Genomic DNA, 113581 nt, shown 5'->3' on the forward strand with positions numbered 1-113581 from the left:
CCGCATCAGTGCTTGCCCTGCCGGGAGAAACTACAGGTATTGCCGTCCAGGTTGAACATGCGCCGCATGAGGCTTATGCGGGCGGCCATGCCGTCCTGCGAGGTGATGCCCTGCTTGAGAAACATGATGGGATCATGGTTGAGCTTGCGCACCAGGGCCTTGGCCATGACATCCAGTGCTTCATGCACTTCTTCCGAAACCGGCCCCAGGCGCTTGAGGGTCCGGGCCAGCTCCTCGTCGGCCATGTGCTCGCCACGGTTGATGATGTCCACAATGGTGGGCTGCATGTCCAGACTGTGCACCCACTGCGCGAAATGTTCCACCTCTTCATCAACAATTTCGGCAGCCTTGCGGGCTTCGTCCCGGCGGGTGGCCAGGTTTTCTTCAACTACTTCTTTAAGGTCGTCGATGTCGTACAGGTAGACATTGTCCAGGCCGTTGACATCCGGGTCAATGTCGCGGGGAACGGCAATATCGATGAAGAACATGGGCCGGTTCTTGCGGGCCTTGAGTACGGCCCGGATGTCGCGGGCGCGGATGACCGCCTCCTGCGAGCCGGTGGAGGCGATGATGATGTCCACATCCACCAGATGTTCGGCAATGGAGTTGAAGGGAATGGCGCGCCCGTTGAACTGGCTGGCCAGCTCTTCGCCTCGGGAAAAGGTCCGGTTGGCCACGAGAATTTCGGCAATGCCGGCCTGCAGCAGGTGTGTGGCGGCCAGTTCGGCCATTTCCCCGGCGCCCAGCAGCATGGCGCGATGCGACGGCATGTCGCCAAAGATGCGTTTGGCCAGCTCCACGGCCGCATAGCTGATGGATACGGCGCTGGAGGCCACAGCCGTTTCCGTGCGCACGCGCTTGGCCACGGAAAAGGCCTTGTGCAGCAGACGGTTCAGGATGATGCCCGTGGCGTGGCAGGCCGCGGCCTTGCGGTAGGCGCTTTTGAGCTGGCCGAGGATCTGCGGCTCGCCCAGGACCATGGAATCCAGGCTGGACGCCACGGAAAAGAGGTGGCGCACCGCCTCTGCCCCCGTGTGGATATAGACGTAGGGGCGCAGTTCGTCCACGCTGGTCTGGCAGGTTTCGGCCCAGTCGCGCAGCATTTGTTCGGCCAGCATGTCGCCATGGCCGGCGGCCAGCAGTTCCACGCGGTTGCAGGTGGAGAGAATCAGCGCTTCACTGATGGCGCCTTCACAGGGCACGGCCCAGCTTTCCGCATTGCAGTGATTGACCAGTGCAAAGCGTTCGCGCACGTCGACGCCTGCCGTACGATGATTGAGACCGACAAGTACAAGATCACAGTTCATGGTTTACGTCAGCTTCTCATAAAGGCGTGGTGCGTTTCCATGAGGGTATTCACCACGATGATGGAAAAGATGGACAGGCCGAAGACCAGCACGAGAAGCCGGGCGGGCTTGCGGCCGCGCCAGCCTCTGGCCAGACGGTTGTGGAAAAGCACGGCCAGCAACAGCCAGGTGACGAGACTGACCACTTCCTTGGGATCACCCTTGAATGTGGCGCCGAAAACCGGCTTGGCCCAGAGCAGGCCGGACACAATGCCCAGGGTGTACAGGGGAAAGGCCGTCATGGTGGTGAAGGCATTGATCTTGTCCAGCAGGGAAAGGGCGGGCATATCCTGCCAGAAGCCCTTCATGGTTTGCTTGGACTTGATGCGGCCTTCCAGAAAAAGAAAGATGCAGCCGGCGGCAAAACCCAGTGCCAGCAGGCCGAGGCTCAGGAACAGCGCCCCGATGTGCAGGGCATAGAAGGGCGCGTTGAGCTGCGGCGGCACCTTGACCACGGCCGAAAGATAGGGAGCCGACATGGCAAAGAGCATGAGGGACAGGGGGGCGGCAAAGAGCAGCGTGGCCTCCTGCCGGAAGCGCAGGCGGGAAATGAGGCCGCAGAGCAGGACAAACCAGGCTAGCATCTGGAGGTAGGCCCCGAGGCTCAGGCCGTCGGGCAGGGCCTTGTGAAAACCAAGGGCAAGCATGAGCGTCTGGGCAAGAAAGCCCAGGCCGGCCAGCCAGCAGCCGGTCTGACGCAGGGCGGCATTGCGCATGAGCATGCCCGCCATGCCGATGACCGTTGCCGCGCCATAGAGGCAAAGGACCAGTGCGGTGGAAAGTTCAGGAGAGATCATGCAGAAACTCCGTGATACGGGTGTGCAGTTCGGGGGGCAGCTTGCGGATGAGAAATTCTCGGCAGGCTTCCCTGTTGCCCTCCTGCAGCCAGTGCTGCAAGGGGGATTCCGCCAGTGTGCGGAACAGCTCTCTGTTTTGCCGCGAGTCGTGCCCCAGGGCCAGAATGGGCGCGCGCAGGCGCCCCATGAGGCGGGACAGGCTTTCGCGCGGTTCCAGCCATTCTTCCAGCTCCCGGCGCCAGCGGCGGGCCAGGGCCGGGCTGGCTCCCCCTGTGGACAGGGCCAGGGCCAGATCGCCTTTGCGGGCCACGGCCGGAACCATGAAATCTCCCTGACGTGGGGCATCCACACAGTTGCAGAGCACCTGCTGTTCCCGGCACAGGGCGGCAATGCGTGCATTTTCTCCGGCATCGCTGGTGGCGGCAAAGACCAGCCGGCAGCCGGCAATATCCTCGGCCGTACAGGCCCGGGCAAGAAAGGCCACCTGGGGCTGTGCCAGCATCTGGCGGCCCTCGTCATCCTGCGGCAGGGCCAGATCACGCACGCGCACGCATCCTGCCCCGGCCTGGAGCAGGCCGGAAACCTTGCGCCGGCCCACTTCCCCAAAGCCGGCCACCAGGCAGCAGGCATCATGCAGGTTCAGAAAAAGGGGGTAGAGGGACTGAGTCATAGCGTTTCTCTGCAAGGCAGTATACGCAAGCGTCGTCTGTTCGCAAGGGGGAAAACAGGCGGACGGCATTTTGCCCCGTGCCTGCCGGGGCACGGGGTGCCGGCATGCGAAAGCGGCCGCCCCGTGGGGACGGCCGCTGCAACAGGCGTCGGGGCTGCCAGCGTCAGGGCAGGGGCTGCCAGTTGGTCAGTTCCATGAAGAAGGGCAGCATGAAGGCGCAGCTCAGCAGCAGGGCCACCACAAGGGCCAGCTTGTGCCGCATGGGGGTGGTACTGCGTGCCGTGAGCGTCCAGAGCAGCACGGGAATGAGCCAGAGCAGCACACGTATGCCGGCGGTGATGCCATCCTGCATCACAAAACTTCCTTCCTGCATCTGCCGGTAGACTTCCAGCCCGCTGAAGGCGAGCAGGGCAAGCCAGAGAACAATCCAGGCATTGCGCGCCCAGCCGGCGCACCACGGCAGCACCGTGGCATAGTGATCGCGCCCGTAATCGTCGCTCTTGCGGCGCAGCAGCAGCCAGACGCAGCCAAAGGCGGCCGGCATGGCCAGAAAGAGGAAGGGGGTATAGGCCACCACGTGGGCATAGCTGGTGCCCAGCATGGGCAGAATGACGTCGGCCAGGGTGACCGTGCCGTCCACCTGCGGCAGCCGGACCACGGCATCGATGCGCATGGTTCCCAGCACAAGCAGCAGGGCCAGCAGGCTTTGCAGGGCATTGAGCAGGCCGATGCCGATGTGCAGTACCGGCAGCTTGCTCATGGCTTTCCAGAGGAAGAAGTAAATGCAGTTGAAAACCACGGCCATCCCCAGGGCCAGCCAGCTCATTTCACGCGCCGCGCCCAGAACGGCACTGGGGGGGACGTCCTCTGTGGTCAGATAGAGCCAGATGCGTCCGCCCACCAGCAGCACCCAGCCGATGCCCTGACTGAGCATGGCCAGCTGCAGGGCACATTTGGCATAGAAGGAGCGCTTGCGGCGAATGGCCAGGATTTCGCCGGTGGAGGAGATCAGGGGCAGGCCGGAAAAGGCAAAGAGCAGCGCCAGCGGAACAATGCTGATGGCTGTATCCGCGATGGTCTGCAAGACAGGATACTGGGCAAGAAATGCGTACATGATGACCGCCTGTAGAAATGATGCGGGGAAAGCCGTTCCGCGTTCCCCGCAGGAATCTTTGCCTGAAAACGGGCGCTGCTGCAAGCCTTGAGCAACGGTCCTTTCCTGAAATCCGGGAGAGCGCCTCGTGCCTTTTCAGGCAGGAAGCGGCGGCTTGCTATGGTCTGCGCTTTTTTTTATTTTGTGACAGGGGCATTTCGTCCCCCGACAGTACCGGGCGGCACAAAGACGCCACGCCGGCAGCAAGCAGAAAACGGTGACAGCACATGAAAAAAGCAGCCATAGTACTACCCATGATATGCGTGGTTCTGACGGGCGGCTGCGGCCATCAGGCCATGCAGGCGGAGATGCAGCAGGCCGAACTGCGCATCGCGCAGCTGGAAAAGAAGACGGACGAGCTGGATCGCCGCCTGACCATCTTGAGCGAGTCTCCCTATGAAGTGCGCACGCGTGCCGGCGACCGCAAGACCGGTCTGGTGGCCATCCCGGGCTATCTGCCTTCTCCGGCGGAGCTGCGGCATCCCGGTGGCGGCGACAATGCCTCTGCCGTGCAGAGGGGGCTTCCTTCCGGTGCGGTGCGTCCTGCGGGGCGAGCCGTTCCGGCCAGGGACAGGGCGGTATCCGTCCCTTCCCGTCCGCATTCAGGGGGCGTGACGCCGGCCGCTGTGCACCCGTTCGCAGGGAAGTCCACGCCGTCCCCTTCCCCGCGGTCTCTGGCGCAGCCGCCTTTGCCGGGAACGCCGGCCTCCCGGGCCGGGGATGCCCAGGCGCCCTTTCCAGACTTGGCGGGTCTGAAGACGCTGGATGACGGCCTGTCGCCGTCTCGTGAGGACACCACCGGGCAGCTTCTTGCGGCGACGGCCGCGGCGCCGTCTTCCCGGACAGAAAAGCAAGAGTACGAGGCGGCTCTGGCGCTGGTTCTGCGCGGGTGCAATGCGGAGGCCATTGCGGCGTTCCGGCAGTTTCTGCAACAGTATCCCGGGGGCAGGTTTGCGCCCAATGCCGAATACTGGACAGGCGAGGCACTGTATTCCCAGGGACGCTATGCGGAGGCGCTGGAACATTTTCTGACAGTGAGCAGCCGTTACCCCCGGCATCACAAGAGCGCCGATGCCATGCTCAAGGCCGGCATGACCCTGAACCGTCTGGGAAACCGGCCTGGCGCCCGCCGGCAGTATGCGCAGGTTCTGGCCCGATTCCCCGCTTCGGAAGCTGCGGGAACCATCCGTGCCCGAAGGCTTGGCCGCTGACGGAATGGCCTTGACGCTCGCCTCTTCCCCCTCAGGCTGCCCGCGGTGGCAGGAGCTTGACGAGACAGGCCGCAGGGAATTCTGGGCCAGTCTTGCCTTGCGTCATTGCCGGGGCCTGGGGCCACGGACCCGGGCACGCCTGCTGCGCCGTCACCACAGTGCCTATGCCGCCTATGGCGCGCTGCTGGATGCGGCGCGTCAGGCATCGGAAGGCCGGCAGGCCATGGCTCGGGAACTGGCCTCGGGCGGGTGGCGGGAGGCTGCCCTGGAAGAGTGGAATGCGGCACAGCGCCTGGATGCCCGCCTGCTGCTGTGGACAGACCCGCTGTATCCTGCCCTGCTCCGAGAGCTGCCCGATGCTCCCGTGTTTCTGTATTGCCGGGGTGATACAAGCCTGCTGGCATCGCCCTGCCTCGGGGTGGTGGGGTCACGGCAGGCATCTTCCCAGGCTCTGCGGGTTGCCGGGCACATGGCCCGTTTTCTGGCGTCCTGCGGGCTGGCCATTGTTTCCGGCATGGCCTGCGGGGTGGATGCCGCAGCCCATGCCGCAGCGCTGCCCGAGGTGGGCCGGAGCATCGGCGTGCTGGGGACGGGCATTGATCAGGTCTATCCCAGGAGCAATGCCGGTCTTTTTGCACGCATGGAGCGGGAAGGGCTGCTGCTGTCGGAATTTGCGCCGGGCAGCAGGGCGCTGCCCGAACATTTTCCCATACGCAACCGCATCATCAGCGGGCTTTCTCTGGGGATTGTGGTGGTGGAGGCCGCCAGCCGCTCCGGCAGTCTGATTACGGCCCGCAATGCTCTGGAGCAGAACAGGGAGGTCTATGCCGTGCCGGGGCCTGCCCTGGAAAGGCGCTGCTGCGGCGTACAGGAACTTATCCGGCAGGGTGCTCGTCCGGTTTTCAGCGCCGAGGATATTCTGCGTGATCTGGCAGACCGCCTTCAGGCGTACGGCATCAGCCGAACACTGCTGGACAGCCGTTCAGCCAGCGAGCGCCGCTGCCTTGCTGAGGAAGAAACAGCCCCGCTGACGGCGCCTCCGCAGCAGAACGCGCCGCAGGAGCAGGACGCGGCTGACTCCGGCACGTTTTCTGACGAAAGGGCGTCGTCATCTCCGCAGGCAGACTGCCCGGAAGCCCGTCTTCTGCTGGCGGCAGGGGTAGAGGACCAGCTGATGCTGCTTTTGCGGGAGCAGGGACCGTTGCATGTGGATGAGCTGGCCAGACTGGCCGGGCAGGACAGTGCCGCCCTGGCTGTGACACTGCTGGGGCTGGAGATGGCGGGCAGGGTGCGCCGTCTGCCCGGAGCACACTATGAGGTGCAATCATGAAGCGGCGGACGGCCGTGCCGCCTTCTGTGGCGGCCACAGGGGGAGAGGCTGGGGCGGAGCTTTCGGCGGGGGCGGTTCGCCTGCTTGCGGCGCATGCCATGTGGCTTGAACTGGAAAGGGGCCTGGCTCCGGCCACGGTGCGGGCCTACCGGACGGACCTGCTGGAATTTGCCCGCTTTCTGCAGTCCAGGGGCGGTGATGCGGGGATGCCGCAGACCATCTCCCGGCGGGATGTGCAGGCCTTTCTGGCACACCTTTTTCATCAGGGCGAGGCCAAGACCTCCATGTGCCGCAAGCTCTCGGCCTGTCGCAGTCTGTTGCAGTATGCCCTGCGCCAGCATCTGGTTTCTGCCAATGTGGCTGCCCAGGTGCACAACCCCCGCCAGGAAACCTATCAGCCCCGCCTGCTCAATGTGGACGAGGCCTTTGCCCTGCTGGACAGCCGTGACGAGACCGCGCCGGACACGCCGCGCGACAGCCGGGACAGGGCACTGGCGGAACTGCTGTATGGTTCCGGCCTGCGCGTGTCCGAGGCGCTGGCCTTGAATGTGGATGACCTGCATCTGCAGACAGGCATGGTGCGTGTGCTGGGCAAGGGCCGGCGGGAACGCCTGGCGCCCCTTTCCGACAGCAGCATTCCCGCCTTGCAGGAATGGCTGGAAGACCGCACCTTCTTTGCGGCAGAGGAGGAAAAGGCGCTTTTTGTGGGCATACGCGGCAAGCGTTTGCAGCGGCGGGAGGCCGTGCGCATTGTGGAGCGTCTCTGCCAGGAGGCCGGCCTGCGGCATGTCATTTCTCCGCATGGTCTGCGCCATTCCTTTGCCACGCATCTGCTGGACGGCGGGGCTGACCTGCGCAGCGTGCAGGAGCTTCTGGGGCATCGTCGTCTCAGGACCACCCAGCGCTATACGCAGGTGAGCCTGGACCATCTCATGCGGGTGTATGATCGGGCGCATCCCAAGGCCGGCGGGGGCGCCGCTGCCGGCACAGGGGCCGGATTCCCCGGCGAAGAGGATCTGGACCAGGGCGGAAAGGACGAGCGCTGACGCAGGGCGTTTGCAATCCGCGGCAAAATATTGCAAAGAGCTTGTGGCGGCGGGAAGCGCTTTTGCCCGCGCCGCCTTTTCCCACATTATCAGGAGCTGCCTGAACAGGCAGGTTAAGGAGAGCACCATGTCCGCACTTGTTCTTGGTCATATGCACCCGGATACCGACAGCATCATTTCCGCCATTGCCGCCGCTGATCTTTACAGCAAGCGCGGTCTGGACGTGACGTCTGTGGCACAGGGCGCTCCGGCGCCCGAAACGGCCTTTGTGCTGGAGCGTTTTGGCCTCACCGCGCCGGAGGTTGTGGAGAACGTGGCCGGCAGGGAGCTGTATCTGGTGGACTTCTCCGACCTGGCGCAGTCGCCCGCAGGAATGGCCGATGCCACGGTCATGGGCATTGTGGATCATCACAAGCTGGGCGACATCACCACCTCCCTGCCCCTGGAAGCCTGGATCTGGCCGGTGGGATGCACCAATACGGTGCTGACCAATATGTATGATTTTTATGGTGTGGAAATCCCCCGGCCCATTGCCGGCGGCATGCTGTGCGCCATTCTTTCGGACACGGTCATGTTCAAGTCGCCCACCTGTACCGATGCGGACAAAAAGGCCGTGGAAAAGCTGGCCCGCATTGCCGGCGTGGATGATGTCATGGCCCTGGGCATGGAAATGTTCAGGGTCAAGAGCGCCGTGGACGGAGCCAGCATGAAGGACCTTGTTTTCCGTGATTTCAAGGACTTTGAGATGAATGGCAAGAAGGTGGGCATCGGTCAGCTGGAAGTGGTTGACCTTTCCCTGCTGGATGGCGTCAAGGACGGTCTGAAAAAGGAGATCGCACGGGTCAAGGCGGAAGGGCGGCACAGTGTTTTCCTTCTGCTTACCGATATCATGAAGGAAGGCTCCGAACTGCTGCTGGCATCCGATGATCCCTCTGTGGTGGAGAAGGCCTTTGGCGTCCCCGTTTCCGGGGACAGCGTGTGGCTGGATGGCGTCATGAGCCGGAAAAAGCAGGTGGTGCCCAATTTTGAAAAGGCGTTCAAGTAGCCTGCTCTCGTAGCCGGCAGGTGATGGGGGAGGCAGGCGGCGTCAGCCGGCTGCTTTCCCCGAAGGTCTTACGGCAGGTCCTGCTCAGGCAAAGGCCATCCACCAGCCGGCAAGGAGCAGCAGCAGGGCCAGCAGCGCACAGGCTGCCTGCGGTGGAAAGGGATTCCTGTCCCGCATGGTGTACCAGGCATTGCCCAGTCCCAGCAAAAAACCGGAGCCAAAGCCGCAGCAGTGGGCGAGGTAGTCCACGTTCTCCTCTCCCGTACCAATAAGGGCCATGATGGCCAGGCCTGCGGCCAGGGGAAGAAGGGCGCTCTTCTGGTGGTACAGGCATGCCTGGCCGCTGATCCCGCCCAGCGTGGCAAAGACAGCCGTGGAAAAGCCCAGGCTGCTGAAGGGGCCGGTACGCAGGGCGTAGGTGAGGGCATTGCCGGCCATGCCGCCCAGCACAGTCAGCAGCAGGGCGCGTCCCCAGCCAGCCGCCCGGGCGAGAACAGGAAGAAAGACAAGACTGAAAAGCACATTTCCCCACAGGTGGGGACTGTCCTGATGCAGGGTCAGGGCTGTGAGGCAGCGGTAATACTGCTGCTGCACGGCCAGCCGAACGCTGGAAAGGTCGCCCAGTTCTGTCCAGAGAGCAGGATCAGGCAGCAGGGAAGGGCAGGGCCACCAGCCCACACGCCATCCATGCCAGAGTATCAGCAGGAGGGGAGCCAGAGCTGTCCAGCCTGCGCAGGGATACAGCGGCGGGACAGGCGCGGAAGGGCGCCGTGCCCGTGTTTTGTCCTGGGCAAGCGCCAGCCATTCCTGGCGTGCCACCTGTTCGCAGAGAGGTGGCACATACAAGTGCTCGCGACCATACTCCCTGTCCAGGTAGTAGGGAATGCCGCAGGAACTGAGCAGTAGCTCCCATTCCTGTTTATGCCGGAAGGACAGGCCGGTTGGAGGGCTGATCCGTTGCCAGAAGGGGGGCAGCGCCCTGGGACGGCGCCTGATGTGTACAAAGCGTTTGCCGTGACGCGGCAGAACGAGGCAAAGACGTGGCGGACGGGCTGACATAAAAAAGCCCCGACAGCTGTGCCGGGGCCTCACTGACAGAAGAGCGGGTTGCCGCTAGGCCTTCTTGGCAGCCGCGGGCTTGTTCACCACGCCGGAACGGATGCAGCGGGTGCACACATTGAGGGTGCACACGGTGCCATCGGCAAACTGGTGACGCACGCGCTGCAGATTGGGATTGAAGCGGCGTTTGGTCTTGATGTTGGAATGGCTGACATAATTGCCGCCCTGAGGCGTCTTGCCGCAGAAAGCGCATACCTTGCTCATGATATCCTCCGTATATACAGAAAAAACTGTTTTTTTTTACGTCCATTGCGGCCAAGCTGTAGGCGTCCGGGCGTGACAACTTACGGCCTTGACCTTGCAGGGCGTCTATATACGCAAAGCATTGTGAAAAGGCAAGCCTTTTCCCTGAAGAAAATCATGTTTCCCGGGAAGGGGCGCCGTGGGCATCAGGAGGGACTTCCCAGCGGGCGAGAAAGCGGGACAGGGCATGCTGCGGATTGTCGGCAAAGCACTGGCACAGGATGCCTTCCGGGGTGGCGGCGTCCCGGCCGGGGGCTGCGGTTGGTGTTTCCCCGTCATCAGTATCAGAAAGGGGGCGCAGCGAAAGCGGGCAGCCGATGCCGAACGGGGGAAGGTGGCGCGTCCATTGCGGGCTGCGCGCTGCGAGCACGCGTCCGCAGTGCTGCTGGCAGGCCGGACACAGGGGCATGCCTGCTTCGCCACCGATGATGCGCACAGGCATATCCGGCTGTTTTTCCATGGCATCCATGACCACAAGCAGCTCATCCATCTGGTGAAAAAAGGCAGCCATGAAGGCATCGCACTGTTCCGGGGAAAGCCCCAGGTCTTCCATGAATACCCAGATGGCTTCGCCGGACAGGCGTCCGTACAGGGGGTGCCTGCCGCGGAGGTCTTTGTGACGCTGCGGAGAGAGAGGTGTTGTCATGCCTGTGCCTGTGGATGCCCTGCAAAAATTATGGACATGGTATGGAGTTGTCCGGCGGCAGAATACGCAAGCTGTGTGGTCTGTCAATCGCAGGGAAAATTGTCTGCGTGGATGATGTCGTATTTTTTCGAATACTTATTTTATATTGTCTTGTTTCATTAAACATCACAATGCAGTCGCTGGCTGAGGGGACGACAGGGGGCCAGAGGACGGCTGGTTATGCCATGTTGGTTCTGGCGGACGCCCGAGGATGCCTGCGGCTGGTCGATCTTGCCTTTTGGCGGCGCCACATGGCGTGTCGCCAGATGGACACCCAAAAATGGCGCTGTTTTACGCACAAAACGACCTGTGACATATACGAGCAGAGTTCTGCATCTTTTTGTCTCATAATGATAATTATGTAAACTTTTATAAAAAAATACTGATTTTTCCATAGGTTATGGAAAATGTCGTCGCAGCGATTCTGTCTGCTCACCGCGTCGGTGCGCCTCTCGCTTGACCCCACCGGGGAACTTGGGCAGAGTCAGGCCCTGATCATCATCCATCATTATCATATAAAAGGATGTTGCCATGGTTGCCAGTTTCCGCAAATCAGTCAGGCATGGGCGGCATGTGCCCCTGTCAGAAAAAAAGCCGGATGCCTGCTGCACGGATGCCGTCCCCCATCAGGATGGATTGCCGGACCTGCCAGAGGCAGTGTCGCAGTCACCGGTCCTCCTCCATGACAGCCCTACGGCATATCCTGGGGATGCCTTTTCCTCTCGCGGTGACAGCTATGCCAGACGGGGGCGCGTTCCGGCTGCGGAACGGCAGAACGGAACAGGACAGCATGGCTTCCGGCGAGCCGTTTCCGTCTCGCAAAAGCGCTCTGGTGCCCACGAGAAACATGGATACAAAACGGACGAAAAGCAGGCGCCCCCTGGGGAACCTGCCGGGCAATCCGCCAGGCTCCCGCTGGCTGACAAAAAATACGCAGAGCGCCGTGATGCCTCCCCTGCCCTTTTGTCCGGCAGAAAAGGCGTTCGCCACACTCCGGCAGCCAGGGAAAAGCGGGTGCATGCGGGGCTGGCGCCAAAGCTCCCGCTGGGGGCCGAGAGCGATCAATGGGCACGCATGGCCCAGCGGCGTCGTGAACAGCAGGTGCTGCGTCAGCAGCTCCGGGATGAGGGAAATGCGCAGGCGCCGGCTGCTTCATCGGCCATTCCAGCTCCGGAAGTCCGGCAGGAAACGGCCGTTGCCGGCAATTCCCGCAACTGGCGTGCCGGAGGGCGGGAAGAAGTGGCCGCCTGGCAGCGCTTCCCTTCCTCCGGGCATGCTCCGAATACAACAGCACCGGCGACGGATCAGCGTTTGAACAAGGCACTGGCCGAGGCCGGATATTGTTCACGCCGCCGGGCAGACATCCTGGTGTTCACTGGCCATGTGACCGTGAATGGCGAGCGCGAGGTACAGCCCAGCCGGCGCGTGGGGCCAGAAGACCATATTGCCGTGGACGGGCAGCCGATTCGCAGAGGACAGGCAAAATGCTATCTGCTGCTGCACAAGCCCGTACAGGTGGTGTGCACAGTATCAGACCCGCAGGGGCGTCCCACAGTGCTGGACTGTCTGCCACCGGAATACAGAGATGTCCGTCTGTTTCCTGTGGGGCGGCTGGATTATTTTTCCGAAGGGCTGCTGCTGTTGACCAACGACGGCGCCCTGTCGCAGCGCCTGATGCATCCCCGCTATCATTTGCCCAAGGTCTATGATGTGCTTGTGCGTGATGTGGTGCGTGAAAAGGCGTTGCAGGCCATGCGCGACGGTATGACCCTGGCCGAGGGAGAACATCTTCAGCCGGTGGACGTGACGGCACGGGCCACAGCCACGGGAAAAACCCGGTTGCGTATGGTGCTGCGGCAGGGGGTGAATCGGCAGATCCGGCGCATGTGCCGGGACCTGGGGCTGACCATCCTGCGTCTGCGGCGCGTTTCTCTTGGTCCCCTCCAGCTGGGCGACCTCCCTGCCGGTCAATGCCGTGCCCTGACGGCAAACGAGGTGGACGCCCTGCGCAGGGCCGCCGGTCTGGCATGAGGCTACGGGGCGTTGCGCTTTCGTAACGATAAATAGTCACTGTTTCAAAAATGAAATAACAACGGGCGCCGGCTGTTCGCACACAGCCGGCGCCCGTTTTGTGTTCTGTGGGAAGCCGGGTGCGTCTGTGTGCCCAGGCATGGGATTGCCCTGCTGGGTTTCGGTCCGCTAACGGTCCTGTAGCGGGAGAGATTGCCCGACATGTGCCGCGCCCTCTTCGTGCCCCCCTGTTTCCACACATGACCGCAGCATGGTTTTCGTGCTCCACGGAGCGGCAAGCCAGATGTCAGGCTATCACGTGGGGAATGCAGGACTGGAATTACTTTTCTTTGTTGAAATATATTGTTTCTATCATGTCTCGCTGTGCACATACACAAAATGAATATTCATAGCTGATTTTAAGCAACCAGGCCCCTGCTCCCTGTTTTCAGGAAGGAGACGAGGTGTGGGGAGCCTGGCAGGGCCTTCCGCATCTGCGCGAAGTTGTAGTGAAGGCTAATCATTGCCTTGAAGCATGCCCCCTGTATGCTCGACGAGAGACGCCATGCGCTGCGGAGTGCCAGGAGATGCCCTGCATGGCAGGCACGCCAAGCAACACTCGACTATCCTATTGAAAATGCTGCAAATTTATTTGTTTGAAATGGTCAAACAGTTGATGTATCTGGCAAATGCCATAAATGTGTGAAGAAATAGTACAGTAAGTGAAATGGCGATTGTTCGATTTTATAAAACACTAGCCCTGCTGATTTTTCGCAGATATACAGTGATTCTTTCCAACAATCAGGAGAACGTCTCCGCAGGCAGGTGTACTCCTTACGTGGTTGGCGAAGCCGTGCGCCGCCTGATCATGCAATGCCAGGTTTTCGGCGGTTAGTGTTTTTCGCCCGCTTACTGACAGCATGAAGGAAGGTCCGAACGGCTGCCGACGTCCGGTGATCCCTCTGCGGCTTGGGCATATCGTCAGCACATCTTTCAACTATGACTCAGTTATGCTTGTCATGAAGGGCATGACGAGCAGGCGGCAGCATGATAGGGGCAATGCTGCTCAACACGATTTCAACTTTCATAAGTAGAACATGTTTGGAATATGCTGCTTGTGGCTGAGGCACAGGACATCCTGCCGCCAGCGGAGAGCGATAGTCCTGCTGTGTGTATCCTCTCCGTCCTTTTTCAACAATGAGAATATGTGGCGTTCATTAGGAAACGGGGCTGGGGGAAAAGACCCGGGACAGGCGCCTATAAAAAACGGCCAATGCTTCTTGTGAGGAAGCATTGGCCGTACGTTTTGTCCTGTCTTTGCCGGGACTCTGCCGGCGACATCTTGATGGAAGGCACATGGGGACGCGCACGCTGGCAACAGGTAGACGTCCCCGTTTGGTATGTCATTGCGCCAAGCAGGGGATGCGGCTGTCACTCAGGGGGCTGGCGTGATGGAGTGGAGAAAGGGACAAGCCCTCTGCCCTGCCGGGCGTGCGGTCTCTTCTGTTTTTTCACCTCACGCAGGAGTGCCCGCCAGCAGCTGGTCCAGAAGGGTTCTTGCCGCTTCCTGCAGTGCCAGCAGATGTTCCCTGCCCTGAAAACTCTCCGCATAAATCTTGCAGATATCTTCCGTGCCCGACGGGCGAACGGCAAACCAGCCGTTGCGGCTCATGACCTTGACGCCGCCAAGGGGAGCGTTGTTTCCGGGAGCACGCGTAAGCACAGCCTGCACGGGATCGCCTGCCAGTTCTGTCAGGGGAATGGCGTCGGCAGTCACGGTGGTGAGGACAGTACGCATGCGCGCGCTGGCCGGCATATCCACGCGTTCATAAACAGGGGCGCCATGGCGTGCGGCCAGGTCTGCATAGATGGCTGACGGTGTTTTGCCCTCAACGGCCGTCATTTCTGCCGCCAGCAGACAGAGCAGCGGGCCGTCCTTGTCGGTACTCCATGGCCTGCCGTCTCTGGTCAGGAAGGAGGCACCGGCGCTTTCCTCACAGCCGATGCCGCACTGAGCGCTTGCCAGATAGGGCACAAACCACTTGAAGCCTACGGGCACTTCTACAACGGGGCGGTGCAGCTCCTCCCCTACCCTGTCCAGCATGGCACTGGTGACCAGCGTCTTGCCGATGCCGCAGGTGGCGGGCCATTCTGTGCGGCTGCGGAAAAGGTACCAGCTGGCCGCTGCCAGATAGTGATTGGGATTCATGAGGCCGTCAGCCGTCACGATACCGTGCCTGTCCGAATCCGGATCGCAGCCAAAGGCAAGGTCATAGTCCTGCCGCAGGTCCAGCAGACAGCGCATGGCATAGGGCGACGAGCAGTCCATCCGTATTTTGCCGTCCCTGTCACAGGGAATGAAGCGGAATGTAGGGTCAACCTCGGCATTGACCACCTGGAGATGCAGGCCGTAACGCCGGGCAATGGGTTCCCACAAGGGCAGACTGGCCCCGCCCAGCGGATCAACGCCAATGCGCAGCCCTGATGCGGCGATGCTGTCCATGTCAATGACCGTTCCCAGGTCTTCCACATAGCGCGTCGTAAAGTCATAGGGCTGCACCAGGGCGGAACGCCGGGCTTCCAGATAGGGCAGGCGCCGCACACCGGCATTGTGTTGTTGCAGATAGGCATTAGCCCGGCGCTCTATCCACGAGGTGATTTCGGTTTCGGCCGGCCCGCCATGCGGGGGATTGTACTTGATGCCCCCGTCAGCGGGCGGATTGTGCGAGGGGGTTATGATGATGCCGTCCGCCCTGCCCTCTGCCTTGCGGCCGGCATTCCAGCACAGGATGGCGTGGGAGATGACGGGCGTTGCCGTATAGCCGCCCTGGGAGGCTACCCGGACAGACACCGCATTGGCAGTGAGCACTTCCAGAGCAGACCGAAAGGCCGCCTCTGAGAGCGCATGGGTATCGCCGCCCAGGAAGAGCGGCCCGTCGATTCCGCGGGAAAGACGATAGTCGCAGATGGCCTGCACAATGGCATGCAGGTGGACTTCATTGAAGGTGGATTTCAGGGAGGAACCGCGGTGCCCAGACGTGCCGAAGCTGACGCGCTGTTCCGGCAGCACCGGCTGGGGCGACTGGGTATAGTAGGCGCTGACCAGCGCCGGCACATGAACCAGCATGTCGGGGGCAGGCAGCTTCCCTGCGTGCGGATGAACGGACATGGCATCCTCCTTCGGGGTATGCTGGGCCTATAGCACGGGCCTCCCACCGGAGGCAAGAGCATAAAAAAAGGGAGGACCTTGCGGTCCTCCCCCTAACGGATTGCGGTGTTACAGGCTACTTCGCTTCGCTTTCAATGGGCACGGCCCGGAACAGGCTTTCCCCACGGCGCTGAATCTGCAACATGATGGCGCCGCGCTTGACGCCCACATCCTTGACAATCTTGGAAAGGGCTTCGGGCGAGTTCACGGCCTTGCGGTCGGCACGCAGAATGATGTCGCCGGGGCGGATGTCCGCTTCCGCAGCGGCGCGGTCAGGGTCCACATCCACAACGAAAACCCCTTCCTTGTCGTTGATCTTCAGATTACGGCGTTCCTCGGCCGTGAGGGCACGGGCGCTGAAGCCCAGCAGGCCTTCATCGGACTTCTTGCCGTCCTCGGCCTTGGTGTTGCCGGCAAGCTGGCGCTCGCCCAGGGTCACCTTCATCTGCTCTTCCTTGCCATTGCGCCAGATGCCCAGGGCCACGGTATTGCCGGGCTTCTTGGCGGCAATGGCGCGCAGCAGGGCAGAAGAATCTTCCACGGGCTGGCCGTCCACGCTCACGATGACATCGCCACTTTCAATACCGGCCTTGGCCGCCGGTTCACCCGGCAGGGTGTTGGCCACCAGGGCGCCAGAGGCCTTTTCCATGCCCATGGCCTTGGCCATGGATTCGTCCACATCCTGGATGGTCACGCCGATCCAGCCGCGGCTGACCTTCTTGCCGCTCTTGATCTGTTCGATGATGGAGGCGGCCATATTGCTGGGAATGGCAAAGCCGATACCCTGCCCGCTGGCAATGATGGCCGTATTGATGCCGATGACATCGCCGTCCATGTTCAGCAGCGGCCCGCCGGAGTTGCCGGGGTTGATGGAACAGTCCGTCTGCAGGAAGTTGTCAAACGGGCCGGAGCGGATATTGCGCCCCTTGGCGGACAGGATGCCCGAGGTGACCGTATGGTCAAGACCAAAGGGATTGCCGATGGCCAGCAGCCATTCGCCCACCCGGAGCTTGTCGGAATCGCCAAACTTGAGGAAGGGCAGGCTCTTCTGGGTTTCCACCTTGAGCAGGGCCAGGTCCGTTTCCTCGTCGGCGCCAATGAGCTTGGCCTTCAGGGCCATGCTCTTGCCGTTGCTTTCATCCAGGGTCACATGGATGACATCGGCATCGGCCACCACATGGTTATTGGTGACAATGTAGCCATCCGCCGAGATGATGAAGCCCGATCCCAGGGACTTCTGCTTCTGGGGGGCGCGCTTGCCGCGGGGCATGCCGCCAAACTGGTCAAAGAAGCGTTCGAATCCCGGAGGCATGCCCCGGAACATCTCGCCAAAGAATTCTTCAGGCCCGCTGCTCTGCGTGGTACGCTCGGTACCGATATTGACCACGGCCGGGCCGCACTTGGCGGCAAGGTCGGAAAAGTCGGGCAGACTGGCGGCCTGCGCCACGCTCGCCCACATCAGGAGCATGGCAAGGGTCAGTGCCCAGTAACGCGTGATTCGCATGGGGAATCTCCTTAGGCTTTATTTTGCAGAGCCTTCTGCAAAGCCTGTGCCATAATGCCCAGTCCGCCACCCTGCGTACCGGAAGAGGTGCGCGCATGCTGCTTCCATTCGGTATCCTGCGACTTTTCGGCCAGTTCCACGCCCTCGGGGGCAAGGCTGATGCGGCGGGCGGCGGTGTCCAGATTTTGAACAACCAGCTTCACACTGTCGCCCTTGTCCAGACCGGAAAATTCGGCGTTCTTCTTGGCGTTCTTGATGACGCCGGCAGGCAGCAGCCCCGTGATACCGGGAGCCAGCGTGACAAAGATGCCGTACTTGCTCTGGCTTTCCACGGTGCCTTCCACCACGCTGCCCACGGGGAAGCGCTGGGCCGCATCCTGCCACGGATCACCCTCGGCATCACGCAGGCTCAGGGAGATGCGGCGGGTTTCCGCGTTGATGTCCTTGATCTTCACGTTGACGGTATCCCCGGCGGCCAGGATGTCCTCGGCCTTGTTCACGCGCTTGGTCCAGGACATTTCGGAAAGGTGAACAAGCCCTTCCACGCCGGGGAGCAGCTCCACAAAGGCGCCAAAGGGGGCCAGGCGCGTCACCTTGCCTTCCACCACGCTGCCCACGGTCAGGCGGTCGGCGGCGGTCAGCCACGGATCCCCTTCGGCCTGCTTGCGCGACAGGGAAATCTTGGTACGGCCCTTGTCGTCCGTGCTGACGGAAAGCAGCTTGGCCCGCACCATATCGCCAGGGGCCACGGCCTCGTCAGCCGCACCGATGCGGGACCAGGACAGCTCGGAAAGGTGAATCATGCCTTCCACCGCCGGGGCCAGCTCCACAAAGGCGCCAAAGGGGGCCAGGCGCGTCACGCGCCCTTCCACGGTATCCCCCACCTTGACGGTGGCCAGCAGCTTTTCCAGATTGTCCTGACGTTCGCGATCCAGCAGGGCGCGACGCGACACCACGATATTGCGACCGCGGTTTTCCACGCGCAGGACCACAAACTGCATGGTGCGTCCCACCATGGCATCGGCATCACCGGCGGCGGTATCCATCTGGCTGCCGGGGCAGAAGGCCGTTTTGCCAAGCACTTCCACCGTGTAGCCGCCCTTGCAGGTGGCCACAACACGACCGTCAACCGGCACACCGGACTGGCAGGCCTCTTCCAGAGCGGCCATGCCGCTGCCGCTCATGGAGCGGGAAAGGCGGATTTCATGCGCATTGACCCCCACAACCCACACCTCGATGCTGTCGCCGGGGGCAACCATTTCCTTGCCGTCGGCATCCAGAATGTCCTTGTGGTCCATGACGCCGTCCACCTTGATGCCCACATCCACGAAGACGGAGTCGCCCGTAATGGCGATGATCTTGCCCGTTACCTTCTGCCCGGCCTGAAGACGGGTGGCAGAAGCTTCCTGCGCGGCAAAAAGGGTGGCGAAATCTTCCTGGTTTTCTTCGGTGGCCTGTTGGGCCTGCATTTCCTCGGTCATGATAACTCCTTAAAGGATTGGTCTCAAACTCAAGGGGAGTATAATATCCTATTACGCGGCAGAAAACAATGGAATCAGCCCCCCTCTTCCCGCCGGAAGGGTAACGTGCAATTTTTATACGCTGCTCGATTTTTGGACAGGAGGAAGCCGACAGGACAGACCGGACGGCGTCCGCCGTGGCACACGCCGCATGGTGAAGACAGGCTTCCCGGCAGCCCCGCTGCCCGGGGACAGCCCCTGACGGTACGGGGCGTGAAGGACAGGTTGCCATCCTGCGGAAGGTGCAGAGGCATCCCCGAACGGGAGAATACGCGCTGGCTGCCGCGCCAGCTTGCGGCCCGTGAAAAGCCGCCATATGCCCTAGTGCAGGCGTTGCAGCAATCTGTTGGACAGGCGGCGCACAATGGGCGAACGCGGGCTGCGCGTGAGCGGCGACGGCAGCATGACGGCCAGCTGGGCCGCCTCGCGCCGGGTAAGGCGTGCCGCGGATTTGCCAAAGTAATGGCGTGCCGCGGCTTCGGCGCCAAAGATGCCCCTGCCCCACTCCGCCACATTGAGATACAGCTCCAGAATGCGATCCTTGCTCAGCCACAGCTCCAGGCGCAGGGTCATGATGGCTTCCTTGAGCTTGCGGCGCAGGGAGCGCTCGGGGCTGAACCAGAGATTCTTGGCAAGCTGCTGGGTGATGCTGCTGCCGCCGGCAGTCAGGCGCTTGCGTTTCCAGTCCCGGCGCAGGGCATCCAGCATGCCCTGGATGTCAAAACCGTGATGCGTGTAGAAGCGGTCATCCTCGGCAGCCACCACTGCCTTGCGCAGCCACGGCGAGATGCGCTCCAGCGGCACCCACTGCTGGCGGACGCGCCATTGCTGGCGGGGGGTGGACGTGAGGGCGGCCTCCCGCCGCCAGGCCATCATGGCCGTTTCTTTCGGGGCAAAGTGCGTAAGGTGCAGCACGGGCGGCAGGGCCACATAGCGGGCCGTGTCCAGCACAAAGAGGACCAGAAGCCAGCAGAACAGCGTCCGCAGGGGGCGGAGCCGCACATGCTGCCCGTAGCGGCGAAAGGTTTCGCGCCAGCCCGTGTGTTCTGTTGCCATGCAGGGATCGCTTTTTCGGAAGTCTGGGCGGTCATCGGCCTCCGGCAGCCCTGCGGCGGGCAGGACCGTTGCCGGGAGCGATGGAGGAGAAAAGCAAGAAGCCCAGGAGAAACCTGGGCTTCCTTTCTTTCTGGTAGCAAGGGAGGGATTTGAACCCCCGACACTGCGGGTATGAACCGCATGCTCTGACCAACTGAGCTACCTTGCCATGATGGCGTCGCGTAACGCAGGGATGTATCTATCCAAAAACATGCCCGCTGGCAAGTCTTTTTTCCGCCCGGAGGAAAATTTTTTCAGTTCACCATGAAGTAGTAGATGAACGGCGCCAGCAGCAGACGGTAGACGGCAAAGGGCACAAGGGTCACCCGCCCCACCAGCGCCACAAAGGCCTTGATGGCAATGAGTGCAGACACAAAGGCGCCCACCATGCCCACGGCAAAGAAGGGAATATCCGCTGCCGTGAACAGATGCCAGCTTTTGAGCATGTCATAGCCGGTGGCGGCAATCATGATGGGCACGGCGGCAATGAAGGAATATTCGGCAGCCACATTGCGCCGCGCCCCCAGAATCATGCCCCCCATGATGGTGGAGGCGGAGCGGGAAAAGCCCGGCCACAACGAAAGGCACTGAAAGCAGCCGATGCCCAGGGCCATCTTGGGCGTCATTTCATCCAGGGTAACGCAGGTGGGGCGAAACTTGCGGCGCTCCACCACAATCATCATGATGGCGCCCACCACCAGGGCCATGAGGACCGTGGTGGGGGTAAACAGATAGTGCTTGATGGTGGAATGCAGCAGCAGCCCCATGATGCAGGCCGGCAGACAGGTGAGAAAAAGCAGAAAAATGCCCCGCATGCCGGCAAAGCGCACATAGGGCTTGGGTTGCAAAAGCCCCCAGAAGCGCTCCCAGTACAGGACAACCACGGCCATGATGGCGCCAAGCTGGATGACCACGTTAAAGGTATCGGCCTTTTCTCCCACAAAGCCCAGCAGGTTGCTGGCAAGGATGAGATGACCGGAGGAGGACACGGGCAGATATTCCGTGAGACCTTCCACAATGCTCAGAATGAAGGCGACAAAGAGATTGTCCATGCGTTTCTCGTGCGCGTCCTTGCCGCGCGTTGCCAAAGGGGGATGCCTCGGCTAGGTTGAGGAAAATGGATAACGGAACAGGAAGGAACATGCCATGACAACCATCATGCCCCAGAGCGAGCTGCTGCGCCGGGCAGCAGCCCATGTGTCCGAGGCCCTGGCCGAAAGGCCGGACAGGGACCTGACGTGGCTGCTGGACGAGGCGGCCATGCGCTTCAACCTGGGACCACGGGAACAGCAGGCGCTGGAACGGCTATTCCGGACAGACAAGGCGGCTCCCCGGAAGTAGCGGCGTTCACGGTGCCGGCTCTCCTCTGCCCGCAGCGGGCGGGACAGAAGCAGGAAGGGACCGCCGGCTTCCCGGGGTCCCTTCCGTGCCTGCACGGAAGCCATCAGCCGATGCTGCTGCCGTTGGGCATGGGGCTGCCGGGTTGCAGCAGCACGAGTTTATTGTCCTTTTCTGCGGTGAGCACCATGCCGTGAGACATGAGGCCGCGAATCTTGCGCGGGGCCAGATTGAGCACGGCGCAGACCTGTTTGCCCACCAGGTCTTCCGGCGAGAAGAACTGGGCCAGGCCGGACAGGATCTGGCGCGGCTGCCCTTCCCCGAAATCGATTTCCAGGCGCAGGATGCGGTCGGCATTGGGGTGCTTTTCACACACCAGCACGGTGCCCACGCGCATGTCGGCCGCCTTGAAGTGGTCAAAGCTGATTTCTTCCGCTGGCCCTTCCGCCGGGGCGGGAGCTTCCTTTGAGGCCGCTTTTTGAGCCGTCTTTTGCGCCTTGGCCAGGGCCTTTTCCTGCCTGGCCCGCTCTTCGGCGGCCTTGGCTCTGGCGGCGGTATCAATGCGCGGAAAGAGGTTGGAGGCGGCCGCCAGCGGCGTACCGGGCACCAGGCCGTCAAAGGCCGCCAGCTCCCTTTCCAGATCACAGGGGGGCGGCGTGGCGCTGTCGGCGGGCTGGCCCAGCTGGTTCAGCATGGCGGCGGCAGCCTGCGGCATGACCGGCCAGAGGCAGAGCGCCACCTTGCGCATGGCGGTGAGCAGCACGTTCATGACGGTGTGCAGGCGCGCCGTGTCGCCCTGCTTGAACAGCGCCCACGGCGCCTGCGAGTCCACATACTTGTTGCAGGCGCGCACCAGTTCCCACAGGGCTTCCAGCCCCTGGGCAAACTGGGTATGGCCGAACAGCTGCGCATAGTTGTTCATGGCCGTGACGCACAGGTCGGCAATGGCCCTGTCGTCCTCGTTCAGTTCGCCCCGCTCCGGCGTGGCGCTGGCGCAGTACTTGGCCATCATGGACAGGACACGGCTGTAGAGATTGCCCAGGTCATTGGCCAGATCGGCATTGATGCGGGTGACGATGCTTTCCTCGCTGAAGCTGGCGTCGGAACCAAAGTGCATTTCGCGCAGCAGGAAGTAGCGGAAGGCATCCAGCCCGAATTCCTTGCTCATGGCCAGCGGGTCCACCACATTGCCGAGAGACTTGGACATCTTGGTGTCACGCACCAGCCAGTAGCCGTGCACGTTCAGGTGCTCATACAGGGGCAGGCCGGCCGCCTTGAGCATGGTGGGCCAGAAGACGGCGTGCGGCTTGAGGATGTCCTTGGCTACCAGATGTTCGCCGGGCCAGTAGCGCGGAAAGTCCTTGCCGTCGGGCCAGCCCAGGGCGCTGATGTAGTTGAGCAGGGCATCAAACCAGACATAGCACACGTAGTCCTTGTCAAAGGGCAGCTCGATGCCCCAGGTAAGGCGGCTCTTGGGGCGGGAAATGCACAGGTCTTCCAGGGCGCCGGATTCCAGCATGGCCAGCACTTCATTGCGGTAGCGTTCCGGCCGGATGAAATCCGGGTGCTGAAGAATATGCTCGCGCAGCCAGGGCAGGTATTTGGACATGCGGAAGAAGTAGTTCTTCTCGCTGATGAATTCCGGCTTGGTGAGGTGCTGGGGGCAGAGGCCGTTTTCCAGTTCTTTTTCCGTATAGAAGCGTTCGCAGCCGTAGCAGTAGTGCCCGCCGAACTCGCCGAAATAGATATCGCCGGCATCGTAGACCAGCTGCAGAAAACGCTGCACACGGGCCTGATGGTCCGGGTCCGTGGTACGGATGAAGCGGTCATTGCTGATGCCCAGCTGGGGCCACAGGGCCTGAAACTGGCCGCTGATGCCGTCCACAAATTCCTTGGGACTCACGCCCTGCTTTTCGGCGGACTGCACGATCTTGTCGCCATGCTCGTCCGTACCGGTGAGAAAAAGGGTATCGTCCCCTTTCAGGCGATGAAAACGGGCCAGGCTGTCGGCAACAATGGTGGTATAGGCGTGCCCCAGATGGGGTTTGGCATTGACGTAGTAAATGGGCGTCGTGATGAAGAAATGAGACACGATCACTCCTTGGCGGTATCTGTGGCGTGGCCGTCTTCGCGGTTCGTCGGCTTGCGACGGCGCTTGCGGCGGTTCTTGCCGCCCTCGCCTTCCGGCGCGGGGCTGGGGGTGTGCGGGGCATTCTGCTGGGGTCGGGAGGCAGCCTGCGGCGGCGTGGCCTCCGGCATGCCGTCAGCCAGCAGGGCATCAAAAAGCGAGGGATCGTCAATGGTATCCGGCGTGGCGGAAACCACCAGCATGCTGTCCCCCGCGGGCTGGGGGCGGGGCTTGGGCTGAGCGGGCTGCCCGCCCTGCTGGGGGGCTTCGGGCCGGTGCGGATCCAGGGCCTGCCACTGGTCAAGGGTAAGTTCCATTTCCTCGTTATGCTCGTTGAGCACGGAGAGGGAGTTGCGGAACATGTTGGCCCGCAGCACCTTCATGGTCCCCTGATTGGTCTGGTATTTCTTGCCCAGCCGGGGGCAGTTATGATGGAAATGGTCGTAGTTTTCCTGCTCGTAGGCCAGGCAGCAGAGCAGACGGCCGCAAATGCCCGATATCTTGGCCGGATTGAGGAAGAGGTTCTGCTCCTTGGCCATGCGGATGGTCACGGGAGCAAACTTGCGCAGGTAGCGGCGGCAGCAGCAGACCATGCCGCAGTTGCCCACAGCGCCGACCATCTGGGTTTCGTGGCGCACGCCTATCTGGCGCAGTTCAATACGGGCGCGATATTCGCGCACCAGGTCCTTGACCAGCTCGCGGAAGTCGATGCGGGCCGGAGCCGTGAAATAGAAAATGAGCTTGCTGCGGTCAAAGTAGACTTCCACATCCACCAGCTTCATGTCCAGGCGTCGCTGGCGGATGCACCGGCGGCAGAAGGCGGCGGCCTCATGGGCCAGGGCCTCGTTGTGGCGGCTCTGGGCCACGTCATCGGCGGAAGCCTGGCGCAGGATGTCCTGATCGGGCACGGCATAGGCAGCGGGCAGCGTTGCATGCGGTCCCGAAACCACTTCCGCCAGGGTCTCGCCCTGCTCTGCCGGAATGATCACCAGGTCACCGGGATGCAGGCCGTCCGGACCGGCGTGATAGGTTGTCTGCCCGAGCGTGCGAAAGCGCAGGCCATAGAACGACATACAGTTCTTCCTCGTGACAAGATCGTAAGTGCAAAACTTGCTTTTCCGACATATTCCGGCTCCTGTCAACAGAATGCCCTGCCGTCTTGCCAAGAGGCCGGGGCTGGCATAGTCTGAAGCGGGAGATTATCCCCATGAAGGAGCAATACCATGATAAGCTATGAGGACGGCCTGGCCCTGCTGGCCGCAAACGGTGTGGAAGGCAACCTTTTGCAGCATTGCGTGGCGTCCGGCGCCGTCATGGGCGCTCTGGCCCGCCAGTGGGGAGAGGACGAAACCCTCTGGACCCTCACCGGCCTGCTGCATGATGTGGACTACCCTGCCACCATGGACGAACCGCAGCGCCACGGCCTTGCGGGGGCGGAACTGCTGCAGGGCAAGCTGCCCGACGCGGCGCTGACAGCCATCCGTGCCCATAATGGCGAGATGACGGGCGTCATGCCGCAGTCGCGCTTTGACCATGCCCTGCGCTGTGCGGAAACCGTGACCGGCATCATCAGCGCGGCGGCGCTCATGCGCCCCACGGGCTACGAGGGCATGGAAAGCAAGAGCATCAAGAAAAAGATGAAGGACAAGGCCTTTGCCGCCAGCGTGAGCCGGGAAAACATCCGGGAATGCGAAAAGGCCGGCATGGAGCTGGATGCCTTCCTGACCCTGGCCATTGCGGCCATGAAGGCCGAACACGACAAAGCGGCGGCCCGCTGACGGGCCGGCCTGTCCGGGCGGGGGAAGCCGCCGGGTTCTTCCGGCTGTTTGCCGATTCCGGGCTTCCCTGCTTTTCATGACGCCCTGCCCGCCGGGCAGCGGCAAGGAGGTTCCATGAACGTATCCGATGTTCCTGCTGAGGCGGCGTGTTCCTGCCATCTTGAAACGACCATTCCCACCCTGGGGCCGGCCAAGCTGGATTCTCCCCTGCCCTTTCACTCGTGGGCTGACGGGCACATGATTCCCATTCATGTGGACGGGGACCTGTGCGAAGAGGTGGAGGAACCGTTCTGCCTGCATTTCGAGGCAGCCGGGCCGCGCCGCAAGCTCTACTTTGATCCGCGGCGGGCCAAGTGTGCCATTGTGACCTGCGGAGGCCTGTGCCCCGGCCTCAATGACGTCATCCGTTCCATTGTCATGGAGGCCTATCACGCCTACGACGTGCCGTCGGTCCTCGGCATTCCCTACGGACTGGAAGGCTTCATTGCCCGCTACGGGCATCATGTCCAGGAGCTGACGCCGGCCGGCGTGCAGGATATTCACCGCTTTGGCGGCACCATGCTGGGCACATCGCGCGGGCCGCAGTCGCCGGAAGAGATTGTGGACATGCTGGAACGCAGCAATGTCAGCATTCTTTTTGTCATCGGCGGAGACGGCTCCATGAAGGCCGCCCAGAGCATCGCCGCCGAAGTGCAGCGGCGCAGCCTCAAGCTGTCCGTGGTGGGCATTCCCAAGACCATTGACAATGACATCAATTTCATTGCCCAGTCCTTCGGCTTTGAAACGGCTGTAGCCAAGGCCACGGAGGCCATACAGTGTGCCCATACCGAAGCCTGCGGCGTGTACAACGGCATCGGTCTGGTCAAGCTCATGGGGCGGGAATCGGGCTTCATTGCGGCCCGGGCCGCGCTGGCCCTCAAGGAAGTGAACTTTGTGCTCATTCCCGAGGCTCCCTTTACCCTGGAAGGCGAAGGCGGCCTGCTGCCCGCCCTGGAGGAACGCCTCCGGGCGCGGCATCACGCGGTCATTGTGGCCGCGGAAGGGGCCGGTCAGCACCTGCTGGACCGCGGAGAAGAAAAGGACGTGTCAGGCAACCGGGTCCTGGGCGACATTACCGGCCTGCTGCGGCGGGAGATTGCGCGCTACCTGCGGGAAGCCGGCCTGCCCTTTACGCTCAAGTACATTGACCCCAGCTACATCATCCGCTCCATTCCGGCCACGCCCAATGACAAGGTCTATTGCGGGCTGCTGGGCCAGTATGCCGTGCATGCGGCCATGGCAGGCCGTACCGGCATGGTTGTGGGCCGCCTGCAGGACAAGTTCGTGCATCTGCCGCTGGCGCTGGTGACATCCCGGCGGCGCAAGCTCAATATCGCCTCCGACTTCTGGAGGGCAGTGCTGGAATCCACGGGACAGGGCGGCCTGGCAGGCATGCTGCCCCCTGACCTGCACCACTCCTGATACGCATGGGGGAGGGGCAGCGCCCCTCCCCTTATCCGGCAAAGCACGGTTCCGGCAAGACCGGCCATGCGGCATGCGGGCACGCTCCGCCATGCCGGGAGGGAGGCCATGGGCGAACACATGCTTCAGATCAGGGCCTCGGCCGGCTCTGGCAAAACCTATACCCTGACCAGGCTCTATCTGCAGCGTCTGGCCCGCTGCAATCCCGCTGCCGGCGAGACGGGGGCGGCCTGCCTGCTGCGCCATGACGGCCCCCTGCACTGGGGGGAAATTCTGGCCATCACCTTCACCAATGCCGCGGCCACGGAAATGCGTGACCGTGTCATCCGGGCGCTCAAGGAAACGGCCCTGGGCCTGCCGGCGGGAGACATACCCCTGCAACGGCAGGAGGCCGCCCGCTGGCTGGACATCATCCTGCGGGACCTGGATGCCCTCAATATCCGCACCATTGACAGCCTGCTGCATCGCATCGTGCGGGCGGCGGCCCTGCAACTGGGCCTGCCGCCGGATTTTCAGCCTGTCTTCGCCACGGACGAGGCCATGCAGCCCTATGTGGACACCCTGCTGGATCAGGCATGGCGCGGCAATGAGGATATGCGCCGTCTGCTGCGCCAGGTGTATGCCGGGCATGTGATTCAGGGCGGCAGTCGCGGTTTTCTGGCGGGTTCCCGGCTGGTGGACGGCCTGGGCCGTGTGTGGGACGGCTTTCTGGACGGGCGCTATGCCCGGGCGGCGGATGCGGAAACGGTCAGGCAGCGGCATGCCGCCCTCTGGAAGGATCTGCAAGACGCCGTGCTGGCCTTCCGGCAGTGTGCCCAGGCCTGCGGCGCGCTGGTTAACAGGAATGTGGACAATGCCTGTGCCAAGCTGCTTGATGGCGACAGTTCGGGCTGTGCAAGCACGTTGTTTGACGGCGAGGTCAGAAAGCTGCTGACGGCAAAGTCCGTCTTTCCGCCTGACCTGGAACAGGCGGCCGGACACCTGCGGGACACCGTGCAGCGCCTGCGCCGCCCCCTGAGCGTGCTGGACACGGCCGTGCGGGATATCGCCACCGTGCATCTGGCCCGCATTCTCTGCCGGGCCTTTCAGGAAAATGCCTCCCGCGAGGGCAATATCCCCGCCGTGCTGATACCTCTCATGGCGCGGCATGCCCTGGAGGGAGACTACGGCGTGCCGGAAACCCTGTGCCGCATGGGCAACCGGCTGCGTCACTTCATGCTGGACGAATTTCAGGATACCAGCCGCCCGCAGTGGGCAGCCATGCGTCCTCTGGTGCAGGAAGCGCTCTCGCAGGGGGGCAGCCTTGTCTGGGTGGGCGATGTGAAGCAGGCCATCTACGGCTGGCGCGGCGGCGATGCCGCTCTTTTTGACGAGATCGCCGGGGATACGGACCTGACCTGCGTGGCGCAAGGCTGCCTGCGGCAGAGCCTGCCCTGCAACTGGCGCAGCCGGCGCGTCATTGTGGAGCATAACAATGCCCTCTTTGCGCCCCTGGCCAGCAGGGAGGTGGCCGCAGCGGTGCTGGATGCCATTCTGAAGCGGGACAAGGTTCCCCCGTCCCTTTTCGAAAAGGCCGTGGACGCGGTAACGGCGGCCTATGCCGAAACCGCGCAGCAGTGCCCGGACCATGCCGCGGAAGGCGGCTATGTGGATGTGCGCAGCGTGCCGGAAGACGGCCTGGAAGACGCCCTGCTGCCGCTGGTTCGTCAGGAGCTGGGCACGCGCCGCCCCTGGTCCGACATGCTTGTGCTGGTGCGCACCAATCGCATGGCCCGCTGCCTGGCCCAGCGCCTCATGGAGCAGAATGTCCCGGTCATCACGGAAAACAGCCTGTTGCTGGCAGAGCATCCGCTGGTGGCGCAGCTGGTGGCCCTGCTGCGTTTTCTTGACCGGCCGGAGGATGACGTGGCCCTCTGGGCCGTGCTCAGCGGTTCCCTGCTGGGCGGGCACGAGCGTTTTTCCCTCACGGTGCAGGACCTCTACGACTGGCGGGTAGCCACGGCCCCCCGGTATGGCGGGGCGGCGCCGGAAGACGCCCTGCCGCTGTGGCGGCGCTTTGCCGCCTTCTGCCCTGCCGTGTGGCAGTATTTTTTCCAGCCCTTCCTGGCCCGTGCCGGCCTCATGACGCCCTATGACACGCTTATGGAATGGCTGGCGCGTGTGCAGGCGCTGGAGCGCTTTCCCGATGCGGAAATCTTTCTGCGCTGCTTCATGGAGGTGCTCTTTTCCTGCGAGGAAAACGGCATCTGCTCCCTTTCCTCCTTCCTGCTTCACTGGGACCGGAAGGGGCACGAGGAAAAGGTGCCCATGCCCGAAAACCTGGATGCCGTGCGGGTCATGACCATCCACAAGTCCAAGGGCCTTCAGGCCCCGGTGGTCATTGTGGCCGGTACCTGCTTCGAGATTACGGCAGGCGGCATGCAGCTCATGGAGGCCGACGGCCTGGAGGTGGTCTGCCGGACCACGGCCGCGCTTGTGGAACCCTATCAGCGCGAGCGGGCGCGGCAGGCCGTGGAAAATCTCAATCAGGCCTATGTGGCCTTCACGCGGGCCTGTGAGGAACTCTATGTCTTCCGCAGCGAGAAAAGCATGGCCAAAGGCCCGCTGACCCGCGGGCTGGACGTGCTCTGGCAGCAGATGGCCCGCACCGTGCCCTATCAGTGCGGCCAGCCGCCGGCTGTGGCCGCGCCCCTGCCGGAACAGGCGGCAGCAACGGCGCCCGCTGCCCCGCCTGCGCCCGTCGTTCCGCCAGCAGACGGGACAGCAGCCGTGGAAGAGACTGCCCTGCCGTGGCGCCCCATGCAGTGGCTGCCCGGCCTCAAGATTTTCCGCAACCCGCTGCAGAGCGGTTTCCGGCCGCAGGACAGGGGGGAATTGCTGCACGCCTGTCTGGAACATCTGGCCGCGCTGGACAGTGCGGCCGGACTGACGGCTGCGGCACTGGCCGGCATGGCCCTGGAATATGGCATACGCCACTTTCCCCGGCATGTTCCCCGGGATGAAGCCCTGCGCCGCCAGCTGGAGGACGGGCTTTGCTGGGTTGCCGGGCAGCCCCGCCTGCTGGCCTGGCTTAGGGCCGGCAGCGGAGAGCATGCCCTGCTGCTGCCCGCGCGGAAGGAGGCCGGCGCCCTGCCCTGCGGCGTGCGTTCCGGCCGGGCGGACCTCATTGTTCTGGGGCGGCAGCGGCATCTTGTGGTGGATTACAAAAGCGGTCAGCCGGACGCCGCCCATGTGGCGCAGGTGCGCGGCTATCTGGCCTGCCTGCCTGCGGACAAGCCGGCCAGCGGCCTGCTTGTGTATCTTGATATGAAACAATTTCAATATGTTGATGCTGTATCGGTTTCAGAACTTCATGTAAAACTTGAAGATGCGTTTCCCCTGTGCCACGAGGTCTAGTCATGCCCCCCCATGCTTTTCGCATCTTTTCATGGCGCCGGCCCTTTCTTCCGGCCTTAAAGGAATACATCAGTTTTTTGACGGACCACTGCCCCGGCCGGGCGCTGGTGGTGGTGCCGCATAACCGGCCGTGGCGCTATCTCTTGCAGCTGTATCAGGGCGAGGGGCGTCCCGGTCTGCTGCCCAGGGTCATGACCCTGACGGAAGTGCTGACCCTCTGGCGCGTCCACAGCAGCCGGCGGGTACTGTACACGGCCAATACGCTTGATCAGGTTGCCCTGCTGCGGCAGTGCGTCACGGAGCTTTCCCGGAAGGACGCGCTGCTGGCCCGGCGTTTTGCCGATATGGACATGGCGGCCTTTCTGCCCTGGGGCATGCGCCTGGCGGCCTTGCTGGACGAGCTGTTCGGCCACGCGATCACGGCCGCGGACATGGCGCATGCCGAAGGCGAGGTGGCTCCGCCCGCGGCGGCGCTGCTCAATGCGCTGGGGCGTCTGCAACAGGCCTATGCCGCTGCGCTGGAAGAGCGGGGCTGGACTACGCCCGGCTATGATGCCCGGCAGGTGGCCCTGCATGGCGGGGAGCATATCCCTCCCCTGCTGCTGCCGCGCCCTGACAGGCCTGTCCTGCTGGCGGGCTTTGCCCTGCTGACCCCCACGGAAGACAGACTGCTCCGTCTGCTGTGGGATCGGGGGGCGCAGGTCTGCCTGCATACGGACCCTGTGCTGGCCCGTGGCGGCAGGCCGCACTGGTCCTGCGAGGAACAGGCACACTGGATGCAGCGGTGGCAGGCCGGGGCCGTGGCGGTCTGCACGGCGGCAGACACGGATGCCGGGGAGAACGCCGGGGAAAATACCGTGGAGAATCCAGGGGAGGATGCCGGGCCGCGCTGGCAGTTCTTTGCCGGGTATGATGTGCATTCCCAGCTTGCGGCCCTGCGTCAGGACCTGCTGGCGCAGGACAGCGGCAAGGATGCCGGGAAGGTGGCGGGGGCCGATGCTCCCGTGGCCGCGGCTTCTGCGCCGGACGACCCGGTGGACCTGGGGCATGACCCGGAGGACGAGGCGGGAGAACAGCCCGCCACGGCGGTGGTGCTTACGCATAACGGGCTGTTGCTGCCGGTGCTGCATCATCTGCCGCACAAGAATGTCAATGTTTCCATGGGCTATCCGCTGGAGCGCTCCCCGCTTTACCGGCTTTTGGAAAGCCTGTTTCGCCTGCAGGAGCATCGCACCGGGGACGGGCGCTACCTCTGGCGCGATCTGCTGGAATGCCTGCGGCATCCTTATCTGGCCATGCTGCAGGAAGACGCTGGCGAGTCCGGGACGCCCTCGCCGGAATTGCGCGCGCCGCTGGCTGCCCTGTGCCGGGCCGTGCGGTCCGGCAGCCGCACCTGCGAACTGGAAGAGCTGCTGGAGAGCTGCGCCGTCAGCCTGCCGGACAGCGCCCTGGCCGCGCTGCGTCAGCTGACGGACGTGTTTTTCGGGGCGCTGCTGCGCGCCCGCACCACCGGGGAACTGGCAGAGGCTCTGGAGCGTCTCTGCCGCTACCTGCAGGAGCACGGCCCGCACATCTGGCCGCGCTATCCCCTGGATGCCGAAGCCATGTACCGCCTGCGCGAACATGCCATCCCCGTCCTGCGGGAGAATGCCCTCTGCCGGGAAGTCTTTGACCAGCGCCAGCTTTTTGTCATGGCGCGGGAGCTGTTCCGGCAGGAACGCATCCCCTTTGAGGCCGTGCCCCTTACCGGTCTTCAGGTGCTGGGCATGCTGGAAACCCGCCTGCTGCATTTTGATCACGTGTACATTCTGGATGCCACGGACGAGAGCCTGCCCGGCAGTGCGCCGCAGGACCCCCTGCTGCCCGACAGCCTGCGTTTGCAGATCGGCCTGCCCGATGCCCGCCGGCGCGAGCGGGCGGCGGCGCATACCCTGTTCCGGCTGTGTGCCGGGGCGCGCAGGGTCTTTTTCTACTGGCAGGAAGGCATTTCGCGCTCTGCCCTTTTCGATGCCCGCAAAAGCCGCAGCCGCTTTGTGGAGCAGCTCATCTGGCAGGAGGAACAACGGCGTGGCGGGCTGCTGCGCCCCGGCGACGCTCCCCTGCGTGCTCCCGCCTGTTCGGCTCGTCCCCGGCAGGGTAATCCGCTGTGCATCGAGCGTTCTCCCAGGCTGGACGAGGCCATGCAGCGCTTTCTGGGTGGTGCGCTTTCGCCCACGGCACTGGATACCTATTTGAACTGCCCCCGGCGCTTTGTGCTGCGTTACCTCTGTGCCCTTGACCAGGTGGAGGAGGTGAACGAGGGGGACGATCCCGCCCTGGTCGGAACCCTTGTGCACGAACTGCTGGAAGAACTGTATACGCCCTTCGTGGGGCAGGAGGTGCGCGCCGGGGATTTTGCCGCCCTGTCACTGGAGGACCGTCTGGAGGCGCTGCTGCGCCGCCATCCCGAGGCCGATGCCCTGCCGCCCGAAAGCCGCATCATGCTGGAAGTTGCCGTCCCCTACCGGCTGCGGAACTATCTGAACAGCCAGCCGGATTCCCACGTGGTGGCGCTGGAGCAGAAGCTGCGGGGCCGGCTGCCGCTCTGGGGGCAGGACTATGCCTTTGGCGGCAAGGCAGACCGCATCGACCGGCGCGAGGGGCTGTTTTATCTCATTGATTACAAGACCGGAAGCCTGCATCTGCCCGATGCTGGCCTGTGGGTGGAGGAAGCCTTCTGGAGCCTGCTGCGCACGGCCCGGAGTGCGCTTCTGGCCGGCCACGCCCAATCCCCCGAGGTGGAGCAGCTGCTGGAACAGATGCGCCAGCGGGTAGGCAGCGTGCAGCTGCCTTGCTATGTCAGCCTGCTGCACGCGCAGACGCGTCAGGTGGGCAATGCCTGCCTGGTGGAATTGCGGGACAGCGGCAGGGAAAGGGAGCTGTTCAGCGGACTGCTGGACGAGGCGGACTATGCCCTGGCCCTGGAGCGCTGCCGCGATCTGCTGGCCGTCATGGTCTGGCACATGGCACAGGCTGCATCCTTCCCTGCCAGAGAGGGGGACGGCTGCACCTTTTGTCCCTACCGCACGGCATGCCGGGCCTAGGGCTGCCTGGGCGGCAGCAGCCGTCCGGTGGAAAGGCCGCTGCGCCCGGCGCGGTCCTTGTGCCTGCCGCCTGACGGTATTCGGGGGACCGGGGGATGCGCTCTGCGCGGCAGCGTGCGGGGAAAGGCCGGGGATGGCCGCGGCAGCGGATGCTGCGCCGTCTTTCAGGATGATTTTTGCGGGCTTTTTCTTGTGCTCCGGCACTTTTTTGCATAAAATTTTTCTGATTCGGATCGGTGCCTTTCCTGTGGAAAGGGGGTGATCCTGTCGTTGTTGCGGCGGAAGCCATTGTGAGGATAGCCGGCGCGGCGTTCTTTCTGGCATCCGGCGGCATTTTTCCGAACGGGACCGTTCGGCTTGTCTGTCAGCAGGATGTGATATCCTGCCCCTTTGTGCCTGTGGAGGTAAACAGTGCCTTTCCCCTCTCTGAAAATTGGTGACCTTTGCGCCCGCCGTCCCATTGTGCAGGGCGGCATGGGTGTGGGTATTTCTCTTTCCGGCCTGGCGTCTGCCGTGGCCAATGAAGGCGGCATCGGCGTCATTGCCGGTGCCATGATCGGCATGCGCGAGCCGGATGTGGCGCAGCATCCCATAGAAGCCAACCTGCGTGCCCTGCGGCAGGAACTGGTCCGCGCACGCGAAAGGACCCAGGGCATCATCGGCGTCAATATCATGGTAGCCCTGACGACCTTTTCGCAGATGGTGCGCACGGCCATTGAAAACCGTGCGGACATCATTTTTTCCGGGGCGGGCCTGCCGCTGGACATGCCGCGCCAGCTCCTGGACCTGTGCGAGGAAAAGAAGCAGGAATTCAAGACCAAGCTGGTGCCCATCGTGTCCTCGGCCCGTGCGGCCACGATCATTGCCAAGAAATGGCTGAGCCGCTTCAACTACTTTCCTGATGCCGTGGTGGTGGAAGGTCCCCGCGCCGGCGGGCATCTGGGCTTCAAGCCGGAAGAGCTGAATGACCCCGCCTTTGCGCTGGAACGGCTGGTGCCGCAGGTGGTGGATGCGGTCAAGCCCTTTGAGGACAAGGCCGGGCGCCCCATTCCGGTCATTGCGGCCGGCGGCATCTACACCGGCGAAGACATCAGCCGCTTCCTGGACCTCGGGGCTGCCGGGGTGCAGATGGGAACCCGCTTTGTGGCCACCCATGAATGCGATGCGGACATCCGCTTCAAGGAAAGCTACTTGGCCGCCCGCGAGGAAGATGTGACCATCATCAAGAGTCCCGTGGGCATGCCGGGACGCGCGCTGAACAATGGCTTCATCGAGGCAGCGCGCGAAGGGCTGAAAAAACCCTTCAAATGCGTTTTTCACTGCGTGAGCACCTGTGAGCAGGAAAAAACGCCCTATTGCATTGCTGCCGCCCTCATCAGTGCCATGAAGGGCAATCTCGAGCGCGGCTTTGCCTTCTGCGGCGCCAATGTGGGCCGCGTCAACAGCATCCTTTCCGTAAAGGAACTCATGGATTCGCTACAGACGGAATATGAGGCGGCCCGCGCCAGAGCCTGAGTCATGATGCCATGAACGCATGACAGGGAGAGAGAGTGACCATGACAGATATGTGGTCCTTTCTCTCCCTTACTTTTTTTGCCGGGGCAGGGAAACGTGGATCACCCTCACAACAGGAGGCGGCATGAAACTGACCATTGTCGTGGATAACTGGTGCGTTCAGCATGGCCTGCGCAGCGAATGGGGCTATGCTGCCCTGCTGGAAAGCGCGCAGGGCACGCTGCTCTGGGATACGGCGGAGCATGGGGAGGTGCTGCTGCATAACCTGCGCGTGCTGGGCCGGCAGCCCGCCGATATTGACCATGTCTGCCTGAGCCACGGGCATTTTGACCATTGCGGCGGCCTGGGCGCGCTGCTTGTGGTCGCGCCGCACGTCAGCCTGTGGGGGGCCGAGGGCATTGCCACGCCCCGCCTTTCGGGCAAGGACCCGGCCACGGCCAGACCGGATGGCGGGGGGCCGCTGCTGGCCAGTGCCGCCCTGCACGGCATTGCGGATGCCGCGGAAATCCTGCCCGGCGTCACGGCCTTTTGCCTTCCTGCGGATGCGCGAGATCCGGCCTTTGTCTGTCAGGACAATCTCTGGGAGGTCAGCCCGTCGGGCGCTGTCCTTCCCGACAGCTTTGCCGACGACATGTCGCTGCTTGTGAATGGCGAGCGGGGCGTATCGCTGATTCTGGGCTGTGCCCATGCCGGTCTGCCCAATATTCTGCGCTACGTGTCCCGGCGCTTCGGTGTGCGCACTTTTCATGCCGTGGTGGGAGGCATGCATCTTGCCGGGCTGTCGCCTGACAGGCTGCCCGCCTATCTGGATGCGTTCCGGGAGTTTTCCGTCCGGTGCTGGCGTCCCTCCCACTGCACGGGCTTTGCCGCTGCGGCCGGTCTGGCGGCCCGCTTTGCCGATGTGAGCTGGGCCGGGGCCGGAACGGAAATGATCCTGTAGGAGGGAGCATGGAACGTCTTGAACTGCTGTCGGCCATGCTGCTTGTGTTCTGTCCCATCATGATGCTGATCAGCCTGCTGACGCCCAGGGCAGCCATTTTTTTCCGGCACAAGACCCGGCTGCGCGGGCTGCTGCTCTGGACAGCCGGCACGCTGCTGGGCTGGCTCATCGGCGCCTACGCGCTTCAGGCGAGAGGCCATCTGCCCGGGAGCGAAGGCCGCAGCGAGGTGCCGGCGGTGCAGGAGTCTGCCCGCTGAAACGGACATCCCCTTTTTTGGCGCGGGCAGGCTTGCTGTGTTCTGGTGAAAAGCCGCCCCATACTTGGCAAGGAGGTAGCATGATCTTTTTTTGCAGACGCACCAATACTGTGGATGGGCGAAGCCGCTGGTCTGTCAGCGTGCCTACCCTGCTGGGCTTCACCACCGTGGGCTGGTTCTATTCCGAAGAGCTGGCCGTCCAGTTTCTGGAATGTCTGGAAGCCACTTCGTCCATGCGGCGTCAGGCGGAGCTGGATGCCTGGAACGAGATGCTGTTTCGTCTGGATTTTCTCTGGGCGGAAAAGCTCCAGCAGAAGCGCAGCCAGCTGGAGGCCCGTCAGGAGGATATCCGCACCCTGCTGGAAGACTTCAATGCCCGTCTGGGGCGGCTGCTTGTCTCCGGTGAGGACCCGGAAAGCGGCGTGAAGGCCGTCTGGGACGATACCTTTGCCCGACTGGGTCAGGTGGAGGACATGGCCCTGCTGGCCAGAACCCTGCATGCGCAGAGCCGTGTGTTGACGGCCCTGCAGGCGGAGCTGTGTCAGCAGGCCCGGCTGCGGCAGCAGGGAGGCCGCCTGGCCGGCTGCCTGCCGGCGTGTTCCGGCCCGGTTCAATAAGGGGCCACCCGGGGCGGCTCCCGCAGACAGTTCAGGGAAGGACGGCCGGTCGGGCCGCGGGCTATCTGCCGGAAAGGGGCGTTTCTGTCACGGCTCCCGGCGTCTGGGGACAGATATCCTCATGCAGCCAGCGCCCCAGCAGTTCGGCAGCTTCCACCGAGCGTGGACCGGGCCGGGAGAACAGGGACTCGTCCACGCGCAGCACCCTGCCCTCGCGTACGGCACGCATATCGCGGAACAGGGGGCGTTCGCGCAGCGGAACGGGGTGGGGATTGCGCCGGCCCGTTTGCAGGATATAGACATCGGGATTGGTACGCACGGCATTTTCGTCACTCATGCGGACAAAACGTCGCTGGGAAGTGATCACGTTTTCGCCGCCGGCGGCGCTGATGACCGCATCCAGCATGTTCCCCCTGCCTGCTGCCACAATCCGTGGAGACGCCACCTCAAAGAAGACGCGCACGGCCGGCTTGGTGGCATAGGTATTGCGCAGGGTATTCAGCCTGCGTCGCCACTGGCTTACCAGGGTGGCGGCTGTGGCATCCTTGCCGGTAAGCCGCCCCAGGGTGAGGGTGGCCGTATAGAGGTCTTCAAAGGAGTTCAGGTCAAGCAGCAGCACCGGTATGCCGTGGCTGCGCAGTGTCTCGATCTGCTGCCGCACTGCCCGTCCGTCCCTGATCTGGAGGACAAGATCGGGACGCAGGCGGCGTATGGCCTCTGCATCAACCCGCAGGCCGTCCCCCATGCCGGGCAGCGCGCTCAGGGCGGGCATCTGCCGGGCTGTATCGGTGCAGGCCACCATGCTTTTTTCTGCTCCCAGAGCCAGCAGAATATCGCTACAGGCATCATGCAGCGCAATGATGCGACGTACCGGAATGGGTACGGCAGGCTGACCGGTGGCCAGGCGCGCGGCAATGGGCTGCATGGCGGATGCCTGCGCCGGTACAGGCGAGAGCATGCCGGCACAGGCCGTCACGGCAAGCGCGCACAGGCCGGACAGCATGGCGCGGCGTGACGGCAGGGGCGCTTCCCGTCCGCAGGGAGGGGCCATGAGGAAGCGGGAGCAGCGAAACAGGACAGAATTGGGCACGGGAAATCCTCTGGGCGACACCAATGGAAAAAAACGGCGCCGGCAGGCGCATGGCGCCATGCCGGCACAGCGTGAGAAGAGGAAGGATAAAATAGCGTTATCTTCCTGTCAATGCACACAGTCCGCTTTTTCATGTCTCCAGATGAAGGCGGCCTGACGTCCGCTGTACCGGTTGAACCGGTAGGAAAAGCAGCATGCGGGATTGGTGGCCGTGCAGATGTCCACGCCGTAGATGTTTCTGGGCAGTAGGCCCGCCTGCTGCAACTGGTACCGCGTCAACCCCCAGAGGTCCATGCAGCGGCTCTGCGGGTCGTACCAGGGCAGGAACTCGCTGCTCCACACGGCGGAAAAATCCCGGAATTCCGCCCTGGCCGGTCCCAGGCTGGGGCCGCGCACGGCCAGCAGGTCATGCGCGGCAAGATGATAGTGCTCGCAGAAGCGGGCCACGGCCGTAACGGGGAAATGGCAGCGGTTCCCCCGCCAGCCTACATGCAGCGCCATGATGTGCTGCCCGTCCCGGTGGGCCAGCAGCACGGGCTGGCAATCCGCCGTGCGGATGCAGAGCGCCAGCCCGGAACGGCTGGTGGCCATGCCGTCCCCCTTGGTGCCGGGGGCTTCGTCCAGGCTTACGGGCGCCGGATCAAAGTGCAGCATGTCGCCATGCACCTGCTCCAGCTCGGCCCAGCGGGCAAGGCCCAGATGGCGTTGCAGGGCATGACGGACGCGCTTCACACGCAGCGGATCATCCTGCGGCAGAAAGGCCATATTGCCGCCGGAACAGCCGTCCGCCGGGTCGGGAGCATGGCGCAGCTGAAAGGCGCAGCGCACCTGCGGCAGCGCGGGAAAGGCAAAGGTCAGCAAGGTTACAGGCACAGCCATTGGTCCTCCGTACAGATATGGGTCATGCGCTGGTCCCAGTCCTGGCTCGGCAGGTCGCTGTCCAGCAGCTGGCAGGCATAGCACAGGCCCACCAGCGCACAGCGCGCCGTACCGTCCGGCTGGCGCAGAGCATGCAGAAAGCGGTCGTAGTAGCCCCCGCCAAAGCCCAGCCGCCGGCCATGGCGGTCAAAGGCCAGGCCCGGCACAATGACCATGTCCGGGGCAAAGCTCCTGCCTGCGTCGCTGGCGCCAAAACCGGGCAGTCGGTCCAGCGGTTCCAGCAGATGAAAAGGACCGGGGCGCAGCTGGCTCCTGTCCTGTACGGCCACGAAATCCATGAGACCGGGATGCTGCTGCCGGACACGGGGCAGAAACAGCGCCTTGCCCTGCGCCCATGCGGCGTCCAGCAGCGGGGCCGTATCCAGCTCATCCGGGAGGGAAACATACAGGGCCACGCTGTGCGCCCCGCTCCAGAGGGAGGAAGCCAGCAGGCGCTCCCGGGCGCGGAGGGCCATGGCGGCGGCCTGGTCGGCAGGCAGGGAACGACGCAGGGCGCGCATGCGTGCCCGCAGCATATTTTTTTCTTCTGTCGGCGGAGTCTGGGGCATACGGCTTTCCTTGTGTGGCAAAATGTGGCATGCTTTTTCCCGTTGCAAGCCTAACAAAGGAAACATGACTATGCCAAGTGCTGACAAGCAGGACTATCTCTGGATTGCTGTGGGCGATATTCATGACGAACCGGAACGCTTCGCGCAGATTCCCGAACTGGACGAGGCCGACGGCATCATCATTACCGGCGATCTTACGGTCACCGGCGGCGTGAAGCAGGCCGAACTGGTCATGGATGCGCTGAGCAGAACGTGCCCGGTGCTCTTTGCCCAGATCGGCAATATGGATCGTCCAGAAGTGGATGCCTGGCTGACGGAAAAGGGGGGCAATCTGCACGGGCAGGTCCATGAGCTGACGCCGGATATTGCCATCTTTGGCGTGGGCGGCTCTTCCTTTACGCCCTTTGGCACGCCCAGCGAATTCCCGGAATCCAGCTTTTCCGCCTGGCTCAATGCCAGCTGGCAGCGGGCGCGCCTGTATCCTCACGCGGTTCTGGTATCCCACAATCCGCCCAAGGATACGGCCTGCGACGTAATCCCGGGTGACGTTCACGTGGGATCAACGGCCGTGCGCGAATTTCTGGAAGAGGCCCAGCCGGAAATCTGCCTGTGCGGGCATATTCATGAAGCCCGCGCCATTGATCGCATAGGGCTCACCATTGTGGTCAACCCCGGCGCCCTTGCCCAGGGGGGCTATGTGCTGCTGCGCAGCAATGGCGGCCGCCTGTCCGCGGAGCTGCGCGTGCTGGAAAACGCCTGATCGCTTACGGCCAGAGCGCACCACCGCCCTGCTCCTGGCGTGCGGGCGGCTGTGTCTGCGCCGGCGTGTTTTTCCCGGTGTGCCGGCCCTGAGCCGGACCGGGCATATTTCGCTTTCCCATGGAAAGCAGGAGAAGCGGCCCGTGCCGCCGCTCTCGATTTTTTTTGCAGGGAAGGTGCGTTTGCTGCCCTCCCCTGCCCGTTTTGTCACCAGGCCCTCTCGGCGTTTCGCGGCAGCCCCCTGAGCATCGGCGCCCGAAGCCCCTGGCATTGCCCGGCCGGCAGTGTGTGCCGCCGCAATGCCCCGCAGTATTGCGCCGATGGCTCCCACAGGAATTTCCTACTGCTCTGGAAGGATTTATATGACCCCCGAAGAAAAGCCTGCGGCTCCTGAAGCTGCCGTGGCTGCTGTGTCTTCCGGCATTGCCGAAGCTGTTCCCGCAACGACTCCTGCCGAAGCCCCTGCCGATAACGAAATCACTCCCGTCCGTCATGCCCGTTCCCGTGCGTCTCGTGCCCCGGGGCGCCGGACCAGCCGGCGGCGGGCTACTCCCCGTACCGAAAATTCCCTGGAAAACCCCGCGGAAAATCCCTCGGAAAGTCTTCTGGACAGCACGCCGCCGGAAACGGCTGCGTCATCCTCCGCAGCGACACCGGCGCCGGAAGCATCGCCTGCCGCAGAGGCCGCTGCCCCGGCCCGTGCCGCGTCGCGTGCCGGCACCAGGACATCTCGCTCCGGCGGCCGCTCGCGTGGTGGCACGCGCAAGGGCCGCACAGCGGCTCCGGAAGACCTTTCTGCTGCCCCGGTGCAGGAGGCACAGCCTGTGCAGGAAGCTCCCTCCTTTGTTTCCAGTGTAGAAACCGGTGCCTCCGTACAGCAGGAAACGGTACTGCGGGATATGGAGCAGGCCGCCGCCCCTGCCCGCAAGAAACGTTCTTCGCGCAGGGGACGCAAGGCGCCCCTCTCCCCTGAGGGAGACAGCGCGCAGGTACAGGCAGCGGCTGCTCCGCTGTCTCTGGCGCTGCCGCAGGTGGAGCTGACGCCACCGGCGCCTGCCGCGGACCTGGCGCCCGTGCTTGTGACACCGGAACAGAAGGCGCTTGTGCCGGTGGAGCATGCTGCTCCCGCCGCAGCGGAGGATGCGGAAACGGCTACGGAAGCCCCTGCTTCCGCGGCAACGGAGGAAGAAGGCGAAAGTCCCCGCCGCAAGAGTCGTCGCGGTCGGCGAGGCGGCCGCGGCCGCAGCCGCAAGAACCGCCAGACGGCAGAGGACGGCCAGGAAGCGCCGGCCGCTCCCGTCGAAACGGAAGAACCGGCCATACCGCCCCTGTCTGACGGGCCGGAGGAGATCGAAGACAGCGGACAGGCGGCAGAAGCAGACGGGGAAGAGGACAGTGACCTTCCGGCTGAGGATGGCGCAACGGAATCCGCCAAGAAGGGCGGCATTCGGGCGGCGGCCGTCAAGGCCAAGGCCGCGGCGGCTTCCGGCCGGCAGCGCATGTTCATCAGCGTGCTGCCGGGCGAACAGGTGGAAGTGGCCTTGACCGAGGAAGGCGTCCTGCTGGAATACTACCTGGACATGCTGCACCAGAAGAAGCTCAAGGGCAATATCTATAAGGGCGTCATCCATAATATTGATACCAACCTCCAGGCAGCCTTTGTGAGCTATGGTGCGGGCAAGAACGGTTTCCTGCAGATTGACGAAATTCATCCCGAATACTGGCTGACCCACCACGAACCTGCCAAGGGCAAGAAATATCCGCCCATTCAGAAGGTGCTCAAGGCCGGGCAGGAAGTGCTTGTGCAGGTGGTCAAGGAACCCAATGGCAGCAAGGGGGCCTTTTTGACCACATGGCTTTCGCTGGCCGGGCGTTTTCTGGTCCTGACGCCGGGGCAGGAACAGATCGGTGTTTCCCGCAAGGTGGACAGTGACGAGGAGCGCGCCCGCCTGCGCGAGATGATGAACGGCATTGACCCCGGCGAGGGGCTGGGCGTCATTGTGCGCACGGTCAGCGCCGGCGTGACCAAGACCACGCTCAAGAGCGACTTGCAGTACCTCAAGCGCGTGTGGAAGGACATCCGCAAGCGGGCCACCGAGGTCACGGCACCGGCCCTGGTGCATGAGGAACCCGGCCTGCCCGAACGGGCCGTGCGCGATTATCTGACCGATGAAGTCTGCGAAATATGGGTGGATAACGAGGAACTGGCCAGCAGCATCCGCGATATGGTAAGCCAGCTTTTTCCGCGCAAGAAAGACCTGGTACGCCTGCATTCCGACCCGCGTCACAGCATGTGGGAACGCTTTAATCTGCGGCGCCAGCTGGATCAGATCTATTCCCGCGAGGTGACCATGCCGTCTGGCGGCCGTCTGGTCTTTGATCAGACAGAAGCGCTCATGGCCGTGGACATCAATTCCGGCAAGATTTCCGGCAAGGCCAATTTTGAATCCATGGCCTTCCGGACCAATCTGGAAGCCGCCGAAACCATTGCCCGGCAGCTGCGCCTGCGGGACATCGGCGGACAGGTGGTCATTGACTTCATTGAAATGCGCGACCGCAAGCACGTGGCAGAAGTGGAAAAAACCCTGCGCATGGCCATGAAGAATGACCGCGCCCGCCACGACATCGGCAGAATGAGTTCCTTTGGTCTGCTGGAACTGGTGCGGCAGCGCATGGGGTCGTCGGCACTGGCCATATCCATGGAACCGTGCCCGCACTGCAACGGCACGGGGCAGCGGCGCAATCGCGAATGGCAGTCCCTGCAGGCCCTGCGTGATCTGCGCAGCCTGCTGCGCTCCCAGAGTGGGGGCGACAAGGTGGTCTTTGAAACCACGGCGGAAGTGGGCATGTATCTGCTCAATCACAAGCGCGATACCCTGCGGGACCTGGAAAACAGCTTTGGCAAGAGTATAGAAATATGTCTGCGTCCCTGATGTCGCCCGGGAATGTGCCCTCCCAGGAAATGGTCCCCGATGCGGATGCGCCGGTGTCGCGGCCGCGCAACAGCCTGCTGCTGCATGTCTGCTGCGGGCCGTGCTCCATCATGCCGGTCCGGCGTCTGCTGGATGAGGGCTTTGCCGTGACGGCCTGGTTCATGAATCCCAATATTCAGCCCCTGAGCGAATATTTTCGCCGCCGGGAAGCAGCCGGACAGTGCGCCGAACGCCTGGGCATTGACATTATCTATGAGGATGCCCCGTGGGACCTTACCGCCTGGCTGCGGGCCGTGGCCGGACGGGATACGCCCCCGCAGCGCTGCACCTGGTGCTGTGTGAGCCGCATGGAAGCCACCTGTGCCGCAGCCAGACGCATGGGCTTTGCCTATTTTTCCAGCAGCCTGCTGTATTCGCGCTATCAGCCCCACGAGGTCATTGCCAGGGCCGGCCGCCTGCTGGGCGATGGCAGGGTGCGGGTACTGCCGGAGATTGACAGCGTGGAAACGGCCGCCATGCCGCCGGCAGATCAGGGAGAAGCCTGCCCTGCTCTGCCCGCCGCAACGCACGGGGCCGCACCTGCGGCAGCTGGTCCCCGCTTTGTCTATCGCGACTTCCGCACCGACTGGCAGGCCGGAATTGATGCCTCCCTTGCCTGGGGCGTGTATCGTCAGCCCTACTGTGGCTGTGTGTACAGCGAGGCTGAACGCTATCACAAGAAGTTGCGTCGCCTCATCACGTCAGGCGGGGGACAGGGGCAGGCTCCGAAGAAATAAATTTTTTCCTTGACCCGTGACGAAAAGATGTGTAAACACTCTTCCGTTGGCTCAACCAATTCCCCGATAGCTCAATCGGCAGAGCGGGTGACTGTTAATCACTAGGTTGGCGGTTCAAGTCCGTCTCGGGGAGCCACGAAACTTTCGCCCCTGCGCAAGCAGGGGCGTTTTTTATTTTTCTAGGCGTAAAAGAAATAGCCCCTGAGGGGGGTTTCTTTTTCTGGAGTAGCGCCGTGTTTTTACTGGAAGGTTGCATGAATTCTACCAAAATACGGCAGATGTCATTCATTTTTTGATTTCATATAAAAGATGAGTTCGCTTTCATCCACGCCGTATAATTCAAAAAATCGGCGCAGGCGTACTATTTTGGCATTGGTATTCATGTGGGTAAGAAGCCAGATGCCTGGTACAATTTCTACCCCGATGCTTCCCCTTGGTTTAGATGAGGAGACGACATTGCTGAGAAGATCATCATATACTTTCGAGCGCAGTAGCTTCGCCAGAATGGAAGGATCTTCGGCATGAAGCCATGAAACAACTGTTTGATACATTTCCGACCAGCGTGAGGTGTAATGATTCTCAGCCCTCCACCGAAAGTATACAAGATGTCTCCCGATGAAATTGCAGTCTTCGCCAAGGTCACAGCTGTCAAGCTGTTTTTCTTTGGGATGAAAAGATGGCGACCGGTCGTATGGCCATATCTGGAGAGCTTTCTGTCGCAGTGTCTCACTGCGCTCTTGAAGCTCTGTCAGTGTCCATGAATCCTTTTGGGCAATGTCCTGATTCATGCGCAGGCCGGAATGGCGAAATCCGTTTTGGGCATCCCGCTTGGCGCAGAAAGAAAGGTTGCTGTACGACGGGTTATATGGTTTTGCCACCAACGTAAGATTTGCTATGCGGTGTAGCCATTCCGCATGGATAATTTCCGCATCCGAGCCAAGTTGACTTTTCCATGCAGGAGTAAGTGTTTGGGGCATAATGTGTTCAATAGTATACTCTCCGTTTGTGAGATGGCGCCATACATCTTTTGTTTCCAGTGTACCGTAGTTCTCTAGACGCTCGAGCAGATAGATTTTATTTTTTGACTTCATATTATAGATATTTTTGCTGGTGAAAATACGGCCAAACTCAGCATCGTCTGGAAACCGTCCACTTTCTCGCCGCGCAGAGAGAGCATATTTGAGCTTTTCCACATAGTTTTCCGCTGTTCCATCAAAACGCATAATTTCCTTGTGTAGGGCAATAAATATCTTATTTAGCGCATTGGTTGGGACTTCACAGATAATGCGCCGGAAAAGAAAACTTTCAATAATCATAAAAATGTCAGTGAGTTCTGAAAGATTAAGAAGCTCTTCCTGATAATGAAGGCGCAAGATCTCAAGCAAAAAAGGACGGCTGACAGTTGTTTCCAGCCAGTTCAAACGAAAGATGCAGTTATTGAGACGTTCGCTTTTTGTTCCTCCACAAAGAAGATATTTATAGTATGTAGCATAGTTTACGAGATCATGTAACAGCTCTTCAATATTATTTTTCGAAGGATGGGGCCATATGCCATGTACATATTCTTTAAAGGCACGGTATGTCTTGTGCATGACAGGCGTTGTCTGCTGCTTGACACTAAGAAAATCTCGAATAAACAGACTTACATCGTAATTTGTATATTCTTCAATATTGTTCCAGTAATGTTCATAAAAATTTTCCTGAGTTGAGGTGTCTAGTCCCATCAGGATAAAATTACGTATTTTATCGCCTTCACTCAGGGCAAGACCCGTGGAATTAAGACTTTCAAAAATTAGCTGTGGATCATCTTCTGAGGCGTTCAGCCTGATATGGATGATAACAAGGCGGTTTAGTGCATCAAACAGTGTATCTACAGGAAGCTCCTGCAAACGGAGTCTCTTGCAGAAATAGTCGTAATTGATGGTAATGTTCGAATCTTCAATATATCCAGATGAATCTTCGAAGAGTTTTTGGAAGGCCTTTTGATCATTTTTGACGGGTTTTAGCTTAATTCTTGTTTCTTTCGATTTCCATTTATCGATAAGGTATTCTTCCTGAATCATTTGGGCAAGCTGAATATTACTGGATACGAGTTCTCCAGAGTGAAGAAGATTGTGTATGGCAAGCAGAAGCAAGGAAACCGTTGTCAGCCGCTGCTGCCCGTCGATGATAAGAAACTGCTCGCTGGAGGCTTCGGAGTCGTAGGAGGAGACAATACAGCCGAAAAAATGACTCTTGTGCCCTGATGTTTTCAGGCGTACGAGATCGTCGAAGAGCTGTTTGCACTGTTCGTTCTTCCAATTGTAATTTCGCTGATATACAGGAATGACAAAGCGTTTTCGCGAACTCATATATTCAAGAAGGTTGATGGCATCGCCTCTCATTATAGCCTCCTCGCGGTTATGCGATATGGTAAGAAATTATCTTAATTGGTGGAGTACTTCAAGATAAATAACTGTCTTTCTATTTGCTGCTTCAAGGCGGCGCGTGGTGATTTGGCAAGGGCTGTTTCGTGCTCCTCGTTTGGCCCGTCGGATATGTTTGCAAAAAAAAGCGGATTTTTCCTTGACAGAAAGCGGTGCTTTCGGTAAACACATCTTCGTTGGTTCGACACATTCCCCGATAGCTCAATCGGCAGAGCGGGTGACTGTTAATCACTAGGTTGGCGGTTCAAGTCCGTCTCGGGGAGCCACGAAACTTCCGCCCCTGCGCAAGCAGGGGCGTTTTTGTTATGCGCGCCACAGGCGTCAGGGCTGCCTGACATTCAGGGGCGCGCCCTCCTCCGCGGCTACGTTTTCCACGTCACTATTGCTGTCCCATGGCGCGTCGATGGTCAGAACAGGCGTTCTGCCGTGGCCGGCTCTGGCTGATCCTCCGCTGCTGGCAGGCGCACACGGGGACAGCAGGCCTGGTGAAGAACGGGGCTGCTTTCGCAGCAGTCCTGCGCATCACAGAACAGTTCCGCGCCGCGCCTGGGCGCAAGATAGACATAGCCGCGATCCTCCGGCGCGGGAAGGCAGTGCAGAAAGCGGGGGGACCGGGGCAGCAGCCTGTGGCCGTCGTCATGGCACGCAAAGACCACTTCCAGCCGTGCCCCGCAGGGGCAGCGCTGCCGCCAGCGGCCGTCAATGGCATATTCCGTGGGGGTTCTGCGGTCATAGACAAGGGCAAGGCCCCAGCCGATCTGCTGCGTTTCCAGCAGGTGCCTGGCGCCGCATTGCTGACAGATGATGTGCATGATGTCTCCCTGTACTGGTCTGGCAGGCAGCATAGCTCCCCTGCCGCAAAACGAAAAGCCCCGCCGGAGCGGGGCATTCTTCACGCGGGAGAGGAAAAGGCGTTCTACAGCCCTGTGGCCAGGCGCAGGACTGTTCCGGCCGAAACTGCCACCTGCATGAGCACCGTGGAAACGTCCTTGACGGCCTGCATGTTCTTGGACTCCACGCGCGGCAGCACAAGGATCTGATCCCCGGCGTGAATGTCGTCCGCATCGTGGGATACGGAGCCGTTCTGGTGCATGACCAGCACATGCTCCTGATCCGCCCGGTTGTTGTAGCCGCCAGCCCCTTTGATGTAGTCGTCCAGGTCCTTGTCCTCATCCCAGAGCATGGCCTGCGGCATCATGACTTCGCCGTTGACAAGCACCACATCGCTTTTGGCGGGTATGACGATGACGTCCCCGTCTTCCAGGGCCAGGTCACCCACCTTGTCGCCATTGCCCAGCACCACAATGCCCTCGGGTTCCACGGTTTTGGCGCGCTCCACAAACTTGCTGATCATTTCCGCTTCCTTGGCGCGGATCTGCGTTTCTTCCGAACTGGACGAAGAGGCCGTGAGGGCGCTTTCCTCCAGGCGGCGCAGGCCGTCGGCAATGGCCTTTTTCTGTTGCTGAGCCACGCTCTTGCGCTTGATGTGGATGCCTTCGATATTGGCCCGTCCCGGTTCCACGGCAATGAACTGAAGCACTTCGCCCAGGCGTGCCCCGCGCCGCACCGGGAAACTGCGTGCGCCGCGCACCGCGCCCTGGACCTGCACGGTCAGGGTATTGCCCGGATTGTCGGCCATGAAGGTCAGCTGGTCACCATCCTGCAGGATGAGGCCATCCAGCTCGCGCAGCGGCAGATAGGTATTGTAGGGGGTTCCGTTGCGGATACCCTTGAGGGAAATGTGGCTGGCCGTATTTTCGGGATCAGCCAGGCGCAGCAGCTCTTTGCCGGATGTCTTGCCCGGCCGCAGCTCGAACAGGGCACTGTTGCGCACCACGCCGGCCACGCTGACCGTGGGGCCCTTGTCTCGCACCACCAGGGTATCGCCATCCATAAAGCGGATCTGCGGCAGATCGCCGCGCTGGATAAAGGGATAGAGGTCAAAGGTCTGCACTACTCTGCCCCCGCGTGTCAGCTCGATGTCACGATAGCTGCCGCGCCGGGGGTCAATGCCGCCGGCCTTGTCCAGAAAGGCCAGCACCGTATCGCCGGGAGTGCCACTGTAGCGGCCTGGCCGGGCCACATTGCCGGTGATGAAGAGGGACACGGGCTGATTGTCCAGCGGAGCCACATAGATCTGGCTGTCGCCATGGCCAGAGGCAGCCAGTTTGCTCTTGATGGCATCATTAAGACGGCTGTAGGCCAGACCGGCCACCATCATGTCCCCCACGCCAGGAAGGGACACATGACCGGCGGAATCCACGGTCAGGGTGTCATCCACGGTCAGGCTGCCGCCCCACAGCCGAAGGACGATGCGGTCGCCGGGCATGATCTGCCGGTTGCCGGCATCGGTGCTGCCCTTGCTGAAGTTGCCCTGAAACAGATTGGCCCCGTAGGGGGTCGGGCTGTCGGCGGCGGGGGCGGGCCGGGCAGACAGGCAGAGCGCCAGAAGCAGCAGGGAAAAAAAGGCATATTTCATGGGAGTTCCTCACAAGAGAAAGGCATGCCGGGGGCATGTCCTTTCCCGCAAACAGGGCGGGTCCGGCGGACCGGACCCGGGAATGCGAGCGAAGGCAGCGCGGGCTATTTTGCGGCCGGCTCTGCCGCTGGCGTGGCCTGGCCCTGCGCCGGTGCATCAGGCGAGCTGCCCTGCCCGGCGGCGGGATTGCTGAGACCCTGCCCCCAGACGCGGGGTGCCAGACGCCAGACGCCCTTGCCATCCTTGCAGATCACCACCACTTCGGCTTCGTTGTGCTGACTGCGCACGGTGGCGCGCTTGCAGTCCTCGCCGGTGGCAGAGGTAAACAGGTCTTCCAGAAGAACCTGCACCTGCGGGCCGAACTGGGGGTCATCCAGCGTGGTGGAGGCGCCGGGCGCGGCATTGATCAGAAAACTTTCCACCGGTCCCGGCTGGTGGGGCGGCGTGGCATCCTCGCCGCCAAAAAGGCAGCCCTGAAGCGATGCTGCCAGCATAAGCGCCAGAATGGGCACGATTTTTTTCATAATGGCTCCTTGCGGGCGACATGCACCCGCCTGCTTCATCTTGCAGAGATTGCGTTTCCTGTCAATGCGCGCCGGCCTGCCCGGGGGCTGTGTGAATCGGGGCGCAGCGCTTGCACTTTGGCTCCGTTCTGCTACCCTGTTGGAGTTCCCGTATCGCAAACGGGCGCAGCCTTTCCCGAAGGTTCTGGAGGACGTATGGCAAAAATGCAGATGAAGGTCATTGATGTACGCGAGGCCGTGGGTACGGTGCTCTGCCACGACATAACCCGCATTGTGCCGGGAGAAAGCAAGGGGCCGGTGTTCCGCAAGGGACATGTGGTGCGCGAAGAGGACATCCCCGTGCTGCTGGATGTGGGCAAGGAGCACCTCTACGTCTACGAACCTGCCCCTGGCATGGTGCACGAAAACGACGCGGCAGCCCGCATTGCCGCCGCCGTCTGCGGGGCCAACCTCAGCTGCAGTGACCCCAGGGAAGGTCGCATCAATTTTTCCGCCACCTGTCGCGGCATTCTTGAGGTGGATGTTCCCGTGCTTGCGGCCATCAACAGTATTGGCGAAATTACCCTGGCCACGCTCCATTCCATGCGCCTGGTGGAAAAGGGGCAGGATGTGGCGGGAACGCGGGTGGTTCCGCTCATGATCGATGATGCACGGCTGCGCCGCATGGAGGCGCTGGTCAGCCGGCCCGTCATCCAGGTGCATCCGCTGTCTCCGGCTTCCGTGGGCATTGTGACCACCGGCAGCGAAATCTACAACGGCCGCATCAAGGATGCCTTTGGTCCGGTGCTGCGCCAGAAGTTTGCCGACCTGGGCTGCACGGTGCTGGGGCAGACCTTCAGCAGCGATGACGAGGCCATGACCTCGGGGGCCATCATGGACTTTGTCCATCAGGGAGCGGACATGGTGGTGGTAACGGGGGGCATGTCCGTGGACCCGGACGACAAGACGCCCGCCTCCATCCGCGCCACGGGAGCGGAGATCGTCAGCTACGGTGCTCCGGTCTATCCCGGCGCCATGTTCCTGCTGGCCTTTCTGCCCGTTGCAGGCCGGCGTGTGCCCGTGCTGGGGCTGCCCGGCTGCGTCATGTATCACAAGGCCAGCATTTTCGAGCTGACCGTGCCGCGCCTGCTGGCCGGCCTGGACATTCTGCCGGGCGACATTGCCGCCATGGGGCACGGCGGATTCTGTGCGTCCTGCCCGCAGTGCCGCTACCCCATCTGTCCCTTTGGCAAATGATGGCGCAGAATGATGCCGCCTGACGGTCCGTTTCCTGCGGGCTGCGCGGCCGCAGTGCTGTGCACGTTTTCCCGCATTGCACCCGCCGGCGTTCTCTGCTAGCCAGAAAAAAAGCGGACCGCGGGCTGCTCTGCCATGTGCGCGGCACGCAAAGGAGGCCCCATGAAGAAAGCCTATGTCATCGGAACCCTGGATACCAAGCAGCACGAGATCGCCTTTGTGGCGGACATTCTGACGGGCATGGGGATTCCCGTCTGCGTGGTGGATGTGGGCATCTTCCCCTGCGAGCAGGTGGCCGGAAACTGGGGTGTTGTTGCCTTGCGCGATCAGGACAGGGCGTTCTTTGCCGGCATCACGGACAGGGGCAAGGCGCTGGAGCGCATCAGTCAGCTGCTGGAGGCCTTTCTGCCTTCGTGTGCGGACCTGGGTGGCGTCATGGGCATGGGTGGCTCCGGCAATACGGCCGTGGTCACGCGGGGCATGCGCGCCCTGCCCGTGGGCACGCCCAAACTCATGGTATCCACCGTGGCCTCGGGAGATGTGGCCCCCTATGTCGGCCCCACGGATATCTGCATGATGCCGTCCGTGGCCGATGTGCAGGGCATCAATCGCATTACCCGGCGCATTCTGGGGAATGCGGCGCACGCTCTGGGGGGCATGCTGCTGCACAGCCTGCCGCCGGCAGCAGACAGCAGAGAGCTTGTGGGCATGACCATGTTCGGCGTGACCACGCCCTGCGTGCAGCATCTCTGCGCCCTGCTGGAAGCGGACTACGAGCCGCTGGTCTTCCATGCCACAGGCACGGGGGGCCGGGCCTTTGAAAAGCTGGTGGATTCCGGCATGCTGCATCACGTTCTGGACATGACGCTGACGGAAATCTGCGATCTGCACATGGGGGGCAATATGAGCGCCGGCGAGGATCGCCTGGGGGCCATCATACGCAGCGGCATCCCCTATGTGGGCAGTGTGGGGGCGCTGGACATGGTCAATTTTGCGGCCATGCCCACCGTGCCGGAGAAATACCGCGACCGCAACCTCTATGTGCACAATGCCAATGTGACGCTCATGCGCACCACACCGGAAGAGAATGCCCGCATGGGGCAGTGGATTGCCGAGCGCCTGAACCGCATGCCCGGTGCTGTGCGTTTTCTGCTGCCGGAAGGCGGCGTTTCGGCCATCGATGCCCCCGGCATGCCCTTTTACGATCCCGAGGCGGATGCCGCCCTCTTTTCGGCGCTGGAAACGCATTTCCGGCAGGATGCACGGCATCAGCTTCTGCGCATTCCCGCGCATATCAATGATCCGGCCTTTGCGGCGGCTGCCGTGGCGGCCTTCCGCCAGATCACCAACTGAATTTCAGGGAGAACACCATGACCCGTTCCGAAATTCTTGCCAGACTGCGTGCCAAGATTCAGCGTCATGAACCCATTATCGGCGGCGGAGCCGGGACAGGCATTTCCGCCAAGTGCGAGGAAGCCGGTGGCATTGACCTCATCGTCATCTACAATTCCGGCCGCTACCGCATGGCCGGGCGCGGATCGCTGGCCGGGCTGCTGGCCTATGGCAATGCCAATGACATTGTGCTGGACCTGGCTCGTGAAGTGCTGCCCGTGGTCAAAAACGTGCCCGTGCTGGCCGGCATCAACGGTACGGACCCCTTCTGCAACTGGGATGTCTTTTTGAAGCGCCTCAAGGACGAAGGCTTTGCCGGGGTGCAGAACTTTCCCACGGTGGGCCTGATTGACGGGGTGTTCCGCGCCAATCTGGAAGAAACGGGCATGAGCTATCAGCTTGAGGTGGAGGCCGTGGCCCGTGCTCACAAGATGGACATGCTGACCACGCCCTATGTCTTTTCGGCGGAAGATGCCGTGAACATGACCAGGGCCGGGGCAGATATTCTTGTGCCGCACATGGGACTGACCACGGCCGGAACCATTGGCGCCCAGACCGCCAAGACTCTGGACACCTGCGTTGACCTTATCAACGAGTGGGTGGATGCGGCCCGCAGCGTGCGGGATGATGTCATCTGCCTGTGTCATGGCGGTCCCATAGCCAATCCCGAGGACGCCGCCTATATTTTGCAGCGCTGCACGGGAATTCAGGGCTTCTACGGGGCCAGCAGCATGGAGCGCCTGCCCACGGAAATTGCCATCCGGGATCAGGTGCGCCGCTTTGTGGGCATCAAAATGCCCTAGGGAGCAGCGTTGACGCGGCCGCCCTCCGGCAGGTACGCGCGGGAAAGGGGGAAACGGACATGCCTTTTCCCCCTGGCGCAGGCCCCCTTGTCCGCAGGTGCTCCGCTTTTTGGTGGTGCAGCTTTTGCAGAGAGGAGTTGCCGGGAGGTGCCGTCGTTTTTTCAGCGGCACGCTGCCGCCGGCACTCCGCACGGGGAGCCGGGCACGTGCACGAACGAGTAAGGCAGGCCCCGTGCGCCAGGACATCCCTTGCGGCCCGGACGGGATTCTACCGTGATGCTTTTCATCAGTGCCCTGCCCTGCTGGCAGGGCACTGTTTTTATGATAAAAAAGGGATCTGCCACCATGTGGCAGATCTCTGAAATGCGGATGCGGGAAAGGGGCGCGTATCAGTAGGAGCGGATGTATTCGTCCAGACTTTCCGCCGAGCAGTTGCGGCTGACCCAGAAGGCCGAGGCCCAGACCATGAGGGCGGTGGCCTGCGTGTCGTCCAGGGTCTTGAGCTTGCTTTCCAGGCTGGAGCGGCTGGCCCCGTGGCGCAGATGCACGTGGTTGATCTCGCAGGCATCGCTGACGCGCAGCAGCAGATAGGAAAGGCGCGAATTGTCGGGCATGAGCTTCATGTCCTTGTGGGCTTCCACCACGGTTTTCAGCTCTTCTGCCGTGAACATGCTCTTGATGGTCGTGATGGCCCGAAAGAAGGTGTCCACCGCCCAGGGCAGAATGAATTCTGCCCCCGCGCTTTTGGTGCGGAAATAATCTTTGAGCCAGCGTTCCTGGTCCTCATTGATACGAGCGGCTACCTGCGGCATGTCTCCCCCGGAAGATCACAATTGCGCAGCACGGAGGGAAACCCCGCCCGCATACGGACCGTTGGCGGGCGGCCTCTGCCCTGCTGCGAAGCGCACATGCGTTGCCGTGGGGACTCCCTGCTGCCGCGAGGGGGCCGGCGTTGTGCGGCCTTTCACGGGGGCAGGAATGCCACGGAGTCAGCCGGGCAGCCCAGTCCTGACTGCCCGGCAAACACGCGCTGTTTTCCTGATATCCCAAAGGATGCAGAATATCAAGAAAAAATCTAGAATATGTCTTGCATCCCGTAAAGGCGACCTGCTGTCCTGCCCTGCATCCAGGCCGCTGCCCGCAGCGCACCCTGGGCAAAGGTATCCCGCGAGTGTGCCTGATGGGTAACCTCGATACGTTCGCCAGGCCCGAAGAAATAGACCGTGTGGATGCCCACCACATCGCCGCCCCGCAGGGCCTGAATGCCGATCTGGGCCTTGGGCCGTTCGCCGATGATGCCGTCCCGCGCGGAGCAGCGCACATCGGACAGCTTCCAGCCGCGGGCTTCAGCCAGGCATTCTCCCAGGGACAGGGCCGTCCCGCTGGGCGCATCCTTCTTGCGGTTGTGATGCACTTCCATCATTTCGATATCATACTTTTCGCCCAGCGCCCGGGTGAGTTCGGGCAGAATCTTCAGCAGCACATTGACGCCCACGCTCATGTTGGAGGACCAGAACAGGGGCGTTTTCCTGGCCAGTTCGGCCAGTTCGGCCTTCTGGGCATCATCCAGCCCCGTGGTGCCGATGACCACGGGGTTGCCCGTGCGGCATGCGGTGCGGGCCGTGTTCAGGCTGACGGCAGGGGCGGTAAAATCGATGATGCTGGCACCGGGACACCGGGGCAGCACGGCGTCAAGGCTGTCAGCCACCAGGCAGGTTTCGCCGCGCAGGCGGTCCAGACAGTCGGGGCGGTCGACAAGAGCGGCCAGCTGATAGGCCGGGTCTTCCTTGGCCAGGCGGGCAATGGTCTGGCCCATGCGGCCCCCGGCGCCCATGATGATAAGCTGCGTTGTCATAGCTACTCCTTGAAGTCTTCTGCGCCCCAGGGGGCGCGTGGTTCTTTGGGTTTTGGATGCCGGATGTGGCTGGGGCATCAGTGGCGTGCTGCGTCCTCTGGGGAGCTGGTCCCCCGCAGCATGTCCAGGAAGGCCGCCTCGTCCAGAACGGGAATCCCCAGTTCTCTGGCTTTTGTCAGTTTGCTGCCGGCCTTTTCACCGGCCACCAGGTAATCCAGCTTCTTGCTGACCCCGCCCAGCACGGTGGCGCCGCAGGCTTCGGCCATGCGGGCTGCCTCGTCACGTTTCATGGAGAGGGTTCCCGTGAACAGGATGGTTTTGCCGGCCAGGGGACTGCCGGCGGCATCTGTGCCCTGTGTGCCCTGCTCCGCGCTGCTCACCGGCCAGAGGCCCAGCGCCTGAAAGCGTTGCAGCAGCGCCTGATTGGCATGGCTGTCAAAAAAGGCCCGGATGGAGGCCGCCACTTCCGGCCCGATATCCTCGATGGCGATGAGCTGTTCCGTACTGGCCTGGGCAAGTGCCGTCATGTCGGCAAAGTGACGGGCCAGCTGACGGGCCGTCTGTTCGCCCACATGGCGGATGCCCAGGGCGCTGATGAGGCGTGGCAGTGTGGCCGTCTGGCGGGCCTGCTGAAAGGCATCCACCATTTTCTGAGCCAGCACCTCGCCCATGCGATCGTAATCCAGCAATTCCGGCACGGTCAGCGTGAAGAGGTCTGCGGGGGAGGTCACCCGCCCGCTGCTGACCAGCTGCTCTATCCACTTCTGACCGATGCCCTGAATGTCCAGACCGGCCTTGGAAACAAAATGACTGATGGCCCGCAGGCGGATGGCCGGGCAGCTCAGGTTGTCGCAGCGCCAGGCCGCCTCGCCGGCCTCACGATGGGCCGTTTCGCCACAGGCCGGGCAGACATGCGGAAAGACAAAGGGCACGGCATCCGCCGGGCGCAGTTCCCGCACGGGGCCGACAACTTCGGGGATGACATCCCCTGCCCGCTGCACCAGCACGGTATCGCCGATGCGCAGGTCCTTGGCCTGGATTTCATCCTCGTTGTGCAGGGTGGCCCGGGAAACCATGACACCGCCCACAGCCACGGGATCAAGCACGGCCACCGGCGTGAGCACACCGGTGCGCCCTACCTGGATGTCAATGGCGCGCAGGATGGTGCGCACCTGCACGGCCGGAAACTTGAAGGCCACGGCAAAGCGCGGGGCACGGGCCGTGTAGCCCAGGGCTTCCTGCGCGTCCAGATCATCCTGCTTGGCCACGGCGCCGTCAATTTCCATGGGAAAGGCGGCACGGCCCTGGCGCACCGTTTCCACATAGGCTTCCACGGCCTGGGGGTCCGCACAGAGCTTGCCCCCGGGGGGCGTGCTGAAGCCATAGTCCGTGAGCCGGGCCATGAGTTCGCTGTGGTGGTGACAGGGGGGCGCGGCGCCCCATGCCACGGCACCGATGCTGTAGGCCAGAAAGCGCAGCGGTACCTGACGGGTTACGGAGGTATCCAGCTGGCGCAGGGTGCCGGCGGCAGCGTTGCGCGGATTGGCAAAGACTTTCTGCCCAAGGCTTTCGCGCCGCTGATTCAGGGCAAGGAAATCCTGCTTGAAGATCACCACTTCGCCGCGCACTTCCAGGCGGTCGGGCAGCGTTCCCTTGCCCATGAGGTGCAGGGGAATGTTTCTGATGGTGCGCACGGCTTCCGTCACCACTTCGCCGGTTTCGCCATCGCCCCGTGTGAGGGCTTCGGTCATGAGGCCCTTTTCGTAGATGATTTCCAGCGCCAGGCCGTCCAGCTTGGGGTCGCACCAGAAGGCTGTGGGCGCTTCGGGCAGGGCGCGGCGCATGCGCTCCACAAATTCCTGCCATTCTTCGCTGCTGAACACATTGTCCAGCCCGTACATGCGCTGGCTGTGCGCCCGCTTGTCCAGCCCGGGCAGCAGGCCGCCACCGATGCGCAGGGTGGGCGAATGGGGGCTGCGCAGTTCGGGATGGGCGGCTTCCAGGTCCTGGAGTTCGCGGAACAGGGCATCGTAGTCCGCATCGCTGATTTCCGGGGCATCCAGCGTGTGGTAGAGGTAGTTGTGCCGTTCCAGCTGGGCCACAAGCTCGTTCATGCGCTGTTCCGGTCCGGGAGGCGTGGTGCTGGCAAAAAGCGGCAGATCAGTGAGGGAGGGCATGGCTACTCCGGCAGGGCTATGAGGCGGGCACGCAGGGCGCGAATGCGGTCGCGCAGTTCGGCTGCCTGTTCAAATTCCAGATCACGGGCCGCGGCGCGCATGTCCTTTTCCAGCTGGGCAATGCGTTCGGCGGTTTCCTCGGCGGTAAGGGGCATGGCATCGGGCGGCGCTTCCCTGCCCTTCCCCTTGCCTCTGCCCTTGCCGCGGCTTTTGGCTTCGGCATTGTCATACAGGGCGTCCAGCGGAGAATCCAGGCTCTTTTGCGTGCGGCGGGGAATGATGCCGTGGGCCGCATTGTAGGCAAGCTGCTTTTCCCGCCGCCGGGAGGTTTCGTTCATGGCGGCGCGCATGGAGGGGGTCACCGTATCCGCATACAGGATGACATGCCCGTGTTCGTTGCGGGCGGCCCGGCCGAAGGTCTGGATGAGCGAACCGGTGGAACGCAGGAAGCCCTCCTTGTCCGCGTCGAGAATGCAGACCAGGGAGACTTCGGGCAGGTCCAGTCCTTCGCGCAGCAGGTTGATGCCCACCAGCACGTCAAATTCGCCGGTACGCAGGGCACGCAGGATTTGCAGACGTTCCAGCGTTTCGATGTCCGAATGCAGATACCGTGCCCTGACCCCCATGTTGCAGCAGAATTCCGTCAGGTCTTCGGCCATGCGCTTGGTCAGGGTGGTGACCAGCACCCGTTCGCCGCTGGCAATGCGCTGGCGGCATTCGCCCAGCAGGTCTTCCATCTGGCCCTTGGTGGGGCGCACCTCCACGTCCGGGTCCACCAGACCGGTGGGACGGATAATCTGTTCGGCCACGATGCCCTGAGCCTCGTCCAGCTCGTATTTGCCGGGGGTGGCCGAGACATAGACGGCCTGATGCACGAGCTGGCGAAATTCCGCAAACTGCAGGGGGCGGTTGTCCAGCGCCGACGGCAGACGAAAACCGTAGTTGACCAGCGTTTCCTTGCGTGAGCGGTCGCCCTTGAACATGCCGCCCACCTGCGGCACGGTGATGTGCGATTCGTCCACAAACAGCAGGTAGTCTTCCGGGAAATAGTTGAGCAGGCAGGACGGCGGCTCGCCGGGTTTGCGGCCGTCCATGTGGCGGGTATAGTTTTCGATGCCGTTGCAGTAGCCCAGCTCCTCGATCATTTCCAGGTCCAGCTGCGTGCGCTGCTCCAGCCGCTGGGCTTCCACCAGCTTGCCCTGCTCCCGGAAGGTGACGAGGCGTTCCTGCAATTCCTGCCGGATGTCGCGGCAGGCGCGTTGCAGATTGTCCTGCGCCGACACAAAGTGGCTGGCGGGATAGATGACGGTCTTGCCCACATCGGCCAGCACCTCACCGGTGAGCGGGTCGATTTCGCGCAGGGCATCAATCTCGTCCCCGAAGAATTCCAGACGCAGGGCGCGTTCGTGGTGATAGGCGGGAATGATTTCCAGCACATCGCCGCGCACCCGGAAGGTGCCGCGGTGGAAGTCGTAATCGTTGCGCTCGTAATGCACCTCTACCAGCCGGGCAATGAGGGCATCCAGGGGAAAGCGCTGCCCCGCCTCCACGGGAATGACCATCTTGGCGTAGTATTCCGGGGATCCCAGGCCGTAGATGCAGGAAACCGAGGCCACGATGATGACATCGCGCCGGGTCAGCAGGGCATGGGTGGCGGCATGGCGCAGCTTGTCGATGTCGTCATTGATGGCCGAATCCTTTTCGATATAGGTATCGGACGCGGGCACATAGGCTTCCGGCTGGTAATAGTCATAGTAGCTGACGAAATATTCCACGGCGTTGCGCGGAAAGAGCGCCCGGAATTCGCTGTAGAGCTGGGCTGCCAGCGTCTTGTTGGGGGCCAGCACCAGGGCGGGACGGTTGCAGCGCGCGATGACATTGGCCATGGTGAAGGTTTTGCCCGATCCCGTGACCCCCAGAAGCACCTGGGCCGGCACCCCTGCCCGGATATTGTCCACCAGCTGGGCAATGGCTTCCGGCTGATCCCCCGTGGGCTGATGATCGCTTTGCAGAGAAAAGATGGGTTCACACATGGGCAGCCTCCTGCCAGCGCCGGCCGTCGTGATGATAGGCTGTGGTCCAGGGTTTCCAGTGCAGGGCAAAGGCGGGATCGTCCGCCGGCGCCAGGGCGTCCCGCAGCCTGTGCTGGAATTCCGTGCGGGGCACAAGGCGGCCGCCCATGCGCATGATGTGCGGGCTTTCCTGCTGGCAGTCCAGCAGCGTGGCGCCGCGCAGGCGCAGCAGGTCCACCAGACCGGCCAGAGCCGCACGCGAGGCTTCGCTGACCCGGTGAAACATGGATTCGCCGAAAAAGGCGCCGCCCAGGGCCACACCGTAGAGTCCGCCGGCCAGTTCCCCGTTGCACCAGACCTCGATGGAATGGGCATAGCCCATTTCGTGCAGACGCACATAGGCCCGGTACATGTCGGCGGTGATCCAGGTGTCCTGCTGGCGGCGCCTGGGGGCGGCGCACTGCCGCATGACCTCGGGAAAGGCCGCGTCGCAGGTCAGTCTGAAGGGCTGCCGGCGCAAGGCACGGGCGCTGCGCCGCGGCAGGTGAAAGGCTTCCGGCGGAAGGATGCAGCGTGGATCGGGCGACCACCAGAGCAGCGGCAGATCCCGTCCGTACCACGGGAAAATGCCCAGGCTGTAGGCAGCCAGCAGACGCAGCGGGTGCAGATCGCCCCCCTGACAGAGCAGGCCGTCTTCCCGTGCCCTGGACAGGGGGGGAAACTGGTCAGCGAAAAAGCGGATGGGATCCCCGGCGGGGCGCGCGTCCGGAGCCGCGGCGGTGTGGGCGGGCGCCGGGGCGGCAGACGCGCCGCACCGGATCACGGGCCTGCGCCGGGCACGGCAGACACGGCGTGCGGCAAGCCTCATGCGCTCTCGTCTCCAGGCGGTGTCTGTTCCCCGCTGTGCTGACGGACAGGCCGGGCCTTCCCGGACGCTTTTTTCCCGGAGGCGGCGGACTGGCGTGGTTTCCGCACCGCTTCCTGCACAAGGCACAGGCGGTCCTGGCACAGATCCAGCCGGGCAGCTCCCCCCTTCTGCAACCAGCCGAAGAGCAGTTCTCCGGCCAGCGGGTCTTCCAGCTGCTCGCGCAGCAGGCGGCGCAGGGGGCGGGCGCCCATGGCAGGGTCAAAGCCCTTTTCGGCCAGATACTGCCTGGCTGCCGGCGAAAGCCGGATGCTCACCTGCCGCTGGGCCAGCTCGCTGCTGATCTCAGCCACAAACTTGTCCACAATGCGCAGCATCATGGGGCGGCTCAGGCTGGCAAAGGGCACCATGGCATCCAGTCTGTTGCGGAATTCGGGGCTGAACAGGTGCTCCAGCGCCTTGCGCCCCTTTCGGGCGGCGGCCTCTTCCTCCGGTCCGTGGGAGGAGGTGCCCCGCAGGGCAAAGCCCACGGAACTGCTGGACATTTCAAAGGCCCCGGCATTGGAGGTCATGATGAGCAGCACATGCGAAAAGTCGGTCTTGCGCCCTGTATTGTCCGTCAGGGTGCCGTAATCCATGACTTGAAGTAATACATTAAAGATGTCGGGATGGGCCTTTTCTATTTCATCAAGAAGAACAACGGAATACGGCGATTTGCGCACATCCTCGGTGAGCAGGCCCCCCTGTTCAAAGCCCACATAGCCGGGCGGCGAACCGATAAGCCGGGAAACGGCATGCTTTTCCATGTATTCGCTCATGTCGTAGCGCAGGAAGTCCACCCCCAGACAGCGGGCCAGGCTGCGGGCCACCTCGGTTTTGCCGACGCCCGTGGGACCGTAGAACAGAAAGCAGCCCGCCGGGCGGCCGCTCTGCCCCAGACCGGCCCGGGAGCGCAGCACAGCCCGGCTTACCTGCGAAATGGCCGCCTCCTGCCCGAATACGCTGGCGTTGAGGTCCCTTTCCAGGGTGCGCAGGCGTTCCCGCTCGCCGCCGCTCACACTGCGTCGGGGCACACCGGCCATACGGGCCACAATGCGCTCCACTTCCTGAAGGGTTACGGCAGGACGGCGTTTGCCGGCGGTGTCGTCCTCCTGCCGCAGGTGCACGGCAGCACCGGCTTCATCCATGACGTCAATGGCCTTGTCCGGCAGCAGACGCTCGCGGACATGTCGGGCAGAAAGTTCAACTATTGCTTTAAGAACTGGCCGGGAGTAGCGCACGTGGTGAAAGTCCGCGTAGCGCTGTTGCAGGCCCTCGAGAATGCCCACGCAGTCCTCGATGGACGGCTCGTGCACGTCGATGCGCTGAAAGCGCCGTACCAGGGCGCGGTCCTTTTCCAGATGGTTGCGGTATTCCTCGTAGGTGGTGGAACCGATGCAGCGCAGCTCGCCGCTGGCCAGCAGGGGCTTGAGCAGGTTGGAGGCATCCATGGTGCCGCCGGAGGTGGCGCCGGCTCCCACGATGGTGTGCAGCTCATCAATGAACAGCAGGGCATGCGGCAGGGCCTGGAGGGCCTCCACAATTTTTTTCAGGCGCAGTTCAAAGTCGCCGCGGTAGCGGGTTCCGGCCAGCACCAGACCCATATCCAGGGCAAAGAGGCGGGCATCCCGCAGGGGGCGGGGCACCCTGCCCTGGCTGATGCGCAGGGCCAGGCCCTCTGCCAGGGCCGTCTTGCCCACGCCGGGATCGCCCACAAAAAGCGGATTGTTCTTGCGCCGGCGGCACAGCACTTCCATGGCGCGGTCGAGTTCGGCTTCCCGCCCCACCAGCGGGTCAATGCGTCCTTCGGCGGCGCGGGCGGTAAGGTCCGTGGTGTAGCGGGCCAGGGCATCCTCGCCGTCGGCGCCGGCGTCTTCCTTCCGGCTGTCGCCGGCGGATTCTTCGCTCACGCCCCGGGAGCCATTGCCCTCTTCCATGCCGTGGGAAATGAAGGTGAGCACATGCAGCCGCTCCGCCCCCTGGCGGCGCAGGAAATAGGCGGCATAGCTGCTCTCCTCGTCCATGAGGGCCACCAGCAGGTCGCCCAGTTCCACCCGGGGGCGTCCGGCCGAGCGGATATGCCCCAGCGCACGTTCCAGCGTGCGCTGCACGCCAGGGGTCTGCATGATCTTTTCCGGAGGGTCCGCCTGCGGAACCTGCGCCATTTCCTTGGTAAAGAATTCGTCAAGAGAGGCGGCCAGCGCCTGAATGTCAGCGCCGCTTCCGGCAAGAATGCGGCGCCCCTGCTCCGTCAGGGTCATGCCATAGAGAAGGTGTTCCACGGTCAGCATTTCGTGCTGCCGTTCCTGCATGGTCATGACGGCCAGGCTGATGACTTCCTGAACATCGGTGCTCAACATGGTGTCTAGTCCGGCTCCATGGTGCAGCGCAGGGGAAACCCTGCGGCTCTGGCTTTCTGGGTCACATGAAAAACCTTGGCTTCGGCAATTTCCTGCGTATAGACGCCACAGCGGCCTATGCCCTTTTCATGCACGGCAAGCATGATGCGCGTGGCCTCCTGGGGACTCTTGCGGAAAATGCTGCGCAGAATGTCCACCACAAAGTCCATGCTGGTGTAATCGTCATTATGCAGGAAGACGGCATAGCGCTGCGGCTCCCTGACGCGCTCCTCCACAAGGCTTTGCCCGTCTTCTTCTTCCTGCGGACGGTAGCTCATGGGCTAGTTCTCCTTTTTCCTGTCCGGCAGTCCCAGTGCCGCACGCCATCTGTCCGCCTCCTGCGGGGCAAAGGCAAAGGAGCGCTGCGGTGTCTTGTGCTGCCGGGTCAGCCACTGGCTGTGCAGGGTATGATAAGAGTCAGTACTGGTAGGCTGCCTGTCAAGGTCCAGCAGCTGCGCCACACGGCAGATGGCCTCTTCCGGTCCTTCAATTTCGATGAACTGGCCAAAGGGCAGGATGTCCATGTCCACGGCCACATCATGCAGCCGCCACGATTCCCGGAACTTCTCGTAATGCGCCGCCAGCACATAGCCCTGCCCCTGAAGGATGCGGTGCATGACGTCCCCGTCCTGCACGGCGGTCTCGTATTCTTCGCGGCGTTTGAAGCCGTTGACGGTCTGGGCGGGCAGCTTGAGCGTGAGGGCATAGTCCGTTCTGTCGGCATATTCCTGCCGGCGCAGGCGCAGCAGGCGGTGCCCGCGCAGAAAGGCATTGTCGGGCGTGTCGTAGATATCGTTGCTCTCAAAATGAATGCCCTTGCAGCAGGCGCCCTGCTGCTCCAGCAGGGCGCGGACCCGGGCAAAGTCGGCATCAAGATATTTGCGTTCCACTTCAAGCGCCATGGGCCGTGCCTCCTGCTCTGCGATGGAAGAGCTGCTGTTGCAGGGCGGCCACCGTGGCAATGCCCCCCCTGCCCGTTCCGGGATGAATGATGGGGGAAAACCCCAGATGCTGCGCCTGGCGCAGACGCTGTGCGTGCGCGGCCACCGGGCGCACCTGTCCGTTGAGGTCCACCTCGCCCCAGAGGATACATTTTTCCGGCAGGGGCACATCATAATAGGACGAAAGCACCGCCGCCACCAGCGCCAGGTCCAGGCCGGGTTCCTGCAGCTTCATGCCGCCGCCGACCTTGGCATAAATGTCCACCTGGCCGAAATTGAGCTTGAGGCGCTTTTCCAGCACGGCCAGCAGCAGGTGAAGGCGGTTGGCATCAAAGCCCAGGGCGGCACGGCGCGGAATATTGAGAAAGGTTCGGGCCACCAGAGCCTGTACCTCCACTGCCAGGGGGCGCTGCCCGTCCACGGCCATGACCACCGCCGTCCCCGAAAGGCCGGGATCACGGGCCTCCAGAAAAAAGGTGGAAGGATCGTCCACCACCTCCATGCCCTGCTGCCCCATGCGAAAGACCAGCAGTTCCTCATTGGGACCAAAGCGGTTCTTGAAGACGCGCAGCAGGCGGAAGAGCTGGCGGCGGTCCCCTTCCAGAGAAATGACGGTGTCCACCATGTGTTCCAGCATGCGCGGCCCGGCCAGCGTGCCGTCCTTGGTGACATGCCCCACCAGAATAAGCGTGCTGCCGGTGCGGCGGCAGCAGTCCAGCAGAGCGGTGGCCACGGCGCGCACCTGGCTGACGTTGCCGGGCAGGCCGTCGGCCTCCAGACTGGTCAGGGTCTGCACCGAATCCACCACCAGCAGGGAAGGCGGGGAAAGCTCCACGGCATTGATGATGTCTTCCACGCTGGAGGTGGCCAGCGCCAGCAGGTGCTCATGCAGCACATCCAGACGCTGGCCGCGGGCCTTGATCTGCGGCAGGGATTCCTCGCCGCTGGCATAGAGCACGCTGCGCCCCTGCCTGGCCACATTGCCGGCCACCTGCAGCAGCAGGGTTGACTTGCCGATGCCCGGCTCCCCGCCCACCAGAATGGCCGCACCCGGCACAAGCCCCTTGCCCAGCACGCGGTCCAGGGCGGCAATGCCGCTGGCAAAGGGCGTATGCCCGCTGTCGGAAACGTCGCGCAGCGGCACGGGGCGCCCCCCCTGGGAAGCGGAGCGGGACGGGCGGGCCGAAACGGCGGCGGAACTGCCGGAACGCGGCTGCGCCACGGCCTTCAGGGTGTTCCATTCGTGGCAGCCGGGGCACTGCCCGCGCCATTGCAGGGTCCGGGCACCGCAGGAAGAACAGATGTACACTTCGCGAACTTTTGCCATGGCGCCAACCTACGGAAAAAGGGCCTGTCCCGCAAGTGCGGGAGGGGCCTCGGGCCGCTCCCCGGCAGCCTACGGAGCCACCGGTTCCAGCGGCAGATCGGCTGGTGCGGAAAGGCTCACTCCATGACGGATGGTGGCTGTCTGGCGGGCGGGGACATTGATGGTCCAGTACAGGGTACGGCCGTCCCGGTCCACGCTGGCGTCGGGCGTATTCTGCATGGTCACCTGCACGCTCTCCTCCACGGCGCGCGGCAGGGGGCGCTCCACCCGTACGTCCACGGCGTTCTGGCGTTCGTTGCGCAGGGTATAGGTCCAGTTCCAGTGCCAGAGACGGCGGGCATTGATGATGCCGCTTTCGCCCTGCCGGCGGCTTTCGTGCTCTACCGTCACATGCACCCGCGGATCAGCGCCGAAAAAGAGCTGTACCTCACCGTTTTCCGGCGCGAAAAGGCCGGTGCCCACGCTCTGGCCGTCGATGCGGCATTCCATGAGGCCGCCGGGCCAGGATGCTCCCCTGGTGAAGACATGACGAGCCGTCATCCAGACCCGGCTCTCTCCGTCGACAGGACGCGCCAGCCAGCTCAGGGGAGCATGCCAGTTCTCCTGTGCCACGGACAGGGTAAAGCGGCCCTGGGGCAGGCCCGCGGCGGGCACGTCCCAGCGCACAAAGGCGCCGGATTCCACGGCATTGATCGGCGAGGAGCCTTCCCTGCCCTGCATGACTCTGGGGGCAGCCAGCATGGCCCCGGCAGCCTTGCCGCGGGGCGCCGGCCCTCCTGCAATGTCCCAGCTGGGCAGCGCTGCGGGGCGCAGCGAGCCTGTGGGGCTGCTGATGAGCGAAAGACGGCAGGTGGTCCAGTCCTGCCCCGAATACTGCCACACATCGGCCAGCATATGGGCCATGATGGTTCCCGTGGCGGGCCGGGCATCCAGGCTGTAGCGGGGGCGCCAGCCGCAATGCTCCAGGGAGTAGGAACACGTGACGCGTACCGGCGACCCGGGCACGTCTGCCAGCAGGATTTCCAGCACCTGCCCCTGATCCGGCAGTGCGGGCCGGGCAGCCAGCATATCCCGCAGCTGCTTGAGGCGGCGTTCCACGGCGGCGCGTTCCTGGCCCAGGGCGGCCACATCTTCCAGAATCTGCCGACCGGCGTCCTTCAGTGCGGCGGCGGGCAGGGACGCCGCATCCCGGGCCGGCAGACGGTACAGCGCCAGGGCCGTATCCAGCGCCACAAGGCGGCCGTCAAGCCTGTCCGCTTCGTCCAGCAGGCGCTGCCGCTCACGGGCCGCCTGCCCTTCGGCAGGCAGGGCCAGAGGCCGCAGGCTCCAGCGCAGCACCTGCTGGCCCGGCACGTCCGGCGCCACCGCATCGGCCGCCCCGGGAAGGAAAAGACGCACAAGACCGCCCTGCTCCGTCCGGCAGACCGCGACCTCCTCCGCCACGGTCACCCGGGCACCGGCAGGAGAAAGCAGCACCTGTTCCGGCTGGGCCAGACGGGGAGATTCCGTCAGTGTCCGGGCACCGGCCGTGCCGGCAAGCAGACAAGACAGCAGGACCGCCCACAGCACAGCCCGTGCGTGGCGGGTACATTGCCGAGAGATCATGGGCACCTCCCATGCCGGGACAGCAGCACCCCGGCCTTTTTGCCGGCAGCGGAGAAGCACACAAAGCACACAAGGCGACAACAGGGTTGCCGCCTTGTGGACAGTTTGCAGAAGGTACCGTTGCCGGCAGTGTCACCGCAAGGGAAAATCAGCGCGTCAGCCGGCGGAACTTGAGCCGCCTGGGGGTATCGGCGTCCTTGCCCAGACGCTTTCTGCGGTCTTCCTCGTATTCGGTGAAGTTGCCTTCAAAGAAGTCCACGGCAGAATCGCCCTCGAAGGCCATGATGTGCGTGGCAATGCGGTCCAGGAACCAGCGGTCGTGACTCACCACCAGCACACAGCCGGCGAAATTGTCCAGCGCATCTTCCAGGGCGCGCATGGTATTGACATCAATGTCGTTGGTGGGTTCGTCCAGCAGCAGCACGTTGGCGCCCGACTTGAGCATGCGGGCCAGGTGCAGGCGGTTGCGCTCGCCGCCGGAGAGCACGTCCACCTTCTTCTGCTGGTCCGCCCCATGAAAGTTGAAGCGGGTGCAGTAGGCCCTGGCGTTCACTTCCCGTCCGCCCAGCTTGATGGTGTCGTGTCCGTCGCTGATGAGTTCATAGACGGTCTTGCCCGGCGTCAGGGATTCGCGCCCCTGGTCCACATAGGCAAACTGCACGGTGTCTCCCACGGTGATGGTGCCGGCATCGGGCTTTTCCTGCCCGGTGATCATTTTGAAGAGCGTGGTTTTGCCCGCCCCGTTGGGGCCGATGATGCCCACGATGGCCCCGGCGGGAATGAGGGCATTCAGATTTTCCATGAGCAGCCTGTCGCCCATGCTCTTGGTGACACCCTTGAATTCGATGACGCTCTTGCCCAGGCGCGGTCCCGGCGGAATGTAGATCTGCAGGTCAGGGGCACGCTTTTCGCTCTCGTGGGAAAGCATGGCCTCGTAGGCATTGATGCGGGCCTTGCCCTTGGCGTGGCGGCCCTTGGGCGACATGCGGATCCATTCCAGTTCGCGGGCCAGGGTTTTCTGGCGCTCGGCCTCTGTCTTGTCTTCCTGGGCAAGGCGCTTCTGCTTCTGTTCCAGCCAGGAGGAATAGTTGCCCTTCCAGGGAATGCCCCGGCCGCGGTCCAGTTCCAGAATCCAGCCGGCCACATTGTCAAGAAAATAGCGGTCGTGGGTGACGGCAATGACCGTGCCGGGGAAGGTGGAAAGGTAGCGTTCCAGCCAGGCCACGGACTCGGCGTCCAGATGGTTGGTGGGTTCGTCCAGCAGAAGGATGTCCGGGTTTTGCAGCAGCAGGCGGCACAGGGCCACGCGGCGGCGTTCCCCCCCGGAAATCTTGTTGACCGGCATGTCGGCAGGGGGACAGCGCAGGGCATCCATGGCCATTTCAAGGCGGGAATCCAGGTCCCAGATGCCCTTGCTGTCCATGAGTTCCTGCACATTGGCCTGCCGCTCGATGAGGGCATCCATTTCTTCCGGTTCCATGGGTTCGGCGAACTTGGCGTTGATTTCCTCGAATTCCCTGGCAATGGCCATGAGGTCGCTTACGCCCTCTTCCACCACTTCGCGCACGGTGCGACATTCATCGTGCAGGGGTTCCTGTTCCAGGTAGCCGATGGTATAGCCCGGGGCCAGCACGGTCTTGCCGTCAAAGGACTGGTCCACACCGGCAAGAATCTTGAGCAGGCTGGACTTGCCTGCCCCGTTGAGGCCGAGAACGCCTATTTTGGCCCCGTAGAAGTAGGAGAGGGAAATATCCTTCAGCACTTCCTTTTGCCCGTGCCGCTTGGACACGCGGATCATGGAATAGATGATCTTGTCAGGTTCGTTGCTCATGAGTTCCTCAGCATGGATGTTGGCGAAAAAAAGGCCAGGCAGCAGTCTATACGGCCTTGCCGCCTTTTTCAAGGCGGGGTCTTCCCTCCCTTGATTTGACGACGCCTCTCTGCCAAGATGGCACCTCGCTTTCCGGCAGCGCAACGAGGGGGAAACGTCTATGCGGTATCTGTTCGGCCCGGATTTTCAGCACATTATGGGCGGCTCCATGGTGGTGGCCGGCACGGCCATCGGGGCGGGCATGCTTGGCCTGCCCATGATTTCGGCAGGCATGTGGTTCAAGTGGTCCGTGCTCATCATGTTCATCTCCTGGTTCTGCATGCTGCGGGCCAGCCAGGCCATTCTTGAGGTCAATCTGCGCTTCGAGCCTGGGGACAGCCTGCATACGCTTGTTTACAGGACCCTCGGTCCGGCCTGGAGTCTGGTAAACGGCCTGTCCGTGGCCTTTGTGCTCTATACGCTGGTCTATGCCTATGTGAGCAGCGGCGGTTCCGTGGTGCAGCAGGCCATGCAGTCCGGATGGGGCATCACGCCCCCCCGCATTCTGACCAGCCTGTTCTTTTCCCTGCTGCTCACGGCCTGCGTGTGGTGGAGTTCCCGCGCGGTGGACCGTCTGTCCGTGCTGCTCATGGGCGGCATGATCATTACCTTTTTCCTGTCGGTGGGCGGAATGATCGGCAATGCCAGCCTGGAAAATCTGCTGGGCAGCCAGAACAAGGGGGAAGCCATCTTTATTTTTGGCGCCCTGTCCACCTACCTGACCTCCTTCTGCTTTCATGCGTCGGTTCCCAGCCTCATCAAGTACATTGGCAAGGAGCCGCGCATCATCAATGCCTGCCTGCGCAACGGCACCTTCATTGCCCTGGTCTGCTACCTGGTCTGGATTACCGCAGCTGACGGCATCCTGGACCGCGAGGAATTCCGGGCCGTCATTGCGGCCGGCGGCAATGTGGGCCATCTGGTGGCGGCATCGGGGTCCTCGCTGAGCTATGTCATCCAGAAGATGCTGGAAGCCTTTGCCCTCTTTGCCATTGCCACGTCCTTCCTGGGGGCGGGTCTGGGGCTGTTTGACTACATGGCGGACCTCTGCCACTTTGACAACAGCCGGCGCGGGCGCACCCTGACCATGCTGATCACCTTTCTGCCGCCCATGATCGGCGGTCTCATCTGGCCGGACGGCTTCCTGCCCGCCATCGGCTGGGCCGGACTGGCAGCGGCCATCTGGTCGGTCATTGTGCCGGCCATGCTCCTGCATACCAGCCGCCGCAAGCACGGTCCCTCCGACTACAGCATGCCCGGCGCCGGCTGGGCCGTGCCCCTGCTGCTGGTGTACGGCATTGCCGTGGCCGTGTGCCACACCCTTTCCGTTTTTGCGCTGCTGCCCACCTTTCATTAGCATCTTCTCCGGGAAGCAGGCATATCAGCCCTTTCCGTCACCCAGTCAAAGGAGGACTGCCATGAACAGAGAATGTCTTTCCACCGCCGGCGCTCCGGCAGCCGTTGGCCCCTACAGTCAGGCCGTCCGGGCGGGCGAGACCGTCTATCTTTCCGGCCAGATCGGCCTGGTTCCCGAAACCGGCAAGATGGTGGACGGCGACGTGTCGGCCCAGGCCGGGCAGGCGCTGAAAAATCTGTCCGCCGTGCTGGCCGCTGCCGGGCTGGGGACGGAACATGTGGTGAAGACGGTGGTCTTCATTACCGACATGGCGCATTTCCCGGCAGTCAACGAGGTATACAAAACCTTTTTCCAGGCGCCCTATCCGGCCCGCTCCTGTGTGGCCGTATCCGCCCTGCCCATGGGAGCACTGGTGGAGGTGGAGGCCATCGCCGTCCGCTAGGGGCGGAGGGTCGTCCGGGCAGCGTGGCTGACTGCCGGGACGGGATGCCGCTTTCCGCCGGTCCCGTACACGACGCCGGCGACGCTCTGCCGTGGGGAAGCGATCGTGTTCCCGGCACCGCCCGTTCCGCGTAAAAACGTATGCCGGGGGAGCGTCGGGGCGCGGGACGGGCTGCCGTACCGTAGTGTTGCACGCAGACAGGCCCCGGGCCTCGGACCGGGAAAAGGCGGCCTGCCTGCCCAAAAGATGCCGCCTGGCGAAGGAGCTTGCCACCTCCTTCGCCTTTTTGTACAAACGCGGTCATGCTGACCGCGTTTTCGCTTTTTTTGACGCTGTACGTGCTGGTGCGCGTTCTGTGGCGTGCGCCCCTTGCCCTGCCCCTGCGTCTGCTGCTGGCGGTGCTGACGGCGGCCGGGGCCTGCAAGCTGCTGCTCTTTCGCCTTGTCTTCGGGTCCTATTCACCGGAACTGCCGTCTTGGTTTCAGGTGGGGGCGGGCATTCCGCTGGGACTGGTGCTGCTGTTTGCCGCCCTGAGTCTGGGGCGGGATGTTCTGCTGCTGCTGTGTCTGCTGGCCGAGCGCTGCGGGCTGGGCCATGCGTGGACATGGCTGCGGGCGCGGGATGCGGGCATTTCCCTGGGGCTGGCGCTGCTGGCGGCTGTGCTGGTGGGCGCAGGCATTACCGCGGCCCTGCGGGTGCCTGCTGTGCGGGAAGTGGAAATTCCCGTGCGCCATCTGCCGCCGGAGCTGGACGGCATGCGCCTGGCCCTCCTGAGTGATCTGCATCTCAGTCAGACCTTTTCCCGCCCCTGGGCGGAAGCACTGGTGGCGCGTGTCAATGCGGCTCGCCCGGACATCATCCTGCTGACAGGGGACCTGATGGACGGATCGCCGGCACAGCGCGCGGCGGATATCCAGCCCCTGGCCGGCCTGCGTGCCCCCCTGGGAGTCTGGGGCTGTGCGGGCAATCATGAATATTATTCCAGCTATCCGGCCTGGCAGCCCGTGCTTGGCCGGCTGGGCATCCGCATGCTGGACAATGCCTTTGCGCTGCTGCCCTACCGGGGCAGTCATCTGCTTCTGCTTGGGGTGACGGATCAGGCGGCCGCGCATTTCGGCCTGCCCGGACCGGATACGGAAGGGACGCTGCGGCGTGCCCTGGCCGCCAGTGCGCGGGCGTGGCCTTCCCGCATCACGGGGCAGCGCCCTGACGCCAGGGAGGGGACACCGCCCGTGCTGCTGCTTGCCCACCGCCCTGCCCTGTTCTCGAAACTGCGGGGACGGATACGCCTGCAACTTTCCGGGCATACGCATGGCGGCTCCCTGCTGGGGGTGGACTGGCTGGTGGCCCGTTTTAATGACGGCTATGTGCGTGGCCTGTACGGCGATGCGGATTCCCGCCTGGTGGTGTCGTCCGGCTGCGGCCTGTGGAGCGGTTTTCCCTTTCGGCTGGGCGTTCCCGGAGAGATTCTCCTGCTTGTGCTGCGTCCCGCACCTGAAGAAGAGGGATTGCCAAGCGCCCGGCCTCTTCCGTAAGATGGTGCAAAAGGAACTGTGGCATGAATGACTCGGTGGACAGGTCCCGCTACGGGAACGAGGCCTTTCTTCTTCCGCGCCAGCGCTCGCTGCTGCGGGGGGCGCTGGCTCCCTGGAGGCGGCGCCATGCCGCGCTGCTGGACATCAACTGCGGCGCGGGGAAGCTCCTTTCCCTGCTCTGGGAATGCGGCTTTGACGTGACGGCCTGCGAAGGCCGGCCGGAACAGCGGCATGAGGCCGTGGCGTGTGCGCCCTGCGGGGTGGAGGTGGTGGCGGCGCATGACGATTACCTTCCCTTCGGGCCGGACAGTTTTGACTGGGCGGTGTTGCATCTGGGGAATCATGACGGCGCTGCGGCGGCCCAGGCCGTGGAAGAGGCCGCGCGCGTGGCTGTTCGCGGGCTGGCGGTCACCTTCTGGAATGTGGCGTCCCTGCCCGGCCTGCTTCATACTCTTTTCCCCGCACGCCATCCCTGGCCGCACAGGGGGCTGCCCTGGTGGCAGGTGGTGTGCCTGGGCAGGCCCTACGGCAGCTGGCGCCTCTTTGGTACCCTGCATCTGCCCGGCGGCAGGGGCGAAAGCCTGCTTTCCCGGCAGGACAGGCTGTGCTCCTGGCTGGGGGCGTGGTGCGTGCTGCGCATCGACCTTGGCCCGTCGGGCCGGGTGACGCCGCTGGGGCTGCGGGCCGGTGGGGGCAAGAAGCGGCTGGAGACCTCCTCTGTTCTGGAGCAGCGCGCCCCCTGAGGAGCGGTGGTGGCCCATCCTCCTGAAAATCGTCGCAAAAAAGCCCTTTTCTCGCAGACTTCCCTGTGGCATACTGTCCCCGTTTCAAACGAAGGAGTCCTTTATGCAAGCGCGCAGCCGTTCCATACACCTTTCGGTGCATATTCATAAAAACCCCTCAGCCATGGCCGAACGTGCGGCCCATATTCTTGCCGCTGCCTGCGAGGAGGCCGTGAGCGAGCGTGGCGTATTCAAGATTGCGCTTTCCGGCGGGCAGACGCCCATTCCGCTGTTCCGGCTGCTGGCTGCCAGTGACTGGGCGGATCGTCTCCCGTGGGAAAAGATCACCTTCTTCTGGGTGGACGAACGCTGCGTCGGCCCGGATCACCCTGACAGCAATTACGGCCTGGCGCGGCGCGAAATGCTGGCTTATCTGCCGGTGACGCACTTTTTCCGCATGCGTGGCGAAATGGATCCGGTCAAGGCGGCTGCCCTGTACGAGGCGCAGATCCGGGCGGATTTCAACATTGGCCCCAACGAATTCCCGCGTTTTGACTTCATGCTGCTTGGTGTGGGGGATGACGGGCATACCGGCTCCATTTTCCCCAACTCGCCGGCACTGGTGGAGCGCAAGCGCCTGGTCATTGACCAGTATGTGCCGGAACGCAAGGCGGACCGCCTGACCCTTACCCTGCCGGTCATCAACAATTCGCGCTGCTGCATGTTTCTTGTTACGGGCAAGGAAAAGCACGATGTGCTTTCCAAGACGCTCAATCTGCTGGCGGAACCTACCCTGCCGGCACAGCTTGTGCGCCCCACGGTGGGTGATCTCATCTGGGTTGTGGACGAAGCCGCGGCCACGGGAAAGTAAGCGCCCGTCCGCGGGGATGATGTCAAGGCTCCTGCCGGTGCAGGGGCCTTTTTTTGTGCCGTGACCAGCCTGCCCCAGGCCGGTGTCAGGGGCGTGGGCTGGGGGCTGGGCCGGAAGCCGGGGTGGCCCCTGCTTCCTGCTGACGGCGGAGCAGCAGACGGGATTTGCACAGCAGTTCAGGGCGGTATTCAAAGTGCATGATGTCGTATTCATGCCATTTTCCGCCCCAGATGAAGCCCTCGGCCTCAAAGGCTGTCACGATTTCCGTGGGATAGCTGGCCTGGAGCGGATGCGGACGCAGGGCTGACCAGCGCCAGTAGGGAGCCAGGCGGGGGCTGAGGTCCAGGGCAATGCCGAAGGCATGCGGGCTGAGGCGCTGTTCCCCGGCAATGGCACGCCACACAAAGCCGCCGCTCTGCTTCAGATAGCGCCGCAGCGCCGGGCGGGCGGCCACCAGGGGGGCAAGGCGCGCCTCCACGCGTTGCAGGGCGCGGGCGGCACTTTCTTCCAGCAGCAGCGTCTGGCGGAAAAAGCTCACCCGGCGGACACGGGATGCCGTTTCCCGGGCCGTGCTGCCGTACAGGGCCTGGAGCAGCGCATAGGAGCGCCGGCGTCCCGGCGATTGCCCCGCCGGCGTGGGCGGACGTTCAGGATCGGGCACATAGAGCTGGCGCATGCTGGAGCGCACATCCACATCCCATTCCGGGCCGTGGGGATGCCGCGGCGGGGGAGCCGGCTGTCCGGCGGCATAGAGCACGCGCTGCCCGTCGGCAAGGTGCAGCCAGAGACGGCCCTGGCCGTCTGCTTCCATGCGCCGCAACCGGGGATAGGCCGCCTGCAGGCAGTGCCAGTCCAGCGCAGCCTCTTCCTGAAATGCCGGGGAGTCGTGCCGCAGGCTGCCCGTGGTGACGGCAACAGCCCCGTCCAGAGGGGGGGCCTGCCCTGCGGCCGGCGCCGGCAGGACGGCAAGCACAAGCGCGGTCAGCCCCGCACAGACAATGTGACGCAACATCTGCTGACCATATCCTGCCCCGTCAGCTTGTCAAGTCGTCCGCCTTTGCATACAAGGCGTCCATGAAGAGCTGGAAGTTTCATGTGCTGACCTTCGGCTGCAAGGTCAATCAGTATGAGAGTCAGTCCCTGCGCGAAGCCTGGCAAACGCAGGGCGGTCAGGAATGTGACGATCCCGCGGCAGCGGATGTGATCTGCATCAACAGCTGCGCCATCACGGCGCATGGCGAGCGTGACGCACGCGCAGCCATTCTGCGTCTGCGGCGCGAGGCGCCCCAGGCACGTATTGTGCTGACAGGATGCGCGGCCCACCTGGTGGAGCATTTTGCGCCGGCCCCCCATGCCGCCAGGCAGGGGCAGCTGCCGCAGGCGGACGCCGTGGTGGGGCAGGAAAACAAGGCTGCCCTGCTGGATGGCCGCCTGGTGCGCGGCCTGACGGCGTCCCCGCCCGACACTCCCGCCGCTGCCGGCTATCCGCCCTTCCGTATTGGGGGTTTCCGGCGGGCACGCCCGGTGCTCAAGATACAGGATGGCTGCGAGCACCGCTGCACCTACTGCATCGTGCCGCTCACGCGGGGTCGCTGCCACAGCCGGGCGCCGCAGGACATTCTGGACGAGGCCCGGCGCCTTTTCCGTGCCGGCTATGCGGAGCTCATGCTGTCGGGCATCAATCTGCGCCAGTACGGGCGGGACTGCCCGGACTACGGGGACTTCTGGCAGCTGCTGGCCTGGCTGGATGCGGCCCTGGCGCCGGAATTTGCGGGCCGGGCGCGCCTGCGCATCAGTTCGCTGGAGCCGGGACAGCTGGACAGCCGGGGAGTGGATACGCTCATGGCCTGTCGTCTGGTCTGCCCGCATCTGCACATTTCCCTGCAGCATGCCTCCTATGCGGTGCTGCGCCGCATGGGGCGCGGTCACTATCACGCGGAACGTCTGCAGGAGGCCGTGCGGGAGCTTTCCGCCCACTGGCCTGTCATGGGCCTGGGGGCAGACATCATCCTGGGCTTTCCCGGAGAAAGCGAGGCAGATGTGCGCTGCCTGCTGGACTTTGTGGCCGCAACGCCCTTCAGCTATGCCCATGTCTTTCCCTATTCGCGGCGTCCCGGCACAGCGGCAGACCGCTTTGCCGACCAGATAGCGCCGGATGTCCGGCAGGAGCGTGCCCGCCGGGTACGCGAGGCCGTAGCCGCACGCCAGCAGGTTTTTCGGCAGGCCCAGATGGCGCTGCCCCGCTTCCAGGTGGTGGCCGACAGTCCGCATGCCGACGGTACGCGGGCTTCGGGCAAGGGTGTCAATGACTTCTATGTGCCCTGCCTGCTGCCGCCGTCACTGGCCCGGAAAACGGGCCTGCTGACAGTGCGCCCCGTGGCGCTGGAACAGACAGGGCTGCGGGTGGAGGCTGTGTAGGCGCGCCGCATGACCAGCCCGCAGGGGCTGCACCAGAGACGGCTGCCATGGAAACAGAAACGGCCCCTTTCCCGCAGGGGAAGGGGCCGGAGAGTGAAGAGGTTTTTCCGAAAAGACAGCTCTGCCGGTCATCTGTGCCGGCATGTGCCCCGCCGGGAGGAGAGCCGGCAGGGCACGGCCGTTGTCTGCCGGCAGAAAGAGGCTTTTTTGCGCCTTAGATGCTGATCTGCGCGCCCAGCAGCCTCACAAAGGCCGCAATCCAGGCAGGATGCGCGGGCCAGGCCGGCGCGGTCACCAGGTGACCGGACACCACGGCATTGCTGGCGGTATCATTGCTTTCGGCCCAGGTGGCGCCGGCGTCCACCACATCGGGCTTGACGGCGGCATAGCAGGTGCAGGTCTTGCCCTTGAGCACCCCGGCGGAGACAAGAATCTGCGGCCCGTGGCAGATGGCGGCAATGGGTTTGCGCTCTGCATCAAAGGCGCGCACAATGTCCAGCACGCGGGCATTGAGGCGCAGATATTCGGGGGCACGGCCGCCGGGCACCACAAGGCCCACGTAATCGTCCGTGTTCACCTTGTCAAAATCGTAGTTGATGCCGAAGTTGTGGCCACGTTTTTCGGAATAGGTCTGATCGCCCTCAAAATCATGGATGGCTGTCTTTACCATGTCGCCGGCTTTCTTGCCGGGGCATACGGTATGCACGTCATAGCCGAGCATCAGCAGCATCTGATAGGGAACCATGGCTTCGTAGTCTTCCACAAAGTCGCCGACCAGCATCAGAATTTTCTTACTCATGGGGTTTCTCCCGGGATATTCCCGTTGACAGTTTGCCGCATGGCGGCCCATCGGGCACGGCGGCCTCTTGCCTTGCCTCTTTTGATGGGTATATAAGCACCCGTATTGCGACGACAAGGTCACGACCTGCAAAAAATTTTCCGGGAGGCACCTGATCATGCCCATGTTTGATTTTACCTGTCCCCAGTGCGGCGCCAAATTTGAGGAACTTGTCTTTGGTGACGAGGTTCCGCCCTGCCCTGTCTGCGGCCATGCCCAGACCGAGCGCATGATAAGCGCCCCCAGCCCGCTCAAGACCGGAGCCTTTCCTTTCAAGGTCGGTCCGGTGCATCCCCTGGCTTCCAAGATGGCCAAGGGGCTTTCCGGCTGCGGGGGCGCCTGCGGTACCGGCTCCTGCCCGTCGGCGCAGGGCGGCGGCCAGTAGCGGGTCTGGGCCGGCCGTTCTTGCAATCGGCAGGGGCATGCCCTATTTTTACAGAATGCCGCTTCCCTGTCGGGCAGCTGGCCTACCCTTCTGACGGAGAGCAAATCCATGGTATGCAGCATGACCGGCTTTGGCCGCTGTCTTGTGGAAAATGGCGGTATCACCCAGCAGTGGGAGATCAAGAGCGTCAACGGCCGTCACCTTGACCTGAAGTGGCGTCTGCCCTCCTGCGTGCGCAGTCTGGAGCCGCGCCTGGAAAAGGTGGTGCGCCGCCATGCTTCGCGCGGGCGCGTGGACATCAGCCTGCAACTGCAATTCGCGCCGGACATGTCGCCCGCCCTGCATTTTGACGCGGTGGCGGCATCGGCCATGCTGGACAGTCTTTGCCAGCTGGCCCGGGATCGGGGCGAAGCCTGGACGCCGGACTATACGGCGCTGCTTTCCCTGTCGTTGCTGTGGGGCGAGGCCGGGGATGAAGTGGACGAAGAGCTGGTGCTCCAGCTGGAGGACGGGCTGACGCTGGCCCTGCAGGACTGGAACGAGGCCCGGAGCAAGGAGGGCCGCGCCCTGGTGACGGACATGCGCGCCCGCGTGCTGCGCATGGAGGAGTGGACGGAACTTATTGCCGGGCGGGCGCCGGAAATCAAGCAGGAACGGGCCGATACCCTGCGTGAGCGCATTTCGGAGGCCCTGGCCACGCTGGGAACCGAGCTGGAGGAAGGCCGCTTTTTGCAGGAAATTACCCTGCTGGCCGACCGGCTGGACGTCAGCGAGGAGCTGACCCGCCTGCAAACGCACCTGGAGCGCCTGCGCGAGCTGCTGGAAAGCGGCACGGATGCCGGACGCCGCCTGGACTTCACCCTTCAGGAATGCTTTCGCGAAATCAATACCTGCGGCAACAAGCTGCCAGATGTGCAGCTTTCCCGTCTGGTGGTGGATTTCAAGAACGAGCTGGAAAAGTGCCGCGAGCAGGTGCAGAATCTGGAATAGCGCATGGCAGGCGACAAGCTCATCAACATCGGTTTCGGCAATTACGTGCTGGCCGCCCGTGTCATCGGCATTGTCAGCCCGGCCTCGGCGCCCATGCGACGCCTGCGGGAGGATGCCCGGGCCGAGGGGCGCCTGGTGGATGCCACGCAGGGGCGCAAGACGCGTTCCATCATCGTGACCGACTCCAATCACGTCATCCTTTCCGCCATCCAGCCCGAAACCATCAGCCAGCGCTTTGCGCAGGAGGAAGACGACTAATGGCACGACACGGCATGCCCCTGGTCATCAGTGCACCGTCTGGAGCGGGCAAAACCACGCTCATCAGGCGCCTGCGCGAGGAATTTCCGCACTTTGCCTACTCGGTTTCCTGCACCACCCGTGCGCCGCGTGACGGCGAGGTGGACGGACAGGACTATCACTTTCTGTCGCGGGAGCGTTTCGAGACGCTGCGCGGGCAGGGCTATTTTGCCGAATGGGCGGAGGTGCACGGCAATCTTTACGGCACCCCCCTGGGGCCTCTGCGCGAGATGCTGCGCCAGGGGCGGGATGTGCTGTTTGACATTGACGTACAGGGCGCGCGCCAGCTGAAGGCCAGCCTGGCGGAAGCCACCTTTGTTTTTGTGCTGCCTCCTGACATGAAAGAACTGGAACGGCGCCTGCGCCTGCGTGGTCAGGACACGGAAGAAACCATTGCCCGCCGGCTGCACAATGCCTGCCAGGAATTGCGCGAGGCCCCGTGGTACGATTTTCTTGTGGTCAATGATGACCTGGACGCCGCCTATGCCCGGCTGCGGGCGGCCTATGTGGCCGGTACCCTGCGCCCTGTGTATCACCCCGATCTGGTGGCGGCACTGGCGCAGGGCAACCTGCTGTAAACTGCCCCGCCGGCAGTAGCGGAAAAGGAGAAGGACTGCCTATGGCCCAACTGGTTGTGGCTCTGGATTTCCCCACCCGGGAAGAGGCGCTGGCGCTGGCATCCCGTCTGCGCGGCCTGGTGCCGTGGTGCAAGGTTGGCATGGAGCTTTTCAGCCTGGCCGGTCCCCCGGTGCTGGCGGAGCTGCGCACCATGGGTTTCCGCGTTTTTCTGGACCTGAAGTTTTACGACATTCCGCATACGGTGGCGCAGGCTGTCAGGGCTGCGGCTGCCGGTGGCGCGGACATGCTGACCCTGCACACCCAGGGCGGCGAGCGCATGTGCCGCGAGGCCTGCGAGGCCGCCCGGAGTTGTGCCCGCCCTCCCCTGCTTTTTGGGGTGACGGTGCTTACCAGCTTCGGCCCCGGGCAGATGCCCGGCATTGCGCAGGAACCCGGCCAGTTTGCGCTGGAGCTGTCGGACATGGCGGCAGCCTGGGGGCTGGACGGGGTGGTCTGCTCCGGCCAGGAGGCCGCGTCCATCAAGGCACGCAACCCGCGCCTTGCCTGTCTTTGTCCCGGCATACGGCCGGCGTCGTCAGCAGCAGATGATCAGTGCCGCATCATGACACCTGCGGCTGCCGTGGCTGCCGGGGCGGATTATCTGGTGGTGGGGCGTCCCATCACCCGGGCCGCTGACCCTGTGGCGGCGGCGCAGGCCATCGTGCAGGAGATGGGCTCCTGATGCTGGCAAACGGCATGATGATGCGGTAGAGGCCCCATGAAAAACTGGCTGTTTCGCAAGGCCCCCCAGGGCAGTCCGCCCCGCGGCTGGGCCAGGGAACTTTCCATTTCGCCGCAGCTGCTGGAGCTGCTCTGGCGTCGCGGCTTTACCAGCCGGGAAGAGCTGGACGCCTTTCTGGATGCGCGCCTTCAGGCGCTGGTGCCTCCGCGCAACTGGCCCCAGATTCCCCATGTGGCCCGCCTGCTGGCGGATGCCCTGGTCCAGGGGCGCAAGCTGGCCGTCTGGGGCGATTACGATGTGGACGGCATCACCTCCAGTGCGCTGGTGCTGGATGTGATGGCTGCCCACGGCATGGAGGCCGTGAGTCATATTCCCGACCGTCTGGGCGAGGGCTACGGCCTCAATGTGCAGGGCATCGAGGCCCTGGCGGCGCAGGGCTGCGGCATTCTGCTCACCGTGGACTGCGGCATTTCCGATGTGGCGGCCATTCGCCGGGCACGGGAACTGGGCATGCTGGTCATCATTTCCGATCATCACCTGCCCCCGGCAGAGCTGCCCCCGGCGCATGCCATCTGCAATCCCCGTCTCATGGACGAAAGCAGCTGCCCGTGTCCGTATCTGGCGGGCGTGGGTGTGGCCTTTTTTCTCATGGCGGCGGTCAATGTCCTGCTGGAACCCCACACGGGCAAGCGATTCCGCATGGATGACGTGCTGGACCTGGTGGCCCTGGGCACGCTGGCCGATGTCATGCGCCTGAGCGGACAGAACCGCATTCTGGTGCGGGGCGGACTCAACCGGCTGGCCCGCACCACGCGGCCGGGCATGGTGGCCCTGAAGGTCATCAGCAAGTTTGATGCCGCCGCGCGACTCACCGCCGGGCAGGTGGTCTTCCGGCTGGCCCCGCGCATCAATGCTGCCGGGCGCATGGGGCATGCCCGCCTGGCACTGGACCTGCTGCGCGCCGCGGATCATGTGCAGGCGGCCCGCCTGGCACAGCAGCTGGATGCCCTCAACAGCGAACGGCAGGCCCTGGAAGAACAGATGGTCACCGAGGCGCGCGCCCAGGCCCGGGCGCTGCTGGCCACGGGACCCCGCCCCGGCCTGGTGCTGTACGGGCAGGCCTGGCATCCGGGCATTGTGGGCATTGTGGCCTCCAAGATTGTGGAGGAATTTTACCGGCCCACCATCATTCTTTGTCAGGATCAGGATGCCGTAAAGGGGTCCGGGCGCTCCGTGCGCGAATTTGACCTCTATGCCGGGCTGGGCCGGGCTTCGGGGCATCTGCTGCGCTTTGGCGGGCACCGGCAGGCGGCCGGGGTGCGTCTGCGCCTGGAGGACCTGGAAGCCTTTCGCGCCGATTTCGAGCGGGCCGTGGCCGAGGACATCGGGTCCACGCCTCTCACGCCCACCCTGCTGCTGGAAAGCGAGCTGGACTTTGCCACAGCCAGTGACCAGTGTTTTCTCAAGGAGCTGGAGCTGATGCAGCCCTTTGGCCCCGGCAATGCGGAGCCGGTATTCGCCTCGCCGGAGCTGCTTATCCGTGATTGCCTGCCGCTGGGCAGAGGCCGCGAGCATGTGCGCCTCAAGGTGCAGGACACCACGTCGGGCATTACGCTCACGGCCAAGGCCTGGCGCATGGGCGATCAGTTCACGCCCGACATGGTGGGCAGCCGCATCCGGCTGGCCTATACTCCGCATATTGATACCTACAACGGCATTGCCTCCGTGGATGTGGGCATCAAGGACTGGAAGGCCGTCTGATGCCGCCAGGGCCGCAGGCCCGCCTGCCGCCCTGACGGAAGCCGCTCTGCCCGGCTATTCTTCCATGGAATATTCCTTGACCTTGTTGAAGACGTGGCTGTCCGGGTCCAGGCCGGCCGCCCGGGCACGATCATACCATTGCTGGGATTGTCCGGCATCCTCCGCCGTCCCCACCCCGTAGGCATAGCAGGCCCCCACAAAGAGCATGGCCTGGCCGTAGCCGCCCTGCGCAGCCTTGAGCGCCAGGTCAAAGGCCTTTTTCTGGTCACGTTCCACAAACTGCCCCTTGGAATAGTACTGCGACAGGGCGTAGCAGGCCTCCGGCGAACCGGCGTCGGCAGCGCGCTGCATCCAGGCCACGGCCTTGTCGCCATCTTTGGGCAGGCCCACGCCGTTCTGGTAGGCATAGGCCACCAGCTGCTGAGCTTCGGCAAGATTCTGTTCCGCGGCCAGCAGATACCACTGGGCGGCGGTTTCCATATTCTGCTCCACGCCCAGGCCGCTTTCATAGCAGCGCCCCAGAATGACCTGCGCCTGAGGGTTGCCATTGCTGGCCAGGGGCTGCACCAGGCGCAGGGTTTCCTTGTAGTGGCCGATATTGAAGGCCGTCCAGGCTTTCTGCAGGGTGGCATCCGCATCAGCCGCAACAACGGTGGCAGGCAGGGGCAGCGACAGGCAGCAGGCCAGAGCCACAGCGGCAAGACGGCGGTTGAAGAGAGTTTTCATGCAAGGCTCCTTTGGCGGAAATATCCGTCAGCACCATAATAGTCACGGACGGGCAGGACACAAGGCATGCCGCGCTCTGACAAACATTTTTTCCCTGGCCGTCAGGCGACCCCCTCTTGACGCCGTGGCGCCCGCAGGGCAGAAAAAGACATGGTTCCCATCATCTTTTTGCGCGGCGCCGGCGAAATGGCCAGCGGCATTGCCCTGGCATTGTGGCGGCAGGGTTTTTCCCGCCTGGTCCTTCAGGAGTGTGCCCGCCCTACGGCCATACGGCGAGCCGTGTGCTTTTCCGAAGCCGTGTACGAGGGAACGGTCCGGGTGCACGGCCTGCTGGCCAGGCACGTGGCCTCGCCTTCCCTGTGTGCTGCCTGCTGGCAACAGGGGGAAATTGCCCTGCTCACCGGCAGCGAGGATGCCGCCCTGACAGCCCTGCGGCCGCAGGTCTTCATCGAGGCGACCCTGCGCAAACGGGGAGCACCCCTGGAAAAAAGCTGGGCAGCATTCGTTCTGGCCCTGGGGCCGGGCTTTCTGGCCGGCGAACAGGCCCATGCCGTCATGGAAACTCATCCCGACCGCTGTGGCGAGGTGCTGTGGCAGGGACAGGCCCTTGCTCCCACGGGAGAACTGCGCCGTCAGGGGCAGGTGCTGCCGCGTGTGGTGCATGCGCCACAATCGGGAATATTTCATACGTCGCTGCGTCTGGGAGATGCCGTGGCGGCCGGGCAGGTGCTGGGCTTTCTGGACGGGGACAACGGTTCCCGCTGTGCCGTGGCGGCCGGCATGGCAGGCCGTTTGCGCGGTCTGCTGCGTGACGGCAGCCCTGTGCGCGAGCACGGGCGGGTGGCCGATATTGAAAACCGCCCCCACATTGGTCCGCAGAGTCTCTCCGCGCGGGCGGGCTGTCTGGGCGACAGCGTCTGCCGGCTGGTGACCCGGTGGTGGCAGCAACAAGGAGCAGCATATGAATCCTCCTGAGAAACGCCCTTCTTCCCATGAGGCAGGCGACCAGGAAGTTTTTGACGCGGAAGTGGTGCATGGACCGGGGGCGGACAACGCACGCTCCCGGCAGGACGATGCCAGCCGGCAGGAGTGGGAACGCCTGCGCGGCTGTGCCCGCGGACCGAACGGCGCCAGGGGCGCCGGCATGGGTGGGGGCGGCAGAGGCTATATTCATTTCCGGCAGATGACCTTTGGCGGCATGCCGCAGGACGGCTGCCTGTCGCCGGCCATCACGCTGGGGATTTTTCTGGGCTGCTGCTTCCAGCTGGGGCTGCTGGCGGGCATAGGCTTTGCGGTCTTTTACGGCATTGGTGCCGTTCTGGGCACCATGCGGCAGGTTCGTCTGGCCATGCAGGGCCAGGTGCCCAGTCCCTGGCTTTGGCGCATAGGCAACTGGATCATCAGCCTGGTGCTGGTATCCTGGCTGGTCAGGGGCGCCTAGTGCGCTGGTTTGTCTACCTGGTACGTTGCGCTGACGACAGCCTGTACTGCGGCATCACCACGGATGTGGCACGCCGCCTGGCGCAGCACAACGGCGGCCTTGCCGGCGGGGCGCGCTATACCCGCAGCCGCCGGCCGGTACGGCTGGAAGGCGTCCGCTGCTGCGAGGACAGAAGCGCGGCCCTGCGTCTGGAAGCCCGCATCAAGCGGGCGCAGCGGGCACAGAAGCCCGGACTGCTCGCAGAAGAAGGAGAAATGGCGTCATGATCAGTCTGGGGATTACCCTGACCTTCTTTGTGGTGTCCCTGGGGCTGGCCATTGCGCCCGGCCCCGATATCATCTTTGTCCTGACGCAGTCCGTGCTGTACGGCTTTCGTGCCGGCCTGGCCACCACGCTGGGGCTGGTGTCCGGGCTGCTGGTGCATACCACGCTGGTGGCCGTGGGCGTGGCGGCCATTATCCAGGCATCACCCGTGGCCTTTCTGCTGCTCAAGCTGGCAGGGGCGGGCTATCTGCTGTACCTGGCCCGGCTTTCCCTGCGCGCCGGCGCACTGCTTGCCCAGGGCGGTCAGCAGGAATTTCTTGGCTACGGCGCCCTGTTCCGGCGCGGCATTGTCATGAATGTGAGCAATCCCAAGGTCTCGCTGTTCTTTCTGGCCTTTCTGCCGCAGTTCTGCCGCCCGGAACAGGGCAGCGTGGCCTTGCAGGTGGCCCAGCTGGGGGTTCTGTTCATGCTGGCTGCGCTGCTGGTCTTCGGGGCTGTATCCCTGCTTGGCGGGCGTCTGGCCAGCTGGTTCAACCGCAGCCCGCATATCCAGGTGCTCATTCACCGTCTGGCAGCCTGTGTTTTTGTGGGGCTGGCGGCGTCACTGCTGTTTTCGTCGCTGTAGGGCCGCTGCCCGCTTCTTGACAGGCCGCTGGCCGGTGCGTAAAAAACGCCACAGCGAGGAATGCCATGCCGAATCATCGACTTCCCCTGAACAATCTGCCGGCCGAAGGCCGGGAGCTTGTGCTGGATGATGCCGCCATCTGGGCGGAAAATCTGGGGCAGTTCCACATGGACTGTCGTGTGCGGACGCCGCTTTCCGTGCGGCTGCACATCATGCCCCTTGAAGAAGGCTATCTGGTGCGCGGGCATCTGAGCGGCAGCGTGACCCTGCCCTGCAATCGCTGCGCCGAGGACGTGACGGTGGAGCTGGATGCGCCGTTTGAGGAATTTGAAGACGTGCCCGATCCCGCGGACGGGCAGGACACGGCGCCCGGAGACAGCCATATTGTGCTGGACAAGGGGGTTCCCCTGCTGGATATGGCAGCGCTCTGCTGGGAGGAATTTGTGCTCGCCCTGCCCATGAATCCCCTGTGCAGCCCGGATTGCCGTGGCCTCTGCCCCCAGTGCGGTGCCAATCGCAACAGAGAGCAGTGCACCTGCGAGCAGGAGGGCGGTGACCCCCGCCTTGCCGTGCTGCGCGGATTGACTGTCAAGAAGGGCTGGACAAATACGGAAAAATAGACTAGCGTTTCAGCCCTTGAGCGGCCAAGACCGTTCAGATCGAGAAAACAATTTCCGTTTCCACGGAGAAGGAGAAACATCATGGCTGTTCAGCAGAACAAAAAGTCCCGCTCTCGCAAGGGAATGCGTCGCTCTCACGACCGTGTGGCCGTGCCCGCCGTCATTTACTGCTCCTGCGGCGAGCCGACCGTGCCGCACAGCGTGTGCCCCAATTGCGGTACCTACAAGGGCCGTCAGGTGGTCAGCAAGAACGACGCCGAGTAATGGACACGCGCCCCATTATTGCCGTGGATGCCATGGGAGGGGATTTCGGCCCCTCCGTGGTTGTGCCGGGCGCCGTGGAGGCTGCCCGGCGCCACGATCTGCACGTGCTGCTCGTTGGTGATACGCCCAAGATCGAGGCGGAGCTGGACAAGCTTGATCTGAGCAATGTGCAGTTCGACATTGTCCACGCCGAAGATGTGGTGCATATGAACGAGCGCCCGTCCGACATCCTGCGGCGCAAGAAGAATGCCTCCATCCAGGTGGCCTGTCGCCTCGTCAAGGAGGGAGCGGCCCAGAGCGTTGTCAGCGCGGGACATTCCGGGGCCACTGTGGCCTGCGGCATGTTCATCATGGGACGCCTTCCCGGGGTGGAGCGCCCTGCCCTGGCTGCCCTGCTGCCCACGGAAAAGAATCCCGTGGTGGTGCTGGATGCGGGCGCCAATGTGGACTGCCGCCCCTACCATCTTTTTCAGTTCGGCCTCATGGGCGATGCCTTTGCCCGGGACCTGCTGGGCTATGCCTCCCCGCGTGTCAGCCTCATCAGCATCGGCGAGGAGGAAGGCAAGGGCAACAGTCAGGTGAAGGAAGCCTACGAGCTGCTCAAGCTGGCCCAGAACCTCAACTTCATTGGCAATGCCGAAGGCCGCGACATCTTCACCGGTGATGTGGATGTGGTGGTCTGCGACGGTTTTGTGGGCAATGTCATCGTGAAGATGAGCGAAGGCCTGGCCAGCTCCCTCATTCGCATGCTCAAGCGGGTGTTCACCTCCGGTCTGCTGCCCGCCATGGGCGGTCTGCTGGCCCGCAATGCCTTCCGCAGGTTTGCCACCACCATCGACTATGCCGAGTATGGCGGCGCCCCGCTGCTGGGCCTGCAGGGGCTGGCCATCGTCTGTCATGGCCGTTCCAATGCCAAGGCCATGATGAATGCCATCAAGATGAGCGGTACCTTTGTGCGCAAGGGCACCAATGACCGGCTTGCCGAAATCATTCTTGCCAATGACGAGCTTACCCGCTTCTCGCGGGCCATTTAATCCCCTTTCACGAGAATTTTCATTATGAATGCACGCTGCAACCTCCTGTCGCTCAGCAGTCACGTGCCGTCACAGGTGCTGACCAATGACGATCTTGCCAAAATCGTGGACACCAGTGACGAGTGGATCACCACCCGTACCGGCATAAAGGAGCGTCGCCGTGTCGCCCCGATGGAAAATGCCTCTGACCTGGGCTACAAGGCTGCGGTCAAGGCCCTGGCCGAATCCGGCCTGAGCGTGTGCGATCTGACCCATATCATCACGGCCACCGGCACGCCCGATACGCTCTGCCCCTCTGTTTCCTGCATCATTGCCGGCAAGCTGGAAGCCGGGCACGTCATGGCCTTTGACTTCAGCGCGGCCTGTTCCGGCTATCTGTACGGCCTGTCCATCTGCCGCAGCATTCTCTGCCAGAATCCCGAGGCCAAGATTCTCTTTATCTGTGCCGAAGCCCTTACCCGTCGCTCTGACTGGAGCGACAGAAGCACCTGCGTGCTTTTCGGCGACGGGGCCGGCGCCTGTGTGCTCAGTGCCGGCGAGGAAGCGCCCGTGGCCCAGTTGGAAGACTGCATCTGCAAGAGTGACGGCTCCCTCAGTCATCTCATCACGGTGGGGGGCGGCACCGCCTGCCAGTACAAGATGGGCGACCCTGTGGACAGCAACTTCTTCATCCATATGCAGGGACGGGAAGTCTACCGGCATGCCGTGCGTCAGATGGCAGCCATCTGCGAGGAAATTCTGGAAAAAAATGGTCTGACCATTGCGGATGTTGATCTGCTGGTGCCGCATCAGGCCAATCTGCGCATCATCGAAGCCGTAGGCAGCCGTCTGGATATTGCAACGGAAAAGGTCTTTACCAATGTGGCCCGCTACGGCAACACGTCCTCGGCCTCCGTACCGCTGGCCCTTGCCGAGGCCCGCGAGACAGGGCGCATTCAGCCCGGCATGCGTGTGCTCATGACGGCCTTTGGCGGCGGCTTGACCTTCGGGGCCACCCTGCTGCGCTTCTAGATTTGCGGGGAGCGTCTGTTTGCCATCAGACGCTCTTTTATGTACACTTGGAAAAATTTTTCGGGGTTTCATCATGAGCACACTTTCTTCCACGGCTCCCACGGCGCTGGTTACCGGCGGTTCTCGCGGCATTGGCCGCGCCATTGCCTGCACGCTTGCCAAAGACGGTTTTCAGGTGCTGCTGACCTATGTCAGCCGTCCTGAAGAGGCCCAGGCCACGGTGCAGGCCATTACGGCGGCCGGGGGCGTGGCGGAGGCTGCCCAGCTCAACGTGGGAGATGCGGAGGCCGTGAGCGCCTTTTTTGCCGAACAGGTCAAGGGCAAACTCAACCTGGCCGTCCTGGTGAACAATGCCGGCATCACCAAGGACGGCTTTCTGGTGCGCATGAAGGACGATGACTTTGACCGCGTGCTGACCATCAATCTGCGCGGCGCCTTTCTCTGTACCCGCGAGGCGGCCAAGATCATGACGAAAAACCGTTTCGGCCGCATCATCAATATTTCTTCCGTGGTAGGCCAGATGGGCAATGCCGGTCAGGTCAACTACGCTGCTGCCAAGGCCGGCCTGCTGGGGCTGACCAAATCCTGCGCCAAGGAACTGGCGGCGCGCAATATCACGGTCAATGCCGTGGCTCCCGGCTTCATCGAAACCGATATGACTGCCGCCCTTTCCGACGACGTGCGCCATGCCTACGAGGAGATCATCCCGCTCAAGCGCATGGGAACGGCACAGGAAGTGGCCGATGCCGTTGCCTTCTTTGCGTCGGACAGGGCTGCCTATGTTACCGGGCAGGTGCTGGGCGTCAACGGCGGCATGTATTGTTGATTCCTGGCCCCTGCGGCCATACCTGACCTATCAAACACTATCCTATCTGGAGGAAAACCATGTCTGATGTCGCTGAAAAAGTGAAAAAGATCATCGTCGACCAGCTCGGCGCCAATCCTGATGACGTGAAGCCCGAAGCGTCCTTTGTGGAAGACCTGGGCGCCGACTCTCTGGACCTCACCGAACTGATCATGGCCATGGAAGAAGAATTTGACATCGAAATCGCTGATGAAGATTCGCAGAAGATCCTGAAGGTTCAGGATGCCATCAGCTATATCGAAAGCAAGCAGGCCCAGTAGATTCTTTTCACGCGGGCAGTGGAATGTCTCTCGGGGATGTTCCGTTGCCCGCGTTGTCGCCATTCCCCTACATGCCCGGGCCTGAAGAAGGAGCACACATGAATCGTCCCCGCGTCGTCGTTACCGGTCTGTCCGGCATTACCCCGCTGGCCAATGATATCGAGACAACCTGGAAGCGCCTGCTGGCGGGTGAATCCGGTGTTGGCCCCATCACCCTGTTTGACTGTGCGGCCTATGATTCGCGTGTTGCTGGCGAAGTGAAGAACTTTGTTCCCGAAGACTATATTCCGCCCAAGCAGGCACGGCGCATGGATCGCTTCACGCAGTTTGCCGTGGCGGCGGCCAAGCAGCTGCTGGCCAATTCCGGCCTGGTCATTGACGAAAGCAATGCCAATGACGTGGGCGTGATTCTGGGGGTGGGCCTGGGCGGCCTGCGCACCATTGAAACCTATCATGCCAAGCTCCTGGAAGGCGGACCGGGCAAGGTCTCTCCCTTCCTCATTCCCATGCTCATTTCCAATATGGGGCCGGGGCAGATTGCCATTTTCACCGGTGCCAAGGGACCCAATATCGTGACCACCACGGCCTGTGCCTCGGCCATTCACGGGATTGGCACGGCCTTCAGCGAGATTCTGCTGGGCCGCGTGAAGACCGTCATCACCGGCGGGGTGGAAGCCACGGTGACGCCGCTGGGAGTTGCCGGCTTTACGGCGCTCAAGGCCCTGTCCACCCATTACAATGATCAGCCCGAGCGGGCCTCCCGTCCCTTTGACGGGAAGCGTGACGGCTTTGTCATCGGGGAAGGGGCCGGCCTGCTGCAACTGGAAGAACTCGAGCATGCCCGCCAGCGCGGTGCCCGCATTTATGCCGAAGTGGTGGGCTATGGCGCCTCTGATGACGCCTATCACATGACGGCTCCCAGCGAGTCCGGCGAAGGCATGGCCCGCGCCATGCAGAATGCCCTGCGCGATGCGGGCCTGGCGCCGGAAGCCATTACGCATATCAATGCGCATGCCACCTCCACCCAGCTCAATGACAAGACGGAAACCCGCGCCATCAAGCTGGTTTTCGGGCAGCATGCTCCCAAGATCAAGATTTCTGCCACCAAGTCCATGACCGGGCATCTGCTGGGTGCTGCCGGCGGTGTGGAAAGCGTCTTTACGGCACTGGCCCTGCACACGGGCTGGCTGCCCGGCACCATCAATCTGGAAAATCCCGATCCCGAATGTGATCTCGACTACATGGCCGACGGCTCCCGCCAGATTGCCTGTGAGTACGCCATGTGCAACTCCTTCGGCTTTGGCGGCACCAATGCCAGCCTGATCTTCAGGCGCTGGGACGACTAGACGGTGCCATGGCCCGGAACTGTTTCCGGGCCGACTGACGGTGCTCCCGCCCTCCCCTTTGGCGGAATCGGATGGCGCCGCAGCATGCCGGCGGAGGGCTTCGGTCACAGATTTTCATCTAGCGGAAGGACAGCCGCCCGGCGACGGGGGTCGCCGGGGCTGTCTCCGTCTTTTTTTTTTCTGCCCCGCTTCCCGCAGGCGGCCGGGGCGGACTCACGAGCAACCTGTCCGAGGAGACGACAGATGGACCACATTCTCTTGCAGGACCCGGAACTTGCCCACGCCATAGCCCTGGAGTCCGGCCGGCAGATGAGCAAGCTGGAGCTTATTGCTTCCGAAAACTTTGTTTCCGATGCCGTGCGCGAGGCGCAGGGCAGCGTGCTGACCCACAAGTATGCGGAAGGCTATCCGGGCAAGCGCTACTACGGCGGTTGCGAGTATGTGGACATGGCCGAGCGTCTGGCACAGGACCGTGCCAAGCAGCTGTTCGGCTGCGAATACGCCAATGTGCAGCCCCACTCCGGGTCTCAGGCCAATATGGCGGCCTATTTCTCCTGCCTGGAACCCGGCGCGACGGTGCTGGGCATGAATCTGTCCCATGGGGGGCATCTGACCCATGGCAGCCCGGTGAATTTCTCCGGCCGTCTGTTCAAGTTCGTGGCCTACGGCGTGCAGAAGGAAACGGGCCGCATCGATTATGACGAGGTGGCTGCCCTGGCCCGTCAGCATCGCCCGGCCGCCATCATGGCCGGCGCCAGCGCCTACCCCCGCCAGCTGGACTTTGCCCGCTTCCGCGCCATTGCCGACGAGGTGGGCGCCGTGCTGCTGGTGGATATGGCCCATATTGCCGGTCTCGTGGCTGCCGGCCTGCATCCCAGCCCCATCCCGTATGCCCACATCACCACGACCACGACCCACAAGACCCTGCGCGGCCCCCGCGGGGGCATGATCCTTTCCGACGAAAGCCGGGCCAAGGCCATCAACAGCCAGATATTCCCCGGCATTCAGGGCGGTCCGCTCATGCACGTCATTGCGGCCAAGGCCGTGGCCTTTGGCGAAGCCCTGCGCCCCCGCTTCAAGGTCTATCAGCAGCAGGTCATCACCAATACGGCCCTGCTGGCCCAGACGCTCATGGATGCGGGCTATGACCTGGTTTCCGGCGGCACGGACAATCACCTCATGCTGGTGGACCTGACCAACAAGGACATCACCGGCAAGGATGCGGAACATGCGCTGGACCTGGCCGGCATCACGGTCAACAAGAATACCGTGCCCTTTGAAACCCGCTCGCCCTTTGTGACGTCGGGTATCCGCATCGGCACGGCTGCCCTGACGACCCGCGGCATGAAGGAAGATGACATGCGCGTGGTGGGCGCCTTCATTGTGGAAGCCCTGGAAAAGCATGCTGATGAAGCGGCCCTGGCTGCCATCAGCAAACGCGTGGAAGAATTTGCCCGGGACTTCCCCCTGTTTGCCTGGTAATGTCTGAAACGGGGGCTGCTGCCTTGCGGGGCGGCAGCCCCCGTTTTGCCTGTCAGCCGTTCGCGGCCGGGAGGCCTGCCGGGAGCGCGGGCAGCCGTTGCACCGCTGGGAGGCCGGCCTTTTCCCGACACGGAGGGCAGGATACCGCGCGCGGTGCCGGCACAGGTTGCGGGCCTTTTTCCCTCTGGTCGCTTGGCTTTTGGTCCTCCTCTGTGTAACATGCCCTTCTGTGAGGATGGTCATGCCCAACAGACTTCCGTGGACCGACTATTTCATGAACATCACCTATATGGTGAGCGAGCGTTCAACCTGCTCCCGGCGCAAGGTGGGTGCCATTGCCGTCAAGGACAGGCGCATCCTTGCCACGGGCTACAATGGTGCGCCGGCCGGGGTTCCCCACTGCCTCGAGGTGGGCTGCCTGCGCCAGCAGCTGGGCATTCCCTCCGGGCAGCGGCACGAGATATGCCGCGGCCTGCATGCCGAGCAGAATGTCATCATTCAGGCGGCTGTGCATGGTGTGAGCATTGCCGGGGCCGACATCTATTGCACTACCCTGCCCTGCGTGCAATGTGCCAAGATGCTCATCAACTGCGGTGTCCGCCATATCTTCTACCATCAGCACTACCCGGACGAGCTGGCTCTGCGCATGTTTGACGAAGCTGGTGTGACGCTGGAGCAGCTGCACTTTGTTCCCATGCCGCTGACGGATGTGCCTCATGTCTGATCCCTCCCTTTTTATTCCTTTCATGCAGGCCGCGCTGGCGCTGGCCGAAAATGGCCGCTGGCTGGCCTGCCCCAACCCCACGGTGGGCGCTGTTCTGGTGCGGGACGGGCAGATTGTGGCCCGTGGCTGGCACCATGCGGCCGGTCAGCCCCATGCCGAGGTGGAATGCCTGCGCGATGCGGCGGCCAGGGGCATTGATCCCCGCGGCGCCACGCTGGTGGTGACCCTGGAGCCGTGCAATCACTATGGAAAGACGCCTCCCTGCACTGAGGCCGTGCTGGAGGCGGGCATTGCCCGTGTGGTCATCGGTCTGCGGGACCCCAATCCCGTGGCTGCCGGCGGGGCGGAACGCCTGCGCGCGGCGGGCGTGGAGGTGGTGGAGGGCGTATGCGCCCAGGAGTGCCGGGATCTCATTGCCGATTTTCTTGTCTGGCAGGAGGGAAAGCGTCCCTACGTGCTGCTGAAGCTGGCCAGTACCCTGGACGGACGCATTGCCACCCGCAACGGGCATTCCCGCTGGATCAGCTGTGCTGCTTCACGGAACAGCGTGCATGCCCTGCGGGCCGGCGTGGGGCGCTGCGGCGGCGCGGTCATGGTGGGCGGCGCCACCCTGCGCGCCGACAATCCCCGCCTGACGGCGCGGGTGGAACCGCCGCTTCCGCCGGAGCAGCAGCCCTGGGCCTGTGTCATCACATCCCGCCTGCCCGCCGTGAATGGCGACTGCTATCTGCTGCGGGAACGTGCGGACAGAACGGTCTTCATTTCCACACCGGCGGTGGCGGCATCGCGCCTGGCCCACGAGCTGCGGAGCGCCGGGGCGCGCGTCCTGCCTGTGCCGGCCCTGGTCAAGGGCAGCCTGGATATGACGGCCGTGCTTGCCCTGCTGCGCAGCGAGCTGGGCTGCCCCTATGTGCTGTGCGAGGGGGGCGGCAGACTGGCCCTTTCGCTGCTGGAGGCGGGCCTGGTGGACGAATTTCGCCTGCACCTGGCGCCGCGCATTCTGGGCGACAACAGCGCTGTGCCGCTTTTTGACGGGCGCAGCCCTCTACAGTTGGACGAGGCGCTGCACTTGCGCCTGGGGGACGTGCGCCGCCACGGGGAAGACCTGGAACTCATCCTGCGGCCACGGGGGTAGGCATGTTTACCGGCATCATACAGTGCATGGGGCAGATCGTGGCTGTGCAGCGCAACGGACGGGAAGCCCGTTTTACCGTGCGCCCCCAGGGAAATTTTGCCGACCTGCAGGATGGCGAATCCATTGCCCATGACGGTGTTTGTCTGTCGCTGGAATCCCATACGGCACAGGAGTATGTGGTCTATGCCTCGGCCGAGACCCTGGCCTGCAGCACGCTGGGCACGTTTGCCGTGGGACAGCTGGTCAATCTGGAGCGCGCGCTGGCCCTGGGAGATCGCCTGGGCGGGCATCTGGTGAGCGGACATGTGGACTGTGTTGCCCATGTCCGGCGTATCCTGGCTGCGGGGGCATCCCGTTGCGTGGAAATTGCCTTTCCGGCGGAGCATGCCCCCGAGGTCATTGCCAAGGGATCGGTGGCCCTTGACGGCATCAGCCTGACCATCAATGATTGCGGGGATGATTTTTTGCGGGTAAATATCATTCCAGACACGCAGAAACGGACGACCATGCAGCGCTGGCGTGCGGGAACTCCCGTCAATATGGAAACGGACCTGCTGGGCAAGTACGTGCGGCGTATGCTGCGTTGCGGCGAGGTACCTGCCGCTTCCCCCGTTTCCCCCGGTACGGGCCGTTCGGCGGGTTCTGCCGGCATGAGCCGTGAATTTCTGGCCCGAAACGGTTTTTTGTAATGCCGGTTTGTGGTGGTGTCGCCCGGTGTGGCCATGCCGCCTGCACCAGAAGGCCGCCGGAGGCTGCCGGTTGCCGGCCTCTTTTTTGTGAAAGATACGCGTTCCTGCGAGCGCGATAACCGTGAGTTTCAGGAGTCCTCATGAGCACAATTCCCACCATTGCCGGTCAGCTTGATGCCAAGGGCCTCAAGATTGCCATTGTGGCGACCCGCTTCAACGACTTCATTGTGGACCGCCTTGTGGGCGGCGCCGTGGATTATCTGGAGCGTCACGGCCTTGCCGACGAGAACATGCTGCTGGTGCGCATTCCTGGGGCGTTCGAGCTGCCGCTCATTTGCCGCAAGCTGGCTGCCAGCGGCAAGTATGACGGCATTGTGGCCCTGGGCGCCGTTATCCGCGGGGCCACCCCGCACTTTGACTATGTCTGCGCCGAGGCCAGCAAGGGCATTGCCCACACCATGCTGGAATTCGACACGCCCATCGGCTTTGGCCTGCTGACCTGTGATACCATTGATCAGGCCATTGAGCGGGCCGGCTCCAAGGCTGGCAACAAGGGGTGCGAGGCCGCGGCGGCCATGCTGGAAACCATTCGCGTCATGGAGCAGCTCTAGTCATGGCCAAGGGCAAGAACGCCAGCCGTCACGCCGGGCGCGCCCAGGCCTTTCAGGTGCTGTACGGCCTGTCTTTTTCCGGTAATGCCGGTCTGGAGGATGTGCGCCGGGCCTTCATGCTTTTTCCCGAAAGCGGAGAGGCCCCGGTGGAGAGCGAGGCAGACCTGCCGGAACCTTCCGGCTTTGCCTGGGAGCTGGTGGAGGGCGTATGGACGCATGCCGCGGAGCTGGACAGGCATATTGCCCGTTTTTCGCGCAACTGGCGTGTGGACCGCATGGGCCGGGTGGAGCTGACCCTGCTGCGTCTGGCCATGTTTGAGCTGCTCTACCGGACGGACGTTCCGGCCAAGGTGGCCATCACGGAAGCGCTGGACCTGACCCGCCAGTTCGGGGAAGACAATGCCACGGCGTTTGTCAACGGCATTCTGGATGCTGCTGCCCGGGCGGCCGAAAACGGAACCCTGCAGCCCGGCGCTGCTGATACCAACAACTAATCGACATATTGCCATGAGCCAAGACCGTTATACCCCCAATGAGATCGAGTTGAAGTGGCAGGCCCGCTGGAAGGAAAGCAAGGCATTTGCCTGTAGCCACAAGAGCGACAAGCCCAAGTACTACTGCCTGGAAATGTTCCCCTACCCTTCCGGCAATATCCATATGGGCCATGTGCGCAACTATTCCATCGGTGACGTGGTGGCGCGCGTCAAGCGCATGCACGGCTACAACGTGCTGCACCCCATGGGCTGGGATGCCTTTGGCCTGCCGGCGGAAAATGCGGCCATCAAGCACAAGACCCATCCGGCCAAGTGGACCTATGCCAATATCGACAATATGCGCGCACAGCTCCAGCGCCTGGGGTATTCGTATGATTGGTCGCGGGAAACGGCCACCTGCCGTCCCGAATATTACCGCTGGGAGCAGGAATTCTTCCTGCGTTTTCTGGAAAAGGGGCTGGTATACCGCAAAAAGGCGCCGCAGAACTGGTGCCCGTCCTGCCACACGGTGCTGGCCAATGAACAGGTGATCGACGGCCTGTGCTGGCGCTGCGACAGCCGTGTGGAGCAGAAGGACCTGACCCAGTGGTTCCTGCGCATCACGGCCTACGGCGACGAGCTGCTCCGCGATCTGGAAAAGCTGGAAGGCGGCTGGCCGGACCGCGTGCTGGCCATGCAGCGCAACTGGATAGGCAAGTCCTACGGGGCGGCCATTGCCTTTGCCCTGGAAACTCCCCTGGCCGGCAAGGAGAGCATCGAGGTCTTCACCACGCGCCCGGACACGGTCTATGGTGTGAGCTTCCTCACGCTGGCTCCCGAACACGAGCTGGTGGAGCATCTCATCCAGGGCTATGAAAAGGCGGATGAGGTGCGCGCCTTTGTGACGCGCATCCGCAACATGGACCGTCTGGAACGGCAGTCCGATGTGCTGGAAAAGGAAGGCATCTTTACCGGCGCCTATGTGCGCCATCCGCTCACGGGCGAACGCGTTCCCCTGTGGCTGGGCAATTTCGTACTGGCTGATTACGGCACGGGGGCCGTCATGGGAGTGCCCGCGCACGACCAGCGCGACTTTGAATTTGCCCGGAAATATGGCCTGCCGGTGCGCGTGGTCATCAATCCCCGTGGCGAAGAGCTTGATCCGGCTGCCATGACAGAAGCCTATACGGGCGAAGGGGTCATGACCCGCTCCGGCGAATTTGACGGCATGGCCAATACGGACGGCAAGCAGGCCGTGGCCCGGAAGCTGGAAGCGGAAGGCAAGGGCAGGGCCACCACGCAGTTCCGTCTGCGTGACTGGAACATTTCCCGTCAGCGTTTCTGGGGGGCGCCCATTCCGGTCATTTACTGTGAAAAATGTGGCGTGGTGCCGGAAAAGCGTGAAAATCTGCCGGTGGTTCTGCCGCTGGATGCCCAGATCGGCGAGGACGGCCGCTCTCCCCTGCCGACGATGCCCAGCTTTACCGATTGCGTCTGCCCCCGGTGCGGCGGCAAGGCCCGTCGTGAAACGGACACGCTGGACACCTTTGTGGAGTCCTCGTGGTATTTTGCCCGCTATACGTCCGCCCGCAAGGAAGATGCGGCCTTTGATCCAGAGGCCCTGGCCTACTGGATGCCCGTGGACCAGTACATCGGCGGTGTGGAGCATGCCATCCTGCACCTGCTCTACGCCCGCTTCTTTACCAAGGCGCTGCGTGATCTGGGCTATTTCCCCGCCGATCTGGAAGAACCGTTCACCCGCCTGCTGACCCAGGGCATGGTGCTCAAGGACGGCAGCAAGATGTCCAAGTCCAAGGGCAATATCGTGGCGCCGTCGGAAATGATCGACAAATACGGTGCCGACACCGTGCGCCTGTTCTGCCTTTTTGCCGCGCCGCCGGAGCGCGACTTTGACTGGTCCGACAGCGGCATCGAGGGAGCTTCGCGCTTTTTGCAGCGGGTGTGGCGTCTTTTTGTGGACGAGGAGGCGCGCTTCCTCACGGTCAGGGGCTGCTCGTCCACGGCGGCCGATGTGCACAGCGACGTGGCCCGCGATCTGCGCCGCCGCGAACACCTGACGGTGCGGAAGGCCGGCGAGGACATGGCCCAGCGTTTCCAGTTCAATACGGCCATTTCCGCCATCATGGAGCTGGTCAATGCCATGTATCTGGCCCGCGAAAAAATGGGCATGGAGGAAGGGGACCGCAGGGTCTTTTCTTCGGCCATGGCCACGGTGCTGACCCTGCTTTCGCCCATTACCCCGCACATCTGCGAAGAGCTGTGGGAGCGTCTGGGACACCAGACCTCGCTCCAGGCCGAGCCGTGGCCCGTGTGGGATGCTGCGGCCCTGGAACAGGACAACGTGACCATCGCCCTGCAGGTCAATGGCAAGCTGCGCGGTACCATGGAGGTTCCCGCCGGTGCCGACAAGGCCGCGCTGGAGGCGGCCGCACTGGCCGATGCCGCCGTGCAGCGCCATACGGCCGGTCTGACCATTCGCAAGGTCATTGTGGTGCCCGGCAAGCTGGTCAATATTGTGGCCAGTCAGGGCTAATGCCTGTCACGGGGGGCCGCCGCGCAGGCGCCCCCCTTTTTCCGGCAGAGGAGGCGCCGCGGCCTTTCCTGCCGCTGCATCAGTTTCCTGCCATGTCCAATGCCGGATTCCGTTTTCTTGTCTGTCCCGACAGCCGTCTGCTCCAGGCGCACATGGAAGCCATGCTGCATGACGCCGGCGCCGACAGCACGTGGGAACGGCATGTCTACTGGGGAGATGACGATCCTCCCCCCCGCTTCTGGGAACAGCTTACCCTGCAGGGCCTTTTCGGCACGCCGCGCATTCTTGTGGTGCGGCAGGCCCATCTCTGGCCCGTGGCCATCTGGAAAAAGCTGTCTGGGGCACTGGCGCATCTGTCTGATCAGTGTCATCCCTTCTTCTGTCTTGAGGTTCCCTGGGAAAAGGGGCAGCCCAAGCTGCCCGCGGCGCTGCTCCGCCAGCGCTGCCTGAGCTTTGCGGAGGCGCAGGGCTGGGTCTGGCGTCATGAAGGACTGGGGGAACGCAGCCTTCGCAAATACGTGACGGAGCGCGCCAGACAGCTGGGGCTGCGTCTGGAACCGGACGCGCTGGAGCAGTTCTGCCTTTCCGTGCCGCCGCAGGCGCAGGCGGTGGAGAACGAGTTGCAGAAGCTCGTGCTGCAAGTGCCTGCCGGGCAGACCGGCACGGCGTCTTCCCCCGTGGTGGTGGATGCCGCCATGCTGGGGGCATCGTCCTGGAGTCCCGACTGCAATGTCTTTGCCCTGATCCGCCATCTGGAAGCGGGCAATCTGCCTGCGGCCTGGCGGGAACTGGAGCGAGGACGCAAGGATGGCGACGGCCTGCTGTTCACCCTGCTTTCTCTGCTGGCGCGGGAATTTCGCCTGCTCTGGCAGGTAGGCATGGGGGAGCGGGTGCGTCTGCATCCCTCTGAAGACGGCAGCAAGCAGCAGCTGGCCCGCCGCCTGGGGCCGGAAGGGCTGAGTCGCGGTCTGGCGCTGGTCATGGATGCGGAATGGCAGGTCAAAAGCGGCCGCCGCACCCCGGAACAGTGTCTGGATTTTCTGGCAGCCCAGCTCTGCCGCCTGTGCGCAGCCCCCGCGCGGAGATAGGCCCGTGCGCCCTGCCCTGCTTTTTCTTCCTTCCCTCTTGCCTTGCGGTAAAAACTGCTTAGCTTATGTCTGGTAAATCCGCTTCGGTGAGTCCTGGTCCTGCCGGGCATCGCGCCCGTCTGCGTCAGCGGCTTGCCTACGATGCCCGGGCCGTCAGCGATTATGAAGTGCTGGAACTGGTCATAGGACTGGGCCTGCCCCGTCAGGATACCAAGCCCCTGGCCAAGGAGCTGCTCTTTCGCTTCGGCAGTGTGCGCGGTGTCATGGATGCCCGCCCGGACGAGCTGCTGGCCGTGCCGGGCTTTGGCCCCGGCCTGCTGTCGCTGTGGCGTCTGCTGCACGAAGTGCTGGTGCGCTATGCCGCCTCCCCCCTGCGAAAGCGGGAAAAGGTGGCCCGGCCGGAAGATGTGGCCCTGCTGGCCAGAACCCAGCTGGCGGGCTGCACCCATGAAGAATGCTGGGTGGCCCTGCTCAACAGCGGAAATTACCTTATCGGCTGGGAGCGCGTGCGCCAGGGAAACGTGAGTGAAATTCCCGTACTGCCGCGCGACATTGTGGAGGTGGCGCTGCATCGCCGTGCCAGAGGTATTATCCTGGTGCACAATCACCCCGGCGGGCAGATTCAGCCTTCGCAGCCCGATCTGAACCTGACCCACGGTCTGGAGCGCCTGGCCCCGCAGCTGGGGCTGCGTCTGCTGGACCACATTATCGTTACCGAAGGCGACTGTTTCAGCATTCTGCACAACAGATATTTGTGAGACAGTCGGGGAGCTTTATAAGATGTCCGACAGCAAGAACAATTTTGAAAAGGCCCTTAGCGACATGCTGCAGGCAAGCGGTCTGGGAGCCAGCGCCCCCATGGGCGGTGGAAGCAGCGGTGAGGCCGGGGAACAGCGTGTTCCCGACATGCTGCCCGTTCTTCCCCTGCGGGATGTGGTCATCTTCAATCATATGATTCTGCCGCTTTTCATCGGCCGCGAAAAGTCCGTATCTGCCGTCAATGCCTCGCTGGAGGCGGGAAAACATCTGCTGGTCTGTGCCCAGCGCGAGGAAGGCACGGAAGACCCCGGCCCTGCCGATCTGTATGATGTGGGTACGGTGGTACAGATACTGCGCGTGCTCAAGATGCCCGACGGCCGCGTCAAGGTGCTGGTCCAGGGCCTGAGCCGGGCGCGCATCAGCGCCTATCATCAGCAGGACCCCTATATGCTGGCGCGTGTGGAGCCGCTGCCCGATCCTGACGTTCCCATGGATGCCACGGTGGAGGCCCTGCTGCGGGCCGCCCGGGAAGAAAGCGAAAAGGTTTTGCAGGTTCGTGGTGTGGCCTCGCCCGATGTGATCAATGTATTGCAGGGGGTGGCCGATCCGGGCCGCCTGGCCGACCTCATTGCCGCCAACATCCGCATGAAGATTTCGGATGCCCAACGCATTCTGGAAGCGGTGAACCCGGTGGAACGGCTCATGCTGGTCAATACGCAGCTGCACCATGAGCTGGAAGTGGCCACCATGCAGGCCCGAATCCAGAGTACTGCCCGCGAAGGCATGGACAAGGCCCAGAAGGAATACTTTCTGCGTGAACAGCTCAAGGTCATCCGCAATGAGCTGGGCGAAGGCGAGTCTGGGGAAGAGGACGAAATAGAAGGTCTGCGCAAGGCCCTGGACAAGGCCAGGTTGCCTGCTGCCGTGCGCAAGGAGGCAGACAAGCAGCTGCGCCGCCTGGGCAGCATGCATGCCGATTCGTCTGAAGCCAATGTGGTGCGGACCTATCTGGACTGGCTTGCCGAACTGCCCTGGAAGAAGCACAGCCGCGATAATCTGGACATTGCCAATGCCGCGGCCATCCTCAACGAGGATCACTACGGCCTGGACAAGATCAAGGATCGTATCCTGGAATTCCTCAGCGTCCGCAAGCTCAATCCGCAGTCCAAGGGGCCCATTCTCTGCTTTGTGGGACCTCCCGGCGTGGGCAAGACCTCGCTGGGGCGCTCCATTGCCCGTGCGCTGGGGCGCCGCTTTCAGCGGCTGTCCCTGGGCGGCATGCGGGACGAGGCCGAAATCCGCGGCCACCGGCGGACCTATATCGGCGCCATGCCGGGGCGTATCCTTCAGGCCATCAAGCAGGCTGGCACCAATAATCCCGTCATCGTGCTGGATGAAGTGGACAAGCTGGGCACGGACTTCCGGGGTGACCCCTCCTCTGCCCTGCTGGAAGTGCTGGACCCGGAACAGAACAATACCTTCAGCGATCATTATCTGAATGTGCCCTTTGATCTGTCCCGTGTCATGTTCCTGTGCACGGCCAACCATCTGGATACCATCCCGGCCGCATTGCGTGACCGTATGGAGGTCATATCCCTGCCCGGCTATACCACCCAGGAAAAGGTGGCCATTGCCCGGCGCTATCTGCTGCCGCGCAAGATTGCGGAAAACGGCCTCAAGCCCGGCGATGTGGAACTGGACGACGCGACCATCGAAGCCATCATCAGGGAATACACGCGGGAGGCCGGCCTGCGCAATCTGGAACGGGAACTGGGGGCCATCTGCCGCAAGCTGGCCCGCCGGCGGGCAGAGGGGGTGGAAGGCCGCTTCTGTCTGAACATCGCCGAGGTGGAAAAGCTGCTGGGTGCGCCGCGCTTCATCGAGGATGAAAAGGACCAGGAACTGCGGCCGGGTATGGCCCTGGGACTGGCCTGGACGCCTGCGGGGGGCGAGGTGCTCACGGTGGAAGCAACCACCATGCCTGGCAAGGGCGGGCTGCTGCTCACCGGCCAGCTGGGCGATGTGATGAAGGAAAGCGCCCAGGCGGCCCTGAGCTACATCCGCTCCCGTGCGGAAGAGCTGGGCGTTCCTGCCGACTTTTCCACCCAGCGTGACATTCATATCCATGTGCCTGCCGGCGCCACGCCCAAGGATGGTCCCTCTGCCGGGGTTACCCTGACGACGGCCCTGGTTTCGGCGCTGTCGGGGCGTCCTGTGCGGGCTGACCTCTGCATGACCGGTGAAATCACCCTGCAGGGGCGTGTTCTGCCCGTGGGGGGCATCAAGGAAAAGATCCTTGCCGGGGTGGCCCGCGGCCTTGCCCATGTCATTATCCCCCAGCAGAACGTCAAGGACCTGGAAGACGTGCCGCCTGATCTGCTCAAGCGCATTACCGTGCATCCGGTGCGCTTCTATGACGAGGTGCGCGCGCTGGCGTTCAGTCAGGCGGACAGCGCAGCGGCATCCGCACCACTGGTGGCAGAATCTGCTGCCGGGACAGCGGCAACGGCATAACGTTATGACGCAGAAACCGGGGCATCTGCCCCGGTTTCTGCGGTTTCAGCGACGGGGCGGAACCGTGGTTCTCCCACGCAGGAAGGAAAAGGAAAGCATGCCGCGGGAAACGCTTGATGCGCTCATGGCGCAGGCCGCAACCCTGCTGCACCGTGCCGGCACGGACAGTCCCCGCCTCTGTGCCCGGGCGCTGGCCGAGGCTGCCACAGGGCTTGACCGTGTGGGGCTGGTACTGGCCGGCACCAGGGAAGTGCCGCCGGAAACGGCCCGGCACTATGCCGAACTGGTGCAGCGGCGGGCACAGGGAGAGCCTCTGGCCCATATTCTGGGCCGGCGCGAATTTTTCGGGCTGGATTTTGCGGTGACGCCCCAGACGCTCATCCCCCGGCCGGAAACGGAACTGCTGGTGGAGCTGGCGCTGGAGTGCATGACGCTTCAGGAAGCGCGCCTGCCGCACGCTGCCCTGTCCTTTGCGGACTGGGGCACGGGGTCCGGCTGCATCGGCATTGCTCTGGCAGTGAACCGGCCGCGCTGGAAAGGGCTGCTGCTGGATATTGCACCGGCCGCCTTGCAGGTAGCCGGCCGCAATGCCCGGCATCATGCCTGCCATGAGCGGCTGGCCCTGGTCTGTGCGGACATGGCCCGCCCTCCCCTGCCGCCGGCCAGTCTGGACCTGATGGTCAGCAATCCGCCCTATATTGCGGACAGCGAGGTCGGGGACGTCATGACGGAAGTGCTGCGTTTTGAGCCGCACGGGGCGCTGTTTTCACCGGAGAACGGGCTGCGGCATCTCCAGCAGATGGCCGTTGCCGCCCGCCGGCACCTGAAAGCCGGCGGCTGGCTGCTGCTGGAACACGGCTGGAAGCAGGGGCCGCATGTGCGCCGGCTGCTGCTGGATGCCGGGCTGGACAGCGTGAGCACCCGTCGGGACCTGGCCGGTCACGAGCGCTGTACGTTGGGCCGGTTGCCGCTTTGCGGCACGGGCTGATAAGCCGGGCTGATAAAACTGCCGGGCGCGCCCGTTGTTTCGTACCCCGCCGGGTCAGGAAGGGCAACGCCGCAGGGGGCGGATCCGGCTCAGTCCGTCAGCCAGAGTGCCGGGCCGGCATCCTCCTGCCGGAGACGTTCCGCTTCAAAAAGCCTCTGGGCCTTGTCCCGCGAGGCTCCCAGCAGACAGCGCACCACCACAGAAAGCTCGCGGATGCTCACCACGCCGTCATCGGGATAGTCGCTGCTGTCCGGTATATCCATGAGATCGTGCCAGTGCCCGGAAGCGCGCACCTGCCCGTAGGTCAGACTGTCCGCTTGCGGGATGTCGCCAAAGTTGAGCGTCTGCCCGTTCACATCGAGGACAGCGCCGTACCATTGTTCCCCGCCGGGAATACAGACATACCGTGGCGTGATGCTGTAGCTCATGATTCTTCCTCCCTGCGCAGGCAGTGTACACCCTGTGCAGCATACGGGGAACAGGAAAATTTTCTGTGCTTTTCGGGCGTTGCGCTTTTTTGCTTGCCCTTTTCTGACGAACGTTCTATACTGAAAAAAGTGCTGGTGTAGCTCAATTGGTAGAGCAGCTGATTTGTAATCAGCAGGTTGCGGGTTCAAGTCCCTTCGCCAGCTCCAGAGAACGCAAGGGGCTACGATGTTTCGTAGTCCCTTTTTCTGTACCTGACATACCAGCAGATTACAGATGGCCCCTGCACCATGCCCTTCCATGGTGCAGGGCTTTTTTACGCGCGTTGCGGCGCTATGGGCAGCCGTGGTCGTGTGCTGGCAGCGGAAGGCCCTGAAAACGGCAGTCCCTTTCCCGGCGTGTGCCCCGGCTCTGTCCGGAAGATGGCGGGAAAGGGGCTGATTCCCTTCTGTGGCGCATGATGCCCGAGCTGCGGCAAGGCAGCCTGCCGGCCGTCATCAGCCTCTGTCCTTTGTATCTGTGCGATTTGCCCCCTTTTGGGGTACTCTGGCGGGGGAGCGCCTCCTCTTGACCCCCCAGCCCTTTCTTCGTACACTGTCATAATCTTGTGAACACTGCCGCCCAAGGGCGGCAACGGCTGGAGGTCGCCATGCCCATCCGTTTCTGCTGACGCATGCGCCAGACTCCCGTGGGGAGATCTGAGCGTTCAGGCATGTGTGCCGGAAACGGACAGGCCGGTCGACTTTCGGGCGGTATATGTTCTTTTCGGGCGATACTGCCACGGTAACTGCCGCCCAGCAGTGCCCGCCTGCCGCTTCCTGCACCCTTCCTGAAAAATGTGTCGTGTTTTGCTTACGGGACGTGCTGCCATGGTCATGCCATGACAGCGCCCGCCCTCTGCCGGTGTGTTCCCGGTTTGAGGCGACGCGCCTGGCGCGTTTTCCGCTGTTTGTGCAACAGCCCACATTTTTCGTGCGAGAGGTGAAGTATGCATCCCTGTCGTTTTCTGCTGCCTGCCCTGCTGGCGGGTCTGATCTTTGCCGTGACGGCCAGTGCCGCCCCCCTGGACAGTTTCAAGGGCCTTTCCGGCACGCTTGATATCGCCGGCGGTACGGCACATATCCCGGTCATGAAAGGCGCAGCCAAAAACATCATGACGGCCAATCCCGACATCCGCATCACCGTAGCCGGCGGCGGCTCCGGCGTGGGCGTGCAGCAGGTGGGCGAAGGCCTGGTGCAGATCGGCAATACCGGCCGCGCTCTCAAGGAAAAGGAAGTGAGCAAGTACGGTCTGCACAGCTTCCCCTTTGCCATTGACGGCGTAGCCCTGGTGGTCAATCCGGCCAATACGGTCCGCAGTATCACCAGCCAGCAGGCCAGGGATATCTTTGCCGGCAAGATCACCAACTGGAAGGCCCTTGGCGGCGCCGATGCGCCCATTACCGTCTACACCCGTGAAGATGGCAGCGGCACCCGTGAGGTCTTTGTGGAAAAAGCCCTGAAAAAAGGCCCCATTGTGGCTTCCGCCAACGTGGTGAACTCCAATGGCGCCATGAAGACCGCCGTCAGTCAGGACAAGCTGGGCATCGGCTATGTGGGCATCGGCCATGTGGACAAGAGCGTTGCGGCCCTGACCTTTGACGGCATGGTCCCCTCGCAGAAAAATGCCGCCTCCGGCGCCTATACCCTGACGCGCCTGCTCTACATGAATACCAAGGGCGCCCCGTCCGGCCTGACCAAGGCCTTCATCGAATACATCTATTCGCCTGACGGAAGTGCCATCATCGAAAAGAGCGGCTACATCCCCACCGGCCGTCAGTAAGCAGCGCCAGCCATGATGCGGGGCGGCCCTGCCGCCCCGCTCCGGAATACCCGACCATGTTTGCCCCTCTTCTGCACCGCAGCGGAACGCTGCCCCGTTTGTGCGCCCTGCTTGTCACCCTGGCCACGCTGGCCCTGTTTGCCCTGGTGGGCTGTTTTGCCCTGCCCGTACTCTGGAGCGCTCAGGGCAGTCTGATCTTCTCCTGGACATGGCGCCCCCCCACGGACTTTGGCATTCTGCCCATGCTGGCAGGTTCGCTTATCCTGTCCTGCTCTGCCCTGCTGCTGGCCTGGCCCTTTTCTCTGGGGCTGGCCTGCGCGCTGCAATTTCCTTCCCCGGCCGTGTGGAACCGATGGATCACGGGCCTGATCCGTTTCATGACGGCCATTCCCACTGTGGTCTACGGCTTTGCCGCCGTCTTCTTGCTGACCCCGCTGGTACGGGAAGCCGCCGGGCAGGGGTCCGGCCTGTGCTGGCTTTCCGCAGCCTGTGTGCTGGCCCTGCTCATCAGCCCGGCCATGGTGCTTGTCATGGATGTGGCCCTGCGCGAACAGATGCGCCGCCTGCTTGTGCCTGCCCAGTCGCTGGGCATGACCAGGGGGACCGTTCTTGCCTGTCTTGCCCTGCCGGCCATACGGCGCGGGCTGCTGACGGCTGCCCTGCTGGGCTTTGGGCGGGCCATAGGCGATACGCTTATTCCGCTCATGCTCAGCGGCAACGCGCCCCATGTTCCGCAGAGTCTCTTTGCCGGCCTGCGAACCCTGACGGCCCACATGGGGCTGGTGACGGCCACGGATGTGGGCGGCCCGGCCTACAATTCCCTGTTTGTGGCCGGGGGGCTGCTGCTTTGCATCAGTACCGGCGTCAGCCTGGTGCTGCGCCGTCTGGAAAGGCGCGGGGACGGTCAGCTGTCGCCTGTGTCCGTCTGCTGGCGTCGCTGCGCTCCTGTCGCCTTGCGTCTGCTGTCCTGGGGAGCCGGCCTTTTGTGCAGCGTCTGTGTGCTTGCCCTGCTGGTCTTTCTGTTCTGGCGGGGACTGCCCGCCCTGAACACGGCCCTGCTTGTGGGGGATGCGCCGCTCTGGCCCGCCCTGCTGGGGCGCGTCCCCATCTGGGACGGCATCTGGCCTGCCTGTCTGGGCACGCTCTGTCTGCTGGGCATAACCATGGGTCTGGTGCTGCTGCCAGGCATCGGCTGCGGCATTTATCTGGCGGAATATGCTTCCCCGCGCAGGCAGCGTCTGCTCAACAGCCTGATGGACATCCTGGCCGGCGTGCCGTCCATCGTCATGGGCATTTTCGGTTTTACGCTGATTCTTTTTCTGCATCGTCTGGGCGCTGTCCACGCCAGTTCCGGTCTGTTGCTGGCCGGCGCCTGTCTGGCCCTGCTGGTTTTGCCGGCGCTGGTGGTGACCACGCGCACGGCTCTGGAAAGTCTGCCTGCCTCCCTGCGTCTGAGCGGGGCCGCCCTGGGGCTGCGCCATGGTCAGATTGTGCGCCATCTGCTGCTGCCCGGGGCCAGCCGCGGCATTCTGAGCGGCGTCATGCTGGCGCTGGGCCGCTCTGCGGAGGATACGGCCGTTATCCTGCTGACCGGCGTGGTGGCCAATGCCGGCCTGCCTGCCGGCCTGGGGCTGCGTTTCGAGGCCCTGCCCTTTTTCATCTATTATACGGCAGCCCAGTACCAGACGCCGGAGGAACTCCAGCGGGGATTTGGCGCCGCCCTGACCCTGCTTGCGCTTTCCGGGGGCCTGCTGCTGCTGTCCTGGTGGCTGCACGAGCGCTTCCATCGGGAGCGGCAGTGCGGCAGAACGCCCCTGACGTTTTCAGGAGGACCGCAATGACCCCGCTTGTTCGTATTCGTGACCTGTGCCTGTATCTCAATGGCCGGGCAGTGCTGAAGCATGTGAATCTGGAACTGCCGCGCCACGGCATCAGCGTTCTGCTGGGCCGTTCCGGTTCCGGCAAGACCAGTTTCCTGCGCTGCCTGAATCGCCTGCATGACTGCATCGGCCCAAGCCGCATGCAGGGCTGTGTGGAATTGCTGCTGGACGGGCGCCTTCAGGATATTGGCCGCCTGCGCGGCGAGGAGGCGTTGTCCCGTCTCCGGCGTCAGGTGGGCATGGTCTTCCAGACGCCCAATGTGCTGCCCGCCAGCATGGCGCACAATCTGCTGCTGCCGCTGCAACTGGCTGCGGGCCTGAGCGTGGAGGAGGCCAGGGACAGGGCCAGGCGCAGCCTGGAAGCCGTGGGACTGTGGGCAGAGGTGCATGACCGCCTGGCGGAGCCTGCCGCATCCCTGTCCGGGGGGCAGCAGCAGCGCCTCTGCCTGGCGCGGACCCTGGCGCTGGAACCGCAGATTCTTCTGCTGGACGAACCCACGGCCTCCCTTGATCCGGCCAGTACCCGCCGTATCGAGGACCTGCTTCTGCATCTGGCGGAGCGCTATGCCATCATTCTGGTTTCGCACGGGGTGGCCCAGGCCCGTCGCCTGGCCAGCCGGCTGCTGCTTTTTGACAACGGCTGCGTGCAGGGGCCGTTTCCGCCGGATGCGCTGCCCCGTCTTGTGCCGCAGGATGACTCGCCAGGGCAGGCATGATGTCCGGCCGCGTGGCCGCTTTTTTCCGCCGTGCGCCCTGCCTGACAGTATGTCGGGCCGGGCGTGCGTTTTTTTCGTCAGGTGACATCATCGTGCCTTGTCCCGTTTTTCCCCGCAGGTTCACAGGCTTTGCGGCGTTGCCGGGAAGCGCATGGGGAGAGAACTTCGCCTGCCTGCCGTTCCTGCGGGCATCCCGCGCCGGTCTGCGTGAAAACAATCGCATGGCGGTGGCGGCTGCGGTGCCCGGACAGATTTTTTTTGCGTATGGTTCAGGCTCCTACAGCTTGCCAGTCCGCCGTTCCACAGGTATTCTGCGCCTGCACGCAGAGCGGGAACATCTCCGCCGACATGACGGCCCCCTTTCTGGACGGTCATGCGCCCTGTGCTGCCTTCAGATTTCAGTTGCTGTTTCAGTCATTGCGGAATGTCATCATTTTGTCACACGGTCCGGTTACACGTACTGCGCCTTTATTCACGAGAACTGGTTTCCGGGGGAAGAACGTGGAAAGCATTTTTCTTATCATTGTTGCCTTTCTGGCCATTCTGGCCATAGTGGATCTGTTTGTGGGCGTCAGCAATGACGCCGTAAATTTTCTCAATTCGGCCATTGGTTCGCGCATTGCCAGCTTCAAGGTCATCATGGTGGTGGCCAGCATCGGGGTTCTGGCCGGTTCCACCTTTTCCAGCGGCATGATGGAGATTGCCCGCAGCGGCGTCTTCAATCCGGAGATGTTTACCTTCAGCGAGATCATGATTGTCTTTTTTGCGGTCATGATCACGGACGTTCTTCTGCTGGATGCCTTCAATTCCATGGGGCTGCCCACCTCCACCACGGTATCCATCGTTTTCGAGCTGCTGGGGGGGGCGGTGGCGGCTGCTCTCATCAAGCTGATGGCCAGCGATGTTTCCATCATGGAGCTGGGGGCCTATATCAACAGCCAGAAGGCGCTGGCCATCATTTCGGGCATACTCATTTCCGTGGCCGTGGCCTTTGTGGCCGGCGTGGCGGTACAGTATGTCACCCGGCTCATCTTCACCTTTCATTATGAGCGCATGTATCGTCGGATTGGCGGAATTTTTGGCGGGCTGTCACTGACAGCCATTTTTTATTTTCTGGTCATGAAGGGGGCCAAGGGGGCGTCGTTCATGAAGGCGGAATACCTGGCCTGGATCAATGAGCACACGCTTTCCATCCTGCTGCTGCTCTTTGTGGGCCTGAGCATCCTGCTGCATCTGCTCATGCTGACGCGCGGCGTCAATATCTTCAAGATCATCATTCTGGTGGGCACCTTTGCCCTGGCCTTTGCCTTTGCCGGCAATGACCTTGTGAACTTTGTGGGTGTGCCGCTGGCCGCCTTTGAAAGCTGGCGCCAGTTTTCCGCCAGCGGCGCGGATGCCGCCGTCTTCACCATGGGCGGCCTGCGCCAGGCCGTGCAGACGCCCACGATCTTCCTGTTTCTCTCCGGCACGGTCATGGTGCTGACGCTCTGGTTTTCCAAAAAGGCACATCGTGTGGTGCGTACCTCCATCAAGCTGAGCAGCAGTACCCGCGGCGAACAGGAGCAGTTTGGTTCCTCCCTGCCCGGTCGTCTCATTGTGCGGGCCAGCCTCAATGCCAACAGGACCCTGCATCAGATTCTGCCCGCTTCCTTCTTCCGCGTGCTGGCCAGCCGCATGCAGCCGGTGGAGCAGGTCAAGGGAGAGCCGGTGCTGCCCTTTGACCAGGTTCGCGCGTCCATCAATCTGGTTCTGGCCAGCATCCTCATTGCTTCGGCCACCTCGCTGAAGCTGCCCCTTTCCACGACCTACGTCACCTTCATGGTGGCCATGGGATCGTCCTTTGCCGACGGGGCCTGGAACCGTGAAAGTGCCGTTTACCGTATTTCCGGTGTGCTGGCGGTCATCAGCGGCTGGTTCATGACGGCCCTGTGCGCCTTTACGGCCTGTGCCCTGGTGACCTGGGCGCTGTTTGAGGGCGGCAGCGTGGTGGTGGTCCTCTTCATGCTGCTGGTCATCTTCAGCCTGGTCCGCTCCAACTTCTTCAGCAAGCAGAAGGAGGAGAGCAGCTACTCCATCGTGGTGGACCACAGCGACAAGGACAGCATCCGCAACAGCATCCGGGATTCCGTGAACGAGAGCATCTCCACGGCGGTGCGTCTTATTCGTGACGGCATGACGGCCTTCCAGGCCGAGGACGAGAAGCGTCTCAACCAGTGCAAGAATGATGCGGTCACATTCTTTGACGATATTTCCCGTCTGCGCGGCTCTTACTATCGCATGGCGCTGCGGGGGGGCGGCGACCGTCTGGACAACGAGGCACGGCATATCTATTACCGCATCTTCAACGGCATGAAGGAGCTGAGCCATGAGCTGCGCTCTGTGCTGGGCATGTCTGCCAATCATATTGCCAACCGCCATCGCCCCTACAGCGGTGAGCTGAGCGATAATCTGGAAGTGATGCTGCGCATTCTTGAAGATGCGGCCCGGCATTTCCGCAGCTATGCCGATGGCGAAGGCTCCCGTGCCGAGCTGTCCTCCTATTCCGATCATTGTTCGTCGCGCATCAGCCAGTTGCAGATAGACCTGCTGCAACGCATCGATGAAGATGGCCTGTCCATGCGCAGCAGTGATCTGTATTTGAACTTCCTGCAGTTTGCACGCTCCTTCATCAACCGTTTCACCATTGTTGCCCTCCTGCAACGTGACCTCAACGACGCCTGCCGGCGCGATGCGGAGCACCATGCGCACGAGGCGCAGGAGGCTGCGGCCGCAGGTACGGCTCCCGACACCGCGGAAGACGGCACCGGCACACACCGTGCCTAGACTGCGCTGCTGCATGTCTCTGAGGCCGCTCCCCTGCCGGGCGGCCTCTTTGCTATTCTTTCGATGCAGGGGATGACTGCGGGAAGGCAGGTGGCATTCTTTTGCCGCCTGTCCTCTTGCCTGCGCTCTGCGCAATGCGTACACTCCACAGGAATAGGATGGGGCCGGTCTGCCGGTCCGCTGGCTCTGGTAGCGTGGGGAGATGCCCGCGCTGTAATGGATATATCGGGACGTTGTTGTTTACAGGAGAAGTCATGTTGTCTGCGTTGTTTTCTCAGCCACTCAATCCGGAATCCGGCGCCGAGTGCGCCGCTCTTTTCAAAGCCCTGGTCACAGGCATTCATGAGGACAGACGCCGGGCGCGTCAGCTGGGGTGGCGCGGCGTTCACCCCTCGGGTTCGCTGACGCCGGCCTGGACCTGTCGCGTGGCGGGCAGTCCGCTGGTTTTCGGCATCACCTTTTCCGGTGAGATTTTGCAGGGAACGGCCCTGCATGGCGAGTTTGCCATCCATCTTTTCCCGCCGGTGGATCATCCCCTGGTGGAGGTTTTTCCCCTGGCTGCCCTGCAGATCATGAGCGGGAGCGATTATGCCGAAGCCATTCGCTCCCTGGGGGACCATGTGAGGAAGATGCGCCCCTTCCACATGGCCAATCTGGAAATGGATGCGCGCCTGGATGGTAGCGGTCTACGCCTTGCCCTGGAAGCGCCGTCGCACTATCGCATCATTTCCGTGGATGGCATTGCCGCCCCGCAGGACATGCAGACGGACAGGGCGTGGATGGTGGCCCCCGGCGAGGCGGAATGCGACGTGCCGGCCTTTGCCCTGGCCATGCGCCTTTTTGTGCCGCTGCTGCGCAGTGCCGAAACCCTGTTGCAGCAGCCGGCTGACATGCACCGCCAGAAATCTCCCCTGGCCTTGCAGGGTTTTGACGCCCAGGGGCGCATTCACATTGTGAAGCCCGATGCGCTCCAGAGCCTGCGCTTTGAGGCCGCCTTTGGCGATATGCCGGCCCGCGGCGAGCGGGTTTCCATCCTGCCCTATGTGCAGAGTGCGGCGGAGGCGGCCGCGCCGGACAAGCCGGTACTGCATGTGCTCACCGGTTTTCTGGGCGCAGGCAAGACCACGTTTCTGCGCCACTGGCTGGACTACCTCAATAATCACGAGCGCTATACCGGCGTCATTCAGAGCGAAATCGGCAGCATCGGCCTGGATGCGGCCCTGACCCGGGGCGAGACCTTTGTGGAAACCTCGGACGGGGACGATGCCTCGCAGTCGCTGGCCCAGCGTCTCCGCCCGGGGCTTGCCCGCCTTATGGAGGCGCTGCCTGCCCAGCAGATCGTGCTGGAAACGTCGGGCCTGGCCCACCCTGCTCCCGTGCTCGAGGCCATAAGCGAGCTGGGCGACATGGTGCAGCCCGGCCTGGTCATCACCATGGTGGATGCCCTGGATGCGGCGCTGGGCATGTATGAAAAGCTCAAGAAAAAGTCGTCCTGGAATACGGAAAGCGATGTGCTGCTGGCGCAGGTGGAATGCGCGGATGTGCTGGTCATCAACAAGGTGGACCTGGTAAGCCCGCAGGAGCTGGGGCAGCTGCGCGGACGCTTGCAGCAGCTCAATCCACGGGCGGTGGTCATTCCCTCTGTGCTTGGCCACATCGCCTTTGACCAGCTGGATGCGCTGTATGCCCGGCTGCGGGAGGATGATCTGCAGAATCAGCCGCAGCGTGCGCGGGTGCGTTCCGTGCCCAGTGAGGATACGGCCCGGGCGGCAGAGGACTACAAGACCCTCATGTTCCGGCCCGATGCCATTGTGAGCGGCTGCGAACTGGAAACCATGATGAAGGTTGCCGGGCCTGAACTGTGCCGGGCCAAGGGGCTTGTGCGCATGGCCAACAGCAACGGCGCCCCCAGCATGCGCGTGCTGCAGTACGCGGCCGGGCGCCTTTCCTTTGATGCGGTGCCCACGGGCGAGGAATACGGCCAGCCCTATATTCTCTTCATCGGCAGAGACATGAAGGAAGATGCCATGAAGAAGGTCCGTGGTGGCGACAAGGGGCAGTGGTCCTGATACTGCCGGTCAGTTTCCTGTGACAGGGGGGAAAAATACTCCCCTGCCGCAGAATAGTGGGTGCCGTGTGCTGCGGCATCCTGCATGAAAGGCCCGTGCGGTATCCGTCTGATGGCGGAATACGCACGGGCCTTTTGGGCAAAAAACAGGCAGGCAGCGCAGGGATCAGGCCTGCCAGAGCGGCGCCTGCCGGTCCTTTTCGGAAAGCAGCGGTTCCGTGATAGGCCACCGGATGCCAAAGGCCGGATCATTCCAGCGGTAGGCCCCTTCATCCCACGGGCAGTAATAGTCCGTGCACTTGTAGTGAAAGTGGGCAATCTCGCTGGTAACCACAAAGCCGTGAGCCAGGCCGGGAGCTATCCAGAGCTGCCACTGGTTTTCCTGGGTCAGTTCCACACCGTACCATTTGCCGCAGGTGGGCGACTGGGGGCGGATATCCACGGCCACGTCAAAGACCCTGCCCAGGGAAACGCTGACCAGTTTGCCCTGCGGGCGTGTTTTCTGAAAGTGCAGCCCCCGCAGAACACCACGGGAGGAACGCGAATGGTTGTCCTGCACAAAGGGCAGCGTGATGCCGGCCATGGCATAGCGTTCCTGCTGCCAGGTTTCCACAAAATAGCCCCTGGCGTCTCCCCATACCTTGGGCTTGATCAGCAGGACGCCTTCAATGCCGGTGCTGACTACTTCCATTGTCCTCTCCCCGTATCCACCAGTTCCAGCAGGTACTGGCCATAGTCGGTTTTGGCCAGCGGCCGGGCCAGGGCACGTACTTCGTCTGCCGTGATCCAGCAGTTGCGCCAGGCAATTTCCTCCAGGCAGGCAACCTTCAGGCCCTGCCGTTTTTCCACCGCCTGCACAAAGGCCCCGGCATCCATGAGCGAATCATGGGTGCCCGTGTCCAGCCAGGCAATGCCGCGCCCCAGCAGTTCCACATGCAGCTGCCTGCGGCGCAGATAGGCATTGTTGACGTCGGTGATTTCCAGCTCGCCCCGGGCGGACGGACGTATCTGCCGGGCAATGTCCAGCACCTGGCTGTCATAGAAATACAGGCCCGTGACCGCAAAGTGCGAGCGGGGATGCTCCGGCTTTTCCTCGATGCTGATAACCTGGTGCGCGGCATCAAATTCCACCACGCCGTAGCGCTGCGGATCATTGACATGATAGCCGAAGATGGTGGCCCCCTGCTCCCGGGTCATGGCCTTTCGGCTCAGTTCCGGCAGCCCGTGGCCAAAGAAGACATTGTCGCCCAGCACCAGACAGGTATGGCAGCCTTCGATATGCCGTTCCGCCAGCAGAAAGGCCTGGGCCAGTCCTTCGGGGCGCGGTTGCACCACGTAGGAGAGGTGCAGCCCCCACTGGCTGCCATCATGCAGCAGTGCCCTGTACAGCGGCAGATGCTCCGGCGTTGAGATGAGGCAGATGTCCCGGATGCCCGCCATCATGAGCGTGGCCAGCGGGTAATAGATCATGGGCTTGTCATAAATGGGCAGAAGCTGTTTGCTGACGCTCAGGGTCAGGGGATAGAGGCGCGTTCCCGATCCGCCTGCCAGCAGGATGCCTTTCCACGTGCTCATGCTTTTGCCTCCGTGCGGGAAGCGTAGTTGCGCTGCATCCATTCCCGGTAGGCTCCGCTGCGCACGTGTTCCGTCCATTCCGCATTATTCAGGTACCAGGCAATGGTTTCCCGCAGGCCGGAGGCAAAGTCGTGGCGTGGCCGCCAGCCCAGCTCTGCCTCTATCTTGCTGCAATCAATGGCATAGCGAAAATCGTGTCCCGGTCTGTCCGCAACAAAGGTGATGAGATCGGCATAGCTGCCGCTGCGCCTGGGACGCACGTCATCCAGAATCTGGCATATCTGGCGCACCACATCCAGGTTGCTCCGCTCTGATCTGCCGCCGATATTGTAGCTCTGCCCCGGTCTGCCGGCTTCCAGCACACGGGCGATGGCCAGGCAGTGATCCTCCAC

At 63.0% G+C, this 113581-nt stretch carries 99 protein-coding genes and 4 tRNA genes (2 of these 103 running past the window's edge); 62 read left to right on the forward strand and 41 right to left on the reverse strand.

The features are described from left to right. From Q0J57_RS05060 to Q0J57_RS05080, 5 genes are all read right to left on the reverse strand, one after another. Positions 1-6: the 5' portion of a hypothetical protein gene (locus tag Q0J57_RS05060; protein WP_297217757.1), read on the reverse strand. The gene continues 330 nt to the left of window position 1, outside the view; the window shows 6 of its 336 coding nt (coding positions 1-6); the start codon lies at positions 4-6; the stop codon falls past the left edge of the window. Next, positions 6-1307, reverse strand: a complete 1302-nt coding sequence (gene hemA / locus Q0J57_RS05065; protein WP_297217760.1) for a glutamyl-tRNA reductase — start codon at positions 1305-1307, stop codon at positions 6-8. The genes Q0J57_RS05060 and hemA overlap by 1 nt, the downstream gene beginning before the upstream one ends. A gap of 8 nt (positions 1308-1315) precedes the next feature. Further along, positions 1316-2143, reverse strand: coding sequence for a cytochrome c biogenesis protein CcsA (ccsA, locus tag Q0J57_RS05070; protein ID WP_297217763.1), 828 nt, complete (start codon positions 2141-2143; stop codon positions 1316-1318). Beyond that, positions 2130-2813 (reverse strand): bifunctional precorrin-2 dehydrogenase/sirohydrochlorin ferrochelatase, encoded by a 684-nt coding sequence (locus Q0J57_RS05075; protein WP_297217766.1) that lies wholly within the window; start codon positions 2811-2813, stop codon positions 2130-2132. The genes ccsA and Q0J57_RS05075 overlap by 14 nt, the downstream gene beginning before the upstream one ends. 163 nt (positions 2814-2976) lie before the next feature. Continuing rightward, on the reverse strand, positions 2977-3927 hold the full coding sequence (locus Q0J57_RS05080) for a hypothetical protein (RefSeq protein ID WP_297217769.1): 951 nt from the start codon (positions 3925-3927) through the stop codon (positions 2977-2979). A gap of 293 nt (positions 3928-4220) precedes the next feature. Here Q0J57_RS05080 and ybgF point away from each other — a divergent pair, with 293 nt between their 5' ends. The 4 genes from ybgF (at position 4221) to Q0J57_RS05100 (ending at position 8598) form a co-directional block, all read left to right on the forward strand. Then, positions 4221-5177 carry a tol-pal system protein YbgF gene (gene ybgF / locus Q0J57_RS05085; protein WP_297217771.1) on the forward strand — a complete coding sequence of 319 codons (957 nt, stop codon included), beginning with the start codon at positions 4221-4223 and terminating at the stop codon, positions 5175-5177. 10 nt (positions 5178-5187) lie between these two features. Further along, on the forward strand, positions 5188-6507 hold the full coding sequence (gene dprA / locus Q0J57_RS05090) for a DNA-processing protein DprA (RefSeq protein WP_297217774.1): 1320 nt from the start codon (positions 5188-5190) through the stop codon (positions 6505-6507). Next, positions 6504-7553: a tyrosine recombinase XerC gene (locus tag Q0J57_RS05095; protein ID WP_297217776.1), complete on the forward strand. Its 1050-nt coding sequence runs from the start codon at positions 6504-6506 to the stop codon at positions 7551-7553. Before dprA ends, Q0J57_RS05095 begins: the two co-directional genes overlap by 4 nt. A gap of 127 nt (positions 7554-7680) precedes the next feature. Further along, complete coding sequence (locus Q0J57_RS05100; protein ID WP_297217779.1) at positions 7681-8598, forward strand: manganese-dependent inorganic pyrophosphatase; 918 nt, start codon at positions 7681-7683, stop codon at positions 8596-8598. Positions 8599-8682: 84 nt separating this feature from the next. On the opposite strand, the gene Q0J57_RS05105 is transcribed toward Q0J57_RS05100, so the two are convergent. From Q0J57_RS05105 to Q0J57_RS05115, 3 genes are all read right to left on the reverse strand, one after another. Beyond that, the gene (locus tag Q0J57_RS05105) at positions 8683-9276 is read right to left on the reverse strand and encodes a rhomboid family intramembrane serine protease (protein WP_297217782.1); all 594 of its coding nucleotides are present in this window, start codon (positions 9274-9276) and stop codon (positions 8683-8685) included. A gap of 435 nt (positions 9277-9711) precedes the next feature. After that, a complete protein-coding gene (gene rpmB / locus Q0J57_RS05110; RefSeq protein ID WP_297217785.1) occupies positions 9712-9921 on the reverse strand; it encodes a 50S ribosomal protein L28 in 210 nt (69 codons plus the stop codon). 154 nt (positions 9922-10075) lie between these two features. Beyond that, positions 10076-10606 (reverse strand): hypothetical protein, encoded by a 531-nt coding sequence (locus tag Q0J57_RS05115; protein WP_297217788.1) that lies wholly within the window; start codon positions 10604-10606, stop codon positions 10076-10078. 1113 nt (positions 10607-11719) lie between these two features. Here Q0J57_RS05115 and Q0J57_RS05120 point away from each other — a divergent pair. Continuing rightward, complete coding sequence (locus Q0J57_RS05120) at positions 11720-12676, forward strand: pseudouridine synthase (protein ID WP_363315460.1); 957 nt, start codon at positions 11720-11722, stop codon at positions 12674-12676. A 1495-nt stretch (positions 12677-14171) separates the two neighbouring features. Here Q0J57_RS05120 and pgm read toward each other — a convergent pair. The 6 genes from pgm to Q0J57_RS05150 form a co-directional block, all read right to left on the reverse strand. Further along, the gene (gene pgm / locus Q0J57_RS05125; protein ID WP_297217790.1) at positions 14172-15824 is read right to left on the reverse strand and encodes a phosphoglucomutase (alpha-D-glucose-1,6-bisphosphate-dependent); all 1653 of its coding nucleotides are present in this window, start codon (positions 15822-15824) and stop codon (positions 14172-14174) included. Positions 15825-15939: 115 nt separating this feature from the next. Then, positions 15940-17367: a DegQ family serine endoprotease gene (locus Q0J57_RS05130; RefSeq protein ID WP_297217793.1), complete on the reverse strand. Its 1428-nt coding sequence runs from the start codon at positions 17365-17367 to the stop codon at positions 15940-15942. 11 nt (positions 17368-17378) lie between these two features. After that, positions 17379-18848, reverse strand: a complete 1470-nt coding sequence (locus Q0J57_RS05135) for a 30S ribosomal protein S1 (protein WP_297217796.1) — start codon at positions 18846-18848, stop codon at positions 17379-17381. A gap of 360 nt (positions 18849-19208) precedes the next feature. Next, positions 19209-19943, reverse strand: a complete 735-nt coding sequence (gene mtgA, locus Q0J57_RS05140) for a monofunctional biosynthetic peptidoglycan transglycosylase (RefSeq protein WP_297217799.1) — start codon at positions 19941-19943, stop codon at positions 19209-19211. A gap of 131 nt (positions 19944-20074) precedes the next feature. Next, positions 20075-20151: transfer RNA gene (locus Q0J57_RS05145), tRNA-Met, on the reverse strand. Positions 20152-20236: 85 nt separating this feature from the next. Then, positions 20237-21034, reverse strand: coding sequence for an undecaprenyl-diphosphate phosphatase (locus tag Q0J57_RS05150; RefSeq protein WP_297217803.1), 798 nt, complete (start codon positions 21032-21034; stop codon positions 20237-20239). Positions 21035-21128: 94 nt separating this feature from the next. Between Q0J57_RS05150 and Q0J57_RS05155 the strand changes: the two genes are divergently transcribed. Then, entirely contained in the window at positions 21129-21323 is a 195-nt protein-coding gene (locus Q0J57_RS05155; RefSeq protein WP_297217806.1) for a hypothetical protein, read from the forward strand. Between the two features lie 103 nt (positions 21324-21426). On the opposite strand, the gene metG is transcribed toward Q0J57_RS05155, so the two are convergent. Together metG and ricT are read right to left on the reverse strand one after the other, a co-directional pair. Continuing rightward, entirely contained in the window at positions 21427-23412 is a 1986-nt protein-coding gene (gene metG / locus Q0J57_RS05160; RefSeq protein ID WP_297217809.1) for a methionine--tRNA ligase, read from the reverse strand. Positions 23413-23414: 2 nt separating this feature from the next. After that, positions 23415-24521 (reverse strand): regulatory iron-sulfur-containing complex subunit RicT, encoded by a 1107-nt coding sequence (gene ricT / locus Q0J57_RS05165; RefSeq protein WP_297217812.1) that lies wholly within the window; start codon positions 24519-24521, stop codon positions 23415-23417. Positions 24522-24671: 150 nt separating this feature from the next. Here ricT and Q0J57_RS05170 point away from each other — a divergent pair, with 150 nt between their 5' ends. From Q0J57_RS05170 to Q0J57_RS05205, 8 genes are all read left to right on the forward strand, one after another. After that, positions 24672-25226 (forward strand): HDIG domain-containing metalloprotein, encoded by a 555-nt coding sequence (locus Q0J57_RS05170; RefSeq protein WP_297217816.1) that lies wholly within the window; start codon positions 24672-24674, stop codon positions 25224-25226. A 114-nt stretch (positions 25227-25340) separates the two neighbouring features. Then, positions 25341-26687 (forward strand): ATP-dependent 6-phosphofructokinase, encoded by a 1347-nt coding sequence (locus tag Q0J57_RS05175; RefSeq protein WP_297217819.1) that lies wholly within the window; start codon positions 25341-25343, stop codon positions 26685-26687. Positions 26688-26795: 108 nt separating this feature from the next. Beyond that, a complete protein-coding gene (locus Q0J57_RS05180) occupies positions 26796-30083 on the forward strand; it encodes a UvrD-helicase domain-containing protein (protein WP_297217821.1) in 3288 nt (1095 codons plus the stop codon). A 77-nt stretch (positions 30084-30160) separates the two neighbouring features. Next, positions 30161-33166, forward strand: coding sequence for a PD-(D/E)XK nuclease family protein (locus Q0J57_RS05185; RefSeq protein ID WP_297217823.1), 3006 nt, complete (start codon positions 30161-30163; stop codon positions 33164-33166). 411 nt (positions 33167-33577) lie between these two features. Next, entirely contained in the window at positions 33578-34681 is a 1104-nt protein-coding gene (locus Q0J57_RS05190; protein WP_297217827.1) for a nitronate monooxygenase, read from the forward strand. A 124-nt stretch (positions 34682-34805) separates the two neighbouring features. Beyond that, positions 34806-35621 carry an MBL fold metallo-hydrolase gene (locus Q0J57_RS05195; protein ID WP_297217830.1) on the forward strand — a complete coding sequence of 272 codons (816 nt, stop codon included), beginning with the start codon at positions 34806-34808 and terminating at the stop codon, positions 35619-35621. 8 nt (positions 35622-35629) lie between these two features. After that, the gene (locus Q0J57_RS05200) at positions 35630-35878 is read left to right on the forward strand and encodes a hypothetical protein (protein ID WP_297217833.1); all 249 of its coding nucleotides are present in this window, start codon (positions 35630-35632) and stop codon (positions 35876-35878) included. An 80-nt stretch (positions 35879-35958) separates the two neighbouring features. Then, on the forward strand, positions 35959-36495 hold the full coding sequence (locus Q0J57_RS05205; RefSeq protein ID WP_297217836.1) for a hypothetical protein: 537 nt from the start codon (positions 35959-35961) through the stop codon (positions 36493-36495). 61 nt (positions 36496-36556) lie between these two features. Here Q0J57_RS05205 and Q0J57_RS05210 read toward each other — a convergent pair whose 3' ends face one another. The 3 genes from Q0J57_RS05210 to Q0J57_RS05220 form a co-directional block, all read right to left on the reverse strand. Continuing rightward, on the reverse strand, positions 36557-37585 hold the full coding sequence (locus tag Q0J57_RS05210) for an ABC transporter substrate-binding protein (RefSeq protein ID WP_297217839.1): 1029 nt from the start codon (positions 37583-37585) through the stop codon (positions 36557-36559). Positions 37586-37693: 108 nt separating this feature from the next. Then, positions 37694-38464: a polyphenol oxidase family protein gene (locus Q0J57_RS05215; protein WP_363315461.1), complete on the reverse strand. Its 771-nt coding sequence runs from the start codon at positions 38462-38464 to the stop codon at positions 37694-37696. Beyond that, positions 38449-39072 (reverse strand): 5-formyltetrahydrofolate cyclo-ligase, encoded by a 624-nt coding sequence (locus Q0J57_RS05220; protein ID WP_297217842.1) that lies wholly within the window; start codon positions 39070-39072, stop codon positions 38449-38451. The genes Q0J57_RS05215 and Q0J57_RS05220 overlap by 16 nt, the downstream gene beginning before the upstream one ends. A gap of 70 nt (positions 39073-39142) precedes the next feature. Here Q0J57_RS05220 and Q0J57_RS05225 point away from each other — a divergent pair, with 70 nt between their 5' ends. From Q0J57_RS05225 to Q0J57_RS05240, 4 genes are all read left to right on the forward strand, one after another. Next, positions 39143-39832, forward strand: coding sequence for a metallophosphoesterase family protein (locus tag Q0J57_RS05225; protein WP_297217844.1), 690 nt, complete (start codon positions 39143-39145; stop codon positions 39830-39832). Positions 39833-40193: 361 nt separating this feature from the next. Beyond that, the gene (locus tag Q0J57_RS05230) at positions 40194-42764 is read left to right on the forward strand and encodes an Rne/Rng family ribonuclease (RefSeq protein ID WP_297217848.1); all 2571 of its coding nucleotides are present in this window, start codon (positions 40194-40196) and stop codon (positions 42762-42764) included. Next, positions 42749-43540, forward strand: a complete 792-nt coding sequence (locus tag Q0J57_RS05235) for an epoxyqueuosine reductase QueH (protein ID WP_363315462.1) — start codon at positions 42749-42751, stop codon at positions 43538-43540. The genes Q0J57_RS05230 and Q0J57_RS05235 overlap by 16 nt, the downstream gene beginning before the upstream one ends. A 60-nt stretch (positions 43541-43600) precedes the next feature. Beyond that, positions 43601-43676, forward strand: a tRNA-Asn gene (locus tag Q0J57_RS05240). 145 nt (positions 43677-43821) lie between these two features. On the opposite strand, the gene Q0J57_RS05245 is transcribed toward Q0J57_RS05240, so the two are convergent. Continuing rightward, positions 43822-45924: a DUF262 domain-containing protein gene (locus tag Q0J57_RS05245; protein WP_297217851.1), complete on the reverse strand. Its 2103-nt coding sequence runs from the start codon at positions 45922-45924 to the stop codon at positions 43822-43824. 232 nt (positions 45925-46156) lie between these two features. On the opposite strand from Q0J57_RS05245, the gene Q0J57_RS05250 reads away from it, so the two are divergent. Next, positions 46157-46232, forward strand: a tRNA-Asn gene (locus Q0J57_RS05250). Positions 46233-46373: 141 nt separating this feature from the next. Here Q0J57_RS05250 and Q0J57_RS05255 read toward each other — a convergent pair. From Q0J57_RS05255 to Q0J57_RS05265, 3 genes are all read right to left on the reverse strand, one after another. Then, on the reverse strand, positions 46374-46778 hold the full coding sequence (locus tag Q0J57_RS05255) for a hypothetical protein (protein WP_297217855.1): 405 nt from the start codon (positions 46776-46778) through the stop codon (positions 46374-46376). 104 nt (positions 46779-46882) lie between these two features. Further along, entirely contained in the window at positions 46883-48445 is a 1563-nt protein-coding gene (locus Q0J57_RS05260) for a polysaccharide biosynthesis/export family protein (RefSeq protein WP_297217857.1), read from the reverse strand. Between the two features lie 104 nt (positions 48446-48549). Next, positions 48550-48969, reverse strand: a complete 420-nt coding sequence (locus Q0J57_RS05265) for a DVU3141 family protein (RefSeq protein ID WP_297217860.1) — start codon at positions 48967-48969, stop codon at positions 48550-48552. A gap of 210 nt (positions 48970-49179) precedes the next feature. Between Q0J57_RS05265 and Q0J57_RS05270 the strand changes: the two genes are divergently transcribed. The 3 genes from Q0J57_RS05270 (at position 49180) to Q0J57_RS05280 (ending at position 52400) form a co-directional block, all read left to right on the forward strand. Next, positions 49180-50205 carry a molybdopterin-binding protein gene (locus tag Q0J57_RS05270; protein ID WP_363315463.1) on the forward strand — a complete coding sequence of 342 codons (1026 nt, stop codon included), beginning with the start codon at positions 49180-49182 and terminating at the stop codon, positions 50203-50205. 162 nt (positions 50206-50367) lie between these two features. Then, a complete protein-coding gene (locus tag Q0J57_RS05275; RefSeq protein WP_297217866.1) occupies positions 50368-51558 on the forward strand; it encodes a Tm-1-like ATP-binding domain-containing protein in 1191 nt (396 codons plus the stop codon). Positions 51559-51575: 17 nt separating this feature from the next. Continuing rightward, on the forward strand, positions 51576-52400 hold the full coding sequence (locus tag Q0J57_RS05280; protein ID WP_297217868.1) for a phosphoenolpyruvate hydrolase family protein: 825 nt from the start codon (positions 51576-51578) through the stop codon (positions 52398-52400). 389 nt (positions 52401-52789) lie between these two features. Here Q0J57_RS05280 and Q0J57_RS05285 read toward each other — a convergent pair whose 3' ends face one another. The 11 genes from Q0J57_RS05285 to ettA form a co-directional block, all read right to left on the reverse strand. Further along, positions 52790-53212 (reverse strand): hypothetical protein, encoded by a 423-nt coding sequence (locus Q0J57_RS05285; RefSeq protein WP_297217871.1) that lies wholly within the window; start codon positions 53210-53212, stop codon positions 52790-52792. Positions 53213-53475: 263 nt separating this feature from the next. Then, the gene (gene dapB / locus Q0J57_RS05290; RefSeq protein WP_297217873.1) at positions 53476-54255 is read right to left on the reverse strand and encodes a 4-hydroxy-tetrahydrodipicolinate reductase; all 780 of its coding nucleotides are present in this window, start codon (positions 54253-54255) and stop codon (positions 53476-53478) included. Between the two features lie 77 nt (positions 54256-54332). After that, positions 54333-56369: an NAD-dependent DNA ligase LigA gene (gene ligA, locus Q0J57_RS05295; protein ID WP_297218147.1), complete on the reverse strand. Its 2037-nt coding sequence runs from the start codon at positions 56367-56369 to the stop codon at positions 54333-54335. A gap of 65 nt (positions 56370-56434) precedes the next feature. Next, complete coding sequence (gene uvrB, locus Q0J57_RS05300; protein WP_297217877.1) at positions 56435-58465, reverse strand: excinuclease ABC subunit UvrB; 2031 nt, start codon at positions 58463-58465, stop codon at positions 56435-56437. Continuing rightward, on the reverse strand, positions 58458-59312 hold the full coding sequence (gene aat, locus Q0J57_RS05305) for a leucyl/phenylalanyl-tRNA--protein transferase (RefSeq protein ID WP_297217880.1): 855 nt from the start codon (positions 59310-59312) through the stop codon (positions 58458-58460). The genes uvrB and aat overlap by 8 nt, the downstream gene beginning before the upstream one ends. Continuing rightward, positions 59309-61708, reverse strand: coding sequence for an ATP-dependent Clp protease ATP-binding subunit ClpA (gene clpA, locus Q0J57_RS05310; RefSeq protein ID WP_297217884.1), 2400 nt, complete (start codon positions 61706-61708; stop codon positions 59309-59311). The genes aat and clpA overlap by 4 nt, the downstream gene beginning before the upstream one ends. 5 nt (positions 61709-61713) lie before the next feature. Then, positions 61714-62025 (reverse strand): ATP-dependent Clp protease adaptor ClpS, encoded by a 312-nt coding sequence (locus tag Q0J57_RS05315; RefSeq protein ID WP_297217887.1) that lies wholly within the window; start codon positions 62023-62025, stop codon positions 61714-61716. Positions 62026-62028: 3 nt separating this feature from the next. After that, a complete protein-coding gene (locus Q0J57_RS05320; RefSeq protein WP_297217889.1) occupies positions 62029-62649 on the reverse strand; it encodes a class IV adenylate cyclase in 621 nt (206 codons plus the stop codon). Continuing rightward, positions 62639-64015 (reverse strand): DNA repair protein RadA, encoded by a 1377-nt coding sequence (radA, locus tag Q0J57_RS05325; RefSeq protein WP_297217892.1) that lies wholly within the window; start codon positions 64013-64015, stop codon positions 62639-62641. Before radA ends, Q0J57_RS05320 begins: the two co-directional genes overlap by 11 nt. A 69-nt stretch (positions 64016-64084) precedes the next feature. Beyond that, the gene (locus tag Q0J57_RS05330) at positions 64085-65620 is read right to left on the reverse strand and encodes a DUF4139 domain-containing protein (protein WP_297217897.1); all 1536 of its coding nucleotides are present in this window, start codon (positions 65618-65620) and stop codon (positions 64085-64087) included. 148 nt (positions 65621-65768) lie between these two features. Next, positions 65769-67451, reverse strand: coding sequence for an energy-dependent translational throttle protein EttA (ettA, locus tag Q0J57_RS05335; RefSeq protein ID WP_297217900.1), 1683 nt, complete (start codon positions 67449-67451; stop codon positions 65769-65771). Between the two features lie 160 nt (positions 67452-67611). Between ettA and Q0J57_RS05340 the strand changes: the two genes are divergently transcribed. From Q0J57_RS05340 to pgl, 5 genes are all read left to right on the forward strand, one after another. Beyond that, positions 67612-68847 carry an aromatic amino acid transporter gene (locus Q0J57_RS05340; protein WP_297217903.1) on the forward strand — a complete coding sequence of 412 codons (1236 nt, stop codon included), beginning with the start codon at positions 67612-67614 and terminating at the stop codon, positions 68845-68847. A 61-nt stretch (positions 68848-68908) separates the two neighbouring features. Beyond that, positions 68909-69289, forward strand: a complete 381-nt coding sequence (locus Q0J57_RS05345; protein ID WP_297217906.1) for a RidA family protein — start codon at positions 68909-68911, stop codon at positions 69287-69289. A 302-nt stretch (positions 69290-69591) separates the two neighbouring features. Next, complete coding sequence (locus Q0J57_RS05350; RefSeq protein WP_297217910.1) at positions 69592-70824, forward strand: metallophosphoesterase; 1233 nt, start codon at positions 69592-69594, stop codon at positions 70822-70824. Positions 70825-70847: 23 nt separating this feature from the next. Next, positions 70848-71567 carry a methyltransferase domain-containing protein gene (locus Q0J57_RS05355; RefSeq protein ID WP_297217913.1) on the forward strand — a complete coding sequence of 240 codons (720 nt, stop codon included), beginning with the start codon at positions 70848-70850 and terminating at the stop codon, positions 71565-71567. Positions 71568-71670: 103 nt separating this feature from the next. Beyond that, positions 71671-72417, forward strand: coding sequence for a 6-phosphogluconolactonase (gene pgl, locus Q0J57_RS05360; protein ID WP_297217917.1), 747 nt, complete (start codon positions 71671-71673; stop codon positions 72415-72417). An 85-nt stretch (positions 72418-72502) separates the two neighbouring features. On the opposite strand, the gene Q0J57_RS05365 is transcribed toward pgl, so the two are convergent. After that, complete coding sequence (locus Q0J57_RS05365) at positions 72503-73429, reverse strand: M15 family metallopeptidase (RefSeq protein ID WP_297217920.1); 927 nt, start codon at positions 73427-73429, stop codon at positions 72503-72505. Positions 73430-73491: 62 nt separating this feature from the next. Here Q0J57_RS05365 and Q0J57_RS05370 point away from each other — a divergent pair, with 62 nt between their 5' ends. After that, on the forward strand, positions 73492-74835 hold the full coding sequence (locus Q0J57_RS05370) for a MiaB/RimO family radical SAM methylthiotransferase (protein ID WP_297217923.1): 1344 nt from the start codon (positions 73492-73494) through the stop codon (positions 74833-74835). 214 nt (positions 74836-75049) lie between these two features. On the opposite strand, the gene Q0J57_RS05375 is transcribed toward Q0J57_RS05370, so the two are convergent. Continuing rightward, the gene (locus Q0J57_RS05375) at positions 75050-75634 is read right to left on the reverse strand and encodes a DJ-1/PfpI family protein (protein WP_297217926.1); all 585 of its coding nucleotides are present in this window, start codon (positions 75632-75634) and stop codon (positions 75050-75052) included. A gap of 157 nt (positions 75635-75791) precedes the next feature. Here Q0J57_RS05375 and Q0J57_RS05380 point away from each other — a divergent pair, with 157 nt between their 5' ends. The 6 genes from Q0J57_RS05380 to recJ all read left to right on the forward strand — a co-directional run bounded on the left by Q0J57_RS05380 (position 75792) and on the right by recJ (position 80406). Then, positions 75792-76058, forward strand: coding sequence for a zinc ribbon domain-containing protein (locus Q0J57_RS05380; protein WP_297217928.1), 267 nt, complete (start codon positions 75792-75794; stop codon positions 76056-76058). 108 nt (positions 76059-76166) lie between these two features. After that, the gene (locus tag Q0J57_RS05385; RefSeq protein WP_297217931.1) at positions 76167-77048 is read left to right on the forward strand and encodes a YicC/YloC family endoribonuclease; all 882 of its coding nucleotides are present in this window, start codon (positions 76167-76169) and stop codon (positions 77046-77048) included. Positions 77049-77051: 3 nt separating this feature from the next. Next, positions 77052-77306 (forward strand): DUF370 domain-containing protein, encoded by a 255-nt coding sequence (locus Q0J57_RS05390; RefSeq protein ID WP_297217934.1) that lies wholly within the window; start codon positions 77052-77054, stop codon positions 77304-77306. Next, positions 77306-77923 carry a guanylate kinase gene (gmk, locus tag Q0J57_RS05395; RefSeq protein WP_297217938.1) on the forward strand — a complete coding sequence of 206 codons (618 nt, stop codon included), beginning with the start codon at positions 77306-77308 and terminating at the stop codon, positions 77921-77923. Before Q0J57_RS05390 ends, gmk begins: the two co-directional genes overlap by 1 nt. Before the next feature lie 41 nt (positions 77924-77964). Continuing rightward, the gene (pyrF, locus tag Q0J57_RS05400; RefSeq protein WP_297217940.1) at positions 77965-78645 is read left to right on the forward strand and encodes an orotidine-5'-phosphate decarboxylase; all 681 of its coding nucleotides are present in this window, start codon (positions 77965-77967) and stop codon (positions 78643-78645) included. Between the two features lie 36 nt (positions 78646-78681). Beyond that, the gene (gene recJ / locus Q0J57_RS05405) at positions 78682-80406 is read left to right on the forward strand and encodes a single-stranded-DNA-specific exonuclease RecJ (protein ID WP_297217943.1); all 1725 of its coding nucleotides are present in this window, start codon (positions 78682-78684) and stop codon (positions 80404-80406) included. Between the two features lie 54 nt (positions 80407-80460). Here recJ and Q0J57_RS05410 read toward each other — a convergent pair whose 3' ends face one another. Continuing rightward, entirely contained in the window at positions 80461-81132 is a 672-nt protein-coding gene (locus Q0J57_RS05410) for a tetratricopeptide repeat protein (protein ID WP_297217946.1), read from the reverse strand. 150 nt (positions 81133-81282) lie between these two features. On the opposite strand from Q0J57_RS05410, the gene Q0J57_RS05415 reads away from it, so the two are divergent. From Q0J57_RS05415 to prmC, 22 genes are all read left to right on the forward strand, one after another. Then, positions 81283-82107 (forward strand): hypothetical protein, encoded by an 825-nt coding sequence (locus Q0J57_RS05415; RefSeq protein WP_297217950.1) that lies wholly within the window; start codon positions 81283-81285, stop codon positions 82105-82107. Beyond that, complete coding sequence (locus tag Q0J57_RS05420) at positions 82094-82573, forward strand: hypothetical protein (protein ID WP_297217953.1); 480 nt, start codon at positions 82094-82096, stop codon at positions 82571-82573. Before Q0J57_RS05415 ends, Q0J57_RS05420 begins: the two co-directional genes overlap by 14 nt. Continuing rightward, a complete protein-coding gene (locus tag Q0J57_RS05425) occupies positions 82573-82839 on the forward strand; it encodes a GIY-YIG nuclease family protein (protein WP_297217956.1) in 267 nt (88 codons plus the stop codon). The genes Q0J57_RS05420 and Q0J57_RS05425 overlap by 1 nt, the downstream gene beginning before the upstream one ends. Further along, entirely contained in the window at positions 82836-83462 is a 627-nt protein-coding gene (locus Q0J57_RS05430) for a LysE family translocator (RefSeq protein WP_297217958.1), read from the forward strand. The genes Q0J57_RS05425 and Q0J57_RS05430 overlap by 4 nt, the downstream gene beginning before the upstream one ends. Before the next feature lie 65 nt (positions 83463-83527). Beyond that, positions 83528-84082 carry a DUF177 domain-containing protein gene (locus tag Q0J57_RS05435; RefSeq protein ID WP_297217961.1) on the forward strand — a complete coding sequence of 185 codons (555 nt, stop codon included), beginning with the start codon at positions 83528-83530 and terminating at the stop codon, positions 84080-84082. 81 nt (positions 84083-84163) lie between these two features. Further along, positions 84164-84346: a 50S ribosomal protein L32 gene (gene rpmF, locus Q0J57_RS05440; protein ID WP_297217964.1), complete on the forward strand. Its 183-nt coding sequence runs from the start codon at positions 84164-84166 to the stop codon at positions 84344-84346. Continuing rightward, entirely contained in the window at positions 84346-85380 is a 1035-nt protein-coding gene (plsX, locus tag Q0J57_RS05445; protein ID WP_297217968.1) for a phosphate acyltransferase PlsX, read from the forward strand. The genes rpmF and plsX overlap by 1 nt, the downstream gene beginning before the upstream one ends. Positions 85381-85404: 24 nt before the next feature. After that, complete coding sequence (locus Q0J57_RS05450) at positions 85405-86391, forward strand: beta-ketoacyl-ACP synthase III (RefSeq protein WP_297217971.1); 987 nt, start codon at positions 85405-85407, stop codon at positions 86389-86391. Between the two features lie 73 nt (positions 86392-86464). Beyond that, a complete protein-coding gene (gene fabG / locus Q0J57_RS05455; protein WP_297217974.1) occupies positions 86465-87217 on the forward strand; it encodes a 3-oxoacyl-[acyl-carrier-protein] reductase in 753 nt (250 codons plus the stop codon). A gap of 59 nt (positions 87218-87276) precedes the next feature. Continuing rightward, positions 87277-87516 carry an acyl carrier protein gene (gene acpP, locus Q0J57_RS05460; protein WP_297217977.1) on the forward strand — a complete coding sequence of 80 codons (240 nt, stop codon included), beginning with the start codon at positions 87277-87279 and terminating at the stop codon, positions 87514-87516. A 98-nt stretch (positions 87517-87614) separates the two neighbouring features. Next, positions 87615-88862: a beta-ketoacyl-ACP synthase II gene (gene fabF / locus Q0J57_RS05465; RefSeq protein ID WP_297217980.1), complete on the forward strand. Its 1248-nt coding sequence runs from the start codon at positions 87615-87617 to the stop codon at positions 88860-88862. A gap of 243 nt (positions 88863-89105) precedes the next feature. Next, positions 89106-90344, forward strand: coding sequence for a serine hydroxymethyltransferase (gene glyA, locus Q0J57_RS05470; RefSeq protein ID WP_297217983.1), 1239 nt, complete (start codon positions 89106-89108; stop codon positions 90342-90344). Positions 90345-90585: 241 nt separating this feature from the next. Next, on the forward strand, positions 90586-91068 hold the full coding sequence (locus Q0J57_RS05475; RefSeq protein ID WP_297217986.1) for a cytidine/deoxycytidylate deaminase family protein: 483 nt from the start codon (positions 90586-90588) through the stop codon (positions 91066-91068). Continuing rightward, positions 91061-92203 (forward strand): bifunctional diaminohydroxyphosphoribosylaminopyrimidine deaminase/5-amino-6-(5-phosphoribosylamino)uracil reductase RibD, encoded by a 1143-nt coding sequence (gene ribD / locus Q0J57_RS05480; protein WP_297217988.1) that lies wholly within the window; start codon positions 91061-91063, stop codon positions 92201-92203. Before Q0J57_RS05475 ends, ribD begins: the two co-directional genes overlap by 8 nt. Positions 92204-92205: 2 nt before the next feature. Beyond that, complete coding sequence (locus Q0J57_RS05485) at positions 92206-92892, forward strand: riboflavin synthase (RefSeq protein WP_297217991.1); 687 nt, start codon at positions 92206-92208, stop codon at positions 92890-92892. 140 nt (positions 92893-93032) lie between these two features. Next, positions 93033-93503: a 6,7-dimethyl-8-ribityllumazine synthase gene (gene ribE / locus Q0J57_RS05490; protein WP_297217994.1), complete on the forward strand. Its 471-nt coding sequence runs from the start codon at positions 93033-93035 to the stop codon at positions 93501-93503. A gap of 2 nt (positions 93504-93505) precedes the next feature. Then, the gene (gene nusB, locus Q0J57_RS05495) at positions 93506-93997 is read left to right on the forward strand and encodes a transcription antitermination factor NusB (RefSeq protein ID WP_297217996.1); all 492 of its coding nucleotides are present in this window, start codon (positions 93506-93508) and stop codon (positions 93995-93997) included. A 13-nt stretch (positions 93998-94010) separates the two neighbouring features. Continuing rightward, entirely contained in the window at positions 94011-96530 is a 2520-nt protein-coding gene (gene leuS / locus Q0J57_RS05500) for a leucine--tRNA ligase (protein WP_297217999.1), read from the forward strand. 92 nt (positions 96531-96622) lie between these two features. Then, positions 96623-97618: a DNA polymerase III subunit delta gene (holA, locus tag Q0J57_RS05505; protein ID WP_297218002.1), complete on the forward strand. Its 996-nt coding sequence runs from the start codon at positions 96623-96625 to the stop codon at positions 97616-97618. A 65-nt stretch (positions 97619-97683) separates the two neighbouring features. Further along, complete coding sequence (gene radC / locus Q0J57_RS05510; protein WP_297218005.1) at positions 97684-98376, forward strand: DNA repair protein RadC; 693 nt, start codon at positions 97684-97686, stop codon at positions 98374-98376. Positions 98377-98476: 100 nt separating this feature from the next. Beyond that, positions 98477-100891, forward strand: coding sequence for an endopeptidase La (lon, locus tag Q0J57_RS05515; protein WP_297218150.1), 2415 nt, complete (start codon positions 98477-98479; stop codon positions 100889-100891). Between the two features lie 97 nt (positions 100892-100988). Further along, positions 100989-101879, forward strand: a complete 891-nt coding sequence (gene prmC / locus Q0J57_RS05520; RefSeq protein WP_297218008.1) for a peptide chain release factor N(5)-glutamine methyltransferase — start codon at positions 100989-100991, stop codon at positions 101877-101879. Between the two features lie 89 nt (positions 101880-101968). Here prmC and Q0J57_RS05525 read toward each other — a convergent pair whose 3' ends face one another. Further along, entirely contained in the window at positions 101969-102307 is a 339-nt protein-coding gene (locus Q0J57_RS05525) for a hypothetical protein (protein WP_297218011.1), read from the reverse strand. A 131-nt stretch (positions 102308-102438) separates the two neighbouring features. Here Q0J57_RS05525 and Q0J57_RS05530 point away from each other — a divergent pair. From Q0J57_RS05530 to Q0J57_RS05555, 6 genes are all read left to right on the forward strand, one after another. After that, positions 102439-102514, forward strand: a tRNA-Thr gene (locus Q0J57_RS05530). A gap of 779 nt (positions 102515-103293) precedes the next feature. Further along, entirely contained in the window at positions 103294-104127 is an 834-nt protein-coding gene (locus Q0J57_RS05535; RefSeq protein WP_297218014.1) for a phosphate ABC transporter substrate-binding protein, read from the forward strand. A gap of 56 nt (positions 104128-104183) precedes the next feature. After that, on the forward strand, positions 104184-105968 hold the full coding sequence (locus Q0J57_RS05540; RefSeq protein WP_297218018.1) for an ABC transporter permease subunit: 1785 nt from the start codon (positions 104184-104186) through the stop codon (positions 105966-105968). Then, entirely contained in the window at positions 105965-106723 is a 759-nt protein-coding gene (locus Q0J57_RS05545; RefSeq protein ID WP_297218022.1) for a phosphate ABC transporter ATP-binding protein, read from the forward strand. Before Q0J57_RS05540 ends, Q0J57_RS05545 begins: the two co-directional genes overlap by 4 nt. A 501-nt stretch (positions 106724-107224) precedes the next feature. Further along, complete coding sequence (locus Q0J57_RS05550; RefSeq protein ID WP_297218025.1) at positions 107225-109546, forward strand: inorganic phosphate transporter; 2322 nt, start codon at positions 107225-107227, stop codon at positions 109544-109546. 254 nt (positions 109547-109800) lie between these two features. Further along, complete coding sequence (locus tag Q0J57_RS05555; RefSeq protein ID WP_297218028.1) at positions 109801-111615, forward strand: GTP-binding protein; 1815 nt, start codon at positions 109801-109803, stop codon at positions 111613-111615. Between the two features lie 165 nt (positions 111616-111780). On the opposite strand, the gene rfbC is transcribed toward Q0J57_RS05555, so the two are convergent. The 3 genes in view from rfbC to rfbB are tightly spaced (each overlapping or abutting the next) and all read right to left on the reverse strand, a layout consistent with a single transcriptional unit that may run on beyond the window. Continuing rightward, complete coding sequence (gene rfbC, locus Q0J57_RS05560) at positions 111781-112305, reverse strand: dTDP-4-dehydrorhamnose 3,5-epimerase (protein WP_297218032.1); 525 nt, start codon at positions 112303-112305, stop codon at positions 111781-111783. Then, on the reverse strand, positions 112296-113189 hold the full coding sequence (gene rfbA, locus Q0J57_RS05565; protein ID WP_297218035.1) for a glucose-1-phosphate thymidylyltransferase RfbA: 894 nt from the start codon (positions 113187-113189) through the stop codon (positions 112296-112298). The genes rfbC and rfbA overlap by 10 nt, the downstream gene beginning before the upstream one ends. Further along, a protein-coding gene (gene rfbB, locus Q0J57_RS05570) for a dTDP-glucose 4,6-dehydratase (RefSeq protein WP_297218039.1) crosses the window boundary here: on the reverse strand, positions 113186-113581 show its 3' portion. Its footprint extends 684 nt past the window's final position; the window shows 396 of its 1080 coding nt (coding positions 685-1080); its start codon lies beyond the right edge, outside the window; it ends in the stop codon at positions 113186-113188. The genes rfbA and rfbB overlap by 4 nt, the downstream gene beginning before the upstream one ends.

It is taken from the genome of uncultured Desulfovibrio sp., assembly GCF_944324505.1.
Taxonomy (GTDB): Bacteria; Desulfobacterota; Desulfovibrionia; order Desulfovibrionales; family Desulfovibrionaceae; genus Desulfovibrio.

What these genes read in the sequence shown, in the direction of transcription:
- hemA (WP_297217760.1), bottom strand. Translation starts at nt 1,307, where the DNA reads ATGAACTGTGATCTTGTACTTGTCGGTCTCAATCATCGTACGGCAGGC.
- ccsA (WP_297217763.1), bottom strand. Translation starts at nt 2,143, where the DNA reads ATGATCTCTCCTGAACTTTCCACCGCACTGGTCCTTTGCCTCTATGGC.
- Q0J57_RS05075 (WP_297217766.1), bottom strand. Translation starts at nt 2,813, where the DNA reads ATGACTCAGTCCCTCTACCCCCTTTTTCTGAACCTGCATGATGCCTGC.
- Q0J57_RS05080 (WP_297217769.1), bottom strand. Translation starts at nt 3,927, where the DNA reads ATGTACGCATTTCTTGCCCAGTATCCTGTCTTGCAGACCATCGCGGAT.
- ybgF (WP_297217771.1), top strand. Translation starts at nt 4,221, where the DNA reads ATGATATGCGTGGTTCTGACGGGCGGCTGCGGCCATCAGGCCATGCAG.
- Q0J57_RS05095 (WP_297217776.1), top strand. Translation starts at nt 6,504, where the DNA reads ATGAAGCGGCGGACGGCCGTGCCGCCTTCTGTGGCGGCCACAGGGGGA.
- Q0J57_RS05100 (WP_297217779.1), top strand. Translation starts at nt 7,681, where the DNA reads ATGTCCGCACTTGTTCTTGGTCATATGCACCCGGATACCGACAGCATC.
- rpmB (WP_297217785.1), bottom strand. Translation starts at nt 9,921, where the DNA reads ATGAGCAAGGTATGCGCTTTCTGCGGCAAGACGCCTCAGGGCGGCAAT.
- Q0J57_RS05115 (WP_297217788.1), bottom strand. Translation starts at nt 10,606, where the DNA reads ATGACAACACCTCTCTCTCCGCAGCGTCACAAAGACCTCCGCGGCAGG.
- Q0J57_RS05120 (WP_363315460.1), top strand. Translation starts at nt 11,720, where the DNA reads ATGGCCCAGCGGCGTCGTGAACAGCAGGTGCTGCGTCAGCAGCTCCGG.
- pgm (WP_297217790.1), bottom strand. Translation starts at nt 15,824, where the DNA reads ATGTCCGTTCATCCGCACGCAGGGAAGCTGCCTGCCCCCGACATGCTG.
- Q0J57_RS05130 (WP_297217793.1), bottom strand. Translation starts at nt 17,367, where the DNA reads ATGCGAATCACGCGTTACTGGGCACTGACCCTTGCCATGCTCCTGATG.
- Q0J57_RS05135 (WP_297217796.1), bottom strand. Translation starts at nt 18,848, where the DNA reads ATGACCGAGGAAATGCAGGCCCAACAGGCCACCGAAGAAAACCAGGAA.
- mtgA (WP_297217799.1), bottom strand. Translation starts at nt 19,943, where the DNA reads ATGGCAACAGAACACACGGGCTGGCGCGAAACCTTTCGCCGCTACGGG.
- Q0J57_RS05150 (WP_297217803.1), bottom strand. Translation starts at nt 21,034, where the DNA reads ATGGACAATCTCTTTGTCGCCTTCATTCTGAGCATTGTGGAAGGTCTC.
- Q0J57_RS05155 (WP_297217806.1), top strand. Translation starts at nt 21,129, where the DNA reads ATGACAACCATCATGCCCCAGAGCGAGCTGCTGCGCCGGGCAGCAGCC.
- ricT (WP_297217812.1), bottom strand. Translation starts at nt 24,521, where the DNA reads ATGTCGTTCTATGGCCTGCGCTTTCGCACGCTCGGGCAGACAACCTAT.
- Q0J57_RS05170 (WP_297217816.1), top strand. Translation starts at nt 24,672, where the DNA reads ATGATAAGCTATGAGGACGGCCTGGCCCTGCTGGCCGCAAACGGTGTG.
- Q0J57_RS05175 (WP_297217819.1), top strand. Translation starts at nt 25,341, where the DNA reads ATGAACGTATCCGATGTTCCTGCTGAGGCGGCGTGTTCCTGCCATCTT.
- Q0J57_RS05180 (WP_297217821.1), top strand. Translation starts at nt 26,796, where the DNA reads ATGGGCGAACACATGCTTCAGATCAGGGCCTCGGCCGGCTCTGGCAAA.
- Q0J57_RS05195 (WP_297217830.1), top strand. Translation starts at nt 34,806, where the DNA reads ATGAAACTGACCATTGTCGTGGATAACTGGTGCGTTCAGCATGGCCTG.
- Q0J57_RS05200 (WP_297217833.1), top strand. Translation starts at nt 35,630, where the DNA reads ATGGAACGTCTTGAACTGCTGTCGGCCATGCTGCTTGTGTTCTGTCCC.
- Q0J57_RS05205 (WP_297217836.1), top strand. Translation starts at nt 35,959, where the DNA reads ATGATCTTTTTTTGCAGACGCACCAATACTGTGGATGGGCGAAGCCGC.
- Q0J57_RS05215 (WP_363315461.1), bottom strand. Translation starts at nt 38,464, where the DNA reads ATGGCTGTGCCTGTAACCTTGCTGACCTTTGCCTTTCCCGCGCTGCCG.
- Q0J57_RS05220 (WP_297217842.1), bottom strand. Translation starts at nt 39,072, where the DNA reads ATGCCCCAGACTCCGCCGACAGAAGAAAAAAATATGCTGCGGGCACGC.
- Q0J57_RS05225 (WP_297217844.1), top strand. Translation starts at nt 39,143, where the DNA reads ATGCCAAGTGCTGACAAGCAGGACTATCTCTGGATTGCTGTGGGCGAT.
- Q0J57_RS05230 (WP_297217848.1), top strand. Translation starts at nt 40,194, where the DNA reads ATGACCCCCGAAGAAAAGCCTGCGGCTCCTGAAGCTGCCGTGGCTGCT.
- Q0J57_RS05235 (WP_363315462.1), top strand. Translation starts at nt 42,749, where the DNA reads ATGTCTGCGTCCCTGATGTCGCCCGGGAATGTGCCCTCCCAGGAAATG.
- Q0J57_RS05245 (WP_297217851.1), bottom strand. Translation starts at nt 45,924, where the DNA reads ATGAGAGGCGATGCCATCAACCTTCTTGAATATATGAGTTCGCGAAAA.
- Q0J57_RS05255 (WP_297217855.1), bottom strand. Translation starts at nt 46,778, where the DNA reads ATGCACATCATCTGTCAGCAATGCGGCGCCAGGCACCTGCTGGAAACG.
- Q0J57_RS05260 (WP_297217857.1), bottom strand. Translation starts at nt 48,445, where the DNA reads ATGAAATATGCCTTTTTTTCCCTGCTGCTTCTGGCGCTCTGCCTGTCT.
- Q0J57_RS05265 (WP_297217860.1), bottom strand. Translation starts at nt 48,969, where the DNA reads ATGAAAAAAATCGTGCCCATTCTGGCGCTTATGCTGGCAGCATCGCTT.
- Q0J57_RS05270 (WP_363315463.1), top strand. Translation starts at nt 49,180, where the DNA reads ATGAAGGTCATTGATGTACGCGAGGCCGTGGGTACGGTGCTCTGCCAC.
- Q0J57_RS05275 (WP_297217866.1), top strand. Translation starts at nt 50,368, where the DNA reads ATGAAGAAAGCCTATGTCATCGGAACCCTGGATACCAAGCAGCACGAG.
- Q0J57_RS05280 (WP_297217868.1), top strand. Translation starts at nt 51,576, where the DNA reads ATGACCCGTTCCGAAATTCTTGCCAGACTGCGTGCCAAGATTCAGCGT.
- Q0J57_RS05285 (WP_297217871.1), bottom strand. Translation starts at nt 53,212, where the DNA reads ATGCCGCAGGTAGCCGCTCGTATCAATGAGGACCAGGAACGCTGGCTC.
- dapB (WP_297217873.1), bottom strand. Translation starts at nt 54,255, where the DNA reads ATGACAACGCAGCTTATCATCATGGGCGCCGGGGGCCGCATGGGCCAG.
- ligA (WP_297218147.1), bottom strand. Translation starts at nt 56,369, where the DNA reads ATGAACGAGCTTGTGGCCCAGCTGGAACGGCACAACTACCTCTACCAC.
- uvrB (WP_297217877.1), bottom strand. Translation starts at nt 58,465, where the DNA reads ATGTGTGAACCCATCTTTTCTCTGCAAAGCGATCATCAGCCCACGGGG.
- aat (WP_297217880.1), bottom strand. Translation starts at nt 59,312, where the DNA reads ATGAGGCTTGCCGCACGCCGTGTCTGCCGTGCCCGGCGCAGGCCCGTG.
- clpA (WP_297217884.1), bottom strand. Translation starts at nt 61,708, where the DNA reads ATGTTGAGCACCGATGTTCAGGAAGTCATCAGCCTGGCCGTCATGACC.
- Q0J57_RS05315 (WP_297217887.1), bottom strand. Translation starts at nt 62,025, where the DNA reads ATGAGCTACCGTCCGCAGGAAGAAGAAGACGGGCAAAGCCTTGTGGAG.
- Q0J57_RS05320 (WP_297217889.1), bottom strand. Translation starts at nt 62,649, where the DNA reads ATGGCGCTTGAAGTGGAACGCAAATATCTTGATGCCGACTTTGCCCGG.
- radA (WP_297217892.1), bottom strand. Translation starts at nt 64,015, where the DNA reads ATGGCAAAAGTTCGCGAAGTGTACATCTGTTCTTCCTGCGGTGCCCGG.
- Q0J57_RS05330 (WP_297217897.1), bottom strand. Translation starts at nt 65,620, where the DNA reads ATGATCTCTCGGCAATGTACCCGCCACGCACGGGCTGTGCTGTGGGCG.
- ettA (WP_297217900.1), bottom strand. Translation starts at nt 67,451, where the DNA reads ATGAGCAACGAACCTGACAAGATCATCTATTCCATGATCCGCGTGTCC.
- Q0J57_RS05340 (WP_297217903.1), top strand. Translation starts at nt 67,612, where the DNA reads ATGCGGTATCTGTTCGGCCCGGATTTTCAGCACATTATGGGCGGCTCC.
- Q0J57_RS05345 (WP_297217906.1), top strand. Translation starts at nt 68,909, where the DNA reads ATGAACAGAGAATGTCTTTCCACCGCCGGCGCTCCGGCAGCCGTTGGC.
- Q0J57_RS05350 (WP_297217910.1), top strand. Translation starts at nt 69,592, where the DNA reads ATGCTGACCGCGTTTTCGCTTTTTTTGACGCTGTACGTGCTGGTGCGC.
- Q0J57_RS05355 (WP_297217913.1), top strand. Translation starts at nt 70,848, where the DNA reads ATGAATGACTCGGTGGACAGGTCCCGCTACGGGAACGAGGCCTTTCTT.
- pgl (WP_297217917.1), top strand. Translation starts at nt 71,671, where the DNA reads ATGCAAGCGCGCAGCCGTTCCATACACCTTTCGGTGCATATTCATAAA.
- Q0J57_RS05365 (WP_297217920.1), bottom strand. Translation starts at nt 73,429, where the DNA reads ATGTTGCGTCACATTGTCTGTGCGGGGCTGACCGCGCTTGTGCTTGCC.
- Q0J57_RS05370 (WP_297217923.1), top strand. Translation starts at nt 73,492, where the DNA reads ATGAAGAGCTGGAAGTTTCATGTGCTGACCTTCGGCTGCAAGGTCAAT.
- Q0J57_RS05375 (WP_297217926.1), bottom strand. Translation starts at nt 75,634, where the DNA reads ATGAGTAAGAAAATTCTGATGCTGGTCGGCGACTTTGTGGAAGACTAC.
- Q0J57_RS05380 (WP_297217928.1), top strand. Translation starts at nt 75,792, where the DNA reads ATGCCCATGTTTGATTTTACCTGTCCCCAGTGCGGCGCCAAATTTGAG.
- Q0J57_RS05385 (WP_297217931.1), top strand. Translation starts at nt 76,167, where the DNA reads ATGGTATGCAGCATGACCGGCTTTGGCCGCTGTCTTGTGGAAAATGGC.
- Q0J57_RS05390 (WP_297217934.1), top strand. Translation starts at nt 77,052, where the DNA reads ATGGCAGGCGACAAGCTCATCAACATCGGTTTCGGCAATTACGTGCTG.
- gmk (WP_297217938.1), top strand. Translation starts at nt 77,306, where the DNA reads ATGGCACGACACGGCATGCCCCTGGTCATCAGTGCACCGTCTGGAGCG.
- pyrF (WP_297217940.1), top strand. Translation starts at nt 77,965, where the DNA reads ATGGCCCAACTGGTTGTGGCTCTGGATTTCCCCACCCGGGAAGAGGCG.
- recJ (WP_297217943.1), top strand. Translation starts at nt 78,682, where the DNA reads ATGAAAAACTGGCTGTTTCGCAAGGCCCCCCAGGGCAGTCCGCCCCGC.
- Q0J57_RS05410 (WP_297217946.1), bottom strand. Translation starts at nt 81,132, where the DNA reads ATGAAAACTCTCTTCAACCGCCGTCTTGCCGCTGTGGCTCTGGCCTGC.
- Q0J57_RS05415 (WP_297217950.1), top strand. Translation starts at nt 81,283, where the DNA reads ATGGTTCCCATCATCTTTTTGCGCGGCGCCGGCGAAATGGCCAGCGGC.
- Q0J57_RS05420 (WP_297217953.1), top strand. Translation starts at nt 82,094, where the DNA reads ATGAATCCTCCTGAGAAACGCCCTTCTTCCCATGAGGCAGGCGACCAG.
- Q0J57_RS05430 (WP_297217958.1), top strand. Translation starts at nt 82,836, where the DNA reads ATGATCAGTCTGGGGATTACCCTGACCTTCTTTGTGGTGTCCCTGGGG.
- Q0J57_RS05435 (WP_297217961.1), top strand. Translation starts at nt 83,528, where the DNA reads ATGCCGAATCATCGACTTCCCCTGAACAATCTGCCGGCCGAAGGCCGG.
- rpmF (WP_297217964.1), top strand. Translation starts at nt 84,164, where the DNA reads ATGGCTGTTCAGCAGAACAAAAAGTCCCGCTCTCGCAAGGGAATGCGT.
- plsX (WP_297217968.1), top strand. Translation starts at nt 84,346, where the DNA reads ATGGACACGCGCCCCATTATTGCCGTGGATGCCATGGGAGGGGATTTC.
- Q0J57_RS05450 (WP_297217971.1), top strand. Translation starts at nt 85,405, where the DNA reads ATGAATGCACGCTGCAACCTCCTGTCGCTCAGCAGTCACGTGCCGTCA.
- fabG (WP_297217974.1), top strand. Translation starts at nt 86,465, where the DNA reads ATGAGCACACTTTCTTCCACGGCTCCCACGGCGCTGGTTACCGGCGGT.
- acpP (WP_297217977.1), top strand. Translation starts at nt 87,277, where the DNA reads ATGTCTGATGTCGCTGAAAAAGTGAAAAAGATCATCGTCGACCAGCTC.
- fabF (WP_297217980.1), top strand. Translation starts at nt 87,615, where the DNA reads ATGAATCGTCCCCGCGTCGTCGTTACCGGTCTGTCCGGCATTACCCCG.
- glyA (WP_297217983.1), top strand. Translation starts at nt 89,106, where the DNA reads ATGGACCACATTCTCTTGCAGGACCCGGAACTTGCCCACGCCATAGCC.
- Q0J57_RS05475 (WP_297217986.1), top strand. Translation starts at nt 90,586, where the DNA reads ATGCCCAACAGACTTCCGTGGACCGACTATTTCATGAACATCACCTAT.
- ribD (WP_297217988.1), top strand. Translation starts at nt 91,061, where the DNA reads ATGTCTGATCCCTCCCTTTTTATTCCTTTCATGCAGGCCGCGCTGGCG.
- Q0J57_RS05485 (WP_297217991.1), top strand. Translation starts at nt 92,206, where the DNA reads ATGTTTACCGGCATCATACAGTGCATGGGGCAGATCGTGGCTGTGCAG.
- ribE (WP_297217994.1), top strand. Translation starts at nt 93,033, where the DNA reads ATGAGCACAATTCCCACCATTGCCGGTCAGCTTGATGCCAAGGGCCTC.
- nusB (WP_297217996.1), top strand. Translation starts at nt 93,506, where the DNA reads ATGGCCAAGGGCAAGAACGCCAGCCGTCACGCCGGGCGCGCCCAGGCC.
- leuS (WP_297217999.1), top strand. Translation starts at nt 94,011, where the DNA reads ATGAGCCAAGACCGTTATACCCCCAATGAGATCGAGTTGAAGTGGCAG.
- holA (WP_297218002.1), top strand. Translation starts at nt 96,623, where the DNA reads ATGTCCAATGCCGGATTCCGTTTTCTTGTCTGTCCCGACAGCCGTCTG.
- radC (WP_297218005.1), top strand. Translation starts at nt 97,684, where the DNA reads ATGTCTGGTAAATCCGCTTCGGTGAGTCCTGGTCCTGCCGGGCATCGC.
- lon (WP_297218150.1), top strand. Translation starts at nt 98,477, where the DNA reads ATGGGCGGTGGAAGCAGCGGTGAGGCCGGGGAACAGCGTGTTCCCGAC.
- prmC (WP_297218008.1), top strand. Translation starts at nt 100,989, where the DNA reads ATGCCGCGGGAAACGCTTGATGCGCTCATGGCGCAGGCCGCAACCCTG.
- Q0J57_RS05525 (WP_297218011.1), bottom strand. Translation starts at nt 102,307, where the DNA reads ATGAGCTACAGCATCACGCCACGGTATGTCTGTATTCCCGGCGGGGAA.
- Q0J57_RS05535 (WP_297218014.1), top strand. Translation starts at nt 103,294, where the DNA reads ATGCATCCCTGTCGTTTTCTGCTGCCTGCCCTGCTGGCGGGTCTGATC.
- Q0J57_RS05540 (WP_297218018.1), top strand. Translation starts at nt 104,184, where the DNA reads ATGTTTGCCCCTCTTCTGCACCGCAGCGGAACGCTGCCCCGTTTGTGC.
- Q0J57_RS05545 (WP_297218022.1), top strand. Translation starts at nt 105,965, where the DNA reads ATGACCCCGCTTGTTCGTATTCGTGACCTGTGCCTGTATCTCAATGGC.
- Q0J57_RS05555 (WP_297218028.1), top strand. Translation starts at nt 109,801, where the DNA reads ATGTTGTCTGCGTTGTTTTCTCAGCCACTCAATCCGGAATCCGGCGCC.
- rfbC (WP_297218032.1), bottom strand. Translation starts at nt 112,305, where the DNA reads ATGGAAGTAGTCAGCACCGGCATTGAAGGCGTCCTGCTGATCAAGCCC.
- rfbA (WP_297218035.1), bottom strand. Translation starts at nt 113,189, where the DNA reads ATGAGCACGTGGAAAGGCATCCTGCTGGCAGGCGGATCGGGAACGCGC.